The sequence below is a fragment of the Mesorhizobium sp. CNPSo 4670 genome, from assembly GCF_057784235.1.
The window spans coordinates 111,973-223,712 of sequence record NZ_JBWJFQ010000005.1; the positions used below are offsets into that span (position 1 = coordinate 111,973).

The 111,740-nt window shown below is 63.4% G+C and carries 111 protein-coding genes, 1 tRNA gene, 1 pseudogene and 1 riboswitch (2 of these 114 only partly in view); of the genes and pseudogenes, 59 read left to right on the forward strand and 54 right to left on the reverse strand.

Annotation, left to right across the window (positions count from 1 at the left end):
- The 4 genes from AC0ZT5_RS11365 to AC0ZT5_RS11380 all read right to left on the reverse strand — a co-directional run.
- Positions 1-78 carry the 5' end (the start) of a VOC family protein gene (locus AC0ZT5_RS11365; protein ID WP_488496521.1) on the reverse strand. 504 nt of this gene lie to the left of the window's left edge, so 78 of the gene's 582 nt are visible here — the first part of the coding sequence; its start codon is at positions 76-78; the stop codon falls past the left edge of the window.
- Between the two features lie 169 nt (positions 79-247).
- A tRNA-Glu gene (locus AC0ZT5_RS11370) sits at positions 248-322 on the reverse strand.
- Positions 323-412: 90 nt separating this feature from the next.
- The gene (locus tag AC0ZT5_RS11375) at positions 413-820 is read right to left on the reverse strand and encodes a VOC family protein (protein WP_488496522.1); all 408 of its coding nucleotides are present in this window, start codon (positions 818-820) and stop codon (positions 413-415) included.
- Positions 821-851: 31 nt separating this feature from the next.
- Positions 852-1,235: a fimbrial protein gene (locus AC0ZT5_RS11380; RefSeq protein ID WP_488496523.1), complete on the reverse strand. Its 384-nt coding sequence runs from the start codon at positions 1,233-1,235 to the stop codon at positions 852-854.
- A gap of 26 nt (positions 1,236-1,261) precedes the next feature.
- Here AC0ZT5_RS11380 and AC0ZT5_RS11385 point away from each other — a divergent pair, with 26 nt between their 5' ends.
- Both AC0ZT5_RS11385 and rpoH read left to right on the forward strand, forming a co-directional pair.
- On the forward strand, positions 1,262-2,317 hold the full coding sequence (locus tag AC0ZT5_RS11385; protein ID WP_488496524.1) for an RluA family pseudouridine synthase: 1,056 nt from the start codon (positions 1,262-1,264) through the stop codon (positions 2,315-2,317).
- 211 nt (positions 2,318-2,528) lie between these two features.
- Positions 2,529-3,440, forward strand: a complete 912-nt coding sequence (gene rpoH / locus AC0ZT5_RS11390) for an RNA polymerase sigma factor RpoH (RefSeq protein WP_184875790.1) — start codon at positions 2,529-2,531, stop codon at positions 3,438-3,440.
- Positions 3,441-3,622: 182 nt separating this feature from the next.
- On the opposite strand, the gene AC0ZT5_RS11395 is transcribed toward rpoH, so the two are convergent.
- From AC0ZT5_RS11395 to AC0ZT5_RS11410, 4 genes are all read right to left on the reverse strand, one after another.
- Positions 3,623-4,495 carry an MBL fold metallo-hydrolase gene (locus tag AC0ZT5_RS11395; RefSeq protein ID WP_488496525.1) on the reverse strand — a complete coding sequence of 291 codons (873 nt, stop codon included), beginning with the start codon at positions 4,493-4,495 and terminating at the stop codon, positions 3,623-3,625.
- A gap of 242 nt (positions 4,496-4,737) precedes the next feature.
- On the reverse strand, positions 4,738-5,397 hold the full coding sequence (locus AC0ZT5_RS11400) for a peroxiredoxin (RefSeq protein WP_184875785.1): 660 nt from the start codon (positions 5,395-5,397) through the stop codon (positions 4,738-4,740).
- Positions 5,398-5,622: 225 nt separating this feature from the next.
- Positions 5,623-5,988, reverse strand: a complete 366-nt coding sequence (locus AC0ZT5_RS11405) for a cell division protein ZapA (RefSeq protein ID WP_095089345.1) — start codon at positions 5,986-5,988, stop codon at positions 5,623-5,625.
- A gap of 18 nt (positions 5,989-6,006) precedes the next feature.
- Positions 6,007-6,279, reverse strand: coding sequence for a DUF4164 domain-containing protein (locus AC0ZT5_RS11410; protein WP_095089347.1), 273 nt, complete (start codon positions 6,277-6,279; stop codon positions 6,007-6,009).
- 262 nt (positions 6,280-6,541) lie between these two features.
- Here AC0ZT5_RS11410 and tkt point away from each other — a divergent pair, with 262 nt between their 5' ends.
- The 7 genes from tkt (at position 6,542) to AC0ZT5_RS11445 (ending at position 16,159) form a co-directional block, all read left to right on the forward strand.
- On the forward strand, positions 6,542-8,533 hold the full coding sequence (tkt, locus tag AC0ZT5_RS11415; RefSeq protein WP_488496526.1) for a transketolase: 1,992 nt from the start codon (positions 6,542-6,544) through the stop codon (positions 8,531-8,533).
- Between the two features lie 209 nt (positions 8,534-8,742).
- Positions 8,743-9,753, forward strand: a complete 1,011-nt coding sequence (gap, locus tag AC0ZT5_RS11420) for a type I glyceraldehyde-3-phosphate dehydrogenase (RefSeq protein WP_095089351.1) — start codon at positions 8,743-8,745, stop codon at positions 9,751-9,753.
- 218 nt (positions 9,754-9,971) lie between these two features.
- Positions 9,972-11,861, forward strand: a complete 1,890-nt coding sequence (locus tag AC0ZT5_RS11425; RefSeq protein ID WP_488496527.1) for a potassium/proton antiporter — start codon at positions 9,972-9,974, stop codon at positions 11,859-11,861.
- Positions 11,862-12,005: 144 nt separating this feature from the next.
- Positions 12,006-13,202 carry a phosphoglycerate kinase gene (locus tag AC0ZT5_RS11430; RefSeq protein WP_488496528.1) on the forward strand — a complete coding sequence of 399 codons (1,197 nt, stop codon included), beginning with the start codon at positions 12,006-12,008 and terminating at the stop codon, positions 13,200-13,202.
- A 186-nt stretch (positions 13,203-13,388) separates the two neighbouring features.
- A complete protein-coding gene (locus AC0ZT5_RS11435) occupies positions 13,389-14,414 on the forward strand; it encodes a class I fructose-bisphosphate aldolase (RefSeq protein ID WP_457150470.1) in 1,026 nt (341 codons plus the stop codon).
- A gap of 233 nt (positions 14,415-14,647) precedes the next feature.
- Positions 14,648-15,433, forward strand: a complete 786-nt coding sequence (locus tag AC0ZT5_RS11440; protein ID WP_488496529.1) for a DUF899 domain-containing protein — start codon at positions 14,648-14,650, stop codon at positions 15,431-15,433.
- Between the two features lie 9 nt (positions 15,434-15,442).
- Positions 15,443-16,159 (forward strand): SGNH/GDSL hydrolase family protein, encoded by a 717-nt coding sequence (locus AC0ZT5_RS11445; RefSeq protein WP_488496530.1) that lies wholly within the window; start codon positions 15,443-15,445, stop codon positions 16,157-16,159.
- A gap of 130 nt (positions 16,160-16,289) precedes the next feature.
- On the opposite strand, the gene AC0ZT5_RS11450 is transcribed toward AC0ZT5_RS11445, so the two are convergent.
- Together AC0ZT5_RS11450 and AC0ZT5_RS11455 are read right to left on the reverse strand one after the other, a co-directional pair.
- The gene (locus AC0ZT5_RS11450) at positions 16,290-16,451 is read right to left on the reverse strand and encodes a hypothetical protein (protein WP_488496531.1); all 162 of its coding nucleotides are present in this window, start codon (positions 16,449-16,451) and stop codon (positions 16,290-16,292) included.
- A gap of 114 nt (positions 16,452-16,565) precedes the next feature.
- Complete coding sequence (locus tag AC0ZT5_RS11455) at positions 16,566-17,513, reverse strand: ring-cleaving dioxygenase (protein ID WP_488496532.1); 948 nt, start codon at positions 17,511-17,513, stop codon at positions 16,566-16,568.
- A 309-nt stretch (positions 17,514-17,822) separates the two neighbouring features.
- On the opposite strand from AC0ZT5_RS11455, the gene AC0ZT5_RS11460 reads away from it, so the two are divergent.
- The 4 genes from AC0ZT5_RS11460 (at position 17,823) to AC0ZT5_RS11475 (ending at position 20,012) form a co-directional block, all read left to right on the forward strand.
- On the forward strand, positions 17,823-17,990 hold the full coding sequence (locus tag AC0ZT5_RS11460; RefSeq protein ID WP_488496533.1) for a hypothetical protein: 168 nt from the start codon (positions 17,823-17,825) through the stop codon (positions 17,988-17,990).
- Positions 17,991-18,074: 84 nt separating this feature from the next.
- Positions 18,075-18,653 (forward strand): DJ-1/PfpI family protein, encoded by a 579-nt coding sequence (locus AC0ZT5_RS11465; protein WP_488496534.1) that lies wholly within the window; start codon positions 18,075-18,077, stop codon positions 18,651-18,653.
- Between the two features lie 161 nt (positions 18,654-18,814).
- A complete protein-coding gene (locus AC0ZT5_RS11470; protein WP_488496689.1) occupies positions 18,815-19,222 on the forward strand; it encodes a hypothetical protein in 408 nt (135 codons plus the stop codon).
- 70 nt (positions 19,223-19,292) lie between these two features.
- A complete protein-coding gene (locus tag AC0ZT5_RS11475; RefSeq protein ID WP_477285047.1) occupies positions 19,293-20,012 on the forward strand; it encodes a helix-turn-helix transcriptional regulator in 720 nt (239 codons plus the stop codon).
- A 142-nt stretch (positions 20,013-20,154) separates the two neighbouring features.
- On the opposite strand, the gene AC0ZT5_RS11480 is transcribed toward AC0ZT5_RS11475, so the two are convergent.
- The 3 genes from AC0ZT5_RS11480 to AC0ZT5_RS11490 form a co-directional block, all read right to left on the reverse strand.
- Positions 20,155-20,847: a DUF1013 domain-containing protein gene (locus AC0ZT5_RS11480; protein ID WP_095089368.1), complete on the reverse strand. Its 693-nt coding sequence runs from the start codon at positions 20,845-20,847 to the stop codon at positions 20,155-20,157.
- A gap of 347 nt (positions 20,848-21,194) precedes the next feature.
- On the reverse strand, positions 21,195-21,335 hold the full coding sequence (locus tag AC0ZT5_RS11485; protein ID WP_095089369.1) for a DUF1127 domain-containing protein: 141 nt from the start codon (positions 21,333-21,335) through the stop codon (positions 21,195-21,197).
- 204 nt (positions 21,336-21,539) lie between these two features.
- Positions 21,540-22,550, reverse strand: a complete 1,011-nt coding sequence (locus AC0ZT5_RS11490) for an NAD(P)H-quinone oxidoreductase (protein WP_488496535.1) — start codon at positions 22,548-22,550, stop codon at positions 21,540-21,542.
- Positions 22,551-22,662: 112 nt separating this feature from the next.
- Between AC0ZT5_RS11490 and AC0ZT5_RS11495 the strand changes: the two genes are divergently transcribed.
- The 3 genes from AC0ZT5_RS11495 (at position 22,663) to AC0ZT5_RS11505 (ending at position 24,488) form a co-directional block, all read left to right on the forward strand.
- Complete coding sequence (locus AC0ZT5_RS11495; protein WP_379095511.1) at positions 22,663-22,857, forward strand: DUF1192 domain-containing protein; 195 nt, start codon at positions 22,663-22,665, stop codon at positions 22,855-22,857.
- 87 nt (positions 22,858-22,944) lie between these two features.
- Positions 22,945-24,192, forward strand: a complete 1,248-nt coding sequence (locus tag AC0ZT5_RS11500) for an MFS transporter (RefSeq protein WP_488496536.1) — start codon at positions 22,945-22,947, stop codon at positions 24,190-24,192.
- Between the two features lie 32 nt (positions 24,193-24,224).
- Entirely contained in the window at positions 24,225-24,488 is a 264-nt protein-coding gene (locus AC0ZT5_RS11505) for an ArsR/SmtB family transcription factor (protein WP_095089373.1), read from the forward strand.
- Positions 24,489-24,514: 26 nt separating this feature from the next.
- On the opposite strand, the gene AC0ZT5_RS11510 is transcribed toward AC0ZT5_RS11505, so the two are convergent.
- The 5 genes and pseudogenes from AC0ZT5_RS11510 to AC0ZT5_RS11530 all read right to left on the reverse strand — a co-directional run bounded on the left by AC0ZT5_RS11510 (position 24,515) and on the right by AC0ZT5_RS11530 (position 27,480).
- Positions 24,515-24,979 (reverse strand): SRPBCC family protein, encoded by a 465-nt coding sequence (locus AC0ZT5_RS11510; RefSeq protein ID WP_488496537.1) that lies wholly within the window; start codon positions 24,977-24,979, stop codon positions 24,515-24,517.
- Positions 24,980-25,035: 56 nt separating this feature from the next.
- The gene (locus AC0ZT5_RS11515; protein ID WP_488496538.1) at positions 25,036-25,509 is read right to left on the reverse strand and encodes an SRPBCC family protein; all 474 of its coding nucleotides are present in this window, start codon (positions 25,507-25,509) and stop codon (positions 25,036-25,038) included.
- Positions 25,510-25,520: 11 nt separating this feature from the next.
- Entirely contained in the window at positions 25,521-25,856 is a 336-nt protein-coding gene (locus AC0ZT5_RS11520; protein ID WP_095089377.1) for an ArsR/SmtB family transcription factor, read from the reverse strand.
- Positions 25,857-25,861: 5 nt separating this feature from the next.
- On the reverse strand, positions 25,862-26,518 hold the full coding sequence (locus AC0ZT5_RS11525) for a glutathione S-transferase family protein (RefSeq protein WP_488496539.1): 657 nt from the start codon (positions 26,516-26,518) through the stop codon (positions 25,862-25,864).
- Between the two features lie 126 nt (positions 26,519-26,644).
- Positions 26,645-27,480 (reverse strand): annotated as a pseudogene (locus AC0ZT5_RS11530) (alpha/beta fold hydrolase).
- 100 nt (positions 27,481-27,580) lie between these two features.
- Between AC0ZT5_RS11530 and AC0ZT5_RS11535 the strand changes: the two are divergent.
- From AC0ZT5_RS11535 to AC0ZT5_RS11545, 3 genes are all read left to right on the forward strand, one after another.
- Complete coding sequence (locus AC0ZT5_RS11535; RefSeq protein WP_488496540.1) at positions 27,581-28,102, forward strand: winged helix-turn-helix transcriptional regulator; 522 nt, start codon at positions 27,581-27,583, stop codon at positions 28,100-28,102.
- A 77-nt stretch (positions 28,103-28,179) separates the two neighbouring features.
- Entirely contained in the window at positions 28,180-28,413 is a 234-nt protein-coding gene (locus AC0ZT5_RS11540; protein WP_488496541.1) for a hypothetical protein, read from the forward strand.
- Positions 28,414-28,581: 168 nt separating this feature from the next.
- Positions 28,582-29,013 (forward strand): GlcG/HbpS family heme-binding protein, encoded by a 432-nt coding sequence (locus AC0ZT5_RS11545; RefSeq protein WP_095089624.1) that lies wholly within the window; start codon positions 28,582-28,584, stop codon positions 29,011-29,013.
- Positions 29,014-29,171: 158 nt separating this feature from the next.
- Here the strand turns inward: AC0ZT5_RS11545 and AC0ZT5_RS11550 are convergent, their stop codons facing one another.
- The 3 genes from AC0ZT5_RS11550 to AC0ZT5_RS11560 all read right to left on the reverse strand — a co-directional run bounded on the left by AC0ZT5_RS11550 (position 29,172) and on the right by AC0ZT5_RS11560 (position 30,934).
- On the reverse strand, positions 29,172-29,573 hold the full coding sequence (locus AC0ZT5_RS11550) for a hypothetical protein (protein WP_477285026.1): 402 nt from the start codon (positions 29,571-29,573) through the stop codon (positions 29,172-29,174).
- A 275-nt stretch (positions 29,574-29,848) separates the two neighbouring features.
- Positions 29,849-30,031, reverse strand: a complete 183-nt coding sequence (gene rpmF, locus AC0ZT5_RS11555; protein WP_488496542.1) for a 50S ribosomal protein L32 — start codon at positions 30,029-30,031, stop codon at positions 29,849-29,851.
- A gap of 141 nt (positions 30,032-30,172) precedes the next feature.
- Positions 30,173-30,934: a biosynthetic peptidoglycan transglycosylase gene (locus AC0ZT5_RS11560; RefSeq protein WP_095089384.1), complete on the reverse strand. Its 762-nt coding sequence runs from the start codon at positions 30,932-30,934 to the stop codon at positions 30,173-30,175.
- Positions 30,935-31,012: 78 nt separating this feature from the next.
- Here AC0ZT5_RS11560 and AC0ZT5_RS11565 point away from each other — a divergent pair, with 78 nt between their 5' ends.
- The 4 genes from AC0ZT5_RS11565 to AC0ZT5_RS11580 all read left to right on the forward strand — a co-directional run bounded on the left by AC0ZT5_RS11565 (position 31,013) and on the right by AC0ZT5_RS11580 (position 36,316).
- Positions 31,013-31,930: a polyprenyl synthetase family protein gene (locus AC0ZT5_RS11565; protein ID WP_488496543.1), complete on the forward strand. Its 918-nt coding sequence runs from the start codon at positions 31,013-31,015 to the stop codon at positions 31,928-31,930.
- Between the two features lie 267 nt (positions 31,931-32,197).
- Entirely contained in the window at positions 32,198-32,656 is a 459-nt protein-coding gene (locus tag AC0ZT5_RS11570; RefSeq protein WP_457150452.1) for a (2Fe-2S)-binding protein, read from the forward strand.
- A gap of 2 nt (positions 32,657-32,658) precedes the next feature.
- Positions 32,659-34,023, forward strand: coding sequence for a c-type cytochrome (locus tag AC0ZT5_RS11575; protein ID WP_488496544.1), 1,365 nt, complete (start codon positions 32,659-32,661; stop codon positions 34,021-34,023).
- Positions 34,016-36,316 carry a xanthine dehydrogenase family protein molybdopterin-binding subunit gene (locus tag AC0ZT5_RS11580; RefSeq protein ID WP_488496545.1) on the forward strand — a complete coding sequence of 767 codons (2,301 nt, stop codon included), beginning with the start codon at positions 34,016-34,018 and terminating at the stop codon, positions 36,314-36,316. Before AC0ZT5_RS11575 ends, AC0ZT5_RS11580 begins: the two co-directional genes overlap by 8 nt.
- Positions 36,317-36,340: 24 nt before the next feature.
- On the opposite strand, the gene AC0ZT5_RS11585 is transcribed toward AC0ZT5_RS11580, so the two are convergent.
- Positions 36,341-39,769 (reverse strand): acyl-[ACP]--phospholipid O-acyltransferase, encoded by a 3,429-nt coding sequence (locus AC0ZT5_RS11585; protein WP_488496546.1) that lies wholly within the window; start codon positions 39,767-39,769, stop codon positions 36,341-36,343.
- Positions 39,770-40,332: 563 nt separating this feature from the next.
- On the opposite strand from AC0ZT5_RS11585, the gene AC0ZT5_RS11590 reads away from it, so the two are divergent.
- Complete coding sequence (locus AC0ZT5_RS11590) at positions 40,333-42,672, forward strand: response regulator (protein ID WP_488496547.1); 2,340 nt, start codon at positions 40,333-40,335, stop codon at positions 42,670-42,672.
- Between the two features lie 27 nt (positions 42,673-42,699).
- Here the strand turns inward: AC0ZT5_RS11590 and AC0ZT5_RS11595 are convergent, their stop codons facing one another.
- The 5 genes from AC0ZT5_RS11595 to AC0ZT5_RS11615 all read right to left on the reverse strand — a co-directional run bounded on the left by AC0ZT5_RS11595 (position 42,700) and on the right by AC0ZT5_RS11615 (position 46,652).
- The gene (locus AC0ZT5_RS11595) at positions 42,700-43,437 is read right to left on the reverse strand and encodes a class I SAM-dependent methyltransferase (protein WP_477285007.1); all 738 of its coding nucleotides are present in this window, start codon (positions 43,435-43,437) and stop codon (positions 42,700-42,702) included.
- Positions 43,438-43,446: 9 nt separating this feature from the next.
- The gene (locus AC0ZT5_RS11600) at positions 43,447-43,998 is read right to left on the reverse strand and encodes a phosphotransferase-like protein (protein ID WP_488496548.1); all 552 of its coding nucleotides are present in this window, start codon (positions 43,996-43,998) and stop codon (positions 43,447-43,449) included.
- A 46-nt stretch (positions 43,999-44,044) separates the two neighbouring features.
- Complete coding sequence (locus AC0ZT5_RS11605) at positions 44,045-44,899, reverse strand: transglycosylase SLT domain-containing protein (protein WP_488496549.1); 855 nt, start codon at positions 44,897-44,899, stop codon at positions 44,045-44,047.
- A 5-nt stretch (positions 44,900-44,904) separates the two neighbouring features.
- Positions 44,905-46,155: a flavodoxin-dependent (E)-4-hydroxy-3-methylbut-2-enyl-diphosphate synthase gene (gene ispG / locus AC0ZT5_RS11610; RefSeq protein WP_488496550.1), complete on the reverse strand. Its 1,251-nt coding sequence runs from the start codon at positions 46,153-46,155 to the stop codon at positions 44,905-44,907.
- Positions 46,156-46,472: 317 nt separating this feature from the next.
- Entirely contained in the window at positions 46,473-46,652 is a 180-nt protein-coding gene (locus tag AC0ZT5_RS11615) for a YdcH family protein (RefSeq protein ID WP_027023510.1), read from the reverse strand.
- Positions 46,653-46,894: 242 nt separating this feature from the next.
- Here AC0ZT5_RS11615 and AC0ZT5_RS11620 point away from each other — a divergent pair, with 242 nt between their 5' ends.
- A complete protein-coding gene (locus AC0ZT5_RS11620) occupies positions 46,895-47,098 on the forward strand; it encodes a YdcH family protein (protein WP_184875716.1) in 204 nt (67 codons plus the stop codon).
- A gap of 37 nt (positions 47,099-47,135) precedes the next feature.
- On the opposite strand, the gene AC0ZT5_RS11625 is transcribed toward AC0ZT5_RS11620, so the two are convergent.
- On the reverse strand, positions 47,136-47,924 hold the full coding sequence (locus AC0ZT5_RS11625) for an IclR family transcriptional regulator (protein ID WP_477285001.1): 789 nt from the start codon (positions 47,922-47,924) through the stop codon (positions 47,136-47,138).
- A 130-nt stretch (positions 47,925-48,054) separates the two neighbouring features.
- Here AC0ZT5_RS11625 and AC0ZT5_RS11630 point away from each other — a divergent pair, with 130 nt between their 5' ends.
- From AC0ZT5_RS11630 to AC0ZT5_RS11695, 14 genes are all read left to right on the forward strand, one after another.
- Positions 48,055-48,927, forward strand: a complete 873-nt coding sequence (locus tag AC0ZT5_RS11630) for a transporter substrate-binding domain-containing protein (RefSeq protein ID WP_184875712.1) — start codon at positions 48,055-48,057, stop codon at positions 48,925-48,927.
- Between the two features lie 77 nt (positions 48,928-49,004).
- On the forward strand, positions 49,005-49,670 hold the full coding sequence (locus AC0ZT5_RS11635) for an amino acid ABC transporter permease (RefSeq protein ID WP_488496551.1): 666 nt from the start codon (positions 49,005-49,007) through the stop codon (positions 49,668-49,670).
- Position 49,671: 1 nt separating this feature from the next.
- Complete coding sequence (locus AC0ZT5_RS11640; RefSeq protein WP_488496552.1) at positions 49,672-50,322, forward strand: amino acid ABC transporter permease; 651 nt, start codon at positions 49,672-49,674, stop codon at positions 50,320-50,322.
- A gap of 2 nt (positions 50,323-50,324) precedes the next feature.
- A complete protein-coding gene (locus tag AC0ZT5_RS11645; protein ID WP_488496553.1) occupies positions 50,325-51,119 on the forward strand; it encodes an amino acid ABC transporter ATP-binding protein in 795 nt (264 codons plus the stop codon).
- A 36-nt stretch (positions 51,120-51,155) separates the two neighbouring features.
- The gene (locus tag AC0ZT5_RS11650; RefSeq protein WP_095089405.1) at positions 51,156-51,617 is read left to right on the forward strand and encodes a RidA family protein; all 462 of its coding nucleotides are present in this window, start codon (positions 51,156-51,158) and stop codon (positions 51,615-51,617) included.
- Positions 51,618-51,639: 22 nt separating this feature from the next.
- Positions 51,640-52,845, forward strand: coding sequence for an aminotransferase class V-fold PLP-dependent enzyme (locus AC0ZT5_RS11655; RefSeq protein ID WP_488496554.1), 1,206 nt, complete (start codon positions 51,640-51,642; stop codon positions 52,843-52,845).
- A 149-nt stretch (positions 52,846-52,994) separates the two neighbouring features.
- On the forward strand, positions 52,995-53,195 hold the full coding sequence (locus AC0ZT5_RS11660; RefSeq protein WP_095089408.1) for a plastocyanin/azurin family copper-binding protein: 201 nt from the start codon (positions 52,995-52,997) through the stop codon (positions 53,193-53,195).
- Between the two features lie 46 nt (positions 53,196-53,241).
- On the forward strand, positions 53,242-53,781 hold the full coding sequence (locus AC0ZT5_RS11665) for a sigma-70 family RNA polymerase sigma factor (protein ID WP_095089628.1): 540 nt from the start codon (positions 53,242-53,244) through the stop codon (positions 53,779-53,781).
- A complete protein-coding gene (locus tag AC0ZT5_RS11670; protein WP_488496555.1) occupies positions 53,778-54,689 on the forward strand; it encodes an anti-sigma factor family protein in 912 nt (303 codons plus the stop codon). Before AC0ZT5_RS11665 ends, AC0ZT5_RS11670 begins: the two co-directional genes overlap by 4 nt.
- Before the next feature lie 162 nt (positions 54,690-54,851).
- Positions 54,852-55,841: a sugar phosphate isomerase/epimerase family protein gene (locus AC0ZT5_RS11675; protein WP_488496556.1), complete on the forward strand. Its 990-nt coding sequence runs from the start codon at positions 54,852-54,854 to the stop codon at positions 55,839-55,841.
- 13 nt (positions 55,842-55,854) lie between these two features.
- Entirely contained in the window at positions 55,855-56,730 is an 876-nt protein-coding gene (locus AC0ZT5_RS11680) for a MurR/RpiR family transcriptional regulator (RefSeq protein WP_488496557.1), read from the forward strand.
- Complete coding sequence (locus AC0ZT5_RS11685) at positions 56,727-57,626, forward strand: ribokinase (RefSeq protein WP_488496558.1); 900 nt, start codon at positions 56,727-56,729, stop codon at positions 57,624-57,626. The genes AC0ZT5_RS11680 and AC0ZT5_RS11685 overlap by 4 nt, the downstream gene beginning before the upstream one ends.
- A gap of 116 nt (positions 57,627-57,742) precedes the next feature.
- Entirely contained in the window at positions 57,743-58,240 is a 498-nt protein-coding gene (gene purE, locus AC0ZT5_RS11690; protein ID WP_488496559.1) for a 5-(carboxyamino)imidazole ribonucleotide mutase, read from the forward strand.
- A complete protein-coding gene (locus AC0ZT5_RS11695; RefSeq protein WP_488496560.1) occupies positions 58,237-59,313 on the forward strand; it encodes a 5-(carboxyamino)imidazole ribonucleotide synthase in 1,077 nt (358 codons plus the stop codon). The genes purE and AC0ZT5_RS11695 overlap by 4 nt, the downstream gene beginning before the upstream one ends.
- Positions 59,314-59,328: 15 nt before the next feature.
- On the opposite strand, the gene AC0ZT5_RS11700 is transcribed toward AC0ZT5_RS11695, so the two are convergent.
- Complete coding sequence (locus AC0ZT5_RS11700) at positions 59,329-59,751, reverse strand: lysozyme inhibitor LprI family protein (protein WP_488496561.1); 423 nt, start codon at positions 59,749-59,751, stop codon at positions 59,329-59,331.
- Positions 59,752-59,991: 240 nt separating this feature from the next.
- On the opposite strand from AC0ZT5_RS11700, the gene ykgO reads away from it, so the two are divergent.
- The 3 genes from ykgO to AC0ZT5_RS11715 all read left to right on the forward strand — a co-directional run bounded on the left by ykgO (position 59,992) and on the right by AC0ZT5_RS11715 (position 62,025).
- Complete coding sequence (gene ykgO, locus AC0ZT5_RS11705; protein ID WP_006327841.1) at positions 59,992-60,117, forward strand: type B 50S ribosomal protein L36; 126 nt, start codon at positions 59,992-59,994, stop codon at positions 60,115-60,117.
- Positions 60,118-60,227: 110 nt separating this feature from the next.
- Entirely contained in the window at positions 60,228-60,833 is a 606-nt protein-coding gene (locus tag AC0ZT5_RS11710; RefSeq protein ID WP_095089419.1) for a tetratricopeptide repeat protein, read from the forward strand.
- 124 nt (positions 60,834-60,957) lie between these two features.
- Complete coding sequence (locus AC0ZT5_RS11715; RefSeq protein WP_488496562.1) at positions 60,958-62,025, forward strand: alpha/beta fold hydrolase; 1,068 nt, start codon at positions 60,958-60,960, stop codon at positions 62,023-62,025.
- A 33-nt stretch (positions 62,026-62,058) separates the two neighbouring features.
- Here the strand turns inward: AC0ZT5_RS11715 and pyk are convergent, their stop codons facing one another.
- Positions 62,059-63,495: a pyruvate kinase gene (gene pyk, locus AC0ZT5_RS11720; RefSeq protein ID WP_477284971.1), complete on the reverse strand. Its 1,437-nt coding sequence runs from the start codon at positions 63,493-63,495 to the stop codon at positions 62,059-62,061.
- Positions 63,492-63,938 (reverse strand): DUF1036 domain-containing protein, encoded by a 447-nt coding sequence (locus tag AC0ZT5_RS11725; protein WP_488496563.1) that lies wholly within the window; start codon positions 63,936-63,938, stop codon positions 63,492-63,494. Before AC0ZT5_RS11725 ends, pyk begins: the two co-directional genes overlap by 4 nt.
- A 287-nt stretch (positions 63,939-64,225) precedes the next feature.
- Here AC0ZT5_RS11725 and AC0ZT5_RS11730 point away from each other — a divergent pair, with 287 nt between their 5' ends.
- The 3 genes from AC0ZT5_RS11730 (at position 64,226) to AC0ZT5_RS11740 (ending at position 66,664) form a co-directional block, all read left to right on the forward strand.
- Complete coding sequence (locus AC0ZT5_RS11730) at positions 64,226-65,023, forward strand: N-formylglutamate amidohydrolase (protein ID WP_488496564.1); 798 nt, start codon at positions 64,226-64,228, stop codon at positions 65,021-65,023.
- Between the two features lie 18 nt (positions 65,024-65,041).
- Entirely contained in the window at positions 65,042-65,350 is a 309-nt protein-coding gene (locus tag AC0ZT5_RS11735) for a DUF1244 domain-containing protein (protein WP_477284965.1), read from the forward strand.
- Positions 65,351-65,482: 132 nt separating this feature from the next.
- Positions 65,483-66,664: an MFS transporter gene (locus AC0ZT5_RS11740; RefSeq protein ID WP_488496565.1), complete on the forward strand. Its 1,182-nt coding sequence runs from the start codon at positions 65,483-65,485 to the stop codon at positions 66,662-66,664.
- Here AC0ZT5_RS11740 and AC0ZT5_RS11745 read toward each other — a convergent pair.
- Entirely contained in the window at positions 66,622-67,536 is a 915-nt protein-coding gene (locus AC0ZT5_RS11745) for a LysR family transcriptional regulator (protein ID WP_488496566.1), read from the reverse strand. The two genes, AC0ZT5_RS11740 and AC0ZT5_RS11745, sit on opposite strands and share 43 nt — an antisense overlap.
- A gap of 95 nt (positions 67,537-67,631) precedes the next feature.
- On the opposite strand from AC0ZT5_RS11745, the gene AC0ZT5_RS11750 reads away from it, so the two are divergent.
- On the forward strand, positions 67,632-68,591 hold the full coding sequence (locus AC0ZT5_RS11750) for an SDR family oxidoreductase (protein WP_488496567.1): 960 nt from the start codon (positions 67,632-67,634) through the stop codon (positions 68,589-68,591).
- Between the two features lie 123 nt (positions 68,592-68,714).
- On the opposite strand, the gene AC0ZT5_RS11755 is transcribed toward AC0ZT5_RS11750, so the two are convergent.
- The 5 genes from AC0ZT5_RS11755 to AC0ZT5_RS11775 form a co-directional block, all read right to left on the reverse strand.
- Positions 68,715-71,888 carry an efflux RND transporter permease subunit gene (locus tag AC0ZT5_RS11755; RefSeq protein WP_488496568.1) on the reverse strand — a complete coding sequence of 1,058 codons (3,174 nt, stop codon included), beginning with the start codon at positions 71,886-71,888 and terminating at the stop codon, positions 68,715-68,717.
- Positions 71,889-71,968: 80 nt separating this feature from the next.
- Complete coding sequence (locus AC0ZT5_RS11760; protein ID WP_488496569.1) at positions 71,969-73,141, reverse strand: efflux RND transporter periplasmic adaptor subunit; 1,173 nt, start codon at positions 73,139-73,141, stop codon at positions 71,969-71,971.
- Positions 73,142-73,298: 157 nt separating this feature from the next.
- On the reverse strand, positions 73,299-73,904 hold the full coding sequence (locus AC0ZT5_RS11765; RefSeq protein WP_488496570.1) for a hypothetical protein: 606 nt from the start codon (positions 73,902-73,904) through the stop codon (positions 73,299-73,301).
- Positions 73,901-76,174: a xanthine dehydrogenase family protein molybdopterin-binding subunit gene (locus tag AC0ZT5_RS11770; protein ID WP_488496571.1), complete on the reverse strand. Its 2,274-nt coding sequence runs from the start codon at positions 76,172-76,174 to the stop codon at positions 73,901-73,903. The genes AC0ZT5_RS11765 and AC0ZT5_RS11770 overlap by 4 nt, the downstream gene beginning before the upstream one ends.
- Positions 76,175-76,176: 2 nt before the next feature.
- Positions 76,177-76,638, reverse strand: coding sequence for a (2Fe-2S)-binding protein (locus AC0ZT5_RS11775; RefSeq protein WP_488496572.1), 462 nt, complete (start codon positions 76,636-76,638; stop codon positions 76,177-76,179).
- Positions 76,639-76,762: 124 nt separating this feature from the next.
- Here AC0ZT5_RS11775 and AC0ZT5_RS11780 point away from each other — a divergent pair, with 124 nt between their 5' ends.
- A complete protein-coding gene (locus AC0ZT5_RS11780) occupies positions 76,763-77,362 on the forward strand; it encodes a helix-turn-helix domain-containing protein (protein ID WP_488496573.1) in 600 nt (199 codons plus the stop codon).
- Positions 77,363-77,394: 32 nt separating this feature from the next.
- Here the strand turns inward: AC0ZT5_RS11780 and AC0ZT5_RS11785 are convergent, their stop codons facing one another.
- Both AC0ZT5_RS11785 and AC0ZT5_RS11790 read right to left on the reverse strand, forming a co-directional pair.
- The gene (locus AC0ZT5_RS11785; protein ID WP_488496574.1) at positions 77,395-78,525 is read right to left on the reverse strand and encodes a patatin-like phospholipase family protein; all 1,131 of its coding nucleotides are present in this window, start codon (positions 78,523-78,525) and stop codon (positions 77,395-77,397) included.
- Between the two features lie 214 nt (positions 78,526-78,739).
- Complete coding sequence (locus AC0ZT5_RS11790; protein WP_488496575.1) at positions 78,740-79,828, reverse strand: citrate synthase/methylcitrate synthase; 1,089 nt, start codon at positions 79,826-79,828, stop codon at positions 78,740-78,742.
- A gap of 92 nt (positions 79,829-79,920) precedes the next feature.
- Between AC0ZT5_RS11790 and AC0ZT5_RS11795 the strand changes: the two genes are divergently transcribed.
- Positions 79,921-81,063: a citrate/2-methylcitrate synthase gene (locus tag AC0ZT5_RS11795; RefSeq protein WP_488496576.1), complete on the forward strand. Its 1,143-nt coding sequence runs from the start codon at positions 79,921-79,923 to the stop codon at positions 81,061-81,063.
- A 39-nt stretch (positions 81,064-81,102) separates the two neighbouring features.
- Here AC0ZT5_RS11795 and phaR read toward each other — a convergent pair whose 3' ends face one another.
- Positions 81,103-81,711 carry a polyhydroxyalkanoate synthesis repressor PhaR gene (gene phaR / locus AC0ZT5_RS11800; protein ID WP_477284943.1) on the reverse strand — a complete coding sequence of 203 codons (609 nt, stop codon included), beginning with the start codon at positions 81,709-81,711 and terminating at the stop codon, positions 81,103-81,105.
- A 297-nt stretch (positions 81,712-82,008) separates the two neighbouring features.
- Between phaR and AC0ZT5_RS11805 the strand changes: the two genes are divergently transcribed.
- The 6 genes from AC0ZT5_RS11805 (at position 82,009) to AC0ZT5_RS11830 (ending at position 90,114) form a co-directional block, all read left to right on the forward strand.
- Positions 82,009-83,187, forward strand: a complete 1,179-nt coding sequence (locus AC0ZT5_RS11805; RefSeq protein WP_457151519.1) for an acetyl-CoA C-acetyltransferase — start codon at positions 82,009-82,011, stop codon at positions 83,185-83,187.
- 93 nt (positions 83,188-83,280) lie between these two features.
- Positions 83,281-84,006 (forward strand): acetoacetyl-CoA reductase, encoded by a 726-nt coding sequence (gene phbB / locus AC0ZT5_RS11810; RefSeq protein ID WP_488496577.1) that lies wholly within the window; start codon positions 83,281-83,283, stop codon positions 84,004-84,006.
- Positions 84,007-84,780: 774 nt separating this feature from the next.
- Positions 84,781-88,173, forward strand: coding sequence for a helicase-related protein (locus tag AC0ZT5_RS11815; protein ID WP_488496578.1), 3,393 nt, complete (start codon positions 84,781-84,783; stop codon positions 88,171-88,173).
- A gap of 16 nt (positions 88,174-88,189) precedes the next feature.
- Positions 88,190-88,588 carry an RNA-binding S4 domain-containing protein gene (locus AC0ZT5_RS11820; RefSeq protein ID WP_477284937.1) on the forward strand — a complete coding sequence of 133 codons (399 nt, stop codon included), beginning with the start codon at positions 88,190-88,192 and terminating at the stop codon, positions 88,586-88,588.
- Between the two features lie 235 nt (positions 88,589-88,823).
- On the forward strand, positions 88,824-89,162 hold the full coding sequence (gene fdxA, locus AC0ZT5_RS11825) for a ferredoxin FdxA (RefSeq protein ID WP_095089463.1): 339 nt from the start codon (positions 88,824-88,826) through the stop codon (positions 89,160-89,162).
- Between the two features lie 370 nt (positions 89,163-89,532).
- Positions 89,533-90,114 carry a CarD family transcriptional regulator gene (locus AC0ZT5_RS11830; protein WP_111544498.1) on the forward strand — a complete coding sequence of 194 codons (582 nt, stop codon included), beginning with the start codon at positions 89,533-89,535 and terminating at the stop codon, positions 90,112-90,114.
- An 86-nt stretch (positions 90,115-90,200) separates the two neighbouring features.
- Here the strand turns inward: AC0ZT5_RS11830 and AC0ZT5_RS11835 are convergent, their stop codons facing one another.
- The 3 genes from AC0ZT5_RS11835 to AC0ZT5_RS11845 all read right to left on the reverse strand — a co-directional run bounded on the left by AC0ZT5_RS11835 (position 90,201) and on the right by AC0ZT5_RS11845 (position 92,561).
- Positions 90,201-90,974: an amino acid ABC transporter ATP-binding protein gene (locus AC0ZT5_RS11835; protein ID WP_488496579.1), complete on the reverse strand. Its 774-nt coding sequence runs from the start codon at positions 90,972-90,974 to the stop codon at positions 90,201-90,203.
- A complete protein-coding gene (locus AC0ZT5_RS11840) occupies positions 90,971-91,651 on the reverse strand; it encodes an amino acid ABC transporter permease (RefSeq protein ID WP_488496580.1) in 681 nt (226 codons plus the stop codon). Before AC0ZT5_RS11840 ends, AC0ZT5_RS11835 begins: the two co-directional genes overlap by 4 nt.
- Before the next feature lie 136 nt (positions 91,652-91,787).
- Entirely contained in the window at positions 91,788-92,561 is a 774-nt protein-coding gene (locus AC0ZT5_RS11845; protein ID WP_095089469.1) for an amino acid ABC transporter substrate-binding protein, read from the reverse strand.
- 328 nt (positions 92,562-92,889) lie between these two features.
- Here AC0ZT5_RS11845 and AC0ZT5_RS11850 point away from each other — a divergent pair, with 328 nt between their 5' ends.
- Positions 92,890-93,753 (forward strand): RNA polymerase factor sigma-32, encoded by an 864-nt coding sequence (locus AC0ZT5_RS11850; protein ID WP_477284930.1) that lies wholly within the window; start codon positions 92,890-92,892, stop codon positions 93,751-93,753.
- 15 nt (positions 93,754-93,768) lie between these two features.
- Here AC0ZT5_RS11850 and AC0ZT5_RS11855 read toward each other — a convergent pair whose 3' ends face one another.
- The 4 genes from AC0ZT5_RS11855 to thiB form a co-directional block, all read right to left on the reverse strand.
- Positions 93,769-95,238: a M48 family metalloprotease gene (locus AC0ZT5_RS11855; RefSeq protein WP_488496581.1), complete on the reverse strand. Its 1,470-nt coding sequence runs from the start codon at positions 95,236-95,238 to the stop codon at positions 93,769-93,771.
- Positions 95,239-95,499: 261 nt separating this feature from the next.
- Entirely contained in the window at positions 95,500-96,282 is a 783-nt protein-coding gene (gene thiQ, locus AC0ZT5_RS11860) for a thiamine ABC transporter ATP-binding protein (protein ID WP_488496582.1), read from the reverse strand.
- A complete protein-coding gene (gene thiP / locus AC0ZT5_RS11865; protein ID WP_488496583.1) occupies positions 96,275-97,900 on the reverse strand; it encodes a thiamine/thiamine pyrophosphate ABC transporter permease in 1,626 nt (541 codons plus the stop codon). Before thiP ends, thiQ begins: the two co-directional genes overlap by 8 nt.
- A 257-nt stretch (positions 97,901-98,157) precedes the next feature.
- Positions 98,158-99,156 carry a thiamine ABC transporter substrate binding subunit gene (gene thiB / locus AC0ZT5_RS11870; RefSeq protein WP_488496584.1) on the reverse strand — a complete coding sequence of 333 codons (999 nt, stop codon included), beginning with the start codon at positions 99,154-99,156 and terminating at the stop codon, positions 98,158-98,160.
- 43 nt (positions 99,157-99,199) lie between these two features.
- Positions 99,200-99,314: riboswitch (TPP riboswitch) on the reverse strand.
- Between the two features lie 88 nt (positions 99,315-99,402).
- Here thiB and AC0ZT5_RS11875 point away from each other — a divergent pair.
- Genes AC0ZT5_RS11875 through AC0ZT5_RS11885 form a run of 3 tightly spaced genes read left to right on the forward strand, consistent with a single transcriptional unit; the run spans position 99,403 to position 102,086 of the window.
- A complete protein-coding gene (locus AC0ZT5_RS11875; RefSeq protein WP_488496585.1) occupies positions 99,403-100,047 on the forward strand; it encodes a thiamine diphosphokinase in 645 nt (214 codons plus the stop codon).
- A 1-nt stretch (position 100,048) separates the two neighbouring features.
- On the forward strand, positions 100,049-101,869 hold the full coding sequence (locus AC0ZT5_RS11880; protein ID WP_488496586.1) for an ABC-F family ATP-binding cassette domain-containing protein: 1,821 nt from the start codon (positions 100,049-100,051) through the stop codon (positions 101,867-101,869).
- Positions 101,870-101,903: 34 nt separating this feature from the next.
- Positions 101,904-102,086: a type II toxin-antitoxin system CcdA family antitoxin gene (locus AC0ZT5_RS11885; protein ID WP_488496587.1), complete on the forward strand. Its 183-nt coding sequence runs from the start codon at positions 101,904-101,906 to the stop codon at positions 102,084-102,086.
- A gap of 61 nt (positions 102,087-102,147) precedes the next feature.
- Here the strand turns inward: AC0ZT5_RS11885 and AC0ZT5_RS11890 are convergent, their stop codons facing one another.
- On the reverse strand, positions 102,148-103,857 hold the full coding sequence (locus AC0ZT5_RS11890; RefSeq protein ID WP_488496588.1) for a hypothetical protein: 1,710 nt from the start codon (positions 103,855-103,857) through the stop codon (positions 102,148-102,150).
- Positions 103,858-103,931: 74 nt separating this feature from the next.
- Positions 103,932-105,230: an adenylosuccinate synthase gene (locus AC0ZT5_RS11895; RefSeq protein WP_095089490.1), complete on the reverse strand. Its 1,299-nt coding sequence runs from the start codon at positions 105,228-105,230 to the stop codon at positions 103,932-103,934.
- Between the two features lie 213 nt (positions 105,231-105,443).
- On the opposite strand from AC0ZT5_RS11895, the gene AC0ZT5_RS11900 reads away from it, so the two are divergent.
- Positions 105,444-106,352, forward strand: a complete 909-nt coding sequence (locus AC0ZT5_RS11900) for a DMT family transporter (RefSeq protein WP_488496589.1) — start codon at positions 105,444-105,446, stop codon at positions 106,350-106,352.
- A 58-nt stretch (positions 106,353-106,410) separates the two neighbouring features.
- Here AC0ZT5_RS11900 and serA read toward each other — a convergent pair whose 3' ends face one another.
- From serA to glmM, 5 genes are all read right to left on the reverse strand, one after another.
- Entirely contained in the window at positions 106,411-108,009 is a 1,599-nt protein-coding gene (serA, locus tag AC0ZT5_RS11905) for a phosphoglycerate dehydrogenase (protein ID WP_488496590.1), read from the reverse strand.
- Between the two features lie 151 nt (positions 108,010-108,160).
- Complete coding sequence (locus AC0ZT5_RS11910; protein ID WP_488496591.1) at positions 108,161-109,336, reverse strand: phosphoserine transaminase; 1,176 nt, start codon at positions 109,334-109,336, stop codon at positions 108,161-108,163.
- Between the two features lie 203 nt (positions 109,337-109,539).
- Positions 109,540-110,310, reverse strand: coding sequence for an outer membrane protein (locus tag AC0ZT5_RS11915; protein WP_488496592.1), 771 nt, complete (start codon positions 110,308-110,310; stop codon positions 109,540-109,542).
- 297 nt (positions 110,311-110,607) lie between these two features.
- Positions 110,608-111,459 (reverse strand): outer membrane protein, encoded by an 852-nt coding sequence (locus AC0ZT5_RS11920; protein ID WP_477284904.1) that lies wholly within the window; start codon positions 111,457-111,459, stop codon positions 110,608-110,610.
- Positions 111,460-111,736: 277 nt separating this feature from the next.
- Positions 111,737-111,740 carry the end of a phosphoglucosamine mutase gene (gene glmM / locus AC0ZT5_RS11925; protein ID WP_488496593.1) on the reverse strand. It continues 1,349 nt past the right edge of the window, so only the last 4 of its 1,353 coding nucleotides appear in the window; its start codon lies off the right edge, out of view; the stop codon is at positions 111,737-111,739.

Sequence of the window (111,740 nt, forward strand, 5' to 3'; positions counted from 1 at the left end):
CCAGAAATCGATCGAGGTCTGGCGCCCGGCGCCGACCAGCGTGATGTGATGCACGCCCTGCGATTGCAGTTTCTGCATTGGCCTTCCTCCCCGCGCGGCATCAACTGCCGGTCTGGATCCCCGGCGTTGTGCGCGCCGCTCGAGCCGTGCCTCAGGATCCAAGCCGCAATGCTAATGCAATCGGCCCCGCTGCGCCAGAAGCGACGAGAGCAGGGAGATCGGATGATTGGTTGATTGGTGGAGAGAGTGGTACGCCCAAGGGGAATCGAACCCCTGTTCCCGCCGTGAGAGGGCGGTGTCCTGACCGCTAGACGATGGGCGCGTTCAAGAACCGGCGATATAGGCTGACGGCTGGGAAAAAGCAACTGGGCTTCGCCGGCTTTGTCGTATCGAGGAAAAGCCAGTCGCAAGCCTACCGTTTCGGCTCGATCAGGTTCCAGAGATTGCCATGCAGATCGGCGAAAACCGCGACCGTGCCATAGGGCTCGAAGCGCGGTGCCTCGCGGAATTCGACGCCCTTCTCCAGCATCGCCGCATGGTCGCGCACAAAGTCGTCGGTTTCGAGGAACAGGAAGACACGGCCGCCGGTCTGGTTGCCGATGCTTTTCTCTTGTGCCTCGTCGGAAGCCTCGGCCAGCAGCAGCCTGGCGCCCTGCCCGTTGGCCGGCGCCACCGTGACCCAGCGCTTGCCGGCGTCGAGATCGACATCCTCGATGAGCAGGAAACCCAACTTGTCGACATACCAGGCGATCGCCTCGTCATAGTTGGCGACGACCAGCGCAACAGTCGCGACGCGACGATGTTCGGCGAACCCCTTCATCCCTGACGCCTGTTCATTTGTTGCGGCCCGCTCATTTGTTGCGAATTGCAAAACGGCCGATCACCCGGCGCTCTGTCATGTCGTAGACGAAGATCGTGCGGCTGCCGTCGACAAGCTCGGCGTCGATGGACACGCGGTTGCCGGACAGCGACTGGCTGACCACCTTGGCCCCGACCGGCAGTACGATGTCGCCGCTGACCGGCTCGCCGGCCGGGGCTTGGATGTCACCGGCCAGCGGCGGGTTCGCCGGCGGCGCGTTGCGGGCTTTGTAGACAAGGGCGCCGATCACCACCATAAGGGCAAGGAACAGCAGGCCGAGATTGATCCCGACGAAGCGGACGAGTTTCCTGCGCACCTTTTCGACCTCGGGGTCGAGCGGTTTCTCCTGATCTTCCTCGGCAATTGGGCTGGCCATGGCAAATAGTCCGGAACGGTTTTTCAATGAGCGCTCATAGCGAAGAGGCCCCTGAATTGATAGAGGACCAATTCATAGCGGCGGCGCCCACCGTGCTGGTGGCGGGCGCGGAAGCGGCCGGTCAGCGCCTCGACCAGTGGCTGGCGACGAGCCTCGGCCCGGACATGTCGCGCAGCCGCGTGCAGATGCTGATCAGGCAGGGCGCGGTCAGGGTCGACGGCAAGCCGATCAACGAGACCAAACGCAAGATGACGCCGGGCGAAAGCGTCTCGGTGGCCATGCCGGAGCCGGAACCGGCGGAGCCACAAGGCGAGAACATCGCGCTCGATGTGCTCTACGAGGATGACGAACTGATCGTCATCAACAAGCCGGCTGGCCTTGTCGTGCATCCCGGCGCCGGCAATTGGACCGGCACTCTGGTCAACGCGCTGATCCACCATTGCGGCGATAGCCTTTCCGGAATCGGCGGCGTGCGCCGTCCGGGCATCGTCCACCGCCTCGACAAGGAGACCAGCGGCGTCATGGTGGTCGCCAAGACCGACCGCGCCCACAAGTCGCTGTCGGAGGCCTTCGCCGATCACGGCCTGACCGGCGATCTCGAACGCGCCTATCTCGCGCTGGTCTGGGGCCTACCGCAGAGGCCGACGGGCACGGTCGACGCGCCGCTCGGCCGCGCCGCCGACCGCGTGCGCCGCGCCGTGGTGCCGGAAGGACGCGACGACGCCCGCCATGCCGTCACTCACTTTACCGTGCGGGAGCGCTTCGGCGTCGATCAACAGGAGTTCGCCACGGCCAGCCTGGTCGAATGCCGGCTCGAGACCGGCCGCACCCACCAGATCCGCGTCCACATGGCGCATATCGGCCATCCGGTGATCGGCGACCCCGACTATGGCCAGGCCTTCCGCACCAAGGCCAACAGGCTGCCCGAACCGCTGAAAAGCCAGGTCAAGGCATTTTCCCGGCAGGCTTTGCATGCCTGGCTCCTTGCATTTCGCCACCCGACTACCCATCTACCGATGAGGTTCGAGGCGCCGATACCGAGGGACATGGAGGAACTCGCCGGCGGCTTCCGCAAGCTCTGAACCAGTCACCAACAAGCTTCAAGCTAGCCATCAAAAAACCTGACTGGCATTGTTCACTTCAGCGTGACACACTGTTTCGTGTTGAACAAACGCCTGTCTTTTCTGGTTTTGTTCCTGTATATATCTGGTGTCGCGGGCGAGCCTTTTGGTGCTCGCGTCACATGCCCGCCGCGTTTCGGGGGCATCACTCCAATAGAGAGGGGGCGCTATCATGGCCCAGTCACTACCCAGTATCGTTTCCGGCGAAGGCGGCCTCAGCCGCTACCTGGAAGAAATCCGCCGCTTTCCCATGCTGCAGCCGCAGGAAGAGTACATGCTCGCCAAGCGATATGCCGAGCATGAAGACACCTCCGCTGCACACAAGCTCGTCACCAGCCACCTTCGGCTCGTCGCCAAGATCGCCATGGGCTATCGCGGCTACGGCCTGCCGATCGGCGAGGTGATCTCGGAAGGCAATGTCGGCCTGATGCAGGCCGTCAAGAAATTCGAACCGGAGCGCGGCTTCCGCCTCGCGACCTACGCCATGTGGTGGATCAAGGCCTCGATCCAGGAGTACATCCTGCGCTCGTGGAGCCTGGTCAAGATGGGCACGACCGCCAACCAGAAGCGCCTGTTCTTCAACTTGCGCAAGGTGAAGGGCAAGATCCAGGCACTGGATGACGGCGATCTCAAGCCCGACCAGATCGCCGAGATCGCCACAAGGCTGAACGTTTCCGAAGCCGAAGTGGTGTCGATGAACCGCCGCCTGTCGGGCGACGCCTCGCTCAACGCCCCGATCCGGGCGAGCGAAGGCGAATCCGGCGAATGGCAGGACTGGCTCGTCGACGACCATGAAAGCCAGGAAGAGATGCTGATCGAGCAGGACGAGCTGGAAAACCGGCGCGGCATGCTGTCGGGCGCTCTTGCCGTGCTCAACGAGCGCGAGCGGCGCATCTTCGAGGCTCGTCGCCTCGCCGAGGAGCCGCTGACCCTGGAAGAGTTGTCGGCCGAGTTCGACATCAGCCGCGAGCGCGTGCGCCAGATCGAGGTGCGCGCCTTCGAGAAGGTGCAGGATGCGGTCAAGGCCGCCGCCAAGCGCCAGACCCAGGCGCTGCGCACCATCGAGGCGCAGCCGGCGGCTTAGGCTAGCTCGGCAACAAAAATACAAGGGCGGCGTCAGGAAACTGACGCCGCCTTTTTTGTAGCGCTGTCTAGAGCAATTCAGGAAAAGTGTGAAACGGTTTTCCGTCCGGAATTGCGTCAAAACAAAGAGATAGAGCGGTTCGGCGTTTCCGTGAAACGGTGAACCGCTCTAGCGCCGTCAGGTCAAAGCGAGTCCAGCGGAAATTTCAGATACCGCCGGCCATTGGCCTCCGGGTCAGGCAGCCGTCCGCCATTCATGTTGACCTGCAGCGCATGCAGAATCAGCCTCGGCATCGGCAGTGTCCTGTCGCGGGTTTCACGCAGGGCGACGAAATCAGCCTCGGTGCGCGCGGCAACGAGGTGGGTATTGCTGGCCTTCTGCATCGCGATCGTGCTTTCCCACAACGGCTCTCGTCCGCCGGGCTGATAGTCATGGCCGACGAAAACGCGCGTCTCGTCCGGCAACGCCAGGATGTCCTGGATCGAATGCCACAGCCGCGCTGCACTGCCGCCGGGAAAGTCCGCCCTCGCGGTGCCGCTGTCGGGCACGAACAGCGTATCGTGGACGAAGGCGGCATCGCCGATCACATAGGTGATCGAGGCCAGCGTGTGCCCTGGGGAGAACAGCACCGTGACCGGAAGGGTGCCGATCCGAAAGGTCTCGCCTTCCCCGAACAGTCTGTCCCACTGCGAACCGTCGGCGGGAAAATCCGGCCAGTTGTAGATCGCCTTCCACAGTTTCTGGACGTCGACGATCCTCTCGCCGATCGCCGTGGGCGCGCCGGTCTTCTGCTTCAGATAGTGCGCCGACGAGAAATGGTCGGCATGCGGATGGGTATCGAGGATCCACTCGACGCCCAGCCCCTGCTCGCTGACGAAGTCGAGCAGGGCATCGGCGCTCTTCGTCGCCGTGACGCCGGACCTCTCGTCGAAGTCGAGGATCGGATCGATGATGGCGCATCGTTTCGTCGCCGGGTCGGCGACGACATATTGGATTGCCCCGGTCGGCTTGTCATAGAAGCCGCTGACCTGCGGCCTGGCCAAAGCTAGGTCCAATTTCAGCTCCCCCAACCCTTGATGCATGTCGCCCAAAAGTGGCCCCGGCTTTGGGAGAACGACATGCATAACAACTCAGACCTCGGCGCGCCGTCTGAATCCATTCGGAAGGACGCGCTTTGGTCGGCAGGAATGATTTTCTCTACCGGCACCCAAGGGGAGCATGGTTGCCCCCTCGCGTGACCCAGTCAAGTATCATTTCGCTCGCTGCGGCGAGAAAGCCAAAAACTGTTCCGAAGTGGTCAGGCGGATGGCTGCTTGGTCTTCCTGAGATAGGGCAGGATGGTCTCGTAGGCGCCGAAACGCTTGATTGCATCCTCGTTGGAGACGGCGGCGGTGATGATGACATCCTCCCCCTGCTTCCAGTTCGCCGGCGTCGCCACCTGGTGTTTGGCGGTCAGCTGCATGGAATCGACCGCGCGCAGGATCTCGTCGAAGTTGCGGCCCGTGGTCATCGGGTAGGTGAGCACCAGCTTGATCTTCTTGTCCGGCCCGATGACATAGACCGAGCGCACCGTGGCATTGTCGGCGGGCGTGCGGCCCTCCGACGTCTCGCCGGCGCCGCCCGGCAGCATGTCATAGAGCTTGGCGACCTTAAGGTCCCTGTCGCCGATCAGCGGATACTTCACTGAATGGCCGGTCGCCGTCTTGATGTCGTCCTGCCATTTGCCGTGGCTTTCGACCGGATCGACCGAAATGCCGATGATCTTGACATTGCGCTTCTTGAACTCGCCTTCCAGCCCGGCCATCGTGCCAAGCTCGGTCGTGCAGACCGGGGTGAAATTCTTCGGGTGGCTGAATAGGATCGCCCAGCCGTCACCGATCCATTCATGGAACTTGATCGTCCCTTGCGTGGTCTCGGCGGTGAAGTCCGGCGCGATGTCGTTGATACGAAGGCTCATGGCACATCTCCCCTGAAACAAATCCTGCCAGCAGAGAGGGCTACGGGCGGCAAACCATGCCGCCATCAAGGCGTCCCCACGCTCCGGCATTGCCGCATCTTAGCGCAAAAATCGTGGCCGCGAGATAATATGAAACTCTTGTCGGCGGCAGAACGAGCATTTTTGTGCTACCGACGATAACGACAGCGCATGCGAGCCTGGCGTGGGTAGGAACGCTCCGTGCCCTCAGGCCTTGTTGACCGCCAGCGTCTCCGTCAGATCTTCCATGCGCTGCGCCAGTGCACCAAGCGCGTTGGTCAGCACGCTGTCGTTCTTGTCGGCCTTGGTCAGCGCATCGTCGCGCGTCTTGCGCAAGGTCAGCACTTCGCTTTCCATGCCCTTGACGCGCTTCTGCAACTCCGAAAGCTCGTCCATCACCATGATGCCGGCCATGACGGTCAGCCGCTGGTCGCCGATCTCGCCAAATGAGTCCTTCAGATGCAAGACATAGCGGTCGAAGCGTTCCGCAAGATCGATCAGATGCTCTTCCTGGCCTTCGTCGCAGGCCATCCGATACTGCTTGCCGTCGATGGAAACCGTGACCTGTGCCATGAGCCTACCTGTCCAGCCCTATCTGTCCAACACAGCGCGGATGGTTTCCATGGCGGTCACCAGCCGTCGCGACACTTCCTTGTTGGCGTCTTCCAGCCTTTCGGCGCGCGCTTCGGAATTGTCGAGTTCTTGCGCCAGCCGGGAGCGGTCGGCGTTCATCCGCTGCACCTCGGCCTCGGCTTCCGAGTAATCGCGTTCATGCTCGAGCTTGGCCGCCACGGCATTTTCCAGCCCCTCGATGGCCTTACCCAGCCTGGAGATGACTTCCTTGAGCGTGGTTTCCCCGGTCATGGCCTTCGTCCTGTGCCCTGCCCATCACCGAATCGTTCGCGTTCAGAACGCGTTATCCGCGAAACATTAGGCACCGGGTGAAGGCAACGTCAACAAAGCTCTCGCGACTGTCCCCTGCTAACGCTAATGTAGGCCCGCCGCCGGCATCACAAGACCGGTAAATACGCACCGATTTGTTGACTAAAAGCCCGCGCCTGCTATGTGTCGCGCACCCTTTTCCAGGGCTCTCCCCAGCCCCCAAACCCCCATTTCTGGAGGAACCATGACGTCGCGTGAACAACATGACCGGATGGCGAATGCGATCCGTTTTCTCTCCATGGACGCCGTCGAGAAGGCTCAGTCCGGCCATCCCGGCCTGCCGATGGGCTGCGCCGACATCGCCACGGTGCTGTTCACGCGCTTCCTGAAATATGATCCCAAGGCCCCGCACTGGCCCGATCGCGACCGCTTCATCCTCTCGGCCGGTCACGGCTCGATGCTGCTCTATTCGCTGCTGCATCTGACCGGCTATGAAGACATGACCATCGACCAGATCAAGCATTTCCGCCAGTTGGGCTCGAAGACCGCCGGCCACCCTGAATACGGTCACGCCACCGGCATCGAGACGACGACCGGCCCGCTCGGCCAGGGCCTCGCCAATTCGGTTGGCTTCGCGCTCGGCGAGCGCATCATGAACGCCGCCTTCGGCAACGACCTCGTCAATCACTACACCTACGTGCTGGCCGGCGACGGCTGCCTGATGGAAGGCGTCAGCCAGGAGGCCATCGCGCTTGCCGGGCACCTCAAGCTCAACAAGCTGATCGTCTTCTGGGACAACAACAACATCTCGATCGATGGCCCGGTGTCGCTCGCCGACAACACCGACCAGGTTGCCCGCTTCCAGGCTTCCGGCTGGAACGCCAACCACATCGACGGCACGGATCCGGAAGCGATCGCCTATGCCATCGAAGCCGCCCGCCATTCCGACAAGCCGACGATGATCGCCTGCAAGACGACCATCGGCTTCGGTGCGCCGACCAAGGCCGGCACCAACAAGGCACACGGCTCGCCGCTCGGCGCCGACGAGATTGCCGGCGCGCGGAAGTTCTTCAACTGGGATTCGCCGCCCTTCGAGATTCCGGCCGACATCCTCGACGCATGGCGCACCGCCGGCAAAGCCGGCGTCAACGCACGCACCGACTGGGAAGGCCGCCTTGCCAAGGCCGAAGCAAAGCTGAAGGCTGAGTTCGAGCGCCGCATCGCCGGCAAGCTGCCGTCCAACTTCGACGCTGTCATTGCCGACTACAAGCAGAAGCTTTCGGCCGACAAGCCGAAGGTCGCAACCCGCAAATCGTCCGAGATGGCGTTGGAAGTCATCAACGGCGCGGTACCCGAGACTATCGGCGGCTCCGCCGACCTGACCGGTTCCAACAACACCAAGACCAGCCAGACCAAGAACATCACGCCGGACGACTATGGCCAGCGCTATGTTCACTACGGCATCCGCGAGCATGGCATGGCGGCCGCACTCAATGGACTGACGCTGCATGGCGGCCTGATCGCCTATGGCGGCACCTTCATGTGCTTCTCCGACTACGCCCGTCCATCGATGCGGCTGGCCTCGCTGATGGGCATCCGTTCGATCTTCGTCATGACCCATGATTCCATCGGTCTGGGCGAAGACGGCCCGACCCACCAGCCGGTCGAGCATCTGGCGGCACTGCGCGCCATTCCCAACCACAATGTCTTCCGTCCGGCCGATGCGGTGGAAACCGCCGAATGCTGGCAGATCGCTCTCGAGTCGGAAAAGACGCCTTCGACCTTGGCGCTGACCCGCCAGAACCTGCCGACGGTGCGCACCGAATTCTCGGCCAAGAACCTGAGCAGCCAGGGCGGCTACGAACTGGCCGCAGCCAGCGGCGAGGCCGCGGTGACGATCTTCGCCAGCGGCTCCGAGGTAGAGATCGCGCTTGCCGCCCGCGAGTTGCTGGAGAAGCATGGTCATCCGACCCGCGTCGTGTCGATGCCCTGCTTCGAATTGTTCGACAAGCAGAGCGACGACTACCGCAAGAAGACGATCGGCAACGCGCCGATCAAGATGGCGATCGAGGCGGGCATCCGCCAGGGATGGGACCATCTCATCGGCTCCGACGGCATCTTCATCGGCATGACCGGCTTCGGCGCCAGCGGCACCATCGAACAGCTCTATCCGCATTTCGGCATCACCGCCGACGCAGCCGCCAAGGCAGCGGAAGCCCGCTTGCACGGCAAGTAAGGTCTTGCATGTCGCCCAAAGTGTATTGCGGTTTTGGGACAACGACACGCTGAAGCAAAAATGCCCCGGCGAAACGCATGAAGCGATTTCGCCGGACTGGCCCAAACTAATCGATTTAAATCCATGTCGCTGCGGCTGGATTCTTTCCGCTTCCGCCGCTATGAAGCTGCGGACCCATCGTCTGCCCTCCAGCTCCCCGGGAGAGAAAAATGACCGTCAGAGTTGCCATCAACGGATTCGGCCGCATCGGCCGCAACATCCTGCGCGCCATCCATGAATCAGGCCGCAAGGACATCGACGTCGTCGCCGTCAACGACCTCGGCCCGGTCGAGACCAATGCCCATCTCCTGCGCTTCGACAGCGTGCATGGCCGCTTCCCGCACGAGGTCTCGGTCTCCGGCGACCAGATCACCGTCGGCAAGGAAAAGTTCAAGGTCACCGCGATCAAGGATCCGACCCAGCTGCCGTGGAAGGAACTGGGCGTCGACATCGCGCTCGAATGCACCGGCATCTTCACCGCCCGCGACAAGGCCGCCGCGCACCTGACCGCCGGCGCCAAGCGCGTGCTGGTCTCCGCGCCGGCCGAAGGCGCCGACCTCACCGTCGTCTACGGCATCAACCACGACAAGCTGACCAAGGACCACATCGTCATCTCGAACGCTTCGTGCACCACCAACTGCCTGGCGCCGCTGGCTGCCGTGCTGCACGAGACGGTCGGCATCGAAAAGGGCATGATGACGACGATCCATTCCTACACCGGCGACCAGCCGACGCTGGACACCATGCACAAGGATCTCTACCGCGCCCGCGCCGCCGCTTTGTCGCAGATCCCGACCTCGACCGGTGCCGCCAAGGCGATCGGTCTCGTCCTGCCCGACCTCAAGGGCAAGCTCGACGGCATCTCGATCCGCGTGCCGACCCCGAACGTCTCGGTCGTCGATTTCAAGTTCATCGCCAAGCGTCCGACCACCGTCCAGGAGATCAACGACGCGGTCATCGCTGCGTCCAACGGCAAGCTGAAGGGCATTCTCGGCGTCACCCATCACCCGAACGTCTCGATCGACTTCAACCACGATCCGCGCTCCTCGATCATGGCGCTCGACCAGACCAAGGTCATGGACGGCAACTTCGTGTCGGTGCTGTCCTGGTACGACAATGAATGGGGCTTCTCCAACCGCATGGCCGACACGGCGGTCGCCTTCAGCAAGACCATCGCCTGATCGCAACGCTTTCTCTTCGAGACCTGGAACGCCCGGCTTTGTCCGGGCGTTTTTCATGCGAGCGCCATGCGCCTTCTCAAATTGTGCCCTGAGCGCCAAAGCGCTCGAAAATCAGCGGCATAGGGCAAAAAACCACCCCGCCGCCTTGCACTGGTCACGTCTTCGCCCCACTCTGCCGTAAACCAGGAGACAGACGAATTTGAGGGGCTGATTTCAGGATGGAGCATGCGATCTATCTCGTCACGCTGGTCGGCACAGCACTCGTCGTCGCCGCCGCGTTTTCGAGCCTGATCGCCTTTCGCTTCGGCGCCCCGCTGCTGCTGCTGTTTCTCTGCATCGGATTGGCCAGCGGAACAGACGGCCTCGGCATCCAGTTCGATAACGCCCGCATCGCCTATTTTGCCGGCTCACTGGCTTTGGCCGTCATCCTGTTCGATTCCGGGTTTGGAACGCCGCTCAACGCCTTGCGGCAGGCGGCGGGGCCGGCGCTGTCGCTGGCGACCTTCGGCGTGCTTCTCACCACCGGCCTTTTCGGCGCCGCCGCCCACTACCTGCTCGACCTCACCTGGCTCGAATCCTTCCTGCTCGGCGCCGCAGTCGCCTCCACCGATGCCGCGGCGGTGTTCTTCCTTCTGCGCGCCGGCGAGATCAATCTGCGTGAGCGCGTGCGCTCCACGCTCGAGGTGGAATCCGGCACCAACGACCCGATCGCCATCTTCCTGACCATCACGCTGGTCGAGATCATCGCCGCCCACGCCAACCCCGAAGCCAATGTCCTGCTCACCAGTCTGGCCCTCGGCTTCCTCCTCAACATGGGCCTCGGCGCCGTCGTCGGCGCGCTTGGCGGCCTCGCCATCGTGCGCCTCGTCGACCGGCTCAATCTCGACCACGGCCTGCTGCCGATCTTCGTGCTGACCCTGTCGCTGATGATCTTTGCCGCCGCCGGCGCCATCGGCGGCTCGGGCTTCCTGGCGGTCTATATTGCCGGCCTGATCGCCGGTAATTCCGACATCCGCGCCGTCACCATTCTGAAACGCTTCCAGGACGGCATGTCGTGGCTGGCGCAGATCATCATGTTCCTGATCCTCGGCCTGTTCGCGACGCCGTCGCAATTTCCGGCGATCATGGTGCCGGCGGCAGCGCTCGGCCTGTTCCTGATGTTTGTCGCCCGCCCGATCGCGGTCTGGCTCTGCCTGATCCCGTTCCGCTTGCCGCGCCCCGAAGTCGCCTTCGTCTCCTGGGTCGGCCTGCGTGGCGCGGTGTCGATCCTGCTCGCCATCACCCCGCTGCTCGGCGGGTTGGAAAACGGCCGTATCATCTTCAACACAGCCTTCATCATTGTGCTGGTCTCGCTGGTCATCCAGGGCTGGACGGTCGGGCCGCTGGCGCGTCGCCTCGGCCTGATCGTGCCGGCGCGCCTCGGCCCGTTGGACAAGGTCGAGTTGGAACTGCCGGGCTCGGCCCATCACGAGCTTCTTGCCTATCGCGTGGCACACGGCAGTCCGGTGGCGCGCGGCGAACGCATTCCACGCTGGGCACGACCCTCGCTGGTGCTGCGCGACGGGCGCTCGATGCGCTTCCAGGACATGGGCAGGCTCGCCGCCGGCGACCAAGTCTATATCTTCGTACCGGATCGCTATCCGCGCCTGCTCGACAAGCTGTTCGCCAGCCGCGCCGTGGTCGATCCCGAGGATGCGGATTTCTTCGGCGCCTTCGCCGTGGACCCGGCGCGCTCCGCTGCCGAACTGGAAGCCGCCTATGCGCCCGGCCTGACCGAAGCGGAGCAAAAGCTCACCGTCGGCGCGCTGGTCACGGCGCGGCTCGGCGGCCATGCCGAATATGCCGACCGCGTGCTGCTCGGTCCGATCGAGCTGATCGTCCGCGACGTCGACGACAAGGGCAAGATCATGGGCCTGGGCCTCTCCTTCGAGCCGACCGCGCCGGTGGCGCGGGTGCCGGTTTTCCTGAGCGCCGGCGAAATCGGCGACCGTCTCTCTGCCTTTATCCGCAACTGGCGCAAACCGACCGAAACGCAATTGGCCGAGGCTCGGGCGGACGAGAAACCGGCGCCGGAACCGGCGGCGGAAAAGGCAGCGACCGAGAGCTGACACGGCGATCGCCGTGCTGCCCCTGATCCCCCTGAAGGTACAGCCCTGGTACCGACTTCAAAATTTCGTATCGAAGCAAGCCTAAGCCTTGCATCATCGTCGGCGCGGGGTATGGTCCCCCGATTTTTCGCGAAAGGAACCTGCATGGCCGCCTTCAAGACCCTCGACGACATCGGCAACATCAGCGGCAAGCGCGTGCTGGTGCGCGTCGACCTCAACGTGCCTGTCGCCGACGGCAAGGTAACAGACGCCACCCGCATCGAACGCATTGCGCCGACTATCGCCGAGCTCTCCGGCAAGGGCGCCAAGGTGATCCTGCTCGCGCATTTCGGCCGCCCCAAGGATGGCCCCTCGCCGGAATTTTCGCTGGAGCCAATCGCCAGGGCGACCGCCGATGTGCTTGGCCGTCCCGTCGGCTTCGCCAGCGATTGCGTCGGCGACACGGCGGGAAGCGCCATAGCCGCCATGGACAAGGGCGACGTGCTGCTGCTCGAAAACACCCGCTTCTACAAGGCCGAGGAAAAGAACGATCCGGCCTTCACCGAAAGGCTCGCCGCCTGTGGCGACATCTTCGTCAACGACGCCTTTTCCGCGGCGCACCGCGCCCACGCCTCGACGGAGGGGCTGGCGCGTCTGTTGCCGGCCTTCGCCGGCCGCACCATGCAGGCCGAGCTCGAGGCGTTGGAGAAGGGTCTGGGAAATCCGGTCCGTCCGGTGGTTGCCATTGTCGGCGGCGCCAAGGTCTCGACCAAGATCGACCTGTTGATGAATCTGGTGAAGAAGGTCGACGCGCTGGTCATCGGTGGGGGCATGGCCAACACCTTTCTCGCCGCGCGCGGCACCGATGTCGGCAAGTCGCTGTGCGAGCATGATCTCGCCAGCACCGCCAAGCAGATCATGATCGAAGCGGCCGAAGCCGGCTGCGCCATCATCCTGCCGGTCGACGGTGTCGTCGCGAAGGAATTCAAGGCCGGTGCGGCCTGCGAGACCGTCGCCATCTCGGATGTGCCGGCCGACGGCATGATCCTCGATGTCGGCGCCAAAACCGTGACGACCATTGGCGAATGGATCGACCGCGCCGCAACGCTGGTCTGGAATGGCCCGCTCGGCGCTTTCGAGATCGCGCCCTTCGACCATGCGACGGTGGCGGCGGCGAAGCACGCGGCGGCGCGCACCAAGGCCGGCAAGCTGGTCTCGGTCGCCGGCGGCGGCGACACGGTGGCGGCGCTCAACCATGCCGGCGTCGCCGACGACTTCACCTATGTCTCGACCGCCGGCGGCGCTTTCCTGGAATGGATGGAAGGCAAGCCGCTGCCCGGCGTCGACGTGCTGAAGCACTAATGCATTCTTCAGCCAGGCGGAAACGCCTGGCGCCGCGGAAATGCGGCTAAGCCGAACGCCTCGATCAACACAAAGAGACCGGGCAAGGGCTCTCAAGACTTTCAATCGATTCGAGCTTTCCGATGCCATTCCTTTGGCGGTAGACTTCCGTTAAGCGCGGAAGACAACCGTTTCAGGAGAAGCAGAATGAGCGAACGTCTCGAAGACATTGCCGCCGCGATCGTGGCCGATGGCAAGGGCCTGCTGGCCGCCGACGAAAGTTCCGGCACCATCAAGAAGCGCTTCGACGTCATTGGCGTCGAATCGACCGCCGACAGCCGCCGCGACTACCGCGAGATGATGTTCCGCGCCAGGGAGGCAATGACCCGGTACATTTCCGGTGTCATCCTCTACGACGAGACGATCCGCCAGAAGGCCGCCGACGGCACGCCGCTGGTCGATATTATCAAGGCGGCCGGCGCCATCCCCGGCATCAAGGTCGATGCCGGCGCCAAGCCTTTGGCCGGTTTCCCCGGCGACACCGTCACCGAGGGCCTCGATGGCCTGCGTGAGCGCCTTGCCGACTACTACAAGCTCGGCGCCCGCTTCGCCAAATGGCGTGCGGTGATCGACATCGACACCGGCAAGGGCGTGCCTTCGGCCAATTCGATCAGCTCGAACGCCCATGCGCTCGCCCGCTATGCGGCACTTTGCCAGGAAGCCGGCATCGTGCCAATCGTCGAGCCGGAAGTGCTGATGGACGGCGCCCACGACATCGACACATGCTACGCCATTTCGAAGGCGACGCTGATAAAACTCTATGACGAGCTTCATGCGGCACGCGTCGTGCTCGAAGGTACCATCCTGAAGCCCAACATGGTGCTGGCCGGCAGGAAATCGGGCAAGGTGAGCAGCCCGGAAGAAGTCGCGGAAATGACCATAAAACTGTTCCGCGAGACCGTGCCGGCCGCGGTGCCGGGCATCGCCTTCCTCTCCGGCGGCCAGGAGGACGAGGAAGCGACCGCCAACCTCAACGCCATCAACGCCATCGGGCCGCACCCATGGAAGCTGACCTTCTCCTATGGCCGCGCCCTGCAGGCCGCGCCACAGAAAGCCTGGAGCGGCAAGGCCTCGAACGTCGCCGCCGGTCAGGCCGCCTTCACCCATCGCGCCCATATGAACCATCTGGCCGCACTAGGGAAATGGAAGGCGAGCCTGGAACAGGCCGCCTGATCAGGGCTTTTCCGTCTTCCTTTCGAACCCGGGCCGATGCGCCCGGGTTTTTTGTTTGTGGCTTGCCTGGGCTTGGGTCGGAGCGCCAGCATCCCTACTTCCTCTCCGGCGCTGGAGCGTGACCCCGAAAACCGGAATCCGGTTTCGCATGATCATGTTCAAAAACAGCCAACCGGCGATGTCGGTTTTCGCCCGTCCCGAACGTCCTTGGGATGACAGACAGGGAGAGATCCATGCATCGCAACAAGGTCGTTTCGCGCGAAGACTGGTTCCAGGCGCACAAGGCGCATCTGGCCCGCGAGAAGGAACTGACGCGGCTTCGCGAACGCATCTGCGCTGAGCGGCGTGAACTGCCCTGGCTGAAGATCCGGAAGGATTATGTCTTCGAGACCGGGCAAGGGCCGAAGAAACTGGCCGACCTGTTTGCCGGCAACAGCCAGTTGATCGTCTACCACTTCATGTTCGGGCCGGGATGCAACCATCATTGCGAGGGCTGCTCGTTCCTTGCCGACCATATCGATGGCGCCAACCAGCACCTCAGGCACCACGACGTGTCGCTGGTGGTGATCTCGCGGGCGCCGCTGGCCGAATTGCTGCCCTACAAGCAGCGCATGGGCTGGAAGTTCGACTGGGTGTCGTCCTATGCCTCGGATTTCAACTTCGACATGCAGGTCTCCTTCACCGACAAGCAGATCGCGGCTGGCGACACCACTTACAATTTCGAGACCATTCCCCGGACGTCGAAGGAGCTTCCCGGCACCAGCGTTTTCTACCGAGACGAGAACGGCGACATCTTTCTCACCTTCATGTCGCGCGCCCGCGGCGGCGAGGCGCTGATCGGCACGTATGATTATCTCGACATGACGCCGAAGGGCCGCAATGAGACCGGTCCCTATCATGGCCTGATGGACTGGGTGCGGCTGCACGATGAATATGGCGACCGGTCTGGAGTGCAGGAGACCTGTTGCGATCAGCGTGTCGGCGAGCCGGCCGTTCACCTCGGGCGCAACATGCGCTAAAGGGTGCGCATGCAGCGCCCTCTCGCCCTTCTCACCTGGCTCGCCTACCCGGTCTATGTCTGGCAGGGTCTCGGCGTGCGCCGCCGTACCACGCGCATGCTGCCGGCGCAGGGTCCGGTCATGCACGATATCCAGGGCAAGGCGCCGCCGATCTCGCTTCTGGTGCTGGGGGATTCCTCGGCCGCTTCGGTTGGCATCGGCAATTCGGAGAACGGGCTTGCCGCGCAACTCGCCGTGCTGATTGCGCAGAACACCGGCCGCGCCGTGCGCTGGCGGGCAGCGGGATTCAATTCGGCAACGTCGGGCCAGATTCGCGACCATGTCCTGCCCAATCTGTCGGCTGATCCGTGGACGCATATCGTGCTCGCCATCGGCACCAACGACACCAAGAATTTTCACTCGGTGCCGCGCTTCAAGAAGGAGTTCGGCGGCCTGCTCTATGCGCTGCGCGCCAAATGGCCGGAAGCGCGCGTGGTGTGGTCGCCGGTTCTGGAGTTCACGCGGGCACCGGCCATGCCGTCGCTGCTCGGCAAGATCCTGGAGATCCGCGCCACCGAGATGAACCGGATGGGCGAACGCCTTTGCCTGGAACGTGGCGCGGTGCCGGCGCCGCGCCTGCCGATCACAAATCCTGAAGAGGGTTTTGCCTCCGACGGTTTTCACGCCTCGGAAGCCGGCTACCGGGCCTGGGCCGAGCATCTCGTCGGCCTGGTGCTGGCCAGCTGAACCGAGGTCGGGCTTGCTTGACGCGGGCCTAAAGCGATTCCAGGAAAAGTGTGAAACGGTTTTCCGTCCGGAATTGCGTCAGAACAAAGAGATGGAGCGGTTCCGCGTTTCCGTGAAACGATGAACCGCTCTATGTCGAGTGTCCGAGCACGGCTGTTATCGAAATCGCCGCCATCGCCAGCAGGGCCAGCTTCCAGAAGTCGCTGCGCCGCTTCAGCCCCGGCCAGCCGAGCGGCTTGATCAGCTGGATGACCATGATGCCAACAATGACGAGCGCGAGGAGTTTCGACATGCCGCCTTTGACCAGCAACGCGGCCGGCTGTCAAAGCACGTCGTCGTTGCCCAAGAAGAATGGGCGCCGCAATCCCCAGCCGGAACGCGGCGCCCGCCTTGGCTGAGGAACGATCTACTTCAGCGGCTTGAGGCCGGCCTCGATCGAAGCGCGCTTCGGTTCGAGGAATGGCGGCAAGGCCAGCTTTTCACCCAGCGTCTCCAGCGGCTCGTCGGCGGTGAACCCTGGCCCATCGGTGGCGATCTCGAACAGGATGCCGTTCGGCTCGCGGAAGTAGAGCGAACGGAAGTAATAGCGCTCGACCTCGCCGCTCGACGGCAGCCGGAATTCGGCCAGCCGCGCCGTCCATTGATGCAGCGTCTCCTGGTCCGGCGCCCTGAAGGCGACGTGATGGACCGCACCGGCGCCTTGCCTTGCCGGCGCCAGTCCAGGCTGCACCAGGACATGAAGCTCCGCCGCCGGTCCGCCCTCGCCCATTTCGAAGACGTGAACCTGGCCTTCCGGCGAGGCATAGTCGCGGGCCTTGCGCATGTTCATCACTTGCGTCACCACCGCCTCGGTGTTGGTGATGTCGGGAACGCTGATGACGATCGGCCCGAGCCCGCGAATCTGATGCTCGGCCGGCACCGGGCTGTGCGCCCAGGGGTGGCTGTCGCCCTTGCCGTCATCGTTGATGAGGCGCAGACGCTGGCCCTCGGGATCTTCGAAATCCAGGCTGGGGTAGCCGCCGATGTCGACGATCTCGCTCGTCGGGATGTTTTCGCTGGTCAGGTGCTGCTTCCACCAGGCAAGGCTTTCCTGGCTGCCGACCCTGAGGCTGGTCCGCACGATGCTATGGGTGCCGCGCCGCTCCTGGCCAACCGGCCAGTCGAAGAATGTAAGATCGGTGCCCGGTGTCGCTTCGCCGTCGGCATAGAAGAGGTGGTAAGCCGAGGTGTCGTCCTGGTTCACCGTCTTCTTGACCAGCCGCAAGCCCAGCACCCTTGTGTAGAAATGAAGATTTCCAGGCGCATTGGCGGTGATTGCCGTCAGATGGTGGATTCCTGTCAGTTGCAGGCTCATGGTCGTCTCCCTGTTTTTGGGGAATAACTTTCTCCCTCCATATCAGAACTTCGGCCGCGTCCCTGAAGACCGCGTATCCTGACAGTCCGTCGCTCAGGACTGAACAATCAAACCTTGACCGGTATTCCCAAGGTGAACAATCCGGGCCGTGCAAGCGTCTTGCGGGCTACGTTTGGATGCCGTGAAAACAATGCTTCCCTCGCAACAAGCACCGATCGCAACTGTCGTCCGCGCCCTGCCACCCTCCTGACAGACTGCTGTCAGGAGCGGTATGCGATACTGCCTCCAGTTAAAGAGAGGAGACTAGCTATGAACGGTTCCACCATTCTGCGCGGCATGCAGCACTATGTCGGCAAGATACGGACGATGCGCAACGAGATCCGCACCCAGCGGTTCATGAACTCGCTGCCGGCGGACATTCGCAAGGATATCGGCTGGCCGGACGTGTATGCCGAGCGTCGCTACCGCGGCAATTGAGACGAATTATTCGACACAGCGGTTGGAAGTGGGCGCCCCAACGCCCAGATAACAAGTCCGGCGCGCGAGGGATGGAGCGAGCTCATGCCCGAACAGAAGCAGATCGGCTTTCTTTTCATCGACGGCTTTGCAGACTGGGAATATGGACTGCTGGCGGCCTCCGCGGTCGAATGGTTCGGTGCGCGCGCCGTATCGCTGACGCCCGGTGGCAAGCCGGTGACCGGGATCAGCGGTTTTCGGTTGACGCCAGATCGCTCTGCTGAAGCTGGGGAGAATGCCGATCTCGACGCCATCGTCGTTATCGGCTCCGACCAGTGGACAGACAAGGCGCCACCGGATGCGGCAGAACTGCTCACCGCTGTTGCGTCGCGCGGCGGCGTCGTTGGCGGTATCTGCGCCGGCACGTTGGCGCTGGCCCGAGCCGGCCTGTTCGAGAAGGCCAGGCATACCAGCAATGGCCGCGATTGGATCAACAGTCATGAAGCCGGCTATGCCGGCGACGGCAACTATCAGGACGTGCCGCATGCCGTCGCCGACGGCGCTGTGGTTTCGGCGCCGGGCACCTTCGCGCTCGCCTTTCTGAAGACGCTCTATCCGGAAAGAAGCAGCGATCTCGCGCAGATGCGGACGCTGTTCGCCAAGGAGTATGCTGAAGCCTCCTGACAGTATGCTGTCAGGATAGACGTGCAATAGGTGTCGCGAGCAAACTCACTTCGGGAGAAACGCATGGCTTCCATTGCTGCAAAAGCTTCGGCCTGGTTCGTGACTCCCGTCACTGACATGGACAGGACGGGAGCCTTCTACGGGAAGGGCCTCGCGGAGTGGTGAAGAGCTGGAACGATAGGCGGAATACGCCCGGTATCAACGGCGTGAAGCCGACGCCGCGCACGATGGCCGATGTCATCGAGGGCCAGCCGATGCTGGTGCCGACGGCACGCCAGGTCGATGATTTCATCCGTTCGATACCGGAAGGCGTCGAGATGGATGTCCGCGCGCTGCGCACGGCGCTTGCCATCGAACACGGCGCAGAAGTGACATGCCCAGTCACCATCGGCTATCATCTGCGCACTGTTGCCGAGGCCGCCAACGAGGATCTCGAGCGCGGCATGACACTGAGCGATATTGCGCCGTTCTGGCGCGTGCTCGACTTGAAGACGCCGATCACGAGAAAACTGTCCTTCGGCGCGGCATTTGTCGCCGCGCAGCGCAAGCGCGAAGGGCTGAAACCATGATGCACGCCGCCCCAAAACTGTTCTGCGGTTTTGGGCGACATGCATAGAAACAACGCCGAGGGACCAAACGATGCGCCGCGCCGACAGGCTCTTCCAGATCGTGCAGCATCTGCGCGGTGGCCGTCTGGTCACCGCCCAGAAGCTCGGCACATGGCTCGAGGTTTCCGAGCGAACCATCTATCGCGATATCGCCGACCTGCAGTCGACCGGCGTGCCGATCGACGGCGAGGCCGGCGTTGGCTACATGATGCGGGAGGGTTTCGACCTTCCGCCGCTGATGTTCACGCGTGACGAGATCGTCGCGCTGGTTGCCGGCGCCCGCATGGTGCGCGCCTTTGGCGGCGCCGCCATGGCGCGCGCCGCCGACGAGGCGCTGATCAAGATCGGTGCGGTGCTGCCGGATGCCGAGAAGGACCGCATCGCCCGCACCGAGATCCACACGCCGATGTGGGTGGTCAGCGACGCCGCCCGAGAGGCGATCGACCTGATCGAGCGCGCGGTCGAAAAGCGCCAGGTTCTGACCATCGACTATAGCGACGAGGCCGGCCGCGGCACCGCACGCGATATTCGTCCGCTCGGCCTGTGGTTCTGGGGCAAGGTGTGGACGCTGGTCGCCTGGTGCGAGATGCGCGACGATTTTCGCGCCTTCCGCATCGATCGCATCGCTTCGGTGGTCATCGCCGGCCGCATCTTCAAGCCGGAGCGAGGCAAGCAGCTTGCCGACTTCTATCGGGCAGTGGAGCGCAGCGAGGATTACGGCATGGCGCCGGATCGCGCGGCGCGGACCTAGAGCAACTCCAGGAAAAGGGTGAACGGATTTCCCGGGAAAGCGCGTAGCGGTTTCCCTTGGAGAATTGCGTCAAAGTAAAAAGGGATTGCCGGACCGCACAAAAAGCCCGCTCGAAGCGGGCTTTTTGTTGGTGTCGGAAATATCACTCGTCGTCGTTGTCCGTGTTCTTCGACTTCAGGGCCGAGAGCTTGGCGAAAACGGCGTTGGCGTCGAGCTCGGCGTCCTCGTCCTTCGGCTTCTCCGGAGCCGGCACCAGCCGCTCGGTCAAGGCCGCCGGCAAAAGCGTGTCGCCGACCGGCTGCGCCTGTTCGCGGCCACGCGAAGCGCGGTTGACTTCCATGTCGAGGTCGATCTGCGAGGCGAGGCCCAGCGTCACCGGGTCCATCGGCTGCAGATTGGCCGAGTTCCAGTGCTTGCGCTCGCGGATCTGCTCGATCGTCGACTTGGTGGTGCCGACGAGGCGCGAGATCTGCGCATCCTTCAGTTCGGGATGGTTGCGCACCAGCCACAGGATGGCATTCGGCCGGTCCTGACGCTTCGACAGCGGCGTGTAGCGTGGACCCTTGCGCTTGGATTCCGGCACCCGCACCTTGGGGTCCGAAAGCTTCAGGCGCTGGTTCGGGTCCTTTTCGGCGCGCGCGATCTCGTCGCGGGTCAGCTGGCCGGTCATGATCGGATCCATGCCCTTGATGCCTTGCGCCGATTCGCCGTCGGCGATCGCCTTGACCTCGAGCGGATGCAGCCCGCAGAACTGCGCGATCTGCTCGAAAGAAAGCGCGGTGTTGTCGACCAGCCAGACGGCAGTCGCCTTGGGCATCAGCAGCGTATTGGCCATTTTTAAAAATCCTTCTCGTTCGCCCGCGTTCCCGCGCGGGCGGTGGTTTAGAGCCACCAAAATGGGAAATTCGCGGCCTGTATAGCCGCTCCGTCGCCGCTTCGCAATGTTTTTGGATGTCATCGGCCAGAAACCGTGGCCCGCGACCACTGGAAGGGCTCCGCGCTCTGAGCAGCGACAAACTGGCTTTGCCGACGGAGGCCGCGGTCGACCGGCCCTCGTCGGCCGACCCCCAGAACGACAAAACCCGCCGGACTGGGTCCAGCGGGCTCGGAACCGCGACGGGATCCGTCTGTACGGCTCTGGCTTCTACGGCATGGTCCGCCCTGAGCGGACCGTGCCCGACTTTAGATGGCCTTGCGGGCGATCTTTTCGATGTCGGCGCGGTTGATGCCGAGATCGTTGAGCTGACGTGCGTTGAGACTGTTCAGTTCGCGCACAGTCTCGGTGTACCTACGCCAGTTACGGAAAGCACGGATCGGGTTCATGGTAGTCCTCCAAATGGGTTGTTCGTTTCGGTGATGCTCAAATAGTCATCATCGATCAGGACTTGAACGGCCGTTTTTGCATAGCAATGATGCAAATGCTGCATTGCACCATTAAGCCTCTGTTCATCTTGTAGGCAGGGAGGCGCACGACCAGGATGTGTCGAGATAGAGGTCAGGCCGGCATCATCTGAATCTCGATCCGCCCTAGCCGACGTCGAGCACGATCTTGCCGATGTGCTCGCCCTCCTCCATCCGCTCATGCGCCCGCCAGGCCTCGCTGAGCGGGAAGATCATGTCCATCACGGGAGCGACTTTGCGCGTGCCGAGCAACGGCCACACCTGCGCTTCCAGCGCTGCCGCGATTGCCGCCTTGAATTCGACGGTGCGCGGCCTCAGCGTCGACCCCGTATGGGTCAGCCGCTTGACCATGATCTTCGAGAAGTCGGCGCTCGCCACGGCGCCGGCCTGCACGGCAATCTGCACAATGCGACCCTCAATCGCCGCGGCCTCGTAGTTGCGCGCCACATAGTCGCCGCCGACCATGTCGAGGATGACATTGGCGCCTTTGCCAGCGGTCGCCTCCTTGACCGCGGCGACGAAATCCTCCTCGCGATAGTTGATCGCCCGGTCGGCGCCGAGCTTCAGGCAGGCGTCGCACTTCTCGTTGCTGCCGGCGGTGGTGATGACATTGGCGCCGAAAGCCGAGCCAAGCTGGATCGCCGTGGTGCCGATGCCGGACGAGCCGCCATGGACGAGCAGCGTCTCGCCGCTCTTCAGGCCGCCGCGCTCGAACACGTTGTGCCAGACGGTGAAGTAGTTTTCCGGCACCGCCGCGGCTTCGGTGTGGGTAAAGCCGGCCGGCAGCGGCAGCACACTGCCGGCGTGAACCTTGACATATTCGGCATAGCCTCCGCCGGGTGTGAGCGCGCAGACGCGGTCGCCGATGCGCCAGCGCGATATGTCATCGCCAAGGGCGGCCACTTCGCCCGACGCCTCGAGGCCGGGCAGGTCGGATGCGCCGGCCGGCGGCGGGTAGGCGCCCTTGCGCTGCTGGATGTCGGGCCGGTTGACGCCGGCAGCATGCACCTTGATCAGGATCTCGCCGGGGCCTGGCTGCGGCACGTCGCGCGTTTCGGGTTTCAGCACCCTGGGGCCGCCCGGCTCCGAGATCGCGATGGCCGTCATTCTTGCCGGAATTTTCTGTCCGCTCGCCATGAGATTTCCCGTCTTTCCTCGCCGTTATCCGATCGGCTGTTTGCATCGACGCCCCTGCCCTATGTATGCTGATTGCCAAATCAGGCAAATGGTCAATGTGGGAGGAGCGACGATGGCGATCTTCGACGACGAACCCAAGAAGAAGGCGCGCCCGCACGAGATCGGGCAGGACCTGTCGCTGCTTTCGGTCGGTGAATTGACCGAGCGGATTGGCATACTGCGCGATGAGATCACCCGCCTGGAAAACGAGCTCAGGGCCAAGGACAGCACCAAATCGGCCGCCGAAGCACTGTTCCGCCGCGGATAGAGGCGGGCGCGGGGCTCGCCGCGGAAAAGCCCGAATGCGACTGTCTTCAGACTCAAGCGTCCCCGCCAACCTGAGCCGGATCCAACAATGTTCGCAACCTACCGACCGATCCTCTCGCTGCTTCGCGGCACCGCCTTCCTGCTCGCGGCGTCTGGATTGCACGGGCTGCTGTTGCCGCTGCGCGGTCAGTTGGAAGGCTTCTCGACCGCATCGCTCGGCCTGATGGGCACGGCCTGGGCCGGTGGCTTCGTCACCGGCTGTTTCTTCGCACCGCGCATCGTGCGCCGCGCCGGGCATGTGCGCGCCTTCGGCGCCTTTGCCGCGTCCGGCGCCATCGTGGCGCTGCTCACCGGATTGATCATCGACGAGTATGTCTGGATCCTGCTGCGCGCCTTCACCGGCTTCACCATGGCCGGCGCCTTCATGGTCATCGAAAGCTGGCTGAACGAAAAGGCCACCAACGAGAACCGAGGCACCATCTTCGGCCTCTATATGATGGTCACCTATGCCTCGATTATGGGCGGGCAGATGATCGTCGCTGGCGGCGACGTGAAGTCCGCCTCGCTGTTCATGATCACGGGCATTCTATTTTGCCTGTCACTGCTCCCGACCGCGGTTTCGACCGCTTCCCACCCCAAGCCGCTGCAGGATGTCTCGCTCGACGTCAAAGGCCTTTATGTCAATTCGCCGGTGTCCGCTATCGCTTGCGTCCTGATCGGTATCGCCAACGGCGCCTGGGGCACGCTTGGCGCCGTCTATGGCGCCCGCATCCGCATTCCCACGGCCGAGATCGCCCTGATGATGAGCCTGGTTGTCGTTGCTGGTGCCGCCATGCAGCTTCCGGCCGGGCGCCTCTCGGACAAGACCGACCGGCGTTTCGTGCTGGCCGGTGCTGCCTTCGGCGCGGCCTTGGTTGCGCTTGCCATCTTCCTGTTCGAGCCACGCTCCAGCGTCTTCGTCATCGTCTTCACGGCCGCCTATGGCGGCTTCGCCTATACGCTCTATTCGATCGCGGTGGCGCATGCCAACGACCACGCCCGTGCCGAGGATTTCGTCAAGGTGTCGGGCGGGCTGCTTCTGCTCTACGGCTTCGGCACGATGATCGGACCTCTGCTGGCAGCCGCCTTGATGGGCTGGACGCGCCCGGAAGGCCTGTTCCTGGCGACCGCTTTCGCGCATGTCTGCCTCGCGGGCTATACGTTGCTGCGCATCAGCCGCCGTGCTCCGGTGCCGATCGAAGATCGTGACGCCTTCAAGACGCAACCGGCCGACCGGTCGGTGACGCCGGAAGCATTGCGGCTTGATCCCAGAAGAAAAGCAGAAGCAGACAGTTGAGATTCGAAAGGCTTTGCCTCACTAATAAAGGCATGATGTTTTCCGACGCCTTCATGGCGATTGCCGATCCCAACCGGCGCCATCTTCTGGAAGAACTTCGCCGCGGCCCGAAAACCGTCAACGAGTTGGCTGCGGGTTTGCCTGTATCGCGCCCGGCCGTTTCGCAACATTTGAAAGTGCTGCTCGATGCCGGGCTTGTCAACGCCAAGGCCGAAGGCACCAGACGCGTCTATACGGTGAGCAATCCTGGCTTCCTCAAACTCAACATCTGGCTCGATCAGTTCTGGGAAGCCTGACGGCCCCGCCGTATCGGCAACGCAGTTCAAGCTTCCTCGCGCAAGAAAGCGCCGAGCGCATCGAGCAGCTCACCTGTACCATGCTCGCGTGTGGCTAACGTGTCGTGGCCGTCGAGGAAGGCGCCCTGTTCCGTCATCACAAGCCGCGTGCCGGCACCCTCAGCAAGCAGTTCGATCGTGGCCAGTGACACCGAGACACGGGTTTCGCCGAACAACAACTCATAGCTGTAGACGATGCGCTGGTCCGGCACGATGTCTTGATAGACAGCGTTGAAAAAATGCATCTGGCCATCGCTCGGACAGCCGGCATTGACCTCCCTGCCGCCGATACGGAAATCCATTTCATGACTGCTGGGCATCGGATCGTGCGGATCGGCGAACCAGCGTCGCTTGGCCGCTGGATCGCTAAGCGCAAAGTAGACTTTTGCGGGCGGCGCTGCGTAGCTGCGCTCGATGACGAAGGTGGAATGGACGACGGAACGTTCGGTCATGGGATTCTCCTCGATGAATGGATTGAATTCAGAGCATGATCCTCATCGATGGATCGTCAGGCACCGGCGGTCTCGGGCACGAATTCGGCAGCCAGATTGTCCAGCGCCGCGCTGAATCCGGCCTCGCTGCCGGCGATCATGTCCTTGTCGCCGAAGGCAGCGATCTGGTCGGTCAGCACCAGCCGCGTGGACGCACCGACCGGCTGAAACTCAATGGTGATCAAGGAGGCGGACAGCCGGTCCCACCCTTCGCAGACGAGCTCGGTCGAGACGATGCGCTGCTCAGGCACGATATCGACGTAGCGGTTTTCGACCCGGTAGATCAGACTGCCACGCGGACCGCAGCGGCTGACATCCAGCCCGCCGACGCGGAAATCGGCCTTGTCGTAGACCAGTTCGGCAGTCTTTGAAGGCGCGCCCCAGCGCATGCGGGCCTCCGGGTCGGCAAAGGCCTGGAACACGCGCGCCGGCACAGCGTCGTAGGTGCGCTCCAGCACGATGGTCGAATGAATCACGGAACGTTCCGTCATGATTGCCTCCTTCAGCTTTTGTCCTTGGTCTCAGCCAGAAAATCGCCGAGCCGGTCCAGCCGGCGCTCCCAGACGAGACGCCGTTCATTGATCCAGTGTTCGGCTGCTCTCAGTGCCTTGGGTTCGATCTGGCAGGTGCGCACCCGACCGACCTTCTGCGTGCGCACGAGGCCGCTTGCCTCCAAAAGGTTCAGATGCTGGACGACGGCCGACAGCGACATCGCCAGCGGCTCGGCCAGTTGGCTTACCGAAGCCGGGCCGCGCGACAGCCGGTCGACCATCTGCCGCCGCGCCGGATCGGCGAGCGCCTGGAACATCAGATCGAGCTGGGCAGGATCGTGCAGCATTGCGATCAGCCGTTGTTGTAGGGAAAGAACTTGAAGTAGGGCTGCGCCTCCTCGATCACGCGGGCGAAAGCGGAGCGCTGCACCAGGCGGTCATGGTATCGCTTGACGGCCGGGTATTTGTCGCCGAACGGCTCGACCTTGTTGGCGTAGAAGAGTGCGGGAGACGCCGAGCAATCGGCCATGCTGAAGGCGTCGCCCACCGCCCAGGTCTTCGTCTGCATGTCCTCTTCGACAATGGCGTAGGAATTGCGCAACTGGGCGCGGGCCTGCTCGACGCCGAACGGATCGGTCTTGTCCTGCGGCCGCAACCGGTCGCCGACGATCTTCTGCATCGGTTCCTGCACATAGAAATCATAGAAACGATCGGACTGCCGGACCGCCAGCGCCAGGTCGATGTCGGCCGGGACGAGGTCTACCTGCCCCGGATAGTGGGCGGCCAGATATTCGACGACGATGGTCGATTCCAGCACCGTGCGGTCGCGCGCATCGTCGCGCAGGGCCGGCATCTTGCCGGTCGGCGAAATCTTCAGGAAGGCCGCGCGCGACTCGGTGTCGCCGAGATCGACGATGACCGGCGTGAACGGTATGCCGTTCTCATACAGCGCGATCAGCGGCTTCCAGCAGAAGGAGGCCAGCGTATGGAAATGAAGCGTCAGGGACATTTATTGCTCGTCTGTTTGGGAATGCGCCGGTGGTCGGTGTCGTGCTGCTCGCCAGGATTAAACACTGAAGCATTTACTTAACTATTGCGTGGCAGGCCTTGCTCGTCAAGGCCCGCGCAGGGTGGCTCAATTGTCCTGAGTGTGATCGACGATGGCGGCGACCATCACCGTCCAGTCGTCCGGGTGCAGCTCGTGGCCGCCGCCTTCGATCCGAAGAATTTTCGCACCGGCGACGGCCTCGGCTAGTGCTTCGCCGTGCTCGACCGGAAAGATCGTATCAGTGGTGCCATGGATGACCAGCAGCGGCGCCGTCATCTCGCGCAGGCGGCCCTTCCATGTGTCGCCGCCCTTGATCATGAAGTGGTTGGTCGCGCTCAGCAAACCGCCGGATCGATCGTAATCCTGTTCGATGAAGGCCGCATCCCGGTCTCATCGAACGGGTGCGCGGTGCTTGTGATCGCCCGCGTATCCTTGACCATGAAATCGACCACCTGGCCACGATCCGACCAATCGACTTTCGCGCCGTCGGCCGAATGCTTGACATAGGCATCGCTCGTTTGTGGCAGATTCGATGTGTCGATCCCCAGGGGCGAACTGCTGATTACGGTCAGCGAAGCGACACGGGACGGGTGCTTGAGCGCCACAAGCTGGGCGATCACGCCGCCCATCGACATGCCGACGACATGCGCCTTGCCGACGCCGTGGTCGTCGAGAACACGCATCGCGTCGTCGGCCATGTCGTCGAATGTGTAGGGCGGCTCGCCCGGCGGATATTTGGTCGAACGGCCGGTATCGCGATTGTCATAGCGGATGACGAACAGGCCGCCATCGGCCAGTTTCCGGCACAGCGCCTCTGGCCACCAGAGCATCGAGGCCATCGATCCCATGATCAGCAACAGCGGCGGGTTTGCCGGATCGCCAAAGGCCTCGGATACGATCTCGGGGCGCTCGATGGTTGTCATGGCTCGGTCTCCTCCTCAGCAATACTGATTGCTTTTTGCAATCGGTTGCACGATAGTAAAACTGATACAATAATGCAACCGGTTTTGCGGAGAAAATCTCATGAGCATGGATCGCCGGTCCGGATGCCCGATCAACCTGTCGCTCGAAGTGTTCGGCGACCGCTGGAGCCTGATCATCCTTCGCGACATGATTTTTGGCGGCAGGCGCCACTTTCGCGAGCTGCTCAACGGATCGATGGAAGGCATTGCCTCCAACATCCTCGCCGACAGGCTGAAGCGGCTGATGGGACTGGGCATGCTGACCAAGGCCGACGATCCCAGCCACAAGCAGAAGGCGATCTACAGCCTGACCGAGATGGCCATCACCCTGGTGCCGATCCTGGCCCATCTCGGCGCATGGGGCCGCGTCTGGTTGCCGGTCAGTGCGGAACTCTCGATCCGCGCGGAGCTTCTGGAGAATGGCGGGCCGCCGATGTGGGATAAGTTCATGGATGAGTTGCGCCACGAGCATCTCGGTATGCCGCTCGATACATCGGCTGGCCCTTCTGTGCGTGCGACCTTGCAGGCCGCCTATGAGGCCGTGGTCGCCAGCAAGGCTCCCGGCGCCAGCCCGGCCGCTTGACCAACATATTTTCCCGTTTGGGGCCCGGCTCTGCTAGAAGGGGCGGAAAATCACAATTCACGGGATTGGATAAGGTCTTGGTTGAGAACTCTCGGGATGCTGCCCGCGCGCGTGCTGACCTGCGTTTCAAGAAGCAGGAAGAGGCGGCAACCGTCCGCCAGAAGGCGATGGCCGAATACGTCGCCGAGAGCGACGCCCGCCAAGCAAAGACCAACAAGCTGCGGGCGCTGCGTCTCGCCAAGGAAGCGGAAGACCTTGCCAACGCACCGGCGGCATCCGCCAAGAAGCCGGTCCGCGCCAAGAAAAAATAGTGCTGCCGGCCGGCACGATCGACTGCCGGTCCGGAAGCTGCAAAATGGCACCGCCATATCCGGATCGTTCCATTCCACCCCTTCATGCGAAGCAATTTCAACCGAAACCGGGATTTTGCCGTGCCCGTCGACAGTTGATGATCGGCGCGTTTTAATCAGGAGACTGCCATGACCGCACTGCCGCTCGAAAAAGCCAGGCAAATCATCGATGCCGCCTTTGCCCGGGGCGCGGACCTCAAGCTCAAGCCGCTCGGCGTCTCGGTGCTTGACGCCGGCGGACATCTGGTCGCCTTCCAGCGCCAGGACGGCGCCTCGTTCCTGCGCCCGCAAATGTCGGCCGGCAAGGCCTATGGCGCGCTCGCCATCGGCATGGGCTCGCGCCGCGTCGAGGCCTTCGCCAAGGAGCGCCCGCATCTCGTCGCCGGCATCTCGGACGTGTCTGGCGGCCGCGTGCTTCCGGTCGTTGGCGGTGTGCTGATCCGCGACAAGGCCGGTGCCATCATCGGCGCCGTCGGCATTTCCGGCGATACGTCGGACAATGACGAAGCGGCCGCCATCGCCGGCATCGAAGCGGCCGGCTTCACTGCCGACCCGGGCTGAGCTTTAACAGATATCACGGCCAAGGCTGCATTGAGATTCAGGTCAGTCGGAGTCGAACATGGTGGCATCCGAGAACCGGAGCGGAGCGTACTTTTTGGGTACGTGAGCACAGGAGGCCGCCATTTGCAGGCCGGCATCACCTGAAGATCAATGCAGCCTTAATTCAGATTGATGTCTCTGCTCGCCGACCGCATCGACACCGCAAACCCCGCCAGCACATCGAACAGCGCGATGACCATCAGTGTGAAGAAGATGGAATGTGCCGCGCCCTTCACCAGCAGGAACTCGACCAGGAACGCGACGAAGACCAGCGTCGACAACAGATGGTCCATGATCGAGGCGCTGGTCGTGCGCGCCGACTTCACCATTTCGGCGAAAAGGGAGATCAGCCCGATCAGCACTATCAGGTCGCCGAGCGTCATCGAGAACACCCCGCCCGACATCATGCGGAAGGAGAAGATTTCGCTCGCCCACGGATCGTCGCCGCCGCCGAATATTCCGAGCAGGCCGAGATTGTAGAGCACGAAAGGCACGATCAAAAGCGGGACGGCACCGAACATCTGGCGTCTCCATATGGGGGCAATCTCTGTAGAATGCGCCACAGGCATGCCGTCAAGAATTTTCGTAAAATGCCACGAACACGGTCGAAGACCGGATGCAACAACCATGTCAGCCCCCGGCGCGACGATCCTGATGAATATCGCCCACGCCAGGCATTTGGCGTTTGGCTGAGCGGCCAAGCACCAATGCAGGCCGCCCGGATATCGGCCCACCCAACGCAAAAGACCGGCCACTGGCCGGTCTTTCGAATGCTCAAAACGTCGAAAAGCTGGTCTCAGCTTTCCTTGGGCGTCAACACCTGGCGGCCGCGATACATGCCGGTCTTCATGTCGATGTGGTGCGGACGGCGCATTTCGCCGGAATTCTTGTCCTCGACATAGGTCGGGGCCTTGAGGGCGTCGGCCGAGCGGCGCATGCCGCGCTTGGACGGAGAGGTTTTTCGTTTCGGAACGGCCATGGATATGCTCCATTACATGGTCAAAAAGCCCCGCCCGCCCTCGTGAAAGGGCCGTGTCGGGGCCGGAATCTGAGAAAGTCGGGTGCCTATACACGCCCTACGCCGTTTTGGCCAGCACTGCCGCGAATTTTTTTGAGCTGGCTACTGCAGACACCCGACATAGGCGCCGGATCGGCCGGCCCGCCGCTCGATCAGGTTGGCAAGCCGTCTCAGGCCAGGCCCGGGCTTTGCCGGATTGCGGGCGATCGGATTTGGCAAGGAGACGGCGAGCAGGGCGGCCTGCCGTCGCGACAATTGTTTTGCCGAAACGCCGAAATGGTGCTGTGCGGCGGCTTCGATGCCATAGATGCCCGGCCCCCACTCGGCGATGTTGAGATAGATCTCCATGATGCGCCGTTTCGACATCACCGCATCGAAATAGACAGCCAGCGGCAATTCGACCACCTTGCGCACCGAGCCTAGCGGCCGTGACCAGAGAAAGAGGTTCTTGACCGTCTGCATGGTGATGGTCGAGGCGCCGCGCGTTGCTTCGCCGGCCAGCGCATCGTCGACGACGCCCCTCAGTTCGCCGAGATCGACGCCGCGATGAAAGCAGAACTGCCCGTCTTCCGACATGATGACCGAATTGGCCAGCACAGGTGCGACGTCGTCGATCGACACCCAGCGGCGGTCATAACCCGAGAATGTCGCCAGGTCCTTCAGCATCAGCGTCGAGACCGGATGCACGAAGGACGGCAGATAGAGGAACGTCAGCACCGTTGGTATGAGCGCCAGCACCGCGGCCACGACGATGCCGCGCCGGACCCAGCGCTTGAGACCGCGGCGGTTCACGCTCCGCGATCTGGTCGCCATGTCCAGCTTTTCGGTTTCATGATCGACGATCGGTTCCGCCAAGCCGCCCAACCCGTGCTTCTCCCTGCTCCGGCATAATGGCGCTTGGCTTCTTGCGCAACGTCTGAGTGTCGGCTACCGGTCCCGACCATGACGAATGAGGACGAAATGGCGTTCGAAATGGCGCTCATCAGACGGGCAGCAGCCGTCGAGGTGCTGCTGCGGCGGTTGCTCGACGACCGCGCGCTTTCGGGCGAGATCGCGCGGCCCGGCCGCCTCATGGCGGCGATGCGCCACGGCGTGCTCAACGGCGGCAAGCGCCTGCGCCCTTTCCTGGTGATGGAAAGTGCCGCCCTTTTTTCCGCCGATGGCGAGGCAGCACTGCGCGTCGCCGCCGCCCTTGAATGCGTGCATTGCTATTCGCTGATTCACGATGATCTGCCTGCCATGGACGACGATGATCTGCGTCGCGGCCAGCCGACGGTGCACAAGGCCTTCGACGAGGCAACCGCCATCCTGGCCGGCGACGCCTTGCTGACGCTGGCCTTCGACATCATTGCCGACGAGGCGACCATGCTGCCGGCTGAGCGGCGCGCAGCCCTGGTGCTGGCGCTGGCCCGCGCGGCCGGTGCCGGCGGCATGGTCGGCGGCCAGAAGCTCGACCTCGAAGCGGAACAGGCACCGCCGGACGAGGCCGGCATCATCCGGTTGCAGGCGATGAAGACAGGCGCGCTGATCCGCTTCGCCTGCGAGGCGGGCGCGCTGGTCGCCGGCGCCCCGGCCGAGGACCGCGAGCGGCTGGCCGAATTCGGCTCGGCGATCGGCCTTGCCTTCCAGCTTGCCGACGACCTGCTCGACCTGACCGCCGATGCCAGCCAGATGGGCAAGGCGACCGGCAAGGATGCAGCCGCCGGCAAGGCGACGCTGGTGGCGCTGCACGGCGCGAATTGGGCGCGCAGCCAGTTACAGGGGCTCATCGACCAGGCGCATGAATTGCTCGCGCCTTACGGGGAGCAGGCGGCGCTGCTGAAAGAAGCGGCGACATTCGTGGCGACCCGCAACAACTGACGCTGGGCCAACCAAGACGTCGGCCCGATCGGATTGCAAAATCCATCGCATCCGTCTCCAGACAATGGGGATCCGGGACGCACGAGGAGACGGCCCCGCCGCCACTGCTTTCAACTTTGCAAACAGACCTCAGTTGCCGATTGCGCGGGCCCGCCCGGCGGCGATCCCTTAAATGTGATCCAACCGATCCTACCTGCGGAGCTCCGGCCCCCTACAATTTGAAGACGCGCTTATGCGACGGCTTCATGGTCAGGCAGGTACGGACATATGGTTACCCTTACGGTCAACGGACAATTGCGCACGGTCGATGTACCGGAGGACATGCCGCTTCTGTGGGTGCTGCGCGACCATCTCAATCTGGTCGGCACCAAATATGGTTGCGGCATCGCCCAATGCGGCGTTTGCACGGTGCATGTGGCCGGCAAGCCTGTGCGTTCCTGCCAACTGACCATTGGCGATGTCGGCACCCGCGCCGTCGTCACCATTGAAGGGATCGGCAACACGCCCAACGGCGCCAAGGTCCAGCAGGCCTGGATGGAAGCCGAAGTGCCGCAATGCGGCTATTGCCAGGCCGGCCAGATCATGTCGGCCACGGCGCTGCTGGACAGCAACCCGCAACCCGACGATTCCGACATTGACGCGGCCATGGCGGGCAATCTCTGCCGCTGCGGGACCTATATCCGCATCCGGCGAGCGATCAAGAACGCCGCCGCCAAACCGGCCTGACCATGAAGAAAATCACCGGCATTGTCTTTGCTGTCGTTGTCATCGCGGCGCTTGGGTTCGCCGGCTGGCTGTTTCTCGGCCGCGATCCGATGTCCTTTGCCGGCGGCTCGACCGTGGCGCTGGCGGATTACCATGGCGCCGATATCACCGGTGTTCCGGCGCAGCTCGCCAGTGCCGATCTGGTCAAGCGCGGCGAATACCTCGCTCATGCCGCGGACTGCCAGGCCTGCCATACCGCGCCGGGCGGCGCGCCCTTCTCGGGAGGTTTCGCCTTCAACATGCCGTTCGGCACGATCTATTCCACCAACATCACACCGGACAAGCAAACCGGCATCGGCAACTACACTGATGCGCAGTTCCTGGCCGCTTTGCACAAGGGCATTCGCGCCGACGGCGAAAAGCTCTATCCCGCCATGCCCTACAGCTCCTACACCTACATGGCGGACGCCGACGCGCTGGCCATCAAGGCGTACCTCTTCTCGCTGGCGCCGGTGCACGCCCCAACAAGGCAAGACCAGCTTTCCTGGCCCTTCAGCCAGCGCAGCCTGCTGGTGCTCTGGGATGTCATGTTCAATCCCGACAATCGTTTCCGCCCCAACGCCGGCCAGGGCCCGCAATGGAACAGAGGCGCCTATCTTGCCGAGGCATTGGGCCATTGCGGCGAATGCCATACACCGCGCAACCTGGCATATGGGCTGGACAATCACGGCAAATTCGCCGGCGCGCTCACCGCGGGCTGGCGCGCCTACAACGTCACCGGCGACAAGGCTTCAGGCATCGGCGACTGGAGCGACCAGGATCTCTATTCCTATCTTTCCACCGGTCATGCCAACGGTCATGGCGGCGCTGCTGGGCCGATGGGTGAGGCCACCGATGACAGCCTGAGCTATCTGTTGCCCGACGACACCCATGCCTTGATGGCGTACCTGCGCAGCATACCCGCCCATGCGAGTGACCTGCCCCGCACGGTCACGACCGCAGCGCCGGCGTCGTACAAGGAAGGTGTAGCGGCGGATGTCAATTCGCGTGGTGAAAAGATCTTCGCCGGCGCCTGCGCCAGCTGCCACGACTGGACCGGCGTGAGTCCCGTCTCCGGCTATGCCACTCTGACCGGCGTGCGCGCGGTGAACGATCCCAGTGCCACCAATGTAGCGCAGACGATCATCAATGGCGTCAACCGCAAGACCGCCGAAGGCACGATCTTCATGCCGGCCTTTGGTGAGGGCTATTCGGACGACGACATCGCGGCCGTGGCCAACTATGTCACCGCCCGGTTTGGGGCCGAAGGCGCGCATTTGGCAGGCAAGGATGTGGCCGGTCTGCGAAAGCAGGCGGCCCAGCAATTTAAGGAAGCACCCAATGGCTGACATTCAGTCCAACTTTGCCCAGTCCGATGCCTATCTCTCGGCGCTGATACGCGAGGTCCGTTCGGTCCCGCCGACCAGTGCGTCGGTTACAATGGGACGACGCACCTTCTTCAAGTTGGCCGGCGCGGGCGTAGCGGGGCTGGTGCTGGGCTTTCACCTTGGAGACGCAGCGTTCGCGGCCGATGGTGCGAACGTCGATACGGCAGGCACCAAGGACCAGGCGATGAACGCTTTCATCCGTATCGCCCCGGACAACACGATCACAATTTATTCCAAATGCCCGGAGATCGGCCAGGGCATCAAGACCTCCTTCGGCGTCATCATTGCCGATGAACTCGACGCCGATTGGAGCCACGTCGTGATGGAGCAGGCGGACATCAATCCCAAGGTCTATGGCAGTCAAGGCGCGGGCGGTTCGACATCCATCCCGCATGCCTGGGACCAGCTGCGTCAGGCCGGTGCCGGCGCCAAGGCGATGCTCATCGCCGCAGCGGCCGGGCAATGGAAGGTGGACCCATCGCAGATCACCGCCAGGGACTCGATCTTGACCCATGCCGCCAGCGGTCGGTCCGCAACCTATGGGTCACTTGCCGCCGCGGCGTCGAAAATGCCGGTGCCCGATCCCAAGAGCTTGAAGCTGAAGGTTCGCGCCGAGTATCGCTTGATAGGCAAGCGCTATCGCGGTGTTGACGATCCCAAGGTCGTCAGTGGCCAGCCGCTGTTCGGCATCGATGTTCAACTCCCCGGCATGGTCTATGCGACCTACACCAAATGTCCGGCGGCGGGCGGCAAGGTCAAATCCTTCAACATCGACGAGATCAAGGCACAACGCGGCGTGCTCGACGCCTTCGCCGTTGACGGCACGGGCATGGCGGTCGAAGTGATGCCGGGCGTGGCTATCGTCGCCAGGGACACCTGGAGCGCTTTCCAGGCCAAGAACAAGCTTCAGGTGGATTGGGACCTGAGCATGGCCTCGATAGACTCCACGTCGCAATTCTCGGCCCAGGCCAGGAAGCTGGCGACAAATTTCCCGGAAAAGCCCGACGACAATGTCGGCAACGTGGACAGGGCCTTCGGCAATGCCGCCAAGACCGTGGAGGCCTATTACGAGTATCCTTTCGCCGCCCATGTGCCGCTTGAGCCGATGAACACCACGGCGCACTACCATGACGGGGTGATGGAGATGTGGGTGCCTACCCAACAGCCCGATCGCGGCTTGCCGCTGATTGCAAAGGCTGCAGACATTCCGCCGGAGAAAGTCGTGATGCACCAGACCCGCGTCGGCGGCGGCTTCGGACGGCGGCTGGTCAATGACTATGCCTGCGAGGCAGCGGCTATCGCCAAGAAGGTCAGTGCCCCGGTCAAGCTGCAATGGACCCGCGAAGACGATTTCGCCCATGATTTCTACCGGCCCGCCGGCTACCATCAGTTCAAGGGCGCGATCGACAGAGGCGGCAGGCTCGACGCCTGGCAGGAACATTTCATCACCTTCACCGCCGACGGCAAGAAGGAAGCCACGGGCGCCAACCTCACCGACAATCTGAGATATTCGATCAAGGCGCCCAATCTGCGCCGCGCCAAGACAATGTTCCCCTTGAAGATTCCCACCGGGGCGTGGCGCGCGCCGGGCGACAATGCCCAGGTCTTCGCTACCCAGAGCTTCATGCACGAACTGTCGCTCGCTTCCGGCCGCGATCATGTCGATTTCCTTATCGACGTCGTGAACCGCGACGTGCCTGATCTGGCGCCCAAGGACAAAAGCGTCAACTTCAGCCCCAAGCGGGCCACCGACGTGATCAGGATGTGCTCCGAGAAGGCCGGGTGGGACAAGAAGTTGGCGAATGGGAGCGGTTTGGGCCTGGCCTGGTGCTATTCCCACGCCGGCCATGTAGCACAGTCGATTGAGATCACTGTGGACGCCGACAAGCGGATCAGGATCGCGCGCATCGTGGTGGTGCTCGATGTCGGCCCCATCATTGACATGGCAGGGTCCGAAGCCCAGGCGCAGGGAGCGTCGACCGACGCACTCTCAACGGCCATAGGTCTCAAGATCAACATCGAAAACGGCCGCGTGCAGGAGCAGAATTACAATGCTTATCCGATCCTGCGCATGCCTTTCGCACCAATGACGATCGATGCTTATTTCATCCAGTCGGACAATCCACCGACCGGCATGGGCGAACCTGCTTTCCCGGCGCTGGCGCCCGCGCTGGGCAACGCCATCTTCGCCGCCACCGGAGAGCGCGTGCGCCGACTGCCATTGCGCGATCTGGGCTACTCGCTGGCGGTCTGAAAGATCAATCGATGTTCAAGCGCTTCAAGCCACCTTGATCTTCATCTCTTCTTCGCCGCGCACCATTTTGGTCACAGCGGCGAAGTCGAGCTTGCCGGAACCGAGGACCGGCACTTTTGCAACGGCGCGCACTTCAGCCGGCACCATCAGGTCCATGGCGCCGTTCGCCTTGGCGAAGGTCAGGAATTCGGCGCGCGTGGCGTTGGCGGCCTCGGTGATCAGGATCAGCTTTTCGCCCTTGCGCGCATCCGGCACGGTGGCGACCGCTGAGAGCGAGCCTTTCCACAATTCGCCGGCCAGCGCCTCGATAGCAGCGAGCGATATCATCTCGCCGCCGATCTTGGCAAAGCGCTTGGCCCGGCCGCGAATGGTGATGAAGCCGACGTCGTCGACGGCGACGACGTCGCCGGTGTCATGCCAGCCGTCTTCGAGTGGTTCGAGCACACCGGGCTTCTCGGCCCTGAGATAGCCGGCCATGACATTGGGCCCACGCACGAAAAGCCGTCCGCCATCGTCGACACCGGGCACCGGATCGAGGCGATATTCCATGCCGGGCATGATTTTGCCGACGGTTCCGGAGCGGTTGTACATCGGCGTGTTGATCGAGATCACAGGTGCTGTTTCGGTGACACCGTAACCCTCGAGGATGCGCACGCCGAACTTCTCCATATAGGTCATGCGCGTCGCCGCCTTGACCGGCTCCGCGCCGGCAAAGCAATAGCGTATCGAGCGGAAGTCATAGGGGTGCGCGGTGCGCGCATAGCCGGCGAGGAACGTATCGGTGCCGAAGATGATCGTCGCGTTCGAGGCGTAGATCAGTTCCGGCACGATGCGGTAGTGCAGCGGCGAGGGGTAGAAATAGACCGGCACGCCGGAGATCAGCGGCAGCACCGTGCCCGCCGTCATGCCGAACGAATGGAAGATCGGCAGCACGTTGAACACCTTGTCGCCCGAATGGAAGTCGATGCGCGAGGCGGCCTGGGCGGCATTGGCCAGGATGTTGCGGTGAGTAAGCACGACGCCCTTCGGCGTGCCTTCCGAACCCGAGGTGAACAGGATCACTGCGGCATCGTCGGGCTTGCGCGGCGCGCGTGGCGTGCTCTTGCGCAGCAAGCCGAGCAGCTTGTCCTTGAGGCCGACGGTCCCGCGCAAATCGTCGAGCCAGGCGATGTCGACCGAGCGGCCGATCTCTTCGATCACACCGCCCAGCTTGGCTTGTTCGATGAAGGCACGGGAGGTGAGCACTGTGCGCACTTCGGCGGCCTTGCAGGCGGACAGGATGTTGGCCGCACCTGCGGTGAAGTTCATCATCGCCGGAACCTTGCCGGCCGACATGACGCCGAGCAGCGTCGCGCATGAGCCGTTGGCATTCGGCAGCATGATGCCGAGCGTCTGCTGGCCGGCATAGAGGTTCTGGAATTTCTCGCCAAGCACTGCGGCGGCCGTGAGCAGCTTTCCGTAACTCAGCGAACCGGTGACCGGATCCTGCACGGCGAGCTCTCGCATGCCGCGTTCGTTCGCCGTCTGGATGATCTTTTCAAGCACCGTCTTGTCGATGTCCTGGGTACGGAAGACGAGGTCCGACATGACCTGATAGAGGGCGGCGCCCGCCGCGGCGCGACGCTTGCGGCCCTTCAACTCCTGCTGCACTTCCAGCTTGACCGGCTCAAGGATGGTCACCTTGACCTTTGGGAACAGCCGGCGGCGCACATGCTGCGATGTCAGCCGTGAAAAATAGCTTTTCTCCAGCCCGTCGATGCGCACCGGCACGACCATCGAGCCGGTCTTGTCGGCGACCATAGCGGCGCCGTCATAGACCTTCATCAGGCCGCCGGTGACGGTGATGCGGCCTTCCGGGAAGATGACCAGCGGATCGCCGCCCTGAACGATCTTGATCAGCGTGCGGGTCGACATCGGTTTGGATGGGTTGAGCGGCAGCGCGCGGGCCAGTTTCATGAACGGCTTCATCCACCAGGCCTGGGCGATGGTGTGGTCGATGGCGAAGACCGGCTCCTCATCGGTCAAGGTCAAGGCCAGCGGGCCATCGAGGAAGCTGACATGGTTGAGAGCCAGGATCGGCGCCTTGCCCGCCGCCTTGAGGTTTTCCATGCCCTCGACTTCCAGCCGATGGAAAGCTCGGAACAGGATGGAGACGAAATCGCGGAAAGCATTCGTCGGCAGGAATTTCAGCATAAGCCAGGCGGCGACGGCGTTGGCCGCGGCGAGGCCGAACAGGATGGCTCCGGTAGAGACGCCGGCTGCCTGGATCGCGGCAACGAGTATGCCACCAACCGTCATGAAGCCGGCGTTGACGATGCTGACGGCGGCGACGACGCGAGCGCGGCGCTCTTCAGGCGACCAGGCTTGGATGGCGGCAAAGGTCGGCACCACGAGGAATGCGCTGGCAATCGCCATGCCGGCGAGGTCGATCGCGACATGGATCGTGTTTGGCCCGGCGAAGAACAGGGTAAGGGTCTCAGTCCTGGGCGAAGGCTGCATGCTCCAGATGGTCCAGGCCAGGTCCAGTCCGAACAGCGCCAGGAGCGCCGTGCCGACCGGTGCGGGCAGAAGCACGATGCGTCCCTGCGACATCCATGCGGCAATGGCCGAGCCGATGGCGATCGAAACGGCGAACACCGCGAGATAGGCAGTCACGGCGATCTCGTTGCCGCCGAGCGAATCCTTGATCAAGGTCGGCAGGATCGAAAGAACGATGGCGCCGATCAGCCAGAACCAGGACGTCATCAGTCCGGCGCGCCAGATCCGCTTGTCGCCACGCAATCCGTTGACCTGCCGCCAGGTCGAGCGAAAGACGTTTTTGTCGATGACGAGGTCCGGAGCCGCAGAACCGGTGGAAGGGATGTAGCGGCTGACAAACCAGCAACCGACCGCAAGGATCATCATGATCGGCCCGAAGACCGAGACGCCTATGCCATCGGCCGAGACGACGCCGCCGGCGATGGTGCCACCGAGGATGGCGGCGAAGGTCGCGGATTCGATCCATGCGTTGGCGCCGGGCAATTCCTTGCGTTCGAGATGATCCGGCAGGATCCCGTACTTGATCGGTCCGAACAGCGCCGAGATGATGCCGAACATCAGCAACGCCACCATCAACACCGGGATCGACGACAGCGCGATGCCGACGACCGCGACGCCAGCAGCCGCGATCTCGGTGAATTTCAGCCGACGCGCGATGAAGGCCTTGTCAAACCGGTCGGCGATCTCGCCGCCAAGCGCGGACAAGAGCAGGAAGGGAGCCATGAAGACCGCACCGGCCAGGGTGACCAGTGACGCCGCCTTGTCCGCCGCCAGCGTGAACAGAATAAGGAACACCAGAGTGTTCTTGAGAAAATTGTCGTTGAAGGCGGACAGGAATTGCGTCCAGAAGAGAGGCGCAAAGCGCCGTGTCATCATCAGATGGCTATTCGTATGATTGTTCGGAGCGATGTCCATGGCGGCGACTTCCATTGGGCAAGGCCGTTGCAATCCTGATCGGATCGATCGGCGATCTTGCGTGATTTGAGCCTTGTTGTAGCGGGAACCCGGTTACACTTCGTTACTCCGGCTGACGCCATCAGTAGTCTCGTCTTGGTGTCTTACAGCCGGTTGCTGAAGCGGCTTGCGTCTTCCCCATCTGGCGATCGAGGTCTCCATGAGCATGATCGCCTCCATCGCAGGGAACCCTGGCGGCAAATCATGCCTCCAATAAGGTGGATGCCGCTCGCCATCTTCGAGGCCACGATGGCGAAACTGGCCGTGGCGAAGGCTTTCTGGGTGCTTGAGTCCTTGGGCGCTTAGTTGTTGGTGACCATCGATATGATCCTTTCGTTTCAGCCTTAAGCCGGATCGCTGTCGGTTTGTTTCAGGCCGGATACAATCAAGCCGACTTCCCGACAGCGTTTCGGCCACCCGTTCGAGCACCTGCGTCAGCGCATGGTTCGCGTCCACACGAAATTTTAATGTAAATGAAGCGTAATCCCGGTCATTAAAATGATGCGTATGTGTTGGGGTTGCGCATGCCGGAATATTCGTCCTTCATCCGGTCAGTCCGGGTCCGCTATATTTCAGGGTTGCTGATCTTTGCGCTGGCTTCCGCCGCCATCGTGATTGCGCTCGATCGGGTCAATTCCTTTCGCCACGACATCGATGCGCTGAGCAGCAACCTGGTCGTCTTCACCCGCGACCTGCGCAACGCGACCAGCTTTGCCGAGACGACCGGCACCGCCTGGCGGGCGGAGACGCGCGATGCGCTCACCTCATCGGCGCGCGGCCATTCGGAGCGCCTGACCGGCGAGATCGAAACGCTGACCGCCCAGCTTGCCGCGATCAAGCCGCGCCTTTCGGTGAAGACCATCAACGAGCTTGAAACCGCTTCCGTCAACGGCGACCTGTTCTGGTCGCCGCGCGACATGGTGCGCAACTTCAACCTGATGTCGATGGCGCAGAAGGTCGATGAATGGAGCTATCGCGAAATCCGCAACCAGAATGACCTGTTCGCCCAGCCCATGCTGGTCCGCGTCCGCACCGCCATGGACGACGAGCGCCATCTCGCCGATGTCTCAAGCGACAGGCTATTGCTGTGGGCGAGCGGCATCTTGTTCGCCGCCCTTGCCATCGTCGCCTTCTGGATCTTCCGCCCGATGGAAGTGGCCATCCGCCGCGCCTTTGCCGAATCCGCCGAATCCTTGTTCAAGGCCGAGGCCGCCGACCGCGCCAAGTCTGAATTCCTGGCCAATATGAGCCACGAAATCCGCACGCCGATGAACGGCGTGCTCGGCATGGCCGAGCTGCTGGCCAAGACCGACCTGACCGCACGCCAAAAAACCTTCACCGACGTCATCGTCAAATCCGGCAACGCGTTGCTCACCATCATCAACGACATCCTCGATTTCTCCAAGATCAATGCCGGCCAGCTCACCCTCGATCCGGCTCCCTTCCGTCTCTCCGAGGCGGTCGAGGACGTGGCGACGCTGGTATCGGCGCGCGTCGCCGAGAAGAACCTCGAACTGATCGTGCGCGTCGACCCGCGGCTGCCGGCCTACGTCGTCGGCGACGCCGGACGGTTCCGGCAGATCGTCACCAACCTGCTCGGCAATGCGGTGAAGTTCACCGAAAAGGGTCATGTGCTGATCGATGTCGGCGGCGAGATCGTCAACGACGTGGTCCAGCTCAAGGTCCGCGTCGAGGACACCGGCATCGGCATACCGGCCGAGAAACTGCAGAACGTGTTCGAGAAATTCGCCCAGGTCGACGGTTCGTCGACCCGTCGTCACGAGGGCACCGGCCTCGGCCTCGCCATTGCCGCACGCCTCGTCGATCTGATGGCTGGCAAGATCGGCGTCGAAAGCGAGATCGGCCGCGGCTCCGTGTTCTGGTTCGCGGTGCCGCTGCCGGCGCACCACGCCGCGGCGCGCGACGAAATCGTGCCGGTCGACGTCACCGGCGCGCGCGTGCTGGTCATCGACGACAATCCGGTCAACCGTGAAATCCTGCTCGAGCAGCTGAGAAGCTGGAGCTTCGACTGTGCCGCCGCCGAAAGCGGCGCGGTGGGCCTGGCCTTTCTCGATCGCGCTTTCCAGCTGGGCGCTGCCGTCGACTGCATCATCCTCGACTACCAGATGCCGGGCATGAACGGCGCCGATGTTGCCAGGGCCATTGCGTCCGACAGCCGGCTGGCTTCCATTCCGGTGGTGCTGCTGACCTCGGTCGACCAGGTCGATTTCGGCAAGATGATCATCGACTTCGGCATCGCCGCGCATTTGACCAAGCCGGCGCGCTCCGCGGTCCTGCTCGGCACCGTCATCTCGGTCATCCAGAGGGCCCGCTCCCAGGTCGGCAAGGCGCAGTTCGTCCGCGAACCGATCGTGCCGGTTCCCCCGGTAGCGCCACCCGCTTTCACCGTCATCCGCGGCCCGGCGATGCCGGCCGCCACGGCACCGGAATCGACGGTTGCGCTGAACGGTCCGATCGACATCCTCATTGCCGAGGACAACGACGTGAACCAGCTGGTTTTCGGCCAGATCCTCAACGGCCTTGGCCTCAGCTACCGCATCGCCGGCAACGGCCGCACGGCAGTCGAGATGTACCGGGCGCTTCGCCCCAGGCTGATCCTGATGGACGTCTCGATGCCTGAGATGAACGGCTACGAAGCGACCCGCGCCATCCGGGCGATGGAGACCTCGTCGGGCACCCACATCCCGATCATCGGCGTCACCGCGCACGCGCTGAAGGGCGATCGCGACAAGTGCATCGAGGCCGGCATGGACGACTATCTGCCCAAGCCGGTCTCACCCGACCGCCTCGGCACCAAAATCGGCACCTGGCTCAGCGAGACGGTGGTGGCGAAGACGGCATAAGGCGAGCCTGGCTGCCGATCTGGCGGATCAGCGCAGCCGGCCAATCGGGATGATTTCGGGAGACGTGGCGACATAAGGCTCGCCACCCCAGTCGCCGAGCCATTGCTCCACCAGCAGGCCGGCCTCATCCAGCATCCTGGCAAGATCTTCCTTCTCCGGGAAAGCGATTTTCGATTCGGCGCCCACAACTGGTCTGCCGCCTGGAATTTCATAGAAGGTTGAATAGGTGACGACGCCAGTGGCGGCATCGCGTTCAACGTCGTTCCAGGCCTTGACCGTGCCGAGACCGGGATGCGCCAGCATCCGTTCGGAGCGCTGCGGCGTCCATTCACCCCATTCTTCAACAGCGGGATTTCGGGTGTCGAAAATGAAGCGCCCACCCGGTGCGAGATGGACGGCGATGGTGCGCAGCACCGCCGCCTGATCCTTGGCCGTCAAGAAGACCTGGAAGGCATGTCCGGTAAGCAGCACCAGATCGAAGTGTTGCCCGAGCCGAACGGTTCGCGCATCTCCCTCGACCCAGTCGACCTTGTTTCCGTCGGGTCTGCCGCGCCCGACATCGAGCATCGGCGATGCAGGATCGACGCCGGTGACGTTGCGTCCTTTGCTGAGCGCTGCGGCCAGTTGCCCCGTGCCGCAGCCGAGATCAAGAACCGAACGAGCATTGCCGGCGAATTCAACGCAATAGTTGAAATCGTCGCCACCTGTATTCTCGATATCGTAAAACTGGACGAGGTCCGGATCGCTGTAGAGTCTGTCGGTCATGGCGTTCGCCTATAGCTGAAATCTCTGCTGGATGCGACGGGCACATTCCAGCGGCGTAAGCAGGCTGGTGTCGACTTCGAGATCGTAGTCTATGTCCTTGTGCACGCGCTCATATTGCCAGCGCGCCAAGCCCGGCATGCGATTGGCACGCTGGGCTTCCCGCGCTTCGAGCACCTCCAGCGGCGCCAGGACACCAACCACATGGAGGTCGAAAGCCGACAGCAGTTCGAGATATTCGGACATTTCACCGTTGCAGAGCACCTCGTCGACGATGAGGTTGTTGCCTTGCCCGGCCATCGCGGCGATGGCGTGGCGCATGCCGCGCAGGGTTCGCGCCCCCACCGGTCCTGCTCTGATCACGACCGCAGGCTTGCCGTCCTGCCGGATGGTCTCATAGAAAAAGCCGTCCGCATGGTCCTGCAAGGCGTCGGGCAGCATCTCGATGAAAGTGTCCATCTGGACGTGCAGGAAGGGCGCGGCGGTGATCTGTTGCAACGCCCTGGCGATGGAACTCTTGCCGGCACTGCCGACGCCATTGAGCAGAATGATGCTGGCTTTCACTTCAGCGCCCCCTTTCGGCAAGAACATCCTGCCCGCCACGGTCAGACTACCGGTTGCGCACCACCACGCAGGCTCCGCCGACGCTTTGCAATTTCTGGCAGATGACATTGGCGGCGGCGCGGTCGTCGACACCGATCCTGACCGCGTAGATGCCGCGCCGGCCGATCGGCGTACGCACCCGGCTGACCACCGGATCATGGCCGCTGAGCAGGGCCGGAAACCGGCTCCTCACTCGCAGCCACTGGCTGATCGCGGCGCTGCGGCGGAAGTTACCGGCCACCTGGATGCCCCATGGTTTTATGTTGATCGAGGCCATCGCCACGGTCTGCGACATGATCACCGGCAGCCTGCGGCAAGCGACGGCAAAATCCGCCTTCTGATCGAGCGGCTCGACCTTTCCGGCATAGGCCGGATCGGTGAACTTATCGACCGGCTCGCCCATGATGTCGAATACGTAGCTCTCGGTCTCCATGGGCAGGAAGCCGCCGGAGCCGAGCCAGCGCGACACCCGGCTTTCGCCGGCATTGTAGGCGGCGGCCGCCAGGCCGAGATTGCCGTAGGCGCCCTTCATCTCGGCGAGATATCTCGCCGAGGCAGGGATCGCCTGGTTTATGTCGAAGGAGTTTGCAAGGCCGCGCATCTTGGCGGTGCCCGGCATGAACTGTGCGATGCCTTCGGCGCCGACCGGACTGACCGCGTTGGGATCGAAGCGGCTTTCCTTCCAGATCAGCCGTGCGAAGAAATCCCTGGGCAGGCCGTTCTGGTCGGCATGGGCCTGGATCAGGGTGCAGACCTTGTCGATGAGCCGCTGCTTGGCGGATTGCGGTGGGTCTGCCTGAACCAGCGTCGACCAGCCCACTCCGCTCAGCAAGATCAGCGCCACCCACTGGAAACGCTGCATCACGCCTACTCGGCCGCGGCCTTGCCGCGACCAAACCGTTGCTCGATATAGTCTGCGACCATTTTCTCGAAATCCGCCGCGATCGACGGCCCGCGCAGCGTCGCTGCCTTCTTGCCGTCGACGAAGACAGGCGCCGTTGGCGTCTCGCCGGTGCCGGGCAGCGAAATGCCGATATCGGCATGCTTGGACTCACCCGGGCCGTTGACGATGCAACCCATCACCGCGACCTTGAGGTTCTCGACGCCGGGATATTTTTCCCGCCACACCGGCATGTTCTTCCTGAGATCCGCCTGGATGTTCTGGGCGAGTTCCTGGAACACGGTCGAGGTCGTGCGCCCGCAGCCCGGACAGGCCGCGACGATCGGCACGAACTGCCTGAACCCCATCGTCTGCAGCAGTTCCTGCGACACCTGCACCTCACGCGTGCGGTCGCCGTTCGGCTCCGGCGTCAGCGAGATGCGGATGGTGTCGCCGATGCCTTGCTGGAGCAGGATGCCCATGGCGGCGGACGAAGCCACGATGCCTTTCGAGCCCATACCGGCCTCGGTCAGGCCAAGATGCAGCGCGTGGTTGGAGCGGGTAGCGAGTTCGGTATAGACGGCGATCAGGTCCTGCACGCCGCTGACCTTGGCCGACAGGATGATTTTTTCACGGCCAAGGCCGATCTCTTCCGCCATTTCGGCCGACAGGATCGCCGATTGCACGATCGCCTCGCGCGTCACTTCCTGCGCCGTCAGCGGAAAGCCCTTGGCTTGGTTATCGTCCATCAGCCGGGTCAAAAGCTCCTGATCGAGCGAACCCCAGTTGACGCCGATGCGCACCGGCTTGTTGTATTTGATCGCCATCTCGACGATCGCCGCGAACTGCCGATCCTTCTTGTCCTTGAAGCCGACATTACCCGGATTGATGCGGTATTTGGCCAGCGCCTCGGCGCAGGCCGGATGGTCTGCCAAAAGCTTGTGCCCGATATAGTGGAAATCACCGACCAGCGGCACGTCGATGCCAAGCCGCGCCAGCCTTTCGTGAATGCGCGGCACGGCGGCTGCGCTCTCGTCGCGATCGACGGTGATCCGCACGATCTCGGAGCCGGCGCGGTGCAGCGCCGCAACTTGCGCAACCGTCTGGTCGACATCGGCCGTATCGGTATTGGTCATCGACTGAACGACAACCGGCGCGCCGCCGCCGACGACCACGCCGCCGACATCGACGCCGACCGAGGTGCGGCGGGGGAAGGGAGAGGAAAAATATCCGGTCATGCCCGGCAGCCTTTTGTCTCTGGAGCGTCATGCGTCCGCTAGGACACACAAGAACGCCCCGGGCCGATGCGCTAAAGTCCGGGCATGAGGTGGAGGAGCAAAGATGGCTTGTCAATGGCGACAGGTCGCCACTGGCCGCAATTGACCCGCCGCCGGATCAAAACAATCGATGATCCGGCGACGGCCGAAGCGAAATTTGACCTGAACGGAAGTCCAGCCTGAGCGATCGCCGCGCTGGAAGTCAAAATCCACCACATCGGCGACAGCTGCCGCCGGCAAAAAGGCCGTGGATCGTGATCGTCTATATCAGGAGGGCATCAATGCGTGGTCGGTTGTGCTCTCAGTTTTTCAATCTCGTCCTTGAGTGCCAGCTTGCGTCGCTTGAGATTCACGATTTCGAGGTCGTCCACCGACGGGTGGTTCATCGCGTCATCGATCTCGCGCTCGATGTCGCCGTGTTTCCGCTGCAACTCATCAAGATGGGAAGCAAGAGACATGATTGGTTCTCCCTTTCATGGTTTTCCTCGATTGCAACCGTCACGGCGCGTCCACCGCAGGTTCGCTTCTGTGACGGCACAATGACACTGTGCCACCATCCGACGGCGATGTCGAATGCTGCGTGGTAGCATTCCACGACAATGTGAAATGTGATATGGGCTGCGCGCCAGCGGCAGAAGTTGCCGGTCCCGCCCAATCAGGCCCAGTTTTTGGGCGCCGCAGACGTGCAGACGGTTAAAGAATGTCCGATCAGGAACAGGCCGATATTCGCCTCGAATTTTCCCGGCTGAAGCAGGAACACGCCGATTTCGATGCGGCGATCAACGCGATGATCGCAATGAATTGCGACCCGCTGCAGATCCAGCGCATGAAAAAGAAGAAGCTGTTCCTCAAGGACCGGCTGATGGCGCTGGAAGACAAGATCATCCCCGACATCATTGCGTGAGAAGGCGGAGACGGGGTCGATCCTGATCGCTTTGCAGCTATCCGGCGATCGAAAGCCTGGCGGCGCGGTCGCGCAGCAGACCGATGAGACTGCCGGTCCGCTCCTCGGACGTGTCGATGGGAACCACCAGGCACATCGTCGCCTCGACCTTGCCAGGTCCTGAAAAAACGGGCGCGGCGAGGCATTTCGTGTATGCATCGACAAGGCCCGAGGTGACGCAATAGCCTGTGGCTTCGGCCTTCGCTATGTCGGCGATGAAGTCGTTGAGAAGCAATCTGCGGCCGTCCGGCAGGACGAGATCGTCTTCGGACACCATGTCTTCGATCTGGGCCAGTTGGAAGCCCGCCAGCAGCAGCCGTCCCGAAGCGGTCCAGGGCAGCGGTATCTGCAGGCCGGTGGCGGAGCTGATGCGGAACGGCCTGGTGCCCGGGCTTGAATGGACGATCGTATAGCGGCCGCTCTGCAGCATACACAGTTCCGAGGTCTCGCCCGTTTCGCGCGACAGATTGTCGACCTCCTGACGCCCGCGCCTCAAGAGGTCGTTGCCGCGCACATAATCCATTCCGTAGAGATAGAGCTTCTTGCCGAAATAGACGCGATTGCCGTCGCCGGCCATTTCCAGCAGGCCGGCATCCACCAGTGACCGCACAAGCGTGTAGGTCGTCGAGCGGGGTGCGTTCACCCCCTTGGCAAGATCGCCAATGCCGATCGCGCGCTGCGTCGTGTGCAGAAATTCCAGGATCTCGAGGACCCGGTTGAGGCCTTTTTCGCGGGAGCCCGAAATCTTCTCGTCGGCTGAAACCGCCGGGGCATTGCCATCTTGCATTGTCGATTCCTAATGCTAGTATCTGTCTTGTACAGGATACATACGTCTCTTGTAAGAGACAATCGCTCTGAAAATCGACGATGCGTGTATTTCCTGTGCATAGGGGAACACAACACGAAAGGAGGTCGCCGTGAACGACACATCCGGAAGACGTGATTTTCTGAAATTGGGAATGGCGGGACTGGCCACCGCCGGGGTACTGGCAACCGTCGATGCCCAGAAAGCCGCCGCCCAGGCAGCATCCGACAGCCTGCTGCGCACCGTGCTCGACCGCGGCAAGCTGATTGTCGGTACCGGCAGCACCAATGCGCCCTGGCACTTCGAGAACGATGCCGGCGAACTGGTCGGCATGGACATCACCATGGGACGCATCCTGGCCAAGGGCCTGTTCGACGATCCGACCAAGGTCGAGTTCGTCATGCAGGACCCGGCCCAGCGCATTCCGAACGTGACCACCAACAAGGTCGACATCACCATCCAGTTCATGACGATGAGCGCCCAGCGCTCGCAGCTCATCAACTTTTCCCGGCCTTACTATGTCGAAGGCGTCGCGCTGCTGACCCTTCCGACCGCCGAGAACAAGACCTTCGACAAATTGCTTGCCGCTGGTTCGGCGACACGCGTCTCGATCCTGCAGAACGTCGATGCCGAAGCATCGGTGCACATAGCTCTGCCGCAGTCGCAGGTGATGCAGATCGACACCCAGGCCAACGTGCTGCAGGCCCTGGAAGCCAAGCGTGTCGACGCTGCCGCGGTGGATCTTTCGACCGTGCGTTGGCTTGCCTCGCGCAATCCGGACAAATACTTCGACGCCGGCAAGAGCTGGTTCTCGATGCTGTACGGTGCAGCACTCCGGCAAGGCGATCTCGACTGGCTGACCTTCGTCAATCAGACCTTCACCATCGCCATGTTCGGTCACGAAACGGCGCTCTACGACGCGGCGTTCAAGGATTACTTCGGACAGGAGCCGCCGGCTCGCCATCCCGGTTTTCCAGTCATCTGATCCAGTTGGCGGAAGGGCGGCATTCAGCGCCCTTCCGCCAGCTTCTCCTCGACTGCCCTTCGCACTGAGGCTGACGCATGGGCTATGCCCTGAATTTCAACCTGATCTGGCGGCATTTCGACAAGCTGTGGGGCGGACTGCTGCTCAGTCTCGAACTGGCCGTCATCTCGATCGCCATCGGCATAGTCATCGGCCTGGTTCTGGCGGTCTGGTACGTCTCGGCCGGGCGCGTGGTGCGCACCATCATCGCTGCCTACGTCGAATTCATCCGCAATGTGCCGCTGATCCTGCTCGTCTATCTGGTGTTCTACGGCCTGCCGACGGTGGTCGATCTCGCCTACAGCGCCCCGACCTCGTTCATCCTGACGCTATCGGTCTATAGCGGCGCCTATCTGGTCGAGGTGTTCCGCTCCGGGCTCGAAGCCGTCCCGCGCGGCCAACTCGACGCCGGCAAGGCGATTGGCCTGACGCCATGGCAGCGACTGGTCGATGTGCGCCTGCCGACCATGCTGCGCATCACCTTGCCGGCGCTGTCCAACACCTTCATCTCGCTGTTCAAGGACACCTCGATCGCCTCGGTCATTTCGGTACCGGAGCTGACCTACGGCGCTCAGTGGATCAACTTCAACACCTTCCGCATCGTCGAGGTCTACCTGGTGACGACGGCGATGTACCTGTTGACCGGCTACGCGCTGCTTTTCGGGCTGCGGCTCGTCGAGCGCCGATTCAGGGCGGCGCGCTGACATGCTCACCCAGATCGCCTATGCCTTGCCGTTCCTCGCCCAGGGCTTCGCCTTGACCTTATGGGTGTCGCTGCTGGTCGTGGTCCTGTCGCTCATCGCCGGCGTCCTGCTCGGCGTCGGCCTGGTTTATGGGCCCGTGCCGCTGCGCTGGGCGGTGCGCATCTTCAGCGACACGATCCGCGGCATTCCGATCCTGGTGCTGATGTTCTTCGTCTACTACGGCCTACCCGCGATCGGGCTTCATCTGCCGTCGTTCTGGGCCGCCGTGCTTGCTCTCACTTTGTTCAAGACGGCGCAGGTCATCGAGTATCTCAGGGGTGCGGTCGGCTCGATCCCGAAAGGGCAGTCGGAAGCAGCGATGGCGATCGGGCTGACCTTTCGCCAGCGCCTGGCCTACGTCATCTTCCCGCAGGCGTTCAGGCGCTTCCTGCCACCCTGGATCAACGGCGTCACCGATGCGGTCAAGGGCAGCGCACTGGTGTCGCTGCTCGGCATCACCGACCTGATGCAGGCCATCAACCAGGTCATCGGCCGCACCTACGAGGCCATGCCGCTCTACATTCTCGGTGCGCTCATCTACTTCGCGGTCAACTATGCCCTTTCGCTCGCCAGCCGGCGGCTTGAGCGGCGCTTCTCCTTCATCCGGGAATAGCAATGTCCACAAGTTCGAACGACACCCCGGCCCTTCTCGACGTCCGCGACGTTTCCAAATCCTTTGGCTCCGTCCAGGTCCTGCGTTCGGTCAGCCTGGAGGTAGCGCGCGGCGAGGTGGTGACGGTCATCGGCCCCTCGGGCAGCGGCAAGACCACCCTGCTGCGTTGCGTCAACTTCCTGGAGAGCTACGACAGCGGCTCGATCCGCATCGACGGCAAGGAGGTGGGCTTTCGCGACCCGGGAACCCGTCAGCGCCGCAGCGAACGCGATCTCGCCGCGATGCGCGCCGAAACCGGGATGGTGTTCCAGAGCTTCAACCTGTTTCCGCACCTGACGGCGGCCGGCAACATCATGCTCGGGCTGCGCAAGGTGCGTGGAAAAAGCGAAGCCGAGGCGCGCTCGATCGCCGAGCACTGGCTCGGCCGCGTCGGCCTTGCCCACAAGGCCGACAGCCTCCCCGCCGAACTGTCAGGCGGCCAGCAGCAGCGCGTCGGTATTGCGCGGGCCGTGGCTATGGAGCCGAAGATCCTGTTGCTTGACGAGATAACCTCGGCGCTCGATCCCGAACTCGTCGGCGAAGTGCTGGCCGTCGTGCGCAGCCTCGCCGAGGACGGCATGACCATGCTGATGGTGACACATGAGATGGCCTTCGCCCGCGATGCTTCGAGCCGCATCGTCTTCATGGCCGATGGTGGCGTCAGCGCCGTCGGCCCACCGAAGGAGATTCTCGCGGCAGAGACCACCAACGAGCGCCTCCGCACTTTCCTGGCGCGCTTCCGCGCCTCGCATTTCTGACACTGGACAGCGAAAGCTGTTCGCAAGGAGCATTTGATGACGCCCTACATCCGGCTCGCCGAACTCGGCTTGACGCTGCCCGAGCCGCCGACCCCGATCGCCAACTTCGTCACCCATGCCGAAAGCGGGCGGTTGATTTTCCTGTCCGGTCAGGGACCACTGCGGGCCGACGGCACGCTGTTCACCGGCAAGGTGGGAGACGATGTCACCGTCGAGGAGGCCTATCAGCATGCCCGCCTCACCGGCCTCAATCTCCTCGCCGTCATGCACGCGGCCGCCGGCGACCTCGGCCGTATCGTGCGCATCGTCAAGCTGCTCGGCTTCGTCAACGCGATACCGACCTTCAGCGATCACCCAAAGGTGGTCAACGGTTGTTCCGACCTGTTCGCCGATGTCTTCGACAATATCGGCGGTCATGCCCGCTCGGCGATCGGGGTCGGCTCCTTGCCCGGAAATATCACCGTCGAAATCGAGGCGGTCGTCGAGATCGCCGCCTGACCCTTAGAAATGGAATCCAGAGATGAACACCTATTCCGCCGACGGCTCCAACACCACCATCCGCGAACGGCTCGGCCTTCGCCCGATCATCAATGTCTCCGGCACGATGACCGCGCTTGGCGCATCGATCATCGTGCCGGAAGCGATTAGCGCCATGGCTGAAATGGCTTCGCAATGGGTGGAGATGGACGATCTGCAGCGCGCCGCAAGCACGGTCGTTGCTCGCCTCACCGGCGGCGAGGCCGGTTTCATCACCGCTTGCTGTGCCAGCGGCATCACCATGGCGATCGCCGGCGCGATGACCGGAACCAACCTGCTCGCCATCGAGCGCCTGCCGGACGACACCGAAGGTCTCAAGTCGGAAGTCATCGTCCAGCTCGGCCACATCGTCAATTACGGCGCGCCGATCGACCAGTCGATCCGGCTGGCCGGAGCAAAGACCATTCCCGCCGGCACGGTCAGCGTGACCCAGGACTATCATGTGCGCGACGCGATCCGCGACCGCACGGCGGCGGGCCTCTATGTCGTCGCGCATCACACCGTGCAGTACGGCATGCTGTCACTGGAAGAATTCTGCGAAATCTGCCACGCCAAGGGCGTCCCGGTGATTGTCGACGCCGCTTCCGAGTATGACCTGCGCGGCTTCCTGGAGCGCGGCGCCGACATCGTCATCTACAGCGGACACAAATTCCTCAGCGGACCAACCAGCGGCATCGTCACCGGGCGCAAGGATCTGGTGCGCGCCGCCTATTTGCAGAACCGCGGCGTTGCACGCGCCATGAAGGTCGGCAAGGAGAGCATCGCCGGCACCATGGCGGCACTGGAAGCCTGGGAAAAGCGTGACCATGCCGGCATCCGCCGGCGCGAGGAAGCAGCCCTCAACCTTTGGAAGGACACGTTGCAGGGCCTGCCGGGCATCGTCGCGCAGATCATCCCTGATCCGACCGCCAATCCGCTCAACCGGCTGCAGATCTTCGTGTCGCCCGAGAGCCGGTTCACCGCCCCCGGCCTCGCCTCGGCCCTGGCGGCAGGCCCGCCGCCCATCATTGTGCGCAACCACGAGGTGGAGCGCGGCCATTTCTTCCTCGACCCGTGCAATCTGCACCCAGGCGAAGCGGAGATCGTCGCCGAACGGCTGCGAGCCGTATTGACCGCGGCCGACCGGCCCGTCGACGCCATGAAGCCTGCCCGCAAGGATTCGTCCGGCTCATTGCGCTGGCCGGATTGAGCGCCAAACCGACATACATCCAAAAATGCAGCGGCTACGACCGGCCGATCACGCGACTGTGAACGACCGCATTTGCACCCGGCGGGAATAAACCGTCACTGGAACAAGTCTCCTCGACATACGCCATTGCAGGCGTTGAGGAGCCTGACATGCCCCATCATTGCGAGGATGACAGCGACCATGGCACCAGCTGTCGTCTCGCGCCGGAGTGCATGATCGTCGTTAGTCCCTCCCCCAAGGCGCTTGACACCGGTGACACATATGAATTCACCTTCACCAAAGCAGGCGACTTTGCCTATTTCTGCGGGCTCCACCCGCACATGCAGGGCAAGATCACCGTCGCGCCTTGAGGGCGCATGGCAGAACCTTCCCGGAGTGCCGGATCATGCTGCGGTGTTGAGCGAGAAGGCCCTGGCCGAGCGCTTCGGTGAGGTGGTGCTGCCCCATCTCGGCGATGCGCTTGCGCTCGCCCGCTGGTTGACCGGCAATGCCGCCGATGCCGAGGATGTTGTGCAGGAGGCCTGTGTGAAGGCACATGCCGGCATTGCCGGTTACGCCGGCGGCAATGCCCGCGCCTGGCTGCTGACCATCGTGCGCAACACCGCCTACACCTGGATGTCGCGCAACCGGCCGCGCGCCATGCTTGCCGTCGGCGACCTCGGCGATCTCGACGAGATGGCAGCGGCGCACGGTACCAGGCTGCCGGACGAAGATGGTCCGGAGGCGAGCCTGATCGCCAGGGCCGACACGGCGGCACTGGAGGCGGCGATCGCGGCACTGCCGCAGCCGTTTCGCGAGACGCTGGTGCTGCGCGATATCAACGGCCTCAGCTATCGCGAGATAGCGGCGATGCTCGGCGTGCCGATGGGCACCGTGATGTCGCGGCTGGCCCGTGCCCGCGGCCTGCTTGTGTCTGAACTGGGGAGAGCGCCATGACCAACCATGACGACGGACTGCCCAACGATCCCGAAGGTATCAGGCTGATGATCCATGCCCTCGTTGATGGTGAGCTTGACGCTGCTGCAGTGCTGGCGGTGGAGCGGCGCATCGCCGCCGACCCGCGGCTTGCCGCCGAACACGCCCGAATCGTCGCCTTGCAGGCGGCAGTCAGCCGCTTGGCGCGCCCCGATGTCAGCGATGCCTTTCAGGCCCGCATCGCGGCAATCGGTATGGCGGCCACGGCACAACAGGCGCAAGACGAGCCGACGGAGCCGCGGGAGGGCACGCCGTCGGCGCAACCGGGTTTGATTGCCCCGATCGGTGGAGGCCAGAGGCGAAACGCCGAAACACGTCCGTCGCAGGCGCGGGCCCTGCCAAGGGCGAGTCGCTTCGGCTCGTTCGACTGGCGCGCTCTTGCCGCGTCGATCGTAGTCAGCGCGGTGCTGGCTAGCGGCGCCACGCAATGGGTGATGGTCAACAGCGCGTCCGACAGCTTTGCCGCGGCGGTCGCCAGCGGCCATCGCCGCAGCCTGCTTGCGGCGAGCCCGATCGACATCGTCTCGTCCGACCGCCACACGGTGAAGCCGTGGCTCGATGCCCGGATCGGCGTGTCGCCGCCGGCGCCGGACCTCGCCCAGGATGGCTACGCATTGATCGGCGGCCGGGTCGAGGTGATCGCCGACCGGCCGGTGCCGGCGCTGGTCTACCGCCACCGTGAGCATCTGATCACGCTGGTCGCCGAACCGCAGCAGGGCGGCGGCATCACAGCACCTGACGACCTTTCGTCAGGCGGCTTCTCGCTGGTGCACTGGAGCGACGGCGCGTTCTCCTACTGGGCGATCTCCGACATGGAGCGCCCCGAACTCGACGACTTCGTCGCCCGCTTCCGCAAGGCGGCGGTGTGAGGACAGCCCCCGCCCACTGAAACCACGCCTGACACGCTCTCCACCCTATGGTGCCTGCGCATTGCGCGGCGAACCGGATTGCCAATTCTGACGAGCCCCTCCAAACAATAACTTTACAAATATTTGTTCTTGTGTGAAGTTATGAACGTTGAAGGGTCGATCATGACAACCAATCGTTTCGCCACGCGCCTGAATTCCTTTGCCTCACGGCCACAGGCCGAATGGCCTCACCTCACCGGCAAACCGTCGCTGATGCAGATGGCCGCGCGCGCCGCGAAAGTTGCCGGGTTGACCGACCTCGATTTGAATTTCCCCGACCATGTCAGCGAAAGGCCGGTTGAAATCGCGCGGAACCTTGGCAACCTTGGCCTTTCCATCAATGGTTTCGCCATGCGCTATTACTCCAACCCGGCCTTCAAGCTCGGCGCGTTCACCAATCCGGATCCGGCGGTACGCCGTGAAGCCATCGACCTGACCAAGGCCGGCATCGACGCCGCACGCGAGGCCGGCGCCAATCTAATGACGCTGTGGCTCGGACAGGACGGATTCGATTACGCCTTCCAGGCCGACTATTCGACGCTCTGGCAGCACGAAATCGAAGGCATCCGTGAAGTTGCGGCGCATGACCCCGGCTGCCAGATCAGCCTTGAGTACAAGCCCAACGAGCCGCGCTCATACAGCCTTATGCCGGACGCGGCGACGACCTTACTGGCAATCCGCGATGTCGGCTTGCCCAATCTCGGCGTCACGCTCGATTTCGCCCATGTGCTCTATGCAGACGAGCAGCCGGCCTTCGCCGCCGCCCTGGTGGCGCGCCACAGCAAGCTGCTCGGCGTACATCTCAATGACGGCTACGCAAAACGCGACGACGGCCTGATGGTCGGCGCCGTGCATACGCTGCAGACCATCGAACTGCTCCAGCAGATCCGCAGGGACGGCTACGCCGGCGCGATCTATTTCGACACCTTCCCCGATATGACCGGTCTCGATCCGGTGCATGAGTGCGAGGTCAATATTGCCACCGTCAAGCGCATGCTGCGGGTCGTCGACCGGATCGACCAGCACAACCTGCTGTCGGCCGCCATCGGGCGCCAGGACGCCGTGACGTCGCAGGCCATCATCCAGGAGATCATGCTCGGGCCTGACTTATGACGAGGGGGCTTGGATGACCTTGAGCGGGCTGGACCTGAAGGCGGTGGGACCGCGCATCCGCATGATGATGCCGCATCTCACACCGCTGGAGGCGAAGGTGGTGGAAACGGTCTTTGGCCGGCGCGGCTTCGACGAGAGCGTTCCGCTGAAGCAGATCGCCGAGGAATCCGGCGTGTCGGAAGCGATGGTCGTCAAGATCGCCAAGAAGCTCGGCTTCTCCGGCTATCGCGACTTCCGTACCGCCGTCTATGAATACAGCCGGCTGCCTACCGCCGAGATGCACCAGGAACTGTCGTCGGACGACAGTTCGGCCGAGATCGTGCAGAAGGTGTTCCGCACCTCCATCCAGGCGTTGGAGGAGACGCTGGCCATCCTCGATATCGAGGATTTCGACCGCGCCGCCGATCTTCTATACCGCGCCGGGAATCGTGACTTCTACGGCGTCGGCGGCTCGGCACAGATCGCGCGCGACGTCTCGCACAAATTCCTGCGCATCGGCATCCGTACGAACGTCTTTGACGACTCGCACATGGTGCTGATGTCAGCCTCGCTGCTCGGCCCAGACGACATCGCCGTCGGCTTCTCGCATTCCGGCAATACGTCGGCCGTCATCGACGCCATTCAGCTTGCCCGCAAGAACGGTGCCCGCACCCTGGCCATCACCAACTACGACACCTCGCCGCTGGCCGCGGTCGCCGACGTCGTGCTGTGCTCAACCGCGCAGGGTTCGCCACTGATGGGGGAGAACGCGGCGGCGCGCATCGCCCAGCTCAACATTCTCGACGCGTTGTTCGTCGCGGTGGCGCAGCGCGACTACCAGGCCGCCGAGCGCAATCTCGGTCGCACCATGTCGGCGGTGGCATCGAAACGAAAAGACCGGGGCTCATGACGCTGTCGACAACGCCGCTGGTCACCGTGTTCGGCAGTCTGCACTACGACATCATGGTCGACGCCCCCGACCGCCCGCGCAAGGGCGAAACGGTGACCGGCCATGCCTGGCACCCGAAATGCGGCGGCAAGGGCAGCAACCAGGCGGTCTCAGTGGCAAGGGCAGGTATGCGCGTGGCGATGATCGGCGCCGTCGGCGATGACGATTTCGGCACGGCGCTACTGGCCAATCTCGATCGTGCAGGCGTCGACCGTCGCTTCGTTCGGGTGACGCCGGGCGCCGGCTCCGGCATGAGCGTGGCCATCTTCGACGAAAGCGGTGACTACGGCGCGGTGATCGTTTCGGGCAGCAATCTCACGCTGGGCGACAGGGACATCGCGGCCGCCTTCGAGGTCGTAGCCCAAACGTCCGTGTTGCTTTTGCAGAACGAGGTACCGGAAGCCGCCAACATTGCCGCCGCACGCGAGGTGAAGAGACATGGCGGCCGCGTCCTGCTCAATGCCGCCCCCGCGCGCAAACTCTCCAGCGAACTGAGCGCGCTCGTCGACATCCTGGTGGTCAACGCCATCGAGGCGGAATTCCTGACCAGCCTGGCGGTGGTCGAAACACTGGAAGGTGCCGCGCAAGCGGCGCGACTTCTGGTCGATCTCTGCCCAACCGCAATCGTCACGGTGGGCGGCGAGGGCGTCGCTTGTTGCGACCGGAGCGGTGCGGCCTTCGCGTTGCCAGCCATCCCGGTTAAGGTCGTCAGCACGCATGGCGCGGGCGATGAATTCGTTGGTGCGCTGGGCGCGGCACTTGCCCGTGGCGAGGCCGTGCGGGCCGCCGTCACCGCCGCCAACGCCGCTTCGGCCTTGCTGGTCTCGACACCAGAGGCCGAGCGCGGCGGCATCTGATATCTCGGCTCCAGAGGAGCACTTTTCGTCTTGCCGAACGACAGCGTCCGCCACGTATCCTTGCGGCACCGCCCGAATTCCGCTAAGGCGCGCCTTTGTCGCCGGGGAGCAAGGACTTGGACGATCAACGCGCCGATGTCGCCATCATCATGGGCAGCCAGTCCGACTGGGCGACCATGCGCCATGCGGCCGAAACGCTGGAGCAGCTCGGCATCCCGCACAAGCGGCTGATCGTCTCCGCGCATCGCACACCGGACCGGCTCTATGAATTCGCCAAGGGCGCCAAGGCTGCCGGCTACAAAGTGATCATCGCCGGTGCCGGCGGCGCGGCGCACCTGCCCGGCATGACCGCTGCGATGACGCCGCTGCCGGTGTTCGGCGTGCCGGTGGAATCGAAGGCGCTCTCGGGGCAGGATTCGCTGCTCTCCATCGTCCAGATGCCGGCCGGCATTCCCGTCGGAACGCTGGCCATCGGCAAGGCCGGTGCGACCAACGCTGCACTTCTGGCTGCCGCCGTGCTCGCGCTTTACGACGACAAGCTTGCGACGCGGCTGGATGCCTGGCGCGCCTCGCAGACCGCCAAGGTCGCGGTCGAACCGACGGATGCACCGTGAGCCTGCCCGCCGGATCGACCATCGGCATCATTGGCGGCGGCCAACTCGGCCGCATGCTGGCGATGGCGGCCGCTCGCCTTGGCTACCGCACGGTGGTGCTGGAGCCGCAAGCGGATTGCCCGGCAGCACAGGTCGCCAACCGGCAGATAACGGCTGCCTATGACGACTCGACCGCACTTGCCGAGCTGGCTGCGGCAAGCTCCGTCATCACCTACGAGTTCGAGAACGTGCCGGTTGCGGCTGCCAGCGCACTGGCCACCAAGGTTCCGATCTATCCGCCGGCTCGCGCGCTTGAAGTCGCGCAGGACCGGGTGAGCGAGAAGACATTCCTCAATGGCATCGGCATTGCCACGGCGGATTTCCGCCCCGTCGACAATGACGGCGAGCTGACGGCGGCGCTGAAAGCATTTGGCGGCAGCGGCATCCTGAAGACGCGGCGCATGGGCTACGACGGCAAGGGCCAGCGCGTCTTCCGCAACATGGAGGCTGGCGGTTTTGCCGGTACTTGCGAGGCGATGGGCAATGTACCGCTGATCCTGGAGAGCTTCGTGCCGTTCGCGCGCGAGATTTCGGTGATCGCGGCGCGAGGGCTGGACGGCGCCGTCGCCGCCTACGATCCGGCCGAAAATGTCCACCGCAAAGGCATACTCCACACATCGGCCTTGCCGGCCGCCATTAGGCCCGAGACAGCCGCTGCGGCACAGGCGGCAGCATCGAAGATATTGTCGGCGCTCGACTATGTCGGCGTCATCGGCGTCGAGTTCTTCGTGCTGGCCGACGGCTCGCTGCTGGCCAACGAGATCGCGCCGCGCGTGCACAATTCCGGCCATTGGACGGAAGCCGCCTGCATCGTCTCGCAGTTTGAGCAGCACATCCGCGCCGTCGCCGGCTTGCCGCTGGGAGACCCGAAGCGCCATTTTGACTGCGTGATGGAAAACCTGATTGGTGACGATGTGCTGCGTGTCGCCGAATTGCTCGCCGAGCCCGATCTTATGCTGCATCTCTATGGCAAGGCCGAGGCCCGGCCCGGCCGCAAGATGGGCCATTTCACCCGGGTCAGCCTTCGCGCCTGACTTCACAAACCCGCGTTATTGTACGTCACCGCTCTCGTCCTCGTCAGGACTGGCGCAACTCGCGTCACCCTCCTGGCAATTGACCGCGGCAGCGAGCTGCTTGGTGCGGTCATTGGTCATTCTGGTCAGGCATTGCGAAACTTCCATCGAATGGATCGAGCCGTCCGCGCTGGCCGCGGTCGAGTGAGCGCATTCGGCGTCGCGGAAGGCGATCCAGGCGCGTTGCGCCGCCTGCAGCAACTTCTTGCTGTCGGCATCATCCGAGCTGATGAGGTCCTGGTAGGCCTTGTTCAGCCTGGCGTCGGCTGCCTGGTAGTCCACCCCGGCACAGATGTTCATCATCTGCTGGCTGTCGTCGCTGCGATCGCATTCCTGCGCCCGCGCAGCCGAAGCTCCCGCCAGCAAGACAAGGCAGGCGGACAGGAAAATTCGGCGCATATTCATCCCCAAATCACTTCATGGCGGCCGCATCATCCCAGCCGGCTGGAGGCCGCGCAATGCCGCCAGGCCGACATGGCGGATATTTGATGATATGGCGGGTTCGCCCTGTTATAGAGCACGCTTGCGGTTGACATGGACAAGGCTCCTCGTTTATGAGCCACCCACAGTTCAAAGGCGCGTCTTCTGGCGCGCCTTAAAATTTCGACCCGGACCGGGTCCACACCGACAGGCAAGACCATGAAGATCAAGAATTCGCTCAAGGCGCTGAAGGCGCGTCATCGCGACAACCAGCTGGTTCGCCGCAAGGGCCGCGTCTACATCATCAACAAGACCGCCCCGCGCTACAAGGCACGCCAGGGCTGAGCTTTCGGCCGGAGGCTTCGTGCCTCCGCCAGTTGATGCTTGTCGTCGGTCCGCAGCTTCTCACGCTAAAATCACTTTGATGTTCCGCCGCCCGGGATTAGAGTCGGGCGATGCGGATTCTTTTTGCATTTCTGGCGATCTTCCTTGTTTCCGGTGCCGTCGCCTTACCGGCCCGGGCGGACGACCAGGCGGCTGCGCCGGCGGCCCCTGATGCCCCGCCGCCGGTGATGACGAAACAGGCCCATCTCGACCAGCTGTTCAGCGACCTGAAGCGCGAGCGCAACGAAAAGGCCGCCGAGCGCATTGCCGGCAACATCTGGAGCGAGTGGTTCCAATCCGGCAGCGCCTCGATCGACCTGATGATGATGTGGTCGCAAAAGGCCATCGAAGGCCAGAAATTCGATGTCGCTCTCGATTTCCTCGATCAGGTGGTGACCCTGCAGCCGACCTATGCCGAAGGCTGGAACCGGCGCGCCACCGTGCATTTCATGATGAAGAACTATGGTAAGTCGATGTCCGACATCGACCATACGCTGCAGCTCGAGCCGCGCCATTTCGGAGCGCTGTCCGGCCTGGCGCAGATCATGGCCCTGACCGGCCACAAGCAATCGGCGCTCGAGGCCTGGCAAAAGGTGCTGGCCATCTATCCGATGATGCGCAGCGCCCAGGACCAGGTCGCCTCACTGTCGGAAGAGCTTGCCGGCGAAGGCATTTGATGCCTCTGATCTCCCAGCCGGGGTATGCTGAGATTCAGGTCAGGCCCGGCCGTTTGCAGGCCAGCCCCACCTGAACATCAGCATGCCCCAGAACTAATTCCGCTCCAGCCCGTATTTTCCCCGCATGAACCTGATCTACGCTGCCCTCGCCTTCCTGATGGCGCTTGTCTTCGGCCTGGTCGGCGCCACCCGCGTCGGCTCGTGGCTTATCGAGCGGCGCAATCCGCCGATTGGTGACTTCACCGACATCAATGGCGCCCGCATCCACTTTGTGCATGTTCCGGCGCCTGCGAATGCCTCGCTGCCGCCTATCGTCTTCATCCATGGCGCCAGCGCCAATCTCAGGGATCAGATGCTGCCGCTGCGGCCGTTGCTCGAAGGCCGCGCCGAAATGCTGTTCTTCGACCGGCCGGGGTTCGGCTGGTCGGGGCGTGGCCCGGGCAACAACGAAAGCCCGTCGGCCCAGGCCAACACCATCGCCGCGCTGATGGACCGTCTCGGCATGAAGAAAGCTGTCGTTGTCGGCCATTCCTTCGGCGCCGCCGCGACCACCGCGTTTGGCCGCGAGCATGCCGACAAGACGCTTGGGCTGGTCTTTCTTGCGCCGGCGACCCATCCCTGGCCCGGCGGCGCAACCTCCTGGTACTATGATCTGACGACCATTCCGGTGATCGGCTGGCTGTTCTCCGAGACGCTGAGCTATCCCGCGGGAACGCTGCAGATGGCTGATGCCACGACCTGCGTCTTCTCGCCCAACAAGGTGCCGGACAATTATCTCGCCACGGCCTCGATCCCGCTGGTGTTGCGGCCACCGGCCTTTCGCGCCAACGCCACCGACGTCGCCGGGCTCTATCGCTATGCCCTCGGTGCCGCCCCCCACTACGCCGAGATCAAGGCGCCGACCGTGGTCATTTCGGGCGACCGCGACAAGGTCGTCTATGCGGAGATTCACTCGGTCGGCCTCGTCCGCGACATTGCCGGCGCCGAGCTGGTCTGGGTGCACAATCTCGGCCATAAGCCGGACTGGATTGCCCCCGACCTGGTCGTCGGCGCGATCGAGAAGGCGGCCGGCAAGGATATCGACCTGCAGGCGATGGCCAGGGCCGTGGAGGCGCGCATTGCCGGCGACGCTTACGGCGCCGGCAAATGCGCCGACATCAAGGTGCCTCAGGCCGAACTCGCGCCGACCTGATCACGCTTGCTCGTTCAGGCGAAGCGAACCTATCTACCGGCTGCTCTGCACGTCGGACCCGACATAGGCGATGCGCAGCATGTTGGTCGAACCCGGGGTCCTCAGCGGCACGCCGGCGGTGATGATGACGCGATCGCCCGGCTTGCCGAAACCTTCGTCGAAGGCGATGCGGCAGGCGCGGTTGACCATGTCGTCGAGATCGCTGGCATCGGGCGAGACGACGCAATGCGTGCCCCACAGCAGCGACAGCCGCCGCGCCGTGTTGACGATCGGCGACAGCGCGATGATCGGCACTTGCGGACGCTCGCGGGCGGCGCGCAGGCCGGTTGTGCCGGACGCCGTATAGGTGATGATCGCCGATAGTTTCAGCGTCTCGGCGATTTCGCGGGCGGCCAGCGAAATGGCGTCGGCGCCGGTCGCTTCCGGCTCGGAGCGCTGCGCGTTGATGATGCCGGCATAGGTCGGATCGGTTTCGACCTTGGTGGCGATGCGGTCCATCATCGCCACCGCTTCGACCGGATAGGCGCCGGCGGCCGACTCCGCCGACAGCATGATGGCGTCGGCGCCTTCGAAGACGGCGATCGAAACATCCGACACCTCGGCGCGGGTCGGCACGGGCGCAGTGATCATCGATTCCAGCATCTGCGTTGCAACCACCACCGGCTTGCCGGCGCGGCGTGCCGCGCGCGTGATCTGCTTCTGGATGCCGGGCACCGCCTCGAGCGGCATTTCGACACCGAGATCGCCACGAGCGACCATCAGCGCGTCGGACAGTTCGATGATCTCGGCCAGCCGCGCAACGGCCTGCGGCTTTTCGATCTTGGCCATGATCAGTGCCCGGCCGCGCGCGATCTTGCGCGCTTCGGCCAGATCCTCCGGCCGCTGCACGAACGACAGCGCGACCCAGTCGACGCCTGTCGACAGCACGGCATCGAGGTCCTTGCGGTCCTTCTCGGTCAGCGCACCGACCGGCAGGTCGGTATCAGGCAGGCTGACGCCCTTCTTGTCGGAAATCGTGGTGCCGGCAATGACCGTGCAGACGATCGACTTGCCGTCACTTCTCACAGCCTTCAATTCGAGCTTGCCGTCGTCGATCAGCAAGCGATGACCGGCTTCGACCGAGCTCAGGATTTCCGGATGCGGCAGGTAGACCCTGGTTGATGTGCCCGGCTCGGGATTGTTGTCGAGCGTGAAGGTCTGTCCGACAGTCAGCACTTCCTTGCCATTGGCGAACTTGCCGACGCGCAGCTTCGGGCCTTGCAGGTCGGCCAGAATACCGATCGGCCGGCCGACCGCTTCCTCGACGGTACGGATGCGACCGACCAACGTGCGCATCAACTCGTGATCGGTATGGCTCATATTGATGCGGAACACATCGGCGCCCGCTTCGAACAATTTCTTCAGCATCTCCTCCGACGAGGAGGCCGGACCGATGGTGGCTAGGATCTTGACCTTGCGGCTACGTCTCATTGACTGTTTGTTCCCGGGGTGGCTGGAGCGCCTCCCGTTGCGGGCTCATCGGTCAGCTGGACCATCCAGCTTGCCTGTTCGCCCGTGTCATATTCCTGGAATCCGGCGCGCTGGAAGCCCCGGGCGACGCAATCGGTTACGCCGGCGATCTTGAACTCTTTTTCAGCCACGCACATGTTGATCGGGCCGTCCCAGCGCCCGCCGCGTTCGGCGTCTTCTGCATAAAGATAGTAAAACCTTGATGACAGCGGCCCTTCGATCAGCGTCTTGCAGCTCGATCCTTCGATGTGCCACCAGCCCTCGGTGATCCAGCCGGCCTTGGCGCGATAGCCGATGCCGACGCCGACCAGGTTCTGCGTGGCGTTGCAGACACGGAAATCGGCACGGGCCGGCGAGGCCATGACCGTCGCCGATAGGCCCACGGCAAGGATCAGCAGCGGCATGGCAAAGGCAGAGCGCCTGCGCTGCCTGCCGGCGGAACCCATCCGAAAACCCCTCAAGAACCACATCTGCATCTCTCTGCGCCCCTTTTCGGAAAAGTCCGGGCGCATGTCAACGCGCCGTTTTGTCCAATTCCAATCGATTTAGAAAGGCTCCGGCGCACAATTCGCCGACTTCTGCCAGATTTCCCGGGAAACCTTGGCCAAACAACGGCATTGCGCAAGCGTCGTCTTCGTGGAATGACGATAGCACCCTCCCCGGAAGCCAGCGAACAGACCATTTCCCGCCAATGACCCGATCCACAGTTTTCGCGCCTTTCGACATCGTCGAAGGCGACCGCAAGCGAGGCATTGTGCTCCTGGGCGACCATGCCCGCCGCGATCTGCCGGAGGACTATGGCAGCCTCGGCCTGCCGGCGGCGGAGTTCGAGCGTCACATCGCCTATGATATCGGCGTCGAGGCGGTGACGCGCGAACTGGCTGCCTTGCTCGGCGTGCCTGCGGTGCTCGCCAATTTCTCGCGGCTGCTGATTGACCCCAATCGCGGCGAGGATGATCCGACGCTCATTCGCCAGCTCTATGACGGCACCGTCGTGCCCGGAAACTACCCGATTGCCGCCGAGGAGCGTGAAAGGCGGCTCGACCGCTTCTACCGGCCCTATCACGACGCCGTCGGCGCCATGATTGCCTCGGTGGCGCAGGCCTCTGCCCAGACGCCCTTCATCTTCTCGGTGCATTCCTTCACCCCGGCCATGCAAGGGATCCAACGTCCCTGGCATGTCGGTATCCTGTGGGACCGGGATGACCGGGTGGCGCGGCCGCTGATCGACATGCTGGCCGCCGACAAGAGCCTCGTGGTCGGCGACAACGAACCCTATGACGGCGCATTGCGCGGCGACACGATGTACAAGCACGCCATCATCAACGGCTTCGCTCATGCGCTGATCGAGATCCGCCAGGACCTGATATCGGACCAGGAGGGCGCGATCGCCTGGGCGCAGCGCCTGGCGCCGATCGTTGACGCGATCGACCGCCGTCCCGATATACATGTGGTGAAGCAATTCGGCTCCCGAACCGGGCCATTGTAGAGCCGCAAGGAGGTTTCGATGACCGAACTCAGTGACGAGCAGAAGCGTGATTTCGAGGCTGCGGCCTTTCGGCGGCTGGTCGAACACCTGCGCGAGCGCAACGACGTGCAGAACATCGACCTTATGAACCTCGCCGGCTTCTGCCGCAACTGCCTGTCGAACTGGTATCGCGAAGCAGCCGAGGCCGAAGGCGTCGGCCTGTCCAAGGACCAGTCGCGCGAGATCGTCTACGGCATGCCCTATGCCGAATGGCAGGCGCTCAACCAGACTGAGGCATCCGATGCCAAGAAGGCTGAATTCGAGGCGCGGCGCCCTCGGGACCATTAGGTTACTGCCGACACCCTCGATCACTTCCAGGGCCAAGTTTGGCCCAAGCGCTTTCTCCCGAGAGACTGCTTGACTGGAAATTGAATCGATCTAATTTGCCGCGCGAAGCCATTTTCTGACCGGATTCGCCTTATGAACGCGTCAAATGCCATGCTGACTGCCATTCGCGGACGATGGGCCGTGGCAGCCATTTTCCTCGCCAACGGCTTCCTCACCGGCAGTTGGGCGCCGCAGATTCCGGTGTTCCTGACCCGGCTGGAGATCACCAAGTTCACACTTGGCCTGCTGATCCTCCTGTTCGGCGCCGGCGCGGTCACCGCCATGACCTGGTGCGGCCACCTGATCTCGAAACATGGTTCGCGCACCGTGCTGCGCTGGTTCGGCCTTTGCGGCAGCCTCGGCCTGCTGGTCGTGGCGCTGGCCCCCAACGTGCCGCTGGCGGCCATCGCCATGTTCATCTTCGGCGGCTCGATCGGCGGCATGGACGTCGCCATGAATGCCAATGCGGTGGTGGTCGAACGGCGGCTCGCGCGCGCCATCATGTCGTCCTCGCACGGCTTCTGGAGCCTTGGCGGTTTCGCCGGCGGCGGCCTCGGCGGCTTTGCCATCCAGCACTACGGCCACCTCGCCCACGCGGCGGTGGTGACGGCGCTCGCCTTCGCGGTGATCGCGGTGGCGGTTCGCCATCTGGTCGCCGAGGACAGGCCGCAGGCGACCGAGCATCATAAATTCGCGCTGCCGGCAAATCCGCTGGTCTACCTCGTCGGCCTGATGGCGTTGCTGACGATGATTTCCGAAGGCGCGGTGCTCGACTGGGCGGCACTGTATCTCAGGCAGGAACTCGGTGCAGACCTTGCCGTTGCCGGTCTTGCCTATGCCGCCTTCTCCGGTGTCATGGCGATCATGCGCTTCTTCGGCGACGGCGTTCGCAACCGCCTCGGCGCGGTGATGACGTTGCGCGCGTCGGCGCTCGTCGCTGCAGCCGGCATGCTGATCGCCGGACTGTCGCCCTCGCCCTGGCTTGCCATCGCGGCCTTCGCCTTGTGCGGCTTCGGCATCGCCAACATGGTGCCGATCATCTTTTCGGCCGGCGGCAACCAGGAAGGCATGTCGTCGGGCACCGGCATGAGCGTGGTCACCACCATGGGCTATTCCGGCATCCTGGTGGCGCCGTCGGCGATCGGATTCGTTGCCGAGCATTTCAGCTTCGGCCCGATCTTCGTCGCCATGTCCGTGCTGCTGGTCGTCGTGCTGCTGATGGCCGGGCTTGCTCACCGCGCCGAATTCGCTCCCAACGCCACGCCGGCCGAATAGCGTTTGAGTTCCTCGTAGAGGAAATCCGCCACGCGGCGGATGCGCACGCTGGTCCGCACGTCGCGATGCATCGCCAGCCACACCGGTAGCACCGGCAGCGGCAGGCCAGGCAGCACCTTTTCCATCAATGGATCGCGGTCGGCCAGCGGCTCCTGGGCGAGACCAATGCCGTTTCCCGCCCGCACCGCTTCCCACAAGACGATCTGGTTGTCGGCCCTGAAGCGGAAGCTGTTGCGGGTGACAGGGATGCCATACTGGGTGAAGCCTCTGATCATCTCGTCGCTGCGGTCGAAGCCGATAAGGGCGTGCTCGACAAGGTCGGCAGGCTGCAGCGGGCGGCCGCGCCTGTCGAGATAGGATCTGGCCGCGCAGGCGCAGAGCCTGATATCGCAGACCTTGCGCGCCAGCAACTCGTTCTGCCCGGGCTTGACCATGCGGATGGCGATGTCGGCATCGCGGCGCAACAGGTTCTCGACCTGGTTCGAGGCAACGATCTCGACCTCGATGCCAGGCTCCTCGATGCCGAGCCGCGCCGTTATCTCCGGCAGCACATAAGCCGCCACCACCTCGCTGGCGGCAATACGCACCGTGCCTTCGATCGCCTCGACCGACCCCAGCGCCAGCAGGGAAAAGGCGCTTGCCTGCTCGCTGACCGCCTTGCCGCGCTCGAACAGCGTGCTGCCGGCTTCGGTCAGTTCATAGCCGCGCCGCCCACGCCGAAACAGCGTGATATCAAGCGTCTGCTCGAGCTCGGCAATATGGCGGCCAAGCGTCGGCTGACTGGCCGAGAGCTTCCTAGCGGCGGCCGACAGGCTGCCGGTCTCCGCCACGGTGACAAAGCTCTTGATCAGGTTCCAGTTGATTTCTATCATTCATTTATGAATATCAAATCCCCACGCGTGGTCAATTTCCATTCGTGTGCGAGGGGACCATATTCGAGCTGCAAACATCGACACGGAGACGAAAAATGACCAAGATCGCAATTCTCGGTGCCAATGGCCGGCTCGGCCGTGTGGTCGCCAGGGCCTTCATCGATGCCGGCTATGATGTCCGTGCAATCACCCGCAGCGGCAAGGTGCCGGCCGAACTCAAGGGCGCCACGGCCGTTGCCGGCGACGCACTCGACCGCGAAGCCCTCATCCGCGCCACGCAAGGGGTCGACATCATCTTCAACGGCCTCAACCCGATCTACACCGACTGGGGCAAGTGCCTTCCGATGGCCGAAAACGTCATGGCCGCCTGCCATGCGAACGGCACGCTGCACCTCTTCCCCGGCACCGTCTACAATTACGGCTCGCCGATGCCGGCGGTGATCACCGAGGGCACGCCCTTCCACCCGACGACGGAAAAGGGCCGCATCCGCTGTGCCATGGAAGACCTCTTCCGCCGCGAGGCGGACGCGGGCCGCGTCCGCACCATTCTCTTGCGGGCCGGCGACTTCTTCGGCGGCACCGGCAGTGGGTCATGGTTCGATCTGGTCGTCGCCGCCAAGATGAACAAGGGCATCTATACCGCGCCCGGCCCGGTCGATCTGGTGCATGAATGGGCCTACCTGCCGGACTTCGCCAAGGCCTTCGTCGGCCTGGCGGGAAAACTCGACAAGCTCGGCCCTTATGAAGCGCTCAATTTTCCCGGCCATGCCGTCACCGACCTTGAGATCAAGGCTGCAGCCGAAAAGGCGCTCGGTCACCCGCTCAAGATGACCTCGATGCCGTGGTGGGTGCTGCGCGCCGGCAGCCCGTTCGTGGCCATGTGGCGCGAGATCGTGTCGATGTCCTACCTGCGCTTCGAACCGCATCGGCTGGCCTCGGCAAGGCTGGAAGGCATCATCGGGGCGATCCCGCACACGCCCCTGGATCGGGCGGTCGCCGAGGCTCTCGAGGACATCGGCATCACCACGGTGAATGGCGTTGCGAAAGCGGCCTGACATGCACATCGGCGGGCGCTTGCGTGGCCCTGGACACAAGGCTTCGCATTGCTCTGGGAAAACAATGCAAAAGGCCGCCCGGTTGTTCCGGGCGGCCTTTGCGTCAGAGGTTCGCAGGCAGGTCTATTCGGCTGCCTTTGGAAAGGCGATAGCCGGCTCGCCGCCCACATCCGTATCCGGCGTGTCGGTCGACGAGACCTTTCCCTTGCCACGCCGGGATAGCCGACGGAAAAACGCGTAGAAGCGGCTGTTCTTGCTGCGCGTGAAGATCATCAGCATCGACGGCGTCACCACCAGCGTCAGCAAGGTCGCAAAGGACAGGCCAAAGACGATCGCCGATGACAGTGAGATCCACCATTGCGTCGACGGCGCGTTGATCGTCGTCTCGTGATGGAAGATTTCGAGACCGAGCCCAAAGGCGATCGGCAGCACGCCGAGGATTGCCGACACCGCCGTCAGCACAACCGGGCGAGCCCGTTCGCGGCAGGTCTGCAGTACCGCTTCCATCTTGTCCCAGCCTTCTTCGCGCAGCCGGTCATAGGTATCGATCAGCACGATGTTGTTGTTCACCACCACGCCTGCCAGCGCGATGACACCGATGCCCGACATGACGATGCCGAAGGCCTCTCCCGTCAACAGCAGTCCCAGGAACACGCCGATCGTCGCCATGACCACGCAGGACAGCACCATCAGCACGCTGGTGAATTTGTTGAACTGCATCAAAAGCACGAGGAAGATCAGGAAGATCGCCGCGCCGAAGGCCTTGCCGAGGAAGGCGCTGGCCTCCGCGCTGTCCTCGTTGGAACCGGCCAGCTTCCAGCGTATGCCGCTGCCGAGATTCATATCGGCGACAGCCTTGGTGACCTCCTGCTGCACGGCCGCGACCTGGGTGCCGGCGGCGACGTTTGCCTGGACGACCACCGTACGGGCGCCGTCGATCCGGTTGAGGATACCGACGGTCGGCTCGGGCTTGCGCACGACGAAGTTCGAGATCGGCACCGAGCCTTGCGAGGTCTGCACCCTGAGTTCGTCGAGCGTCGACAGCGTGCGGCGATCCTCGGGCAGGCGCAGCCTGATGTCGACGGCATCGTCGGCACCTGCCGGCCGGTATTCGGAGAGCTTCAGCCCGTTGGTCACCAGTTGCACCACCGTTCCGACCGAAGTCGGGCTGATGCCGTACTGCGCCGCCTTGGCGCGGTCGACCTCGAGCGCCCAGTCGACGCCGGGCGGCGGCAGGCCGTCGGAAATGTCGATGACGCCGGGCACCTTGGCAATGCGGGCCGCGACGGCGCGCGCCTTGTCGTCGAGCCCCTTGGGATCGATCGCCGAAAGCCTGATCTGGATCGGCTTGCCGGTTGGCGGGCCGGCCTCGGGCACGCGAACCTCGACATCGACGCCGGGAATACCGGCCATGACGCCACGCAAGTCGTTCAGGATCTGGTTCGCCGACTTGCGCTCGCGCCAGTCGATGAATTCATACTGGATGACGCCGACCACGTCTTCCGGAACGTCCTGCCCGCCGCCCTGGGTCTTGCCGACGCGGGTGTAGACCGACTTGATGCCGGGCCAGCCCAGCAGCCTGTTTTCGGCGGTCTTGGTCGCGGTATCCATTTCGGCCAGCGAAAGGTTTCCGCGGGCGTGCACGTAGAGCAGGCCATAGTCTGGCTCGACACTGGGGAAGAACTCGACGCCGGCGCCATATTTCGAATAGGCAAAGCCGACGCCGAACAGCAGCGCAACCGTCAGCACCAGCACGGTGATGGGGAAGCGCACCGCCTGCTTGACGATGGCCATGTACCAGCCGTCGCGATAGTTGTCCGCATGGTGCTCGGGCGCCTTGGCGAAGATCGCCCCCAGCGTCGGCGCGAACACCAGCGCGTAGAGCATCGAGGCCGACAGCGTGACGATCAGCGTGATCGGCATGTATTTCATGAAGTCGCCGATGATGCCCGGCCAGAACAGCAGCGGCGAGAAGGCGGCGATGCGTGTCATCGTCGCGGCGATGACCGGACCGGCCATGCGCTTGGCGGCAAGCGCGAAAGCTTCCGCCTTCGGCATGCCCTCGCCCATCCGCCGCTCAGCGAATTCGGTGACGATGATGGCATCGTCGACAAGCATGCCGACTGCCAGGATCAGGCTGAAGAGCACGATCATGTTGATCGTGTAGCCCATCATCGCAAGCAACAGGATGCCGATCAGGAACGATGATGGAATGGCCAGGCCGATCAACAGTGAGGCACGGCCGGACAGCGCGTAGAGGATGACGATGAACACCAGAATGACGGCGATCATCACATGGTTCTGCAGATCGCCGAGCAGCTGGTTGACGAAGACCGACTTGTCCTGCGTATAGGTGACATTCATGCCTTGCGGCATGGTCTTGACGAACGCGTCGGATACCTCCCTCACCTTGGTGAGCGTGTCGATCAAATTGGCGCCGATGCGCTTTTTCACTTCGATGGCGATGGCCGGCTTGCCATTGAGCCGGGTCACCGTCTCGGCATCCTTGAAGGTGGAGCGGATCGTCGCGATGTCCTTGGCCTGAACCACGGCATTGGGGCCGGCGACCACCGGCAGCGCCGCCACATCCTCGGGCGTCTCGATCAGCGACGGCACCTTGACGGCGTATTTGCCCTCGGAGCCCTCGATATTGCCGGCGGCGACCAGGCTGTTGGAGTTGCCGACCGCACCGATCAGCTGATCGAGCTGCAGTCCGTAGGACGACAGCTTCATCGGGTCGATGACAACCTCGACGAGGTCGTCACGCGCGCCCTGCAGCGAGCCTTCGAGAACGCCGGGCACTTCTTCGATGCGGTCGCGCAGTTCGCGCGCGGCAGCGGTCAGCACACGCTCTGGCAATTCGCCCGACAGGGTGACGACGAGGACGGGGAATTCGGAGATATTGACCTCGGTAACAACAGGTTCTTCAGCCGCCTGCGGCAGGTCGGCCTTGCCATCCTGCACCTTGCTGCGCGTGTCCTGCAGTGCCGTCGCCAGGTTGGTCTGCGGCTGGAACTCGACCAGCACGTAGCCGCCGCCCTGGAAGGCGGCCGAGCGCATTTCCTTGAGGCCCTTCAGGCTCTTCAGCTTGCTTTCCATCGGCCGCAGCAGAAGGCGCTCCGAATCCTCGGGCGAAATGCCTTGATAGATCAGGCTGACATACATCATCGGAATCGGAACGTCGGGTTCCGCTTCCTTTGGCGTTGACTGATAAGCGACCCAGCCTGCGAGCAGAAGGAAGACCAGGACCGAGATGGTCAGGCGGGCATTGTTGATTGCGAGTCTGACGATATCCATGGCTAACGCCTGTTTTCGAATTTCAGGAGCTGCGTCGCAGCCGATTGTCCCCGCCCAGGGGTGGTCCGTCGCGACCCCTGCTACTGCGTCCCGGCGGTCGCCTCGCCCAGCAGCTTCCGGAGGGTCGCCTGGTCGGCCTCGACCGGATTGACCTGATCGCCTTCCTTCACCAGTTCCTGGCCGGCGACGATGATGCGCGCGTCAGCCGGGATGCCGCCGAGAACGAGGCCGGTCGGCGTGTCGTCGACGAGGTCGATCGGGAAGAACGCCACCTTGTTGTCCTTGCCGACGGCGCGGATGCCGAGGTCGCCCTTGTCGCCGAGCGTCACCACCGAGCGCGGCAGCACGACCGCGTCGGTCGGTTGCGCGTTGAGCGCGATTTCCGCCGTCATGCCGGCGGGCACAGAGCCATCGCCATTGGGGATCGCCACCTCGACGCGGAAAGTGCGGGTCGCCGACGACGCGTCGCGGCTGATGTAGCGCACGGTGCCTTCGACCGTCTGGCCGCTGACCAGCCGAACATTGGCCTTGTCGCCGAGCTTGAGGTAGCCGAGGTCGCGCTCGCTGATTTCGCCGCGGGCAATCACCGGATCGAGCTTGAGGATGGTTGCCACCTCGCCGCCCTCCATGATGGAACTGCCGAGTTCCACCGGCACCCGGTCAATGACGCCGTCGAAAGGTGCCCTCACCTCATTGCGCTCAAGCAAGGCCTGTGCCGTTTCCAGCAGCGACTGCGCCGAGGTCAGGTTCGAGCGGGCCGTATCGAGCTGCAGCTTCGGCAAATTGCCCGACTTCATCAGTTGCAGAGCTGCGTCCAACTCGGCCTGGCGCTGCACAACAAGCTGCTTGGCGTTGTTGACCATTGAGATCTTTTCTTCGGCGGCAAGCATCAGCACCAGATCGCCGGTCTTGACGTGCTGGCCCTGCTTGACCGGCAACTTGTCGATGACACCAGCAACGCGCGTCCCCAGCACCGCCCGCTTGTCGGCTTCGGTCAATCCAGAAATGCGGATGGCGCGCGCATAGGTCTTGCGCGGCGGCGTCACCACCGCGACGGTGCGCAACGGTGCCTTCGGCTCGGCTTCGGCAGCCTTGGTCTTGTTCGCGTCAGGCGCCTTGGCCTGCTCGGCTTCGGCCGCCTTGGCCTTGTTGGCGGCGACGCTGCCGACCGACGAAAACTCACCTGTCGTCATCCAGGCCGCGAAACCAATGAGCACAACAACGGCTGCAAGCTTGTGAAACCTGATTCTCATCGTCGTTTTTTCCACTGCGGATTCGGCCAGCGTCCTCATAACGCGGACGCGTCGCCGATATGGGTGCGCGCCAAGCCGTGTTCAATTTGCCGTGATCGGCGAAGCGCGTTTCTACATCAAAGTTGCACTGCAATATAGCCTTAAAGTTGCAAGACCATTACGGCACCGGGCAAGGTGAACCCACCGCCATCCAGTTTTCGATCGCTTGAAAGGTTGCTTCGGCCGAGCCCGGAGCCGGCTCACGATTCGACCCCGGCGCCCAGCCCCAGCCGACCAACCTGTCGTCGCGAACATGCAGCGCGATATCGTCCAAACTGCGACCGCCATTGCGCGCCGGGTCCTTGATCTGGGCACAGATGTCGGCAGAGGATTTCCCGAACCAGGCCATCTCGGCCGGCGCCAGACGCCAGTTCTCGGCTCCGGGCGGTCCGTGCAATTCATTGGAATTGCTTGCGAAATGGCAAGTCGTGCAGCGCAGGCCCGGATTGCCGAAACCCGACCCGTCGGTACCGCGCTGGACATTGAAGGCGTGCACGCGCGTGCCGCCATAGTGCGCACCAGACCAGCGCGGCCGGTCGTCCGCGACATGACAATCGGCGCAGCGCGGATGTGAGAACACCGCATAAATCTTGTGCCATTCGGACAGGCCCTTGGTCGTGTCGACCGTCTGGCTCGGTGGTGTTTGGGTCTCCTGTGCGGTTGCGAACGGCGCCGCGAGAACGAGCATGGCAGCAGGCGTCAGCATGATGAGGAGCCTCTTCATGCGAAGGCCACTGTTTTCGACAAAGGCAGCGTGCGGATGCGCTTGCCGGTGAGCGCGAAGATGGCATTGGCCAGCGCCGGTGCCGCCGGCGGAGTGCCAACCTCGCCGACGCCGCCCATCTTGTGGAAATTTTCCAGGATGGCGACTTCGAAGACCGGGCACTGGAATATCCGCATGGCGTCGAAATCGTGGAAGTTCGACTGTTCGACCATACCGTCGGCGAAGGTGATCTCCTGTCCCATGGCCGCTGAAAGACCGTAGATGGCGGCGGAAATCAGCTGTGCCTCGATGATGCCCGGATCGAGCGCGGTACCGACATCGGCGGCGATCCATACCTTCTCGATGCGGATGCCGGCCGGCGTATCCGCCACTTGGACGATCTCGCCGACCCAACTGCCGAAGGACAGCGTGAAGGCCATGCCCTTGGCCTTGCCGGCAGGCAGCGCCTCGCCCCATTTCGCCATCGCTGCGACTTTTTCCACCACCTTCACCGCCGCGGGATAGGCGGCCATCAGCTTCTTGCGCATCTCGACTGGGTCGACTTTCCCGGCCACGGCAATCTCGTCCATGAACCCCTCATGGAAGAAGCCGTTGATCGAACTGCCGACCGATCGCCAGGAGCCGACAGGAATCAAGACAGGGGCGGCGACACCGCTCACCCGATAATTCGGGATGGTGTAGGGCTGGTCATAGGCCCCGTCGACGATGCTCTTGTCGGGTCCAAGCGGCGAGATCGAGGGGAACAGCCGGCGCAAGGTGCTGGCTATCATGGATGGCGACGCGATCTTCATGTCGACGGCGACCGGCATGCCATCGTCGCCAAGCCGCGCTTGGAACTTGCCGACCGCGGTCGGCCGGTAGGCGTCATGGCGCATGTCCTCTTCGCGCGTCCAGGTCACCTTGATCGGGCGCCCGCCTGTCTCCTTCGCCATCAGCGCGGCGCACAGCGCGTAATCCATCTCGACGCGGCGGCCGAAACCGCCGCCCATGAAGGTGGTGTGGACGGTGACCTTGTCCTGCTCGATTCCGACCACATTGGCGCAAAGCTGCCGCACCAGGGTCGGCGCCTGGTTGCCGCACCAGATGTCGAGGGCACCATCCTTGAACCGCGCCGTGGCGTTCATCGGCTCCATGGTCGCATGCGCCAGATAGGGCACCGCATAGTCTGCCTCGACCATCCTTTCGCGCGGCGCGTCGGCGAAGGCGGTATCGACATCGCCATTGTCGCGCATCGCCGAGCCCTTGGTGCCGAGCGCCTGTCTCAGCACATCGGAAATGGCAGCGCTGCTGAGCGGATATTCGGGATCCGCCCATTGGGCATCGATGGCGTCGGCCGCCTTGAAGGCAGCCCAGGTATTTTGCGCGATGATGCCGAAGCCGTGACCGTAATTCGTCTCGAGCGGCACGATCTTGATCAAGCCGGGCATTTTCTCGGCTTTGGCGAGATCCGCCTTGACCGGCTTGGCCCAGAAGCGTGGGCTCATCTTGACCGTGCCGTAGAGCATGTCCGGCAGCCTGACATCGATGCCGAAGATCGGTGCTCCGGTGACCTTGGCCAGCATGTCGATGCGCTTCTGCGGTTTTCCCAGCAGTTTCCAGTCGGCTCGGTCCTTGAGCCTGACTTCGGCCGGCGGCGCCATGGCGGCGGCAGCCGCGGCAACCGCGCCATAGGTCAGCGACTTGCCAGACGCCTTATGTAGGATCGACCCATCGGCCGTTTCCAGATCTGCGGCGGCAACGCCGAGTTTCTGCGCTGCCGCCGCGACCAGCAATTGCCGGGTTGCGGCGCCGGCCTGGCGCATCTTGTCGAAACCGTCGCGCACCGAAGCCGAGCCGCCGGTAGCCTGGATAGCAAGGAGCTTCCCTACCACGCCGAGACCTGAGCGTACCGCCTGCGCGGTCATGCTCTCGTCGAAGAAGGCGAACGGGCCGCCCTCTTCGAGGATCGCGGCGTTGTAATAGGCATAGGAGGCTGGGCCGTGCTCGACATTGACCCGATCGAGACCGACATCGAGTTCCTCGGCGACCATGACGGCCAGCGTCGTCGAGATGCCTTGCCCCATCTCGGCGCGCGGCGCGACGACGGTGATAGTGTTGTCGGCGCCGATCTTCACATAGGGGTTGAACGTCGCCTCACCCTTGCCGAGGTCGGTCTCGAGCGGGTTCGCAAACGGCTTGCGATAATAGTAGTAGCCGACGGCCACGCCGCCCGCCACGGCAGCCGCGCCGATCAGGAACGTGCGGCGAGCAATCTTTCCGACACTGGCCATGGTCAGAGCCCCGCCGTCTTGAGCGCGGCGGCCTTCTTGATGGCCGAGCGGATCCTCGGATAGGTGCCGCAGCGGCAAAGATTGCCGCCCATGGCGTTGTCGATGTCGGCGTCGCTGGGATCGGCGACCTCGTCGAGCAGTGCCACCGCGCTCATGATCTGGCCGGCCTGGCAATAGCCGCATTGCGCGACCTGTTCCTCCAGCCATACCTGTTGCACGGGATGAAGCTTGTCCGCCGTGCCGATGCCTTCGATGGTGGTGACGGCGCCGCTGACCTCGCCGACCGGGAGCGAGCAGGAGCGCACCGGCTGACCGTCGACATGCACGGTGCAGGCGCCGCAGGCGGCGATGCCGCAGCCGTACTTCGGTCCGGTCTTGCCAATGAGATCGCGCAACGCCCACAGCAGCGGCATATCGGGATCGGCGTTGATGTCGAATGACTGCCCGTCGACGGTGAGGCGCATGGGGATACCCTTTGTTGTCGTCCACAGCTCGAGGCGAAATGGCCAACCGGTCATTTCGTCCTCAAACAGATTGACAAATTACGTCATTTTGTCAATTGAGATTTTTACAGGATAATGCCGTCTCATGAATCAGATCGAAGACATCGCCACCGCTGACCCCAAACGCGTCCGTATCCTGGATGGCGCAATGAAGGTGTTTTTGGCTTATGGCTTCTCCCGCACCACCATGGACGACATCGCCCGCGCCGCCGACATGTCGCGGCCAGCGCTCTATCTCCTGTTCAAGAACAAGACCGACATTTTCCGTGCCATCGCCATGATGGTACTGTCGCGCTCGGTCGAGTCGGCGAAAATGGCTCTGGCCGGCGATGGCGCTTTCACTGAGCGCATGACGCGAGCCATCGACGAGGCGTTCATCTCGATGATGAGCGCGGTCGTTGCCTCGCCGCACGGCGCCGAATTGCTGGACATGAAATCGAGCCTTGGCGATCTGGTCGGCTGCTGGCGCGGCGGTCTTGTCGAACATATCGCCGCCGCGATCGAGGGCGAGGCTGCCAGCAACGGCGCCGATCTCACCGCCAAGGGCCTGTCGGCGCAACTGCTTGCCGACATGCTGCTCGACGGGCTGGAAGGCATGAAGGCCCGCATCAGCGATCCCGGCGGGCAGCGGCAGGCCGCCGCCGCCCTGATCAGGGTGATCGACCTGACCCTAAAAGCTGGATGAAGCCAAGAAGCCAGGCTGTGCCGGTTTTCGGGTCAGGCGCGACGGCGCTCTGCCTCCGGGTTCTTGCGCACAGCGAGGAATTCCTTGACCCGCCGGCCAGGTGCGGGACCACGCACCGGCTTGAAGCCGTCATCGAGCTCGCCTGACAGATCGAGCGTCGGGCGCTTGCCGACCGCATCGTAATTCTCCTCCAGCCAGTCGCTGGCGGCGGTGCGGCCGAGATCGCGCATATAGCTCAGGAACGCCCATTCGGCATTGACCTTCGACGACGCCGACAGGTCCTTGAACGCCTCGTCGGCATCGATGCGGTGCATGCGGATGTCGCGGTATTCGCCATGCGGCAGGCGGCCGGCGGCGATCAGCTCCTTGACAAAGGCGATCGAGCGGAATTCGCGCAACAGCCCGGCGTTGAAGGTGATCTCGTCGATGCGGTTCTGGATCTCGTTGGCGCTCCTTGGCGTTCCTTCCCGCACCACCGGATTGATCTGCACCAGGAGCACGTCCTCGGTCGCCGCCGTCTTGAAGAACGGATAAAGCGCCGGATTGCCGCCATAGCCGCCATCCCAATAGGGCACGCCCTTGATCTCGACGGCGCGGAACAGTTGCGGCAGGCAAGCCGAGGCCATCACCGTGTCGAGGTCGATCTCGCCGTCGGAAAACACGCGCAACTGCCCGGTTTCGACATTGGTCGCCGAAATGAACAGTTCCATCGACTTGCAAGCACGCACATTCTTGAAATCGATCTCCTGCGCGACCACGTCGCGCAGCGGATTGAGGCCGAGCGGGTTGGCGACATACGGCGAAAACACGCGCGACATGGTGTCGAAGAAAACATAGCCCGGCGTGTTCTCGATCGACCAATTGCCCCAGGCGACATCCCACGGCATGCGCTGCACCGGGCTGAACCTGCCTTTTGCCGCCACCGCGCGCCAGAAATCGTCGAGCTTTTGCCGCGCGCCCTCGACGCCGCCGCGCACGAAGCCATCGGCCAGCGCCACCGCGTTCATGGCGCCGGCGCTGGTCCCGGACACCGCCGCGATCTCCAGCCTGCCATCCTCCAGCAGCCGGTCGAGCACACCCCAGGAGAAGGCCCCGTGCGAGCCGCCGCCCTGAAGCGCGATGTTGATCTTCTTGGTTTCCTCCGCCTTGCCGTTTTTCGTCATGGCGTTCCTGTCGTTTTGGATGCTGCAGGCCTCATCAAGCCCCGGGGATCGGGACGGTCGGTTACAGCGGACCTATGTTGCAGTGCAGCATATAAGTCCTGACCAAGGCAAGAACACGAACACGGTCGCGTGATCACATGAAATTTCGGTCATGAAAGACCGCCTCGCCGCTTCGGAGCGGAGAGGCGGCATCCATCGAAACAGGCAGACAGCCTCAGGCAACGAGATCCGGCACCGGCCCGACATAGCGCGACTGCGGCCGGATCAACCGTCCAGTCGTCTGCTGTTCACGGGCGTGCGCAATCCAGCCGGCGACACGCCCGGCGGCAAACACATTGCTGAATGCCTCCTTGGGGAAACCCGCGGCCTCCAGGAGCAGCGCGGTGTAGAACTCGACGTTGGTCTGCAGCGAGCGCGACGGCTTGGCGATCCGCAGCACGTCGAGCGCGGCTTGCTCCACTGTCTCCGCGAAGGCCAGCCGGCGACCGGTTTCGCTCTCGCCGCCGAGTTGCCGCACGACCGCCTTCAGCACGTCGGCACGCGGATCGCGCACGCGGTAGATGCGATGGCCGAAGCCCATTATGCGCTCGCCATGCGCGACCTCGTCGCGCAGCCAGCCGGCGGCATCGCCATGCGCCTCGATCGCATCCAGCATCTCGATCACCGGACCGGGCGCGCCGCCATGCAGCGGGCCCTTGAGCGCGCCGAGCCCGGCCAGCACGGACGATGTCAGGCCGGCCTGCGTCGACGCGACCACGCGGGTGGCGAAGGTCGAGGCATTGAGGCCATGATCGCAGACGGTCACCAGATAGGTGTCGAGCGCCTTCGCCAGCGCCGGCGAGGCGGCACGACCGCTGAGCATCCTCAACATGTCGGCGGCATGATCGGACAGGCTGTCCGGCGCGATGGGCGCCTCACCGCGCCGTAGGCGAAGCAGGGCCGTCGTCAACACCGCGGGCGCCGCAACCAGCCGTAGCGCGTCCGGCAAAGTCTCGCCGTCCGGCAGCAGCGCCATGCCGGCGCGCATGGCGCTGTAGACATCGAGCGATGCCAGCAAGGGCAGCGAGGGCAAAAGCCGCTCGAACACTTCTGCGCGCGCCTGGCCCAACGCTTGCGCCAGTTCGGCGTCGCCGGGAAGGTCTTCGAAGAAGCCATCGAGCAGCAGGCTGACCACCTGCGCGTAGCTCCAGCGTCCAGCCAGGTCCCGCAGCGAATGGCCGCGGATGGTCAGATTGCCACCAAGACCATCCACGTCGGAGAGGACGGTTTCAGCCGCCACAACGTCGTCGAGCCCATTCGCCATAGCCTGCCTCCTTGATCCATTTCCCCAGTAGAGATAATGCTAGGCAATTTGCTGATCAATCTTGATCAATATAATCAATATCGGAGTTCGATATGTCCGAGTGGTTGTCGCGGGAAGAGGCGCTGGAAAGGCTCAAGGTGCGGCCCCAGACACTCTACGCCTATGTCAGCCGCGGCCGCATCGGCATGCAACCGGACCGCGCCGACCCGCGCCGCAGCCAATATCGTGCCGACGACATAGCGGCACTGGCAACGCGAAGGGCGCGAGGACGCAGCCCGTCGGCCATCGCCGAAAGCGCCATTGCCTGGGGCGAACCGTCGATCGTCACCTCGATCTCGACCGTCTTGCACGGTCATCTTGTCTATCGTGGCCAGGACGCCGTTGCGCTTTCAGCGAGTGCCACGCTGGAAGAAACAGCGGCAGTGCTCTGGGCGCTGCCTGAACCGGTGGCCTTCCGAGCGCCGGTGCCGGATGCGGCCCACCAACCCGGCCGGGCCTCGGCCTTTGCGCAACTTGCCGTGCTTGCCGGCCAGGGGCGACCTTCACTCGGGCGCAGCGCCACCTCGCTGCATGCCGATGCCGCGCACGCGGTCGGCGTGTTGGCCAGCGCCTTGGGCGCATCAGCGGGACCGGACCCAGTTCATCGGCGATTGGCGCGGGACTGGTCGGTGGATGCAGCGGCAGCCGATGCGATCCGCCGCGCGCTCATCCTGCTCGCCGACCACGAACTCAACGCATCGACCTTCGCCGCCCGTGTCGCGGCCTCCACCGGAGCGCCGATGGCCGCTTGCCTGCTCGCTGGGTTGGCGACATTGTCAGGCCCTCGCCATGGCGGCGCCGGCGAAGCGGTGATGCAACTGGCCGAGGATGCGGGGCGGCACGGTGCCGAGGCGGCGATCCGGCGCTGGCTCAGCCATGACCGGCCTCTGCCGAGCTTCGGCCATCCGCTCTATCCCGACGGCGATCCCCGCGCGGCGGCATTGCTGAGCGTGATCGACATCGATGATCTCTCTCAATCGCTGCGTGATGCGGCCCTTGCCGCGACCGGCGCGCATCCGAACATCGACTTCGCTTTGGCCGTGCTGACACGCGGCCTTGGCTTGCCGCGCGATGCACCGTTCCGCCTGTTCGCACTCGCACGCAGCGTCGGCTGGGCCGCGCACACGATCGAACAGGTGACAAGTGGAACTGTCATCAGGCCACGCGGCCGCTATGAGGGATTGCTGCCGCGATAGCACTATGCGCCGGCTAGCGGATCTTTCGATCCGAACCGCTCACGACATCGTGTCGAGCTTGCGTTGCATGGCGGCGATCTGATCCTTCAGATCCTGAAGGTCGTCGGGCTTTTCCGGTGTTTCCTTCCTGGCCGGCTCGGCCGGGGCCGCGGCTGGCGCGGAACCCGCCGGCGGGAAGGGCGTGAACAGCCGCATCGCATTCTGGAACATTTCCATGTTGCGGCGCGTCTGCTCCTCCAGCGCCTTGATCGGCGTGGTGATCTTCATCATGTCCAGCGGCGACTTGCCGAGCGCACCCTTCATCTGCTCGCGAAAGCGTTCCTGCTCCTTGGAGAAGGCAAGCATGGACTGTTCGAGGAAGCTCGGCACGATCATCTGCATCTGGTCGCCATAATAGGCGATCAGCTGGCGCAGGAACGGGATCGGCAGCATGTTCTGCCCATCCTTGTTCTCCAGCTCGAAGATGATCTGGGTCAGCACCGGATGGGTGATATCGTCACCGGTCTTGGCATCCTGGACGGTGAACTCCTCGCCCTTCTTGACCATCTCGGCGAGGTCCTCGAGCGTCACATAGGTGCTGGTGCCTGTGTTGTAGAGGCGGCGATTGGCGTATTTCTTGATGATGATCGGATCGTCTTTCGCGGCCATCTGCATCCTCCCCGGGACACCGGCGCCCCCGAGTAAGCCGCCGGTAACGATTGTGCCTTTTTTGAGGATATGCGCAAAAGCCTCACAATTCCAAGCAGTTTGTGCACTGCGGCATCATTAAATGCTGCATAGCAGGCAAAATATGCTGCGCAGCAACGGACAGAGTAGCGCCATCGCAAGGCGCCATGTGCTTGCAGCGCATGGGCGCCATGCCCATTTCAGGTTTGACTTGGGTTCTGGAAAGGGCAAGAAAAGTCCTCAACGACAGAACAACACCCTTGAAGCCTGGAGAAGAAAATGTCCGCTTCCATCGTCATTGCCAGTGCGGCGCGCACGCCGGTCGGCTCCTTCAACGGCGCTTTCGCCACCACCCCGGCGCATGAGCTCGGTGCTATCGTCATCAAGGAACTGCTGTCGCGTGCCGGTGTCGAACCAGGCGAGGTCGACGAGGTCATCCTCGGCCAGGTGCTGACCGCCGCTCAGGGTCAGAACCCGGCCCGCCAGGCATCGATCAATGCCGGCCTGCCCAAGGAAACCACGGCCTGGGGTCTCAACCAGGTTTGCGGCTCGGGCCTGCGCGCCATTGCGCTCGGCATGCAGCAGATCGCCACCGGCGATGCCAAGGTTGTCATCGCCGGCGGACAGGAATCGATGTCGCTTTCGGCGCATGCCCAGCACCTGCGCGCCGGCGTCAAGATGGGCGACTTCAAGCTGATCGACACCATGATCAAGGACGGACTGTGGGATGCCTTCAACGGCTACCACATGGGCAACACCGCCGAAAACGTCGCTCGTCAGTTCCAGATCACCCGCGACGATCAGGACCAGTTCGCGCTCGCCTCGCAGAACAAGGCCGAGGCGGCGCAGAAGGCCGGCAAGTTCAAGGACGAGATCGTCGCCGTCACCATCAAGGGCAGGAAGGGCGACACCATTGTCGACCAGGACGAGTACATCCGCCACGGTGCCACGCTCGACGCCATGACCAAGCTGAAGCCGGCTTTCGACAAGGACGGTACGGTGACCGCCGCCAACGCCTCCGGCATCAATGACGGCGCCGCCGGTGCGGTGCTGATGAGCGAAGCGGAAGCGGTGAGGCGCGGCATCACCCCGCTGGCGCGCATCGTGTCCTGGGCAACCGCCGGCGTCGACCCGCAGATCATGGGCACCGGTCCGATACCGGCTTCGCGCAAGGCATTGGAGAAGGCCGGCTGGTCGGTCGGAGATCTCGACCTGATCGAGGCCAACGAGGCCTTTGCCGCCCAGGCTTGCGCCGTCAACAAGGACATGGGCTGGGATCCCTCGATCGTCAACGTCAATGGCGGCGCCATTGCCATCGGCCATCCGATCGGTGCTTCGGGTGCCCGCATCTTCAACACGCTGGTCTTCGAAATGCGTCGGCGCGGCGCCAAGAAAGGCCTCGCCACCCTATGCATCGGCGGCGGCATGGGCGTCGCCATGTGCGTGGAAGCGCTCTAAGGATATCACCTGAACGGGCGGCGCGAGCCGCCCGGTCGGTATGCAGTGCCTGCCAAGCCCGACAACAGGGCGATATCAAAATAGGGGAAACGCATGACCAAGGTAGCAATCGTCACAGGCGGATCGCGCGGTATCGGCGCGGCGATCTCGATAGCATTGAAGAACGCCGGCTATTCGGTTGCCGCCAACTACGCCGGCAATGACGACGCGGCGGCGAAATTCAAGGCCGAAACCGGTATCCCGGTCTACAAATGGTCGGTCGCCGACTACGATTCCTGCACCGCCGGCATCAAGCAGGTCGAGGCCGATCTCGGTCCTGTCTCGGTGCTGGTCAACAATGCCGGCATCACCCGCGACGCCATGTTCCACAAGATCACGCGCGATCAGTGGAAAGAGGTCATCGACACCAATTTGTCGGGCGTCTTCAACATGACGCATCCGCTGTGGAGCGGCATGCGCGACCGCAAGTTCGGCCGCGTCATCACCATCTCCTCGATCAACGGCCAGAAGGGCCAGGCCGGACAGGTGAATTATTCCGCCGCCAAGGCTGGCGATATCGGCTTTTCGAAGGCGCTCGCCCAGGAAGGGGCCCGCGCCGGCATCACCGTCAATGTCATCTGCCCCGGCTATATCGCCACTGAAATGGTCAAGGCGATCGACGAGAAGGTGCTCAACGAGCGCATCATCCCGCAGATCCCCGTCGGCCGCCTCGGCGAACCGGAAGAGATCGCGCGCTGCGTTGTCTTCCTCGCATCCGAAGATGCCGGCTTCATCACCGGCTCGACCATCTCAGCCAATGGCGGCCAATACTTCGCCTGAAGCATTTCACTTCGTCTGAAGCATTCCAGGAAAAGTGCGAAGCGGTTTTTTGTCCAGACGGTAGAAGCGCCGATGTGGGTGGAGAGATCGACGGACCGGCAAACCGGTCCGTCATTCGCCGGCGACTTCATGCCTTCGACCTGCCCCACGCCGGCTGGTGCCCCATTACGGCACGCAGAGGTTAACAACCACCGGCTGCCCAGTGCAAAAGTGGCTTTGCAACCTGTGGATTCTCGGTGGATAAGCTGTTCGCAACACAAGATATTGGGGTGAACAAAACGGGAAGATTCTGGCATCGCCGATTCGTAGCCGATTCGTTCCGGCTTTGAGCGGAGTGTTAACGACAACAGCTGGAATCGCCCGTCAAATCCTTAACGCCGCTTAGGAAAGATCAACAATTTCATAATCTTGGATGAGGCTGGCCAAGGCATTCCAGTCGTTCGCCGGCAAAGGTTAACGACAGAGCTCGCCCTGCATGAAACGGGCCAGTTCGTTGATTCAGCATGTGGTGAGACTCATGGTCACAAAATCCATATGTAGCCGTGAACAAAAGCTGAATCTGGTCGAGTCACTGATTCGTCTCCGATTCGTTCCAGACTCGTTCCAACTGTTAATCCGCAACCATTCTGGAGCTTGACAGGAGATGACTTCGAGCCACCGGTGGAACATTCCGCTTTCGCTTCGCGCTCGAAATCCTTATGTGTCGCCTGTCATACGCGCCACTTGAGGCACGCTCCCGACAACGAGAGGCCAGAAAGCCTTATTTCCAGGTCGATGAACATCCAGTCGAAACATACCGAGCCGCTGATCCTGTCGGGCCGTGACGTGACCGCCGTGCTTGGGCCGACCAACACCGGCAAGACTCATCTCGCCATCGAGCGCATGGTGGCGCACGACAGTGGCATCATCGGCTTGCCGCTCAGGCTGCTTGCACGTGAGGTCTATGGCCGCGTCTGCGAAAAGGTCGGCGCCCACAAGGTCGCGCTGATCACCGGCGAGGAGAAGATTCAACCGCCCGGCGCCAAATATTCGGTCTGCACCGTCGAGGCCATGCCACGCGAGACCGACGCCGCCTTCGTCGCCATCGACGAGGTGCAGTTGGCCGGCGATCTCGAGCGCGGCCACATCTTCACCGACCGCATCCTGCATCTGCGCGGCCGCCAGGAAACGCTGCTGCTGGGTGCGGCCACCATGCACGGCATCCTCCAGCGCCTGCTGAAGGGCGTGTCGGTGGTGACGCGGCCGAGGCTTTCGCATCTTGCCTATGCCGGTTCGAAGAAGCTGACGCGGCTGCCGCGGCGCACGGCGATCGTCGCCTTCTCCGCCGACGAGGTCTACGCCATCGCCGAGCTGATCCGCCGCCAGCAGGGCGGCGCCGCCGTCGTGCTCGGCGCGCTGTCGCCTCGCACCCGCAACGCCCAGGTGGCGCTGTTCCAGTCGGGCGACGTCGACTATCTCATCGCCACCGACGCCATCGGCATGGGTCTCAACCTTGATCTCGATCATGTCGCCTTCGCCCAGAACCGCAAGTTCGACGGCTATCAGTATCGCAACCTGACGGCGGCCGAGCTTGGCCAGATCGCCGGCCGCGCCGGCCGGCATCTGCGCGACGGCACCTTTGGCGTCACCGGCCAGGTCGATCCGCTGGACGAGGATCTGGTCAAGAAGATCGAAGGCCACGACTTCGACCCTGTGAAGGTGCTGCAGTGGCGCACCGCGCATTTCGACTTCGCCAGTCTCGATGCGCTGAAACGCTCGATCGAGACCAACGCCCCGGTCGAGGGGCTGACGCGGGCACTGCCTGCCGTCGATGCGCAGGCGCTCGAGCACCTGTCGCGCGACGAGGATATCCGCGCACTCGCCACCAATGCCAAACGCGTGGCGCTGCTGTGGGAAGCCTGCGCGCTGCCCGACTACCGCAAGATCGCGCCGGCCCAGCATGCCGACCTCATTGCTTCGATCTATACGGACCTCGCCCGGCATGGCCATGTCGACGAAAATTACATGGCCGAACAGGTGCGCCGCGCCGACACCACCGAAGGCGACATCGACACGCTGTCGCATCGCATTGCCCAGATCCGCACCTGGACATTCGTGTCGAACCGGCCCGGCTGGCTGGCCGATCAGGCACACTGGCAGGAAAAGACGCGCGAAATCGAAGACAGATTGTCGGATGCGCTGCATGAGCGGTTGACGAAACGCTTCGTAGACCGCAGGACTTCCGTCCTCATGCGGCGCCTTAGAGAAAATACCATGCCTGAAGCCGAAATTAGTCCTACCGGAACCGTCCTTGTCGAAGGCCATCATGTCGGCGAGTTGCAAGGGTTCCGCTTCACCGCCGACCAGACCGCCGGCGGCGAAGACGCCAAGGCTGTGCGCACCGCCGCCCAGAAGGCGCTGGCCGCCGAATTCGAGGCGCGCGCCGAACGCTTCGGCGCTAGCGCCAATGGCGATATCGCGCTTGGCTCGGATGGCACGCTGCGCTGGATCGGCGCGCCGATCGGCACTCTGGTTGCCGGCGAAGACACGCTGAAGCCGCGCCTCGTGCTGCTGGCCGACGAACAGTTGACCGGCCCGGCGCGCGACAAGGTCGCGGCGCGTGCCGAGCGTTTCGTCAATTTCCAGATCGAGTTGCTGCTGAAGCCGCTGGTCGACCTGAAGAACGCCGACCAGATTGCCGGCATCGGCCGCGGCATCGCCTTCCAGCTGGTCGAGAATTTCGGCCTCATCAACCGCCGCGACATTGCCGAGGAGATGAAGTCGCTCGACCAGGAGGGCCGTGCAGCCCTTCGACGGCTCGGCGTGCGCTTCGGCGCCTACCATGTCTTCGTGCCGGCGCTGATCAAGCCGGCGCCAGCCGGACTGGTGACCTTGCTGTGGGCGCTGAAGAACGACGGCAAGGACAAGCCGGGCTTTGGCGACGTGGTCCATGCCCTCGCCTCCGGCCGCACCTCGGTGGTCATCGATCCGGCTTTCGACAAGACCTTCTACAAGCTTGCCGGCTACCGCAATCTGGGCCGCCGCGCCGTGCGCATCGACATTCTGGAGCGGTTGGCGGATCTGATCCGCCCGGCGACCAACTGGAAGCCTGGTCTCGGCCAAAGGCCGGACGGCGCCTATGACGGCCAGTCCTTCATGGTGACGCCGCCGATGATGTCGATCCTCGGTGCCACCGCCGACGACATGGAAGAGATCCTGAAAGGTCTCGGCTATCGTTCCGAACCGAAGCCGGCCGTCGAGGTCAAGGCGCGGCTCGAAGCGCAGGACAATGCCGCGCGCGAAGCAGCGGCAGCGAAGGCCGCGGCTGAAGAGGCTGCACGAGCCGAGCAGGCCAAGGCGGCGGAAGCCGTGGCGGTCGATGCAGTCGCGAAGGTTTCGGTCGATGGCTCGGAGCTCGCTGCCCCTGTTGAGGCCGTCGCCGAAACTCCCGCCGAAGTCGTCGCGGAAGCGGCCGAGCCGGTCGCGGAAGAACAACCCGAGGCGCCAGCCGAAGCCACGCAAGAAGCCGCAACAGAGGCCGTCGCCGAAGTGGCCGCCGAACCCGTGCTGGTTGCCGAGCCAGAGGCGGAAGCCGAACCTGTAGCGGCCGCATCGGCAGAGGCAGTTTCCGAAGCTGCGCCAGCAGCGGAAGCGGCGGCGGACGAGCCTATCTTGGTGGCCGATTCAGCCTCCAGCGAGCCCGTTCCGGAAGCCGAGGCGCCAAAGCCGATCCTGTTGTGGCGCCAGGGCCGTTTCGAACAGCGCCCCCGCCATCCCGGTCGCAACAATCGCTCGCGCAACGGACAGGCGCGCGGCCGGAACGACGCGCCTGCGGATGCCGCCGGCACGCCAGCGGCAGCGACGCCCGGAGAACGTCCGGCTCATGAGGGACGGCGGGACGGCACAGGCAAGCCGCGCTTCGACCGCTCCAAGTTCAAGCCCAAGCCGCAGGGCGAGGGTGAGCAACGGCGTGAAGGCCGCCCACAGGGCGAGCGTCCCGACCGCCGCGAAGGCCGGCCCGACTGGAAGGGCGGCAGGCCGGATGGCAAGGGTGGCGGCCCAGATCGGGCCAAGGGGGGCGGAAAGCCAGCTTTCCAGCCAAAGCCGCGCGAGGAGCGCCCGGTGCGCTTCGATCCGGACTCGCCCTTCGCCAAGCTCGCCGCTTTGCGCGACCAGCTGAAGAAGTAGGCTCGGGCTCGCGTCGATGGTTGCCCCAACGGCTGCCCGAGACCGCCAGCGCATCGACAAATGGCTGTTCTTTTCGCGCGCCGTGAAATCGCGGTCGCTGGCGGCGAAACTAGTGGTCGCCGGCCGGGTTCGCATCAATCGCGACAAAGCAGCGCAGGCCTCCGATCTGGTCAAGCCTGGAGACGTGCTGACCATCACACTTGATCGTCGCATCTTCGTCTGGAAGGTGCTGAACGCCGGCGTGCGGCGTGGCCCTGCCGAGGAGGCCCGCACGCTGTACGAGGATATCTCGCCGCCGCCCGCGCCGAAGGGCGAAGCCCCTCCCGATGCAATTCCGGCGCTGCGCGAGGCCGGCAGCGGCCGCCCGACGAAGAAGGAACGCCGCCAGACCGACCGCTTGCTTGGCGATGACTGATGTGTCGGCCAGAAAAGTGCGTAACGATTTTGGCGCAACGACACGCACAAAACGAACCCTGAACCCGGCAAAAACGACACTTCGCAGGACATGACCGATCCCTGCCGGGCCTGCCGTCTGGAATTCCATTTCGGAAACGCCGATGCCGCCAGGCATGGCTGCCCTTGCAAGCGGCGGATAAAGGCGTTACCTCACGGAAAAAGCCCAACAAAATGGGACGTTCCGGAGCCGACCGATGACCTATGTCGTGACCGACAATTGCATCAAATGCAAATACATGGACTGCATCGAGGTCTGTCCGGTCGATTGTTTCTACGAAGGCGAGAACATGCTCGTCATCCATCCCGACGAGTGCATCGACTGCGGTGTCTGCGAGCCGGAATGCCCGGCCGACGCGATCAAGCCAGACACCGAGTCGGGGCTCGACAAATGGTTGCAGATCAACACCGAATACGCCGAGAAATGGCCCAATATCACCGCCAAGAAGGAACCTCCGGCCGACGCCAAATCCTTCGACGGCGAGGCCGGTAAATTCGAGAAATACTTCTCGGCCGAGCCCGGCGAAGGCGATTGACAACAGGTCCACAAAGGCCCGTATTACGTTGGGTAAGAGGCAGGTCACATTAAGCGTCTTGACAGGCGGCGCCTAACTGTGGCCTTCGCTGATGCAGCAAAACCTTGATTCTTCCGACTTTTTGTGTTACATCAGTCAAACATGCCGGTGACACAACGTCGATTTATGGCGCAGACGCCCCAAATCACTGAAAGGTGAAAAACTCATTCCGGACCAGAGCGATCTGGGCCAGGCGGTCGCACTATTGCGGTTTGCCGGTCCCGGCTTTTCCGGATGGGTTCATCTGTTGTGCGGCTAACGGTCGGTTTCCCCGATCGCGCGAGTTCGGGCCGGCAGGACGCCGGTACCACAACAAGGAGTTCAGGGCGCAATGGCAACGATAACCCCGCAGAAGAAGTCCTCCGCTGCGCGTCACGGTTTCAAGACCGGTGAGTATATTGTCTATCCGGCGCATGGCGTCGGCCAGATCGTCTCGATCGACGAGCAGGAAGTCGCTGGGCATAAGCTGGAACTGTTCGTCATCGACTTCCAGAAGGACAAGATGCGCCTGAAGGTGCCGGTCGCCAAGGCGACCTCCATCGGCATGCGTAAGCTGTCGGAAGAGGATTATGTCGAGCGCGCGCTGAAAGTCGTGCAGGGGCGCGCCCGCGTGAAGCGCACCATGTGGTCGCGCCGCGCCCAGGAATATGATGCGAAGATCAATTCCGGCGACCTGATCTCGATCTCGGAAGTTGTGCGCGACCTCTACCGCGCCGACAACCAGCCCGAGCAGTCCTATTCCGAACGCCAGCTCTACGAGGCGGCACTCGACCGCATGGCCCGCGAGATCGCGGCCGTCAACCGCATGTCGGAAACCGAAGCCGTGCGCCTGATCGAGGTCAACCTCAACAAGGGCCCTAAGCGGGGCGCCAAGGCCGACAACGAGGAAGCCGAGCAGGAAGAAGCTGCCTGAGGCTTTTCACCTGCGAATCCATGAAAAACCCGGCCTCGTGCCGGGTTTTTTGTTTCTGGGAAGATCGGCTGAAACGAGGGCGGCGCCTACGCCTCGCCGCCACCCTCCTTCTCCGCCTCTTGCTTCAGCGTCGCAATGAAACGCTTGGTCCGCTGGCGTTCCGGATTGCCGAACAACACGGCCGCCGGGCCTTTCTCGACGATGACGCCGGCATCGAGGAAGACCACCTCCTGCGCGATCTTGGAGGCGAGGCGCAGATCATGCGTCGCCATCACCATGGTCGTCCCTTCGCTGGCGAGCTTGCCGAGCACGTCGACCACCTCTTGCGCCAGTTCCGGGTCGAGCGCCGAGGTCGGCTCGTCGCACAGCAGCACTTTCGGCGACGGGGCGAGCGCGCGAGCGATCGCCACGCGCTGTTGTTGACCGCCCGACAGGGTTGCCGGCCAGGCGTCGGCCTTGTGTGCCATGCCGACCTTTTCCAGCAAAGCGAGCGCCCGCTCGCGCGCCCGCTCCGTCGGCCATTTCAGCACCGTCACCAGTCCTTCCATGACATTCTCAATCGCGGTGCGATGCGGAAACAGCTGGAAGTTCTGGAACACCATGCCGGTCTGCAGGCGCAGGCGCTGGATGTCCCTGGCCGGGACCTTGCCGTCAGGGCGGAATTCGAGCGTCTCGTCACCGATCCGCACTGTACCCGATGTCGGGATCTCCAGCAGGTTGATGCAGCGCAGCAGCGTGCTCTTGCCGCCGCCCGAAGGGCCGACCAGCGCCGTCACGCTGCCCTCGGCGATGGTGACCGTCACGCCCTTCAGCACGAGATTGTCGCCGAAGCGCTTTTCGATGTTGGTGAGGCCGATCATGAGCGCGCCTCCAGGAAGCCGCCGTAGCGGTTGAGCCGTTCTTCCAGCCGCGTCTGCAAGGCCGACAGCACTGAGCTCATCGCCAGATAGAGGATCGCCGCCTCGACATAGAGGATCAGCGGCTCATAGGTGGTGGCGACGATGCGCTGCGCCGCCTGGAACATTTCCGGCACGGTGATGGCGGCGGCCAGCGACGTATCCTTGACCAGCGAGATGAAGGTGTTGGAGAGCGGCGGCACCGCCACCCGTCCGGCTTGCGGCAGGATTGTGCGCCGCATCGCCTGGCTCCAGGTCATGCCAATCGAATAGGCGGCTTCCCACTGGCCTTTCGGCACCGAGCCTATTGCCGCGCGGATGATTTCCGACGTGTAGGCGCCGATGTTGAGCGTGAAGCCGATCAACGCGGCGGTGAAGGCGTCGAGCAGGATGCCGACCGACGGCAGGCCGTAAAAGATCAGGAACAGTTGCACCAGCAGGGGCGTGCCGCGGAAGATCCAGACATAGAAGCGCACAAGCGCGACCAGCGGTTTTGGACCGAACAGCCGGGAAATGGCTGCGCCGAGGCCGACCGTCAGGCCGAGAACGAAGGACAGCAGTGTCAGTGGCACGGTGAAGATCAGGGCCGCCCACAACAGCGAAGGCAGCGACTCCAGCATCAGTTGCAGCCAGTGCGGCACGTAAGACCCTCCAGATGGTCGAGGCGGCTTGATCGGGCGCGAATGCGATCGACATATCACGACAAAAGCGGCGGACCGTCAAAGACGGCTCGCCGCTTGATATCTCATCGGCCGGTGACCGGCCTCGCCACTTAGATTACTTCGAAACGTCCTGGCCGAAATAAGTGTCGGCGATCTTCTTGTAGGTGCCATCGGCCTTGATGTCGGCCAGCGCCTTGTTGATCGCCGCAACCAGTTCCGGATCGCCCTTGCGCACGATGACGCCGGAATAGTCGGCGTTTTCCTCTTGCGCGGCGATCTTCACATTGGCGTCGGGCTTGTGCTTCTTGAAGTCGAGGAACGACAGGCTGTCATTGATGGTGGCGTCGGCACGGCCGGTCAGAAGCAGCTGGATCGACTGGTCGAAGCCGTCGGTGCCGACGAGTTCGGCGCCGTTGGTCTCTGCGAGCTTGCCGAAATTCGAGGTCAGCGACTGCGCCGACTTCTTGCCCTTGAGATCGGCGAAGGTCTTGATGTCGGTGTTGTCGCCGCGCACGATCAGCACCGCCTTGGAGGCGATGTAGGGATCGGAGAAGTCATATTTGGCCTTGCGCGCGTCGGTGATGCCGACTTCGTTGATGACGGTATCATAGCGATTGGCGTCGAGACCGGCGATCAGCCCGTCCCACTTGCCTTCGAGGAACTCGGCCTTGACGCCGAGCTTGTCGGCGATGGCCTTGGCGATTTCGACGTCGAAGCCGACCAGCGCGCCGGAAGTGTCATGATAGGTGAACGGCGCATAGGTGCCTTCCGTACCGACCTTGATGACGCCCGCCTGCTTGATCTGGTCGAGATTGGCGCCGGCATGGCCTGACGTGACGGCCAGAGCCTGCAGCGTTCCGGCGACGATAAGCGACTTGAGCCATTTCATTTTTCTGTGATCCCGTCTTTGGCCGGCTGTCCGGCATGTTGTGAGGGTTGGAAACTGACAGATACAAGTCAGAAAAATAAGGAACAGGATTTCAAAAACAACCAACTTCTGAAATCAGATTCTCGAAATAGTGCTTTTTGGTCGCAATCGGCAGGGTCGCCGATCATCGCCGAGATCCCTCAGGCAACAAATCCAGCCGCCAACGGCTACGGAACCATTTTCCTGCATGGCACGTTCTGGATTTCTAGGGCACGACGCTGCGATTTCAACCCAGGCGCCCTGCCAAGTTTGCAAAGTCATCCGCATCGCCTGAGTCAGGGAGCGCCTCATGATGGAAGACACTGCAGGACGGATCATGGTCCGCGCCGCAATGAGGGCTCCCTACCTCGAACGGGAGGAAGAGCACCGGCTCGCCTTGCGCTGGAAAGAAGACAACGACCAGAACGCGCTGCACAGCATCACGGTTGCACATATGCGGCTGGTCATTTCCATGGCTTCCAAATTCCGCCACTACGGTCTGCCGCTCGGCGATCTGATCCAGGAAGGGCATGTCGGCCTGCTTGAGGCGGCCGCCCGCTTCGAGCCCGAGCGCGAGGTACGGTTTTCGACCTACGCGACGTGGTGGATCCGCGCCTCGATGCAGGACTACATCCTGCGCAACTGGTCGATCGTGCGCGGCGGCACCAGCTCGGCGCAGAAGGCTCTTTTCTTCAACCTGCGCCGCTTGCGCGCGCGGCTGGCCAACGGCACCGAACCGCTGTCGAACGCAACGCTCTATCGCGAGGTATCGGAAGCGCTCGGCGTCTCCGAGGCCGACGTGGCGATGATGGATTCGCGGCTGTCGGCGCCCGACTCCTCGCTCAACATGCCGGTTGCCGATGACGCGGGTTCGAACGAGCGTATGGATTTCCTCGTCTCGGACGATCCTCTGCCCGACGAAGTCGTCGGCGACACGATCGATGTTGAGCGCCGCTCCGTGTGGTTGAAAGCGGCGCTCGCCGCCCTCAACGCCCGCGAGCTCCGGATCATCGAGGAACGCCGGCTGAGCGACGAAGGCGCAACGCTGGAAGCGCTTGGCGAGACGCTTGGCATCTCCAAGGAACGCGTCCGCCAGATCGAGGCGCGTGCCATGGAGAAGCTCAAGGTGGCGCTGGTGAAGCAGAATCCGGAATTTCTGGCGACTGCCGCCTGACCCGCAGCAGGCGCCTTACTTGTCGGTGACGATCTTGACCTTATCGCCGGCCGAGACTGCGGCACCCGGCGACAGCGCGTTCAATACGCGGAACAGGTCGAGCTTGCGGTCGACACCAACCATCTGGGCGGAAAGCGAACCCATCGTCTGGCCGGGTTGAACGGTGACGACGCGGATATGCAGCGGCTTCAGCGCCGCCTTTTCCGCGGCACTGAGGATTCGAAACGATCCGCTCACCGAACGCGCCACCGCATCCAGCGAGGTGCTGGCCGACGGTGCCGCGGTCAGCAGCCGGTAAACCTGGCCGCCGGCGCGGATCACGGCAATGTCGAACTGCCAGCCTTCGGCGCCGGCATGCGCGGTCGCCGCCTCGTTGCCGTTGATCGTTTCCTGCTTGACGGTGCTGTCGTCGAGACCAGCCACCCAGCCGCTGCGGATATAGTCGGTGAGCGCCCTGTTCTTGTCGATTGAAACACCGTCGAAACGGATCGCCATGTCACCAGGCCCGGTTGCCGTCACCGCCGCCGCCGAATTGTCGATGATGAAGCCCTGCGGCACCGAGAAGGACACGCCGAGGCCCGGATGCAGGAAGGTTTCGCCGCGCACATAGCCTTCTTCCGGCGTGTCGCCATAGAGCAGGCCGTCTATGCCGGCGAGGAAGGAATCGCGGTCGCGGGTGCCGAAGCCGGGCGCGCCGAACTGGCGGGCATGGCGCTGCGCCAAATCGATGCGCTGCGGCGTGTTGGGGTGAGTGGCCAGGAAGTCGAGGCTGGCGTCGGTGGCGCCGCTGATCGAGCGGAAGTCGGTATAGGCCGACATCGACTGCAGGAAGCGGCCGGCGGCGAAAGGATCGTAGCCGGCTTCGCCGATCGACTTGATGCCGATGGCGTCCGCCTCCAGCTCCTGGTTGCGCGAGAATTGCGCCAGCCTCAGCTTGCCGCGGATCAGCGCCGCCTTGGCGGTCGGGCTGTCGCCGAGCACATCGGAGACCACCTTGGTCGCCAGGCCTTCCTCAGCTTCCAGCTGCTGGCGCTGCAAGCCATGGTTGGCGGTGACGTGGCCCATCTCATGCGCGATGACCGCGGCCAGCTCGGCCGAATCATTGGCCAGCGCCAGCAGACCGCGCGTGATGTAGAGATAACCGCCCGGCAGCGCGAAGGCGTTGACGTTGGGCGAATTAAGAATGGTGATGCGATAGGTTTGCGTCGGATTGGCCGACACGACAGTCAGATTGCCGACCACCTTGGCGACCATGCGCTCGAGCTTGGGATCGGAATATTCGCCGCCATAGGTCGCCAGGATGCGCGGATGCTGCGCCTTGGCCAGTTCGGCGAGCTTGCTGTTGGCGGCGACATTGTCGACGGTGATCGGCCTGTCGGAAGGCTGGAAGCCGGATTCCTGAACTTCGGGAGGCGTGAACATCTGGCAGCTCGCCAGCACCACGGCAAAGCCGGCCAGCGCGAGAAAGCGCGCCAGCGGATTCATTCGTAGTTTGTCAACGCCGATCGCCAGAACGGCTTCCTTTCGGGTCCCGGCGCATGACCACGAAAATCGGGGGCGATCTTCGGAAAATGTCATGCGCTATCTCAAACTGCTGCAGCATCCGTCGCGCGTCCCCTCGAGGGGCGAGCGGCGGATGCTGCAGGCAAATCACGGCCTATGCCGGACCAGTAGGGCGGACCTAGCCACACTCCTCCAGTCATGGCAAGCAAGCGCCGCATCGCCTGGAGCCGGTTTGACCGTAAATTATGTCCGCTTCCGGGCAACATCTCGTGATACGGCATCGCCGTCACCCGCGCCGATATAGCGCCGGAACACTTCCGGACCAGCCCCGGTGAAGAAATCGTCCGCCTTTCCGGTTGCCGCGACAACGCCATTGTCCAGAAACACCACGTGCTCGCTGATTCGGCGGGCATCCTCCGGCTGGTGGGTGACGAACAGCACCGTCATGCCTCGTTCTGCGTGCAGCGTGGCGACCAGATCCAGCATGTCGTCGCGCAGCGCCGGTCCGAGCGAGGCGAAGGGTTCGTCGAGCAGGAGCACCGGCCGGTCGCGGACCAGGACCCGGGCCAGGGCGACGCGCTGGCGCTCACCGCCGGAGAGTTCGCGCGGCAGGCGCTTTTCCTTGCGGGCAAGGCCGGTGCGTTCGAGCGCCTCGGCGATCGCGGCGCGGTCCGTTCCGTTGAGCCGCAAGGATGGCGAGCGGCCGAGCCCGACATTCTGTTCGACTGAGAGATGGGCGAAGAGATTGTTTTCCTGGAACACCATCGACACCGGCCGCGCTGACGGTGGCTCGGCGCTGACATCGGCCCCGCCGATCAGCACGCGGCCCGACTGCGGCGTCTCGAAGCCTGCCACAAGGTTGAGCAGTGTCGACTTGCCAGAACCGCTCGGCCCCATGATGGCGGTGATTTTCGCCGCGGCGAAATCGACATCAAAAGCGAGCGGCGCCTCGCCATAGCTGAACGACACCTGGTCCAGCCGCACCGGGGCGCCCTTTTCAGGCCTGCTGGCCACCCCGTCAGGCATCCCGGTTCTTCTCCGTTCCCAGCCAGTGCGCCGCCATGATCAACGCGAGGCAGACGAGGCCGAGCAGCAGCGCCAGGCCGGCGGCGTCCTGCGTGCGGTAGCTGCCCATGCGCGCCAACAATAGGTAGGGCAAGGTCTGCACCGAATCACTGCCAAACAGCGCGATGACGCCGAGATCGCCGAGCGACAGCGCCATGGCGAAAGCAAAGGCGGTGGCGAGCGGCCGCCGCAGCGACGGCCAGTCGACCAGCATCAACCGGTTCCAGCCCGTGATGCCGAGCTGCTCACAGAGCCGTTCGTGACGCTCGCTCGCCGCATCATAGGCGGGACGGACAGCGCGCAGCGCGAAGGGCATCGCCATCACCGCGTTGACGGTGACGACCATGACCGGGGCGATGGCAAAGACATCGCCGACATGGCGCAGCAACAGGAACCAGCCGGCGCCGACGACGATCGGCGGCACGACGAGGACAAAACCGGCGCCGGTATCGGCGACGTGTTCGAGCATCGTCTTCGCGCCGGAGCGGCGGTTCAGCGCCAGCGCCCGGCGTGCCATGGTCAGCGCCAGCGACAGCGCCACGGAAAGCAGTGCCGACAGGAAGGCGAGCACCGCGCTGGTCAGCGTCGCCTGCCGCACGACGACCTCGCCGGCAAGCCGGCCGAGATTGGCGCTAAGCCCGGCCATCACCGTGGCCGCCATCGGTCCGACGACGAACAGCAGCGCCAGCACGATGAGCACGACGTTCAGCAAGGTCTCGGTCCCATTGACGGAGAGGTAGCGGCGCGGCGCCACCGGCAGGTTGGTGTCGCCGACCACATTGGCGCCAAGCCGCGTCAGCGCCAGCACGACGACAAACGTCAAGGCAATCTGCAGCAAGGTCAGCGTGACCGCCCGCGCGGGATCGAAATCGAACCGCAGCGCCTGGTAGATGCCGACCTCCAGCGTCGTCGCGGCCGGCCCGCCGCCGAGCGTCAGCACGATCGTGAACGAGGTGATGCAGAGCATGAAGACAAGCCCGGCGACGCCAGGCAGGGCCGCGCGGAGCGTCGGCCATTCGATCAGCCGGAACGCCGGCCGTGCGCCCATGCCGAGCTGGCTGGCCAACCGCCACTGATCGGCGGGAATGGTCTGCAATGCCTCAAGGAACAGCCGCACGCTGAGCGGCAGGTTGAAGAAGACATGCGCGACGAGAATGCCGGACAGGCCATAGATGCCCGGCCAGTTCCCGCCGCCGATCATCGCGAACACGCCGGCAAAATAGCCGGCGCGGCCATAGAGAGCCAGAATGCCGAGTGCCGCGACGATGGCCGGCAGCGCCAATGGTACGGCAAACAGCTGCAGGATGAAGGCGCGGCCAGGGAAGCGTGGATGCCGCGACAGCGCGCGCGCCACCAACAGCGCCGGCCCGACCGAAAGCAGCGTCGAGAGCGCCGCTTGCCACAGGGTAAAGCGAACGACGCGCAGCAGGTAGGGATCGAAGGCCGCCCAGGCGCCGGAGAATTCGTGAGCGCCTTCGAAAAGCAGTCCGGCAAACGCGCCGCCGATCAGCAGCGCGATGGCGGCGAGCGCAATGATGCCGGCGGTGATGCGGGGGTCAGTTGGATGGCGCGTGGGCATGTCGCGCTACCCAACGCTGTCATGGGTGTCAATTGATTGAAATGCTTGGCTAAGGTCTAGTTCCCGCCCACCCCCCTCTGTCCTACCGGACATCTCCCCCGCAAGGGGGGAGATTGCTCGTTTCGCCACCCAGGCCAATTTCCAAAATGGCAGGAATGAGCGAGGCGACAGAGCTGCCGATCTCCCTCCTTGCGGGGGAGATGGCCGGCAGGCCAGAGGGGGGTGACTTGGCACAAACATATGGCGAAGCTTGAATCCTACTTGCTCATCGCCGCCAGCCATTCATCGACCCAGGCCTTGCGGTTGGCGGCGACCTCTTCGGGGCTGAACAGCAAGGTCTTGGTCGGCTTGACCAATTTGTCGAAGGCCGGGTTGAGCGGCTTGTCGGTCTTGCCGGCCGGGAACATCCAGTTGGTCTCGGGGATGGCATCCTGGAATTTCGGCCCGGTCATGAAGGCCAGGAACTTTTCCGCAAGCGGGTTTTTCGCCCCGGTCGTGGTGATGCCGGCAACCTCGATCTGCAGATATTCGCCCTCTTCGAACGACGCTGCCTGGTAGCGCTCGGTGTTCTCGGCGACCATGTGATAAGCCGGCGACGTGGTGTAGGACAGCACCATCGGCGCCTCGCCCTTGGTAAACAGGCCATAGGCCTCGCTCCAGCCGGGCGTGACGGTCAGAACTTTCGATTTGAGCTTGGCCCAGGCCTCCGGCGCCTTGTCGCCATAGACCGACTTCACCCACAACAGCAGGCCAAGGCCCGGTGTCGAGGTGCGCGGATCCTGGATGACGATCTTGTCGTCGGCGCTGCCTTCGACCAGGTCCTTCAGGCTCTTCGGCGGGGTCTTTAGCTTTTCAGTGTCGTAGACAACGGCGAAATAGCCATAGTCGAAAGGTACGAAAGTATCGTCGCTCCAGCCGCCCGGCACATTGACGTCGGACACAGCGCCATGCGGCGCAAACAGGCCGGTAGCCTTGGCATCGGCGGTGAGATTGGTGTCGAGCCCCAGCACGATGTCGGCCTTGGTCGACGCCCCTTCCAGCCTGACGCGGTTGAGCAGCGCGACACCATCGGCGACGGAGACGAAGTCGACATCGCAGCCGCATTCGGCCTCGAATTCCTTCTTCACCACGGGACCCGGACCCCAGTCGGCGGTGAAACTCTCATAGGTGTAGACGGTGAGCTTGTCCTTGGCCAAGGCAGGTCCGGACAGGGCCACGACCATGGCTGAGGCAAGGGAGTAGAAAAGCGTGCGCATCGGCGCCTCCTTCGTTCGAATTGAAAGGAATTGAGGCGCCGGACTGTCCGAAACGTCTAATCCCTCCGCCGGTACAAACCGGATCAGGTTCAGCGGGTTGGCGAGATTGCCTCTCAGCCGGTCCGCGAAGATCGCGTCCGGCACCCCGTTAGAGCGTTTCGAGACATAGGCCGGGCCGATCCCTCACGCAAGTGGCAGTTTGCCGGCCTTCCGTTTCCCGTGCCGGGCTGGTAAGGGCCACACGATATGAGCACATTCACCATCCTGCTTGGCGGCGATCTCATCCGCACGCCACGGCTCGACCATCAGGTCGAAGGCTCCCGCGTCATCGCCGCCGACGCCGGCATCGGCCATGCGCGGCTGCTGGGCCTTGTCCCGGAACTGTGGGTGGGTGATTTCGATTCCGTGCCGGCCAACCTGCCGGACGACCTCGCCGCCGTGCCCCGCCGGACCTTTCCGGCGGAGAAGGACCAGACCGATGGCGAGCTGGCGGTCGCCGCCGCACTGGAGCGCGGCGCGACCCGCCTGGTGCTCGCCGGCGCTTTCGGCGGCAAGCGCGCCGACCACGCCTTCCTGCATCTGGCGCTTGCCCTGCGGCTGGCCGAAGCCGGAACAGAGATACTTTTGACCAGTGGCGCGCAGGAAGGCGTCCCGCTGCTGCACGCCAAAGCCGGCTTCGACTATGCCGACGGCACGTTGTTTTCAGTGCTCGGCTTTTCCGATCTTTCCGGCCTGACCGTCACCGGCGCCAAATGGCCGCTCGACCGCGTCAGGGTCGCGTTCGGCTCGTCATTGACCATCTCCAACGAGGTCAAGGGCCGCCTCGAAATCACACTTGGCCAGGGCCGCGCGCTGTTGCTCGCCCACCCTTATCCACTGCCTGAAAGCTGAAATGGCCCCGCCTCTTCTCAATCTCGACGGGATAAAACTGACCTTCGGTGGCACGCCGCTGCTCGACGGCGCCGCCTTGACCGCTTCTGCCGGCGACAAGATCGCGCTGGTCGGACGCAACGGGTCGGGCAAGTCGACGCTGCTGAAGATCGCCGCCGGCCTGATCGAGCCGCAGGATGGCGAAGTGTTCCGTCAGCCCTCGGCAACCGTCCGCTATTTACCGCAAATGCCCGACATGGAGGGTTTTGCGACCGTACGCGCCTATGTCGAGGCAGGACTCGGACCCGCCGACGATCCGTACCGCGCCAGCTATTTGATGGAGCATCTCGGCCTGTCGGGCGAGGAGCGGCCGAACGATCTTTCCGGCGGCGAGGCGCGACGCGCCGCCCTTGCCCGCGTCATGGCGCCGGAGCCCGATATACTGCTGCTTGATGAGCCGACCAACCATCTCGATCTCTCGGTGATCGAATGGCTGGAGGAGGAGCTCGTGCGCACCTCCTCGGCGCTTGTCGTCATCTCGCACGACCGCCGTTTCCTTGAGCGCGTATCGCGCGCCACCGTCTGGCTCGATCGCGGCCAGACCCGCAGGCTGGACAAGGGCTTTGGTCATTTCGAGGAATGGCGCGACCTTGTGCTGGAAGAGGAAGAGCGCGAGCAGCACAAGCTCGGCCGCCAGATCGTGCGCGAGGAGCACTGGCTGCGCTATGGCGTGACGGCACGGCGCAAGCGCAACATGCGCCGGCTTGGCGAACTGCAGACCATGCGCCAGCGCTTCCGCGGCCATCGCGGCGCCGAGGGTTCGGCAACCATGGTGGCCAGCGATGCGGCCGAATCCGGCAAGCTGGTGATCGAGGCGAAGAACATCGAGAAGAGCTTTGGCAACCTCACCGTGGTCAAGGGGTTCTCGACCCGCATCCAGCGCGGCGATCGCGTCGGCCTTGTCGGGCCGAACGGCGCCGGCAAGACGACGCTGCTGAAGATGCTGACCGGTGAGATGAAGCCCGACGCCGGTTCGGTGCGCCTCGGCACCAATCTGGAGATCGCCACGCTCGACCAGAAGCGCGAAGCGGTCGATCCGCAAGAGACGCTGGCGCAATATCTCACTGACGGACGCGGCGAGAACCTCGTCATCAATGGCGAGCAGCGCCATGTCGTCTCCTACATGAAGGATTTTTTGTTCAAGGCTGAGCAGGCACGCACGCCGGTGCGCGAGCTTTCCGGCGGCGAACGGGCGCGGCTCCTGCTGGCGCGCGTGCTGGCGCGGCCGGCAAACCTGCTGGTGCTCGATGAGCCGACCAACGATCTCGACATGGAAACGCTGGAGCTGCTGCAGGAATTGGTCGCCGGCTTTGCCGGCACCGTCATCCTGGTCAGCCACGACCGCGACTTCCTCGACCGTACCGTGACCAGCATCATCGCGCCTGACGGCGGCGGGCGCTGGATCGAATATGCCGGCGGCTATTCGGACATGCTGGCACAGCGCGGCGGCACCAGGCTAGACGATCGCAAGGCGCGGACGAAAACCGAAGCCGGCGAAGCCCTGGTCGCGACCAAGAATGAAGCCGCCGCGCCAAAGGGGCCGGCGAAGAAACTGTCGTTCAAACAGAAATTCGCGCTGGAATCCCTGCCCAAGAAAATCGAGGCTGTGATGGCGTCGATCTCGAGGCTTGAGAACAACATTGCCGATCCGGCCTATTACGAGCGCGATCCGGCCTCGTTCCAGAAGACCATTGCCGCCCTCGACCAGGAGCGCGCAACGCTGGCAACGTTGGAGGAAGAGTGGCTGGAACTGGAGATGCTGCGCGAGGAGATGGAAGGGTAAAGGTGTTTGCAGGCTTTATGCATCTAGTTCGCAGTTGATCGAAGACGCCAAAGCGTTGGGCATCGACATCTCTCGTGCCGCAGAAGCGGTTATCGCGAAAACGATTGCGGCGCAAAAGACGCATCAATGGCAAGAAGAAAACAAGGAAGCCATTGAAAGCTGGAACGCCTACGTCAGACGCAACGGACTGCCCTTGGCCAAGTATCGGCTGTTTTGATACCGCGCTGCGAACCCATCCAGCCCTCTGAAGGCTCCTGAGGGGCCTAACGGCGCCCTTCTCAGCCCGCCGTCTTGGCCTGCCAGGCCTTGATCGCCTCGTCGAACACCTTCTCGCCGGGAATGCCCTTTTCCATGGTCAGCAGTGCCCGCCGTCCGGTCTTGTAGACGACCGGCACGTCGATCCAGTCCTGCCCACGAAGCAAGGTCATGTTGGCGTCCTCGTCGGCCTTGGTGTCGTTGAGCGCGACGAGGAAGAAACCGTCGGCGATCTTGGCCGGAATGCCGATCAGCGGGCTGCCGGCGTCCTGTTCCGAACTCTTCATCGCGACGCGCAGTATGTTGTCGACACCGCCGCCTTCGAAGCCGTCGGGCGTCAGGAAGATCATCTCGATGATATGGCTGGCCGGCAGTGTCTGGTCGGTGTTCCGACGGATGGTCATGCGCAACTGGATGTCCTTGCCGGGAATGGTTGCCTCAGCACGGATCGCCGGTTCCGGCGGCAGGTCGCCACCGGGCGATTCCTGCACCAGCGACCAGACGATGCTGCCGGGTTCCGCCGAACCCTGGGCGGTGCTGGTGCGCTCCTCATAGAAGATCGCCTTCTGGCCAACCGGCAGCGCGGTTTCCGCAGACGCGGCCGCCGGTGCGGCTGCCGGTGCGGCTGCCGGCGCCGCCGGCGCGGCGCCTGCCGGGGCTGGCGGCGTTGCGGCTGCCGGTGCTGGCGGCGGAGTAGCGGCTGCAGCCGGCGCCGCAGGTGCAGCCCCGGCGGCAGATGGCGTCGCCGGTTCCGCACCGGGTGGCGGCGTTGCTGCGGGCGCGGCTGCGGGCGGTGTGCCGGCAGCCGGCGCGGAAACCGCCGGCGCGTTGGTCGCCGAGGGAGGCGTGGTCAGCGCGGCGACCGATTCGCCTTCGCCGATGCCGCTCTGTCCGCCGGCCGGGCCAGGGTCGACTTCGCTGCCTTGCGGCGTCAGCCGCTGGGTGAATTTCGGGGCTTCGCTTTCGGTGCCGCCTGCCGCGGGTGCTGGCGGCGTTGCCGCTGCATCTGTTGCCGGCTTGGCCGGTGCCGGCTTCACCGGTTCCGTCTTCACGACCTTGGTGCTGCCGTCGAACCCCAGCATCTTGCCGAAGGCGTCCTTGTTCAGCCAGATGCCATAGCCACCACCGGCAACGACCAGCAAGGCGACGACGGCAGCGATCAAACCGCCATAGCTGCGCCTGCGTTCGGCGGGCCGCAGACGCTGGAAAGTGTCCGACACCGGCTCTTCGTTGCTTGAAAAGACCTCGACCCCGTCGTCCTCCGGCTCCTCGCTGTCCATCCCCGGAAGGGCCGTATCGGCGTGAGCAGAAGGCGCTGGCGTCGGCTTTGGCCAGCTTGGCTCGACCTTGGCGGCAGGTGGTGGCGCCGGTCGATAAGGTTCCGGCTTGGCGGCGAGAGGCGGCGGCGGCCAGGTCGGCTCTGCCTTCGCCGGTTGCCGTGCATGGCTGGGCTGGTTCTTGTTGCGGTCGATCGAGGAAAAGATGTGCTCCAGCTCCGCAAGCGGGTCGGTGTCCGTCACGCTCGTGGCATAGTCCCGCTCGACACTTACGACAGCGTCTTCCAGGGAGCGCTTCTGCTTGGCTATGACCTCGGCGGACAGCGGCGGCGAAAACTCCGCAAGCTTCTTTTCGAGCGCGGAACGCGCGCCGTCATAGATCCGCTTGCGCGTATCGAGTCCCGGCTCGCCGTGCTTGTCGAGCTGCCTTTTCAGAACAGAAACGAAATCTGCCATGCTTCGGTCGACCTGTATTTTGCTCCCGGGCCGGCCCCCGCAAATCAGCCGCGATGCCCGGAAAGGCTGAGAAACTAGTCTTGAAACGGATCGGTCACAAGTATCGTGTCGTCCCGTTCCGGGCTGGTGGACAGGAGCGCGACCGGGGCGCCGATCAGCTCCTCGATGTAGCGGACATATTTGACGGCCTGGGCCGGCAGATCGTTCCAGCTGCGTGCGCCGGCGGTAGTGCCTTTCCAGCCCTCGAGCGTCTCGTAGACCGGTTCGACGCGTGCCTGTGCGCCCTGGCTGGCCGGCAGATAGTCGATCATCTCGCCGTCGAGACGGTAGCCGGTACAGACCTTGATCTCGTCCAGCCCATCGAGCACGTCGAGCTTGGTCAGCGCGATGCCCTTGATGCCATTGACGGCGACGGCCTGGCGCACCAGCACCGCGTCGAACCAGCCGCAGCGGCGCTTGCGGCCGGTGACGACGCCGAATTCATGGCCGCGCGTGCCGAGGAACTCGCCGATCTCGTTCTTCTGCTCGGTCGGGAACGGACCTTCGCCGACGCGCGTCGTATAGGCCTTGGTGATGCCGAGTACATAGCCGATGGCGCCCGGGCCGACGCCCGAGCCGGCGGCCGCCTGCCCGGCGACCGTGTTCGACGAGGTGACGAACGGATAGGTGCCGTGGTCGATATCGAGCAACGTGCCTTGCGCCCCCTCGAACAGGATGCGCTCGCCGGCGCGGCGCTTGTCGTCGAGGATTTTCCACACCCGGTCCATATAGGGCAGGATCTCGGCCGCGACCGAGGTCAGTTCATGCATGATCGCATCATGCGTGACTTCGGCATGGCCAAGCCCGCGACGCAGCGCATTGTGGTGCGTCAGCAGCCTGTCGACCTTCAAGGGCAGCGTTTCCAAATCCGCCAAATCCATCACCCTGACCGCACGCCGGCCGACCTTGTCTTCATAGGCCGGGCCGATGCCACGACGGGTTGTGCCAATCTTCGTTCCGGAATTGGAGGCGGCGTCCTCGCGGAATCCATCCAGCTCCCGATGCAGCGACAGGATAAGCGCTGTGTTTTCGGCTATTTTCAGGCGATCCGGCGCCACTTCGACGCCTTGCGCTTTGAGCTTCGCCACTTCGGCGACGAAAGCATGCGGGTCGAAAACGACGCCATTGCCGATGATGGACAGCTTTCCCTGGCGCACGACCCCCGACGGAAGCAACGACAATTTGTAGACCTTGCCGTCGACGACCAGCGTGTGGCCGGCATTGTGGCCACCCTGGAAACGCACCACGACATCGGCGCGCTCCGACAGCCAGTCGACGATCTTGCCCTTGCCTTCGTCTCCCCACTGCGAGCCGACGACCACCACATTGGCCATGTTTCTTTTCCCTTGAGACGCCGCCAAGCGGCTTGAATATGGTTCGAAACGACAGGCCTCTATAACGTCAAGACCTCGTGAGTGCGACCTTTCTTTGCCGCCAAAATTGCGCTGAGGCACAACAATTTTCGGCTTTGACATCATTTACTTGGGCAGGCGGGGGCAATAGGCCGGCAAACACCGCAGCTCACCTCTGGCGGCCGGAATCCCGCCATGCATCGACGCGCCTACATATTCCTGCTGCTCACCACCTCGCTGTGGGGCGGCAACTCGGTGGCCGGCAAGCTGGCGGTCGATCACGTCTCGCCGATGACGCTTGTCTTCCTGCGCTGGGTGCTGGCCGTGGCGATCTTGCTGCCGATCGGCCTTCAGACGATACGCAAGGACTGGCCGGTGGTGCGCAAGCACTGGCTCGTGCTGGCGGCCCTTGGCGCCAGCGGTTTCACCTTGTTCAACACGATCTTCTACACGGCGCTCAACTACACGACGGCCATCAACGTCTCGATCGAACAGGCGGCGATGCCGATCCTGATCATCGTCGCCAATTTCGTCTTCTTCCGCTTGCGCGTGAACGGGGCGCAGATTGTCGGCGTCGTGCTGACCATCGGCGGCGTGGTCCTGACCGCCTGCCACGGCGACCCGCGCCGGCTGTTGACGCTGGAGCTCAATTTCGGCGACGCCATCATGCTGGTCGCGGTGTTTCTCTACAGCGGCTATTCGGTCGGGCTGCGGCTGAAGCCGGTGATGCACTGGCGGAGCCTGATGCTGGCCCTGTCGGTTGCCGCACTTGTCACCTCGCTGCCCTTCTTCCTGTGGGAGATCGCCGCCGGCAAGGTCATCGTGCCCGATGCGCGCGGCTGGGCAGTCATCGTCTATACCGCGGTCGGCGCGTCGGCCATCTCGCAGATCTTCTACATCAGGGGCAACGAACTGATCGGCGCCAACCGCGCCGGCCTGTTCATCAACCTGGTACCGATCTTCGGCACGCTGCTTTCGGTGCTGATTGTCGGCGAGACATTCCAGCTCTACCAGGCGCTGGCTCTGGTGCTTGTGGTGGGCGGCATCGGGCTTGCCGAATACAGCGGGCGCAAGGCAGCGCTGCGGTCAGCCAGGACACGCTGAACAAACGAAAGGCGCGGACCAGGCCGCGCCTTTCGATCTTTCGCAGCAGGTCGCGGCGTCACATCGCGTTGACGTCGAAGTGCAGCCGCTTGGCCGAGTCGATCGACTTGTGCGCCTTGACCTGCTCCAGCACGTTTTCCGGGAACGGCGCATCGAGATAGAGCAGCGCGATGGCATCGCCGCCCGGCCGGTTGCGGCCAAGCTGGAAGTTGGCGATGTTGACGCCGTTCTCGCCGCACACCGTGCCAAGCAGGCCGATGATGCCCGGCGCGTCGGCATTGGTCGTATAGAGCATGTGCTGGCCGACCTCGGCGTCGAGATTGATGCCCTTGATCTGGATGAAACGCGGCTTGCCGTCTGAGAAGCAGGTGCCGGCGATCGAGCGTGTCTTGTGCTCGGTCTTGACCGTCAGCTTGATGTAGCCGTCGAACACGCCGGACTTGTCGCGCTTGACCTCGGCAACGATGATGCCGCGCTCCTTCACCATGATCGGCGCCGACACCATGTTGACGTCGGAGACCTGCGGCCGGATCAGCCCGGCAAGCGTGGCGCTTATCAGCGCGCGCGTGTTCATCGTCGCGGTCGAGCCGTCGAACAGGATCTCGACTTCCGTGATCGGGTCCTCGGTGACCTGGCCGACAAAGGCGCCGAGAACTTCGGCGAGCTTGACGAAGGGCTTCAGCCGCGGCGCTTCCTCGGCGGTGATCGACGGCATGTTGATGGCGTTGGAGACGGCTCCCTTGATCAGGTAATCGGCCATCTGCTCGGCGACCTGCAGCGCGACATTCTCCTGCGCTTCCGCCGTCGAGGCGCCGAGATGCGGCGTTGCCACCACATTCTCCATGCCGAACAACGCGTTCTGCTCGGCCGGCTCGACCTCGAAAACGTCGATGCCGACACCAGCCACCTTGCCGCTCTTCAGTGCCGCGATCAGGTCGGCTTCGACGACCAGCCCGCCACGCGCGCAGTTGATGATGCGCACGCCGTTCTTCATCCTGGCGATCGCAGCGGCGTCGATGATGTTGCGCGTCTTATCGGTCAGCGGCGTGTGCAGCGTGATGAAGTCGGCGCGGGCGAAAAGCTCATCCAGCTCGACCTTGTCGACTCCAAGCTCCTCGGCCCGCTTGTCCGACAGGAACGGGTCGAAGGCAATGACATGCATCTTCAGGCCGACGCCGCGCGTGGCGACGATCGAGCCGATGTTGCCGCAGCCGATGATGCCCAGCGTCTTGCCGGTGATCTCGACGCCCATGAAGCGGTTCTTCTCCCATTTGCCGGCATGGGTCGAGGCGTTGGCTTCCGGGATCTGGCGCGCCAGCGCGAAGATCATCGCCACCGCATGTTCGGCGGTGGTGATCGAGTTGCCGAAGGGCGTGTTCATCACGATGATGCCCTTGCGGCTCGCCGCCGGGATATCGACATTATCGACGCCGATGCCGGCGCGGCCGATGACCTTGAGATTGGTGGCGGCATTGATCAGTTTTTCGGTGACCTTGGTCGCCGAGCGGATGGCGAGGCCGTCATACTGGCCGATCACTTCGGCGAGCTTCTCCTTGTCCTTGCCGAGGTCGGGCAGATAGTCGACATCGACGCCGCGATCCTTGAAGATCTGCACGGCGGTGGGAGAAAGTTTGTCTGAGACGAGAACGCGAGGCATGGATTTGATCCTTTGCGATTGGCGTCCCTCCACCTTGAGGGGAGGGTCGGCGCGAAAGCGCCGGGATGGGGTCCTTGTGGCCGGATGGCCTGATCTTCTGGATGTTGGATCGTTGAGCCGGGTGGAGGCGACCCCACCCAGCCCTTCGGAGTCAGGCCGCGGCCTTGAGCGAGGCCTTTTGCGCGGCAAAAGCCCAGTCGAGCCAGGACAGCAGCGCTTCGAGATCGGCGGTCTCGACCGTCGCGCCGCACCAGATGCGCAGGCCGGGCGGTGCGTCGCGATAGGCGCCGATGTCATAGGCGACACCTTCCTTGTCGAGCACTGAGACCAGCCCCTTGGCGAAAGCCGCCTGCCCGTCGGCGTCGAGCGCGGACACGTCCGGGTCGATGAAGGACAGGCAGACCGAGGTGTTCGACCGCGTCGCCGGTTCGACGGCGAGATGACCGAGCCACGAGGACTTGCCGACAAAGCGATCGACAACGGCGGCATTGGCATCGGCCCTGGCGATCAGTGCATCGAGGCCGCCGATCGACTTCGCCCAGTGCAGCGCGTCAAGATAATCCTCGACGCACAGCATCGACGGCGTGTTGATGGTCTCGCCCTTGAAGATGCCTTCGATAAGCTTGCCGCCCGAGGTCAGGCGGAAGATCTTCGGCAGCGGCCAGGCCGGCTTGTAGGTCTCCAGTCGCTCGACGGCGCCAGGCGACAGGATCAGCATGCCATGCGCGCCCTCGCCGCCCAGCACCTTCTGCCAGGAGAAGGTGACGACATCCAGCTTGTGGAAATCGAGCCTTTGCGCAAAGGCGGCCGAGGTCGCGTCGCAGATGGTCAAGCCCTTGCGATCCGCGGGAATGAAATCGCCGTTCGGCACCCGTACGCCCGACGTGGTGCCGTTCCATGTAAAGACCACATCGCGATCGAAGTCGATCTTCGCCAGGTCGGGCAATTGGCCGTAGCCGGCCTCGATCTTGCGCACGTCGGCAAGTTTCAATTGCTTGACCACATCGGTGACCCAACCGGAGCCGAAGCTCTCCCAGGCGACCATGTCGACGCCGCGCTCGCCGAGCAGCGACCACAGCGCCATCTCGACCGCGCCGGTGTCCGACGCCGGCACGATGCCGATGCGGTAGTCAGCCGGAACCTGGAGAATTTCCCGCGTCAGCTCGATCGCCTGTTCGAGCTTGGCCTTGCCGATCTTGGCGCGGTGGGAACGGCCGAGCGCGGCAGCTTTCAGCGCCTCGACCGACCAGCCGGGGCGTTTTGCGCAGGGACCTGAGGAGAAATTGGGATTTGCCGGACGGAGTCCGGGCTTCGTATGTGTCGTCATCGTGGTCTATCCTTCCAGATAGTGGCCCCTCGTTGGGGAGGGGTGGCCCACGGACGGCGATATGCGTTCAGGCTTCGGGCGTCAAGAGGAAAGTTTTTGTCGTTGGCAGGATACCGGCGATCCGCGATCAGGATGTCGTGACCTCAAACGCAAACGGCGGATCCGAAGATCCGCCGTCAGTGTTTTCATGCGTACCGAGCCTGCTACCAGAGATCGTAGCGCAGCCCGAGCTTGAGCTGATGGTTGCTGATCCCCTTGTGGACCGGGAAGGAGGTCAGGCTTTCGGCAGTCACATATTCGGCGTCGGGGGCGGAAAAATACTGATAGCCCAGATCGACGGAAACATTCTTCGACACCTGATAGGCAAGGCCCGCATTCAACGTGTAGGCCAGCGAGTACTTGGTCTTGTCGTCCTGCTGGATCAACTGGCTGGTCGGGTCATTGTTGTCGATGAAGTTCGCCGAAAGCTTGCGCGTGCTGCGGACGACGCCGATGCCGGCGCCGAGGTACGGCGTGATCCCGACATAGGTACCAAGGTCGACATAGCCGTTGAGCATGCCCGAGAAGGCGTAGTTCTTCAGCGATGCCGATGCCACGGTCGACTCTATCGGCGGCGTCACGATCGTTGAATTGTCATAGCCGACGCTGATCTTGTTGCCGGGCAGGTAGCCAAGATTGAGATCGGCACGCAGATAGTCGTTGAAATGGTAGCCAAAGCCGATGCTGGCAAAGATCGGGTCTTCCTTGTCGTCGTAGCTCGCCGGCGTGAAGGTGAAATCCTCGTTCTCGAAGCTCTTCTGCACCAGATAGGAGACATCGCCGCGCAGATACCAGCCCGAGCCGACCTCGACGGGCACATAGTCGGGCGCCTGGTCGACGTAGATCGGCGGATCATAGTCGGCGGCGAGGGTGGGCGTCAGCGGCATGAGGGCAAGTGCGCCGAGCGCCAGCGCTATACGCGAAATAACTGTCATGGACCCGACTCCCGAATTTGGCGCCGCCGGCAATTGCAACGGCAGCCATCGTTTCAGGAAGCATTGTTAACCATAGTGGTTAAGTGCCGGTTAAGGCTAACAGAGCGTTAGCAAATTCATTTCCGGCGGAAACTTTCATTGCAGGCGACCCACGAGCAATTCCAGGAAAGCGTCAAACGAATTGCATCAAAACAAAGAGATAGAGCGGTTCTGCGTTTCCATGAAACGCAGAACCGCTCAAACGAAAACCGCCCGGTCGATGCCGGGCGGTTCGCGAACTTGCTGGAAATGCAAGCGTTACTTGGTGTAGACCGGCTCGGGTTCGGGCTGATAGGCCACCACCGGCGCGGCGCAACCGTTGTTGCCGCCGAACTGATAGCGCAGGCCACCGCGCACCTCGTGTGTGCTGATGCCACCGTCAAAGCCCGGCCCGGCGCTGCTCGCGTCCCATTCGAACATGCGGCCGCCCTGGATGTGGCTGTAGCGATAACCCGCATCGAGGATGATCTTGTCAGTCAGGCAGTAGGAAGCACCGGCCATCAGAGCGTAGGCGAAGCGCCAGTTGGACGAGCCGTCATTGCGCTCGGTAGCACCCGGTGTCGGGTCATAGACAGTATCCCATTTGACATGCGCGCCGCCGATGCCGGCGCCGACGTAAGGCGTGATGCCATGATAGGTGCCAAGATCGGCATAGGCATTGGCCAGGAGCAGGAGGGCGCTCATTTTCGACGACTCGGCCGACGTGACCACGACCGGCGAACCGCCTGCCGTGCCCGTCGTCTGACCGTCGAAGTTCGACTTGAACCAGTAGTCGGCCGTCAGGTCGGTGCGGAAATAGTCATTGACCTTGTAGCCGACGCCGCCTCCAAGCGAGAAGCCGCCCTTGAGATTGCTGAAATCGAAGCTCTTGTTGCCGGGTGTGATCAGGCAATTACAGGGATCGATGGAGTAAGTCATGTAGTCGACGCCGCGCACATCCGACTTGTGATAGTCGATGTCGCCACGAATATACCAGCCGCCGATATCGGCCGGCTGCTCGTAGACCGGCGGCGGAGCCTCTTCGACCACCGGGAGGTCGGCTGCGAAAACCGGCCCGGTCAGCCCCGCGAACAGCGCAGCGAGCAGGGCCTTTCTTGCTGTATTGAACATGCTTGTCACCCCTAGGAAGTTCGGAACGGCGATCGTGTCCGAAATGCGATTGCTTTCAGTCGTGGATAATGAATTGCAAAGGTTAAAGGGCGTTTAACCCTGTTGCTTAACCACGAATCTCTACACTTCGAGGAATCAGGGCGCGATTTTCGAGAACCAGGACCGACTGCTGGCCAACAAAAAGCCCGCCGGAAGGGCGGGCTTTTTCGCGGGTGGATATGCGGCGGCGCGACGCCCTTCGGGCGCGCTAGGGGACGCCCTTTGGGCGCGCTAGGGATCAG

Bases quoted from the DNA above. Each gene is read 5' to 3' on its own strand.
- AC0ZT5_RS11575 (WP_488496544.1), top strand. From the start codon at position 32,659: ATGAAGAAAATCACCGGCATTGTCTTTGCTGTCGTTGTCATCGCGGCG.
- AC0ZT5_RS11410 (WP_095089347.1), bottom strand. From the start codon at position 6,279: ATGACCGGGGAAACCACGCTCAAGGAAGTCATCTCCAGGCTGGGTAAG.
- AC0ZT5_RS11400 (WP_184875785.1), bottom strand. From the start codon at position 5,397: ATGAGCCTTCGTATCAACGACATCGCGCCGGACTTCACCGCCGAGACC.
- AC0ZT5_RS11460 (WP_488496533.1), top strand. From the start codon at position 17,823: ATGAACGGTTCCACCATTCTGCGCGGCATGCAGCACTATGTCGGCAAG.
- AC0ZT5_RS11375 (WP_488496522.1), bottom strand. From the start codon at position 820: ATGAAGGGGTTCGCCGAACATCGTCGCGTCGCGACTGTTGCGCTGGTC.
- AC0ZT5_RS11790 (WP_488496575.1), bottom strand. From the start codon at position 79,828: ATGGCGAATGGGCTCGACGACGTTGTGGCGGCTGAAACCGTCCTCTCC.
- AC0ZT5_RS11700 (WP_488496561.1), bottom strand. From the start codon at position 59,751: ATGCGCCGAATTTTCCTGTCCGCCTGCCTTGTCTTGCTGGCGGGAGCT.
- tkt (WP_488496526.1), top strand. From the start codon at position 6,542: ATGACGTCGCGTGAACAACATGACCGGATGGCGAATGCGATCCGTTTT.
- AC0ZT5_RS11725 (WP_488496563.1), bottom strand. From the start codon at position 63,938: ATGCCGCTGCTGATCCTTGCCGTGGGCCTATCGGCGACGGTCATGGCC.
- fdxA (WP_095089463.1), top strand. From the start codon at position 88,824: ATGACCTATGTCGTGACCGACAATTGCATCAAATGCAAATACATGGAC.
- AC0ZT5_RS11525 (WP_488496539.1), bottom strand. From the start codon at position 26,518: ATGTCCCTGACGCTTCATTTCCATACGCTGGCCTCCTTCTGCTGGAAG.
- AC0ZT5_RS11755 (WP_488496568.1), bottom strand. From the start codon at position 71,888: ATGGATATCGTCAGACTCGCAATCAACAATGCCCGCCTGACCATCTCG.
- AC0ZT5_RS11520 (WP_095089377.1), bottom strand. From the start codon at position 25,856: ATGCTGCACGATCCTGCCCAGCTCGATCTGATGTTCCAGGCGCTCGCC.
- AC0ZT5_RS11910 (WP_488496591.1), bottom strand. From the start codon at position 109,336: ATGACGACACATACGAAGCCCGGACTCCGTCCGGCAAATCCCAATTTC.
- AC0ZT5_RS11405 (WP_095089345.1), bottom strand. From the start codon at position 5,988: ATGGCACAGGTCACGGTTTCCATCGACGGCAAGCAGTATCGGATGGCC.
- AC0ZT5_RS11545 (WP_095089624.1), top strand. From the start codon at position 28,582: ATGACCGCACTGCCGCTCGAAAAAGCCAGGCAAATCATCGATGCCGCC.
- AC0ZT5_RS11640 (WP_488496552.1), top strand. From the start codon at position 49,672: ATGCTCACCCAGATCGCCTATGCCTTGCCGTTCCTCGCCCAGGGCTTC.
- ykgO (WP_006327841.1), top strand. From the start codon at position 59,992: ATGAAGATCAAGAATTCGCTCAAGGCGCTGAAGGCGCGTCATCGCGAC.
- AC0ZT5_RS11820 (WP_477284937.1), top strand. From the start codon at position 88,190: ATGGTTGCCCCAACGGCTGCCCGAGACCGCCAGCGCATCGACAAATGG.
- AC0ZT5_RS11730 (WP_488496564.1), top strand. From the start codon at position 64,226: ATGACCCGATCCACAGTTTTCGCGCCTTTCGACATCGTCGAAGGCGAC.
- AC0ZT5_RS11465 (WP_488496534.1), top strand. From the start codon at position 18,075: ATGCCCGAACAGAAGCAGATCGGCTTTCTTTTCATCGACGGCTTTGCA.
- thiB (WP_488496584.1), bottom strand. From the start codon at position 99,156: ATGCGCACGCTTTTCTACTCCCTTGCCTCAGCCATGGTCGTGGCCCTG.
- AC0ZT5_RS11515 (WP_488496538.1), bottom strand. From the start codon at position 25,509: ATGACGGAACGTTCCGTGATTCATTCGACCATCGTGCTGGAGCGCACC.
- AC0ZT5_RS11805 (WP_457151519.1), top strand. From the start codon at position 82,009: ATGTCCGCTTCCATCGTCATTGCCAGTGCGGCGCGCACGCCGGTCGGC.
- AC0ZT5_RS11675 (WP_488496556.1), top strand. From the start codon at position 54,852: ATGACAACCAATCGTTTCGCCACGCGCCTGAATTCCTTTGCCTCACGG.
- AC0ZT5_RS11660 (WP_095089408.1), top strand. From the start codon at position 52,995: ATGCCCCATCATTGCGAGGATGACAGCGACCATGGCACCAGCTGTCGT.
- AC0ZT5_RS11425 (WP_488496527.1), top strand. From the start codon at position 9,972: ATGGAGCATGCGATCTATCTCGTCACGCTGGTCGGCACAGCACTCGTC.
- AC0ZT5_RS11745 (WP_488496566.1), bottom strand. From the start codon at position 67,536: ATGATAGAAATCAACTGGAACCTGATCAAGAGCTTTGTCACCGTGGCG.
- AC0ZT5_RS11550 (WP_477285026.1), bottom strand. From the start codon at position 29,573: ATGTTCGGTGCCGTCCCGCTTTTGATCGTGCCTTTCGTGCTCTACAAT.
- AC0ZT5_RS11880 (WP_488496586.1), top strand. From the start codon at position 100,049: ATGGCCCCGCCTCTTCTCAATCTCGACGGGATAAAACTGACCTTCGGT.
- AC0ZT5_RS11475 (WP_477285047.1), top strand. From the start codon at position 19,293: ATGCGCCGCGCCGACAGGCTCTTCCAGATCGTGCAGCATCTGCGCGGT.
- AC0ZT5_RS11710 (WP_095089419.1), top strand. From the start codon at position 60,228: ATGCGGATTCTTTTTGCATTTCTGGCGATCTTCCTTGTTTCCGGTGCC.
- phbB (WP_488496577.1), top strand. From the start codon at position 83,281: ATGACCAAGGTAGCAATCGTCACAGGCGGATCGCGCGGTATCGGCGCG.
- AC0ZT5_RS11500 (WP_488496536.1), top strand. From the start codon at position 22,945: ATGTTCGCAACCTACCGACCGATCCTCTCGCTGCTTCGCGGCACCGCC.
- AC0ZT5_RS11845 (WP_095089469.1), bottom strand. From the start codon at position 92,561: ATGAAATGGCTCAAGTCGCTTATCGTCGCCGGAACGCTGCAGGCTCTG.
- AC0ZT5_RS11765 (WP_488496570.1), bottom strand. From the start codon at position 73,904: ATGAAGAGGCTCCTCATCATGCTGACGCCTGCTGCCATGCTCGTTCTC.
- AC0ZT5_RS11455 (WP_488496532.1), bottom strand. From the start codon at position 17,513: ATGAGCCTGCAACTGACAGGAATCCACCATCTGACGGCAATCACCGCC.
- AC0ZT5_RS11835 (WP_488496579.1), bottom strand. From the start codon at position 90,974: ATGATCGGCCTCACCAACATCGAAAAGCGCTTCGGCGACAATCTCGTG.
- ispG (WP_488496550.1), bottom strand. From the start codon at position 46,155: ATGACCGGATATTTTTCCTCTCCCTTCCCCCGCCGCACCTCGGTCGGC.
- AC0ZT5_RS11505 (WP_095089373.1), top strand. From the start codon at position 24,225: ATGATGTTTTCCGACGCCTTCATGGCGATTGCCGATCCCAACCGGCGC.
- AC0ZT5_RS11830 (WP_111544498.1), top strand. From the start codon at position 89,533: ATGGCAACGATAACCCCGCAGAAGAAGTCCTCCGCTGCGCGTCACGGT.
- AC0ZT5_RS11620 (WP_184875716.1), top strand. From the start codon at position 46,895: ATGTCCGATCAGGAACAGGCCGATATTCGCCTCGAATTTTCCCGGCTG.
- thiQ (WP_488496582.1), bottom strand. From the start codon at position 96,282: ATGCCTGACGGGGTGGCCAGCAGGCCTGAAAAGGGCGCCCCGGTGCGG.
- gap (WP_095089351.1), top strand. From the start codon at position 8,743: ATGACCGTCAGAGTTGCCATCAACGGATTCGGCCGCATCGGCCGCAAC.
- AC0ZT5_RS11740 (WP_488496565.1), top strand. From the start codon at position 65,483: ATGAACGCGTCAAATGCCATGCTGACTGCCATTCGCGGACGATGGGCC.
- AC0ZT5_RS11680 (WP_488496557.1), top strand. From the start codon at position 55,855: ATGACCTTGAGCGGGCTGGACCTGAAGGCGGTGGGACCGCGCATCCGC.
- AC0ZT5_RS11565 (WP_488496543.1), top strand. From the start codon at position 31,013: ATGACGAATGAGGACGAAATGGCGTTCGAAATGGCGCTCATCAGACGG.
- AC0ZT5_RS11685 (WP_488496558.1), top strand. From the start codon at position 56,727: ATGACGCTGTCGACAACGCCGCTGGTCACCGTGTTCGGCAGTCTGCAC.
- AC0ZT5_RS11595 (WP_477285007.1), bottom strand. From the start codon at position 43,437: ATGACCGACAGACTCTACAGCGATCCGGACCTCGTCCAGTTTTACGAT.
- AC0ZT5_RS11510 (WP_488496537.1), bottom strand. From the start codon at position 24,979: ATGACCGAACGTTCCGTCGTCCATTCCACCTTCGTCATCGAGCGCAGC.
- AC0ZT5_RS11570 (WP_457150452.1), top strand. From the start codon at position 32,198: ATGGTTACCCTTACGGTCAACGGACAATTGCGCACGGTCGATGTACCG.
- AC0ZT5_RS11915 (WP_488496592.1), bottom strand. From the start codon at position 110,310: ATGACAGTTATTTCGCGTATAGCGCTGGCGCTCGGCGCACTTGCCCTC.
- AC0ZT5_RS11750 (WP_488496567.1), top strand. From the start codon at position 67,632: ATGACCAAGATCGCAATTCTCGGTGCCAATGGCCGGCTCGGCCGTGTG.
- AC0ZT5_RS11655 (WP_488496554.1), top strand. From the start codon at position 51,640: ATGAACACCTATTCCGCCGACGGCTCCAACACCACCATCCGCGAACGG.
- AC0ZT5_RS11875 (WP_488496585.1), top strand. From the start codon at position 99,403: ATGAGCACATTCACCATCCTGCTTGGCGGCGATCTCATCCGCACGCCA.
- AC0ZT5_RS11535 (WP_488496540.1), top strand. From the start codon at position 27,581: ATGAGCATGGATCGCCGGTCCGGATGCCCGATCAACCTGTCGCTCGAA.
- AC0ZT5_RS11780 (WP_488496573.1), top strand. From the start codon at position 76,763: ATGAATCAGATCGAAGACATCGCCACCGCTGACCCCAAACGCGTCCGT.
- AC0ZT5_RS11735 (WP_477284965.1), top strand. From the start codon at position 65,042: ATGACCGAACTCAGTGACGAGCAGAAGCGTGATTTCGAGGCTGCGGCC.
- AC0ZT5_RS11585 (WP_488496546.1), bottom strand. From the start codon at position 39,769: ATGGACATCGCTCCGAACAATCATACGAATAGCCATCTGATGATGACA.
- AC0ZT5_RS11645 (WP_488496553.1), top strand. From the start codon at position 50,325: ATGTCCACAAGTTCGAACGACACCCCGGCCCTTCTCGACGTCCGCGAC.
- AC0ZT5_RS11760 (WP_488496569.1), bottom strand. From the start codon at position 73,141: ATGAGAATCAGGTTTCACAAGCTTGCAGCCGTTGTTGTGCTCATTGGT.
- AC0ZT5_RS11895 (WP_095089490.1), bottom strand. From the start codon at position 105,230: ATGGCCAATGTGGTGGTCGTCGGCTCGCAGTGGGGAGACGAAGGCAAG.
- AC0ZT5_RS11795 (WP_488496576.1), top strand. From the start codon at position 79,921: ATGTCCGAGTGGTTGTCGCGGGAAGAGGCGCTGGAAAGGCTCAAGGTG.
- AC0ZT5_RS11850 (WP_477284930.1), top strand. From the start codon at position 92,890: ATGATGGAAGACACTGCAGGACGGATCATGGTCCGCGCCGCAATGAGG.
- AC0ZT5_RS11855 (WP_488496581.1), bottom strand. From the start codon at position 95,238: ATGAATCCGCTGGCGCGCTTTCTCGCGCTGGCCGGCTTTGCCGTGGTG.
- AC0ZT5_RS11900 (WP_488496589.1), top strand. From the start codon at position 105,444: ATGCATCGACGCGCCTACATATTCCTGCTGCTCACCACCTCGCTGTGG.
- AC0ZT5_RS11785 (WP_488496574.1), bottom strand. From the start codon at position 78,525: ATGACGAAAAACGGCAAGGCGGAGGAAACCAAGAAGATCAACATCGCG.
- AC0ZT5_RS11430 (WP_488496528.1), top strand. From the start codon at position 12,006: ATGGCCGCCTTCAAGACCCTCGACGACATCGGCAACATCAGCGGCAAG.
- rpoH (WP_184875790.1), top strand. From the start codon at position 2,529: ATGGCCCAGTCACTACCCAGTATCGTTTCCGGCGAAGGCGGCCTCAGC.
- AC0ZT5_RS11385 (WP_488496524.1), top strand. From the start codon at position 1,262: ATGAGCGCTCATAGCGAAGAGGCCCCTGAATTGATAGAGGACCAATTC.
- rpmF (WP_488496542.1), bottom strand. From the start codon at position 30,031: ATGGCCGTTCCGAAACGAAAAACCTCTCCGTCCAAGCGCGGCATGCGC.
- AC0ZT5_RS11440 (WP_488496529.1), top strand. From the start codon at position 14,648: ATGCATCGCAACAAGGTCGTTTCGCGCGAAGACTGGTTCCAGGCGCAC.
- phaR (WP_477284943.1), bottom strand. From the start codon at position 81,711: ATGGCCGCGAAAGACGATCCGATCATCATCAAGAAATACGCCAATCGC.
- serA (WP_488496590.1), bottom strand. From the start codon at position 108,009: ATGCCTCGCGTTCTCGTCTCAGACAAACTTTCTCCCACCGCCGTGCAG.
- AC0ZT5_RS11775 (WP_488496572.1), bottom strand. From the start codon at position 76,638: ATGCGCCTCACCGTCGACGGGCAGTCATTCGACATCAACGCCGATCCC.
- AC0ZT5_RS11495 (WP_379095511.1), top strand. From the start codon at position 22,663: ATGGCGATCTTCGACGACGAACCCAAGAAGAAGGCGCGCCCGCACGAG.
- AC0ZT5_RS11635 (WP_488496551.1), top strand. From the start codon at position 49,005: ATGGGCTATGCCCTGAATTTCAACCTGATCTGGCGGCATTTCGACAAG.
- AC0ZT5_RS11920 (WP_477284904.1), bottom strand. From the start codon at position 111,459: ATGTTCAATACAGCAAGAAAGGCCCTGCTCGCTGCGCTGTTCGCGGGG.
- AC0ZT5_RS11715 (WP_488496562.1), top strand. From the start codon at position 60,958: ATGAACCTGATCTACGCTGCCCTCGCCTTCCTGATGGCGCTTGTCTTC.
- AC0ZT5_RS11590 (WP_488496547.1), top strand. From the start codon at position 40,333: ATGCCGGAATATTCGTCCTTCATCCGGTCAGTCCGGGTCCGCTATATT.
- AC0ZT5_RS11490 (WP_488496535.1), bottom strand. From the start codon at position 22,550: ATGGCGAGCGGACAGAAAATTCCGGCAAGAATGACGGCCATCGCGATC.
- AC0ZT5_RS11435 (WP_457150470.1), top strand. From the start codon at position 13,389: ATGAGCGAACGTCTCGAAGACATTGCCGCCGCGATCGTGGCCGATGGC.
- AC0ZT5_RS11605 (WP_488496549.1), bottom strand. From the start codon at position 44,899: ATGCAGCGTTTCCAGTGGGTGGCGCTGATCTTGCTGAGCGGAGTGGGC.
- AC0ZT5_RS11615 (WP_027023510.1), bottom strand. From the start codon at position 46,652: ATGTCTCTTGCTTCCCATCTTGATGAGTTGCAGCGGAAACACGGCGAC.
- AC0ZT5_RS11815 (WP_488496578.1), top strand. From the start codon at position 84,781: ATGAACATCCAGTCGAAACATACCGAGCCGCTGATCCTGTCGGGCCGT.
- AC0ZT5_RS11380 (WP_488496523.1), bottom strand. From the start codon at position 1,235: ATGGCCAGCCCAATTGCCGAGGAAGATCAGGAGAAACCGCTCGACCCC.
- pyk (WP_477284971.1), bottom strand. From the start codon at position 63,495: ATGAGACGTAGCCGCAAGGTCAAGATCCTAGCCACCATCGGTCCGGCC.
- AC0ZT5_RS11485 (WP_095089369.1), bottom strand. From the start codon at position 21,335: ATGAACCCGATCCGTGCTTTCCGTAACTGGCGTAGGTACACCGAGACT.
- AC0ZT5_RS11445 (WP_488496530.1), top strand. From the start codon at position 15,443: ATGCAGCGCCCTCTCGCCCTTCTCACCTGGCTCGCCTACCCGGTCTAT.
- AC0ZT5_RS11580 (WP_488496545.1), top strand. From the start codon at position 34,016: ATGGCTGACATTCAGTCCAACTTTGCCCAGTCCGATGCCTATCTCTCG.
- thiP (WP_488496583.1), bottom strand. From the start codon at position 97,900: ATGCCCACGCGCCATCCAACTGACCCCCGCATCACCGCCGGCATCATT.
- AC0ZT5_RS11770 (WP_488496571.1), bottom strand. From the start codon at position 76,174: ATGGCCAGTGTCGGAAAGATTGCTCGCCGCACGTTCCTGATCGGCGCG.
- AC0ZT5_RS11625 (WP_477285001.1), bottom strand. From the start codon at position 47,924: ATGCAAGATGGCAATGCCCCGGCGGTTTCAGCCGACGAGAAGATTTCG.
- AC0ZT5_RS11670 (WP_488496555.1), top strand. From the start codon at position 53,778: ATGACCAACCATGACGACGGACTGCCCAACGATCCCGAAGGTATCAGG.
- AC0ZT5_RS11480 (WP_095089368.1), bottom strand. From the start codon at position 20,847: ATGGCCAATACGCTGCTGATGCCCAAGGCGACTGCCGTCTGGCTGGTC.
- AC0ZT5_RS11890 (WP_488496588.1), bottom strand. From the start codon at position 103,857: ATGGCAGATTTCGTTTCTGTTCTGAAAAGGCAGCTCGACAAGCACGGC.
- AC0ZT5_RS11650 (WP_095089405.1), top strand. From the start codon at position 51,156: ATGACGCCCTACATCCGGCTCGCCGAACTCGGCTTGACGCTGCCCGAG.
- AC0ZT5_RS11450 (WP_488496531.1), bottom strand. From the start codon at position 16,451: ATGTCGAAACTCCTCGCGCTCGTCATTGTTGGCATCATGGTCATCCAG.